Annotated in this window: 99 protein-coding genes and 4 pseudogenes (2 of these 103 running past the window's edge); 36 read left to right on the plus strand and 67 right to left on the minus strand. The window is 64.9% G+C overall.

Annotated elements, in window-relative coordinates:
- Positions 1-443 carry the beginning of a LysR family transcriptional regulator gene (locus BJG93_RS08855; RefSeq protein WP_027197929.1) on the minus strand. The gene continues 625 nt to the left of window position 1, outside the view, so only the first 443 of its 1,068 coding nucleotides appear in the window; it begins with the start codon at positions 441-443; its stop codon lies off the left edge, out of view.
- Positions 444-714: 271 nt separating this feature from the next.
- Between BJG93_RS08855 and BJG93_RS08860 the strand changes: the two genes are divergently transcribed.
- Complete coding sequence (locus BJG93_RS08860) at positions 715-927, plus strand: hypothetical protein (RefSeq protein WP_027197930.1); 213 nt, start codon at positions 715-717, stop codon at positions 925-927.
- A gap of 96 nt (positions 928-1,023) precedes the next feature.
- Here the strand turns inward: BJG93_RS08860 and BJG93_RS08865 are convergent, their stop codons facing one another.
- Complete coding sequence (locus BJG93_RS08865) at positions 1,024-1,641, minus strand: TetR/AcrR family transcriptional regulator (RefSeq protein ID WP_027197931.1); 618 nt, start codon at positions 1,639-1,641, stop codon at positions 1,024-1,026.
- A gap of 218 nt (positions 1,642-1,859) precedes the next feature.
- Between BJG93_RS08865 and BJG93_RS08870 the strand changes: the two genes are divergently transcribed.
- From BJG93_RS08870 to BJG93_RS08880, 3 genes are read left to right on the plus strand one after another with little or no spacing between them, the layout of a single operon-like run.
- Entirely contained in the window at positions 1,860-3,008 is a 1,149-nt protein-coding gene (locus BJG93_RS08870; protein WP_027197932.1) for an efflux RND transporter periplasmic adaptor subunit, read from the plus strand.
- The gene (locus BJG93_RS08875) at positions 3,005-6,133 is read left to right on the plus strand and encodes an efflux RND transporter permease subunit (protein WP_027197933.1); all 3,129 of its coding nucleotides are present in this window, start codon (positions 3,005-3,007) and stop codon (positions 6,131-6,133) included. The genes BJG93_RS08870 and BJG93_RS08875 overlap by 4 nt, the downstream gene beginning before the upstream one ends.
- Positions 6,134-6,147: 14 nt before the next feature.
- A complete protein-coding gene (locus BJG93_RS08880) occupies positions 6,148-7,719 on the plus strand; it encodes an efflux transporter outer membrane subunit (protein WP_027197934.1) in 1,572 nt (523 codons plus the stop codon).
- Positions 7,720-8,046: 327 nt separating this feature from the next.
- On the opposite strand, the gene BJG93_RS08885 is transcribed toward BJG93_RS08880, so the two are convergent.
- Positions 8,047-10,548 (minus strand): penicillin-binding protein 1A, encoded by a 2,502-nt coding sequence (locus BJG93_RS08885; RefSeq protein ID WP_027197935.1) that lies wholly within the window; start codon positions 10,546-10,548, stop codon positions 8,047-8,049.
- On the opposite strand from BJG93_RS08885, the gene BJG93_RS08890 reads away from it, so the two are divergent.
- From BJG93_RS08890 to BJG93_RS08910, 5 genes are all read left to right on the plus strand, one after another.
- Positions 10,538-10,969, plus strand: coding sequence for a hypothetical protein (locus BJG93_RS08890; protein WP_154671831.1), 432 nt, complete (start codon positions 10,538-10,540; stop codon positions 10,967-10,969). The genes BJG93_RS08885 and BJG93_RS08890 overlap by 11 nt on opposite strands.
- Positions 10,970-11,126: 157 nt before the next feature.
- Positions 11,127-11,816: a hypothetical protein gene (locus BJG93_RS08895; RefSeq protein ID WP_027197936.1), complete on the plus strand. Its 690-nt coding sequence runs from the start codon at positions 11,127-11,129 to the stop codon at positions 11,814-11,816.
- Positions 11,817-12,275: 459 nt separating this feature from the next.
- Positions 12,276-12,956 (plus strand): PspA/IM30 family protein, encoded by a 681-nt coding sequence (locus BJG93_RS08900; protein WP_027197937.1) that lies wholly within the window; start codon positions 12,276-12,278, stop codon positions 12,954-12,956.
- A gap of 165 nt (positions 12,957-13,121) precedes the next feature.
- Positions 13,122-14,306, plus strand: coding sequence for a tetratricopeptide repeat protein (locus BJG93_RS08905; protein WP_027197938.1), 1,185 nt, complete (start codon positions 13,122-13,124; stop codon positions 14,304-14,306).
- Between the two features lie 200 nt (positions 14,307-14,506).
- On the plus strand, positions 14,507-15,997 hold the full coding sequence (locus BJG93_RS08910; RefSeq protein ID WP_027197939.1) for a flavin-containing monooxygenase: 1,491 nt from the start codon (positions 14,507-14,509) through the stop codon (positions 15,995-15,997).
- A 48-nt stretch (positions 15,998-16,045) separates the two neighbouring features.
- Here BJG93_RS08910 and BJG93_RS36050 read toward each other — a convergent pair whose 3' ends face one another.
- The 5 genes from BJG93_RS36050 to BJG93_RS08930 form a co-directional block, all read right to left on the minus strand.
- Positions 16,046-16,168, minus strand: coding sequence for a hypothetical protein (locus tag BJG93_RS36050; protein WP_269217451.1), 123 nt, complete (start codon positions 16,166-16,168; stop codon positions 16,046-16,048).
- Between the two features lie 78 nt (positions 16,169-16,246).
- Positions 16,247-17,065 (minus strand): ABC transporter permease subunit, encoded by an 819-nt coding sequence (locus tag BJG93_RS08915; RefSeq protein WP_027197940.1) that lies wholly within the window; start codon positions 17,063-17,065, stop codon positions 16,247-16,249.
- On the minus strand, positions 17,062-17,994 hold the full coding sequence (locus BJG93_RS08920; RefSeq protein WP_027197941.1) for an ABC transporter permease subunit: 933 nt from the start codon (positions 17,992-17,994) through the stop codon (positions 17,062-17,064). Before BJG93_RS08920 ends, BJG93_RS08915 begins: the two co-directional genes overlap by 4 nt.
- Positions 17,991-19,157 carry an ABC transporter ATP-binding protein gene (locus BJG93_RS08925; protein WP_027197942.1) on the minus strand — a complete coding sequence of 389 codons (1,167 nt, stop codon included), beginning with the start codon at positions 19,155-19,157 and terminating at the stop codon, positions 17,991-17,993. Before BJG93_RS08925 ends, BJG93_RS08920 begins: the two co-directional genes overlap by 4 nt.
- 90 nt (positions 19,158-19,247) lie before the next feature.
- Positions 19,248-20,348 (minus strand): polyamine ABC transporter substrate-binding protein, encoded by a 1,101-nt coding sequence (locus BJG93_RS08930; protein WP_027197943.1) that lies wholly within the window; start codon positions 20,346-20,348, stop codon positions 19,248-19,250.
- 462 nt (positions 20,349-20,810) lie between these two features.
- On the opposite strand from BJG93_RS08930, the gene BJG93_RS08935 reads away from it, so the two are divergent.
- Entirely contained in the window at positions 20,811-22,112 is a 1,302-nt protein-coding gene (locus BJG93_RS08935) for an Nramp family divalent metal transporter (protein WP_027197944.1), read from the plus strand.
- A gap of 122 nt (positions 22,113-22,234) precedes the next feature.
- Entirely contained in the window at positions 22,235-22,438 is a 204-nt protein-coding gene (locus tag BJG93_RS08940) for a DUF1289 domain-containing protein (RefSeq protein WP_027197945.1), read from the plus strand.
- Between the two features lie 107 nt (positions 22,439-22,545).
- Here the strand turns inward: BJG93_RS08940 and BJG93_RS08945 are convergent, their stop codons facing one another.
- Positions 22,546-24,138, minus strand: coding sequence for an ABC-F family ATPase (locus BJG93_RS08945; protein WP_034479453.1), 1,593 nt, complete (start codon positions 24,136-24,138; stop codon positions 22,546-22,548).
- 375 nt (positions 24,139-24,513) lie between these two features.
- Here BJG93_RS08945 and BJG93_RS08950 point away from each other — a divergent pair, with 375 nt between their 5' ends.
- Positions 24,514-24,723: a dodecin gene (locus BJG93_RS08950; RefSeq protein ID WP_027197947.1), complete on the plus strand. Its 210-nt coding sequence runs from the start codon at positions 24,514-24,516 to the stop codon at positions 24,721-24,723.
- A gap of 78 nt (positions 24,724-24,801) precedes the next feature.
- Here BJG93_RS08950 and BJG93_RS08955 read toward each other — a convergent pair whose 3' ends face one another.
- The 4 genes from BJG93_RS08955 to BJG93_RS08970 all read right to left on the minus strand — a co-directional run bounded on the left by BJG93_RS08955 (position 24,802) and on the right by BJG93_RS08970 (position 29,732).
- Positions 24,802-25,896 carry a BMP family ABC transporter substrate-binding protein gene (locus BJG93_RS08955; RefSeq protein ID WP_027197948.1) on the minus strand — a complete coding sequence of 365 codons (1,095 nt, stop codon included), beginning with the start codon at positions 25,894-25,896 and terminating at the stop codon, positions 24,802-24,804.
- A 63-nt stretch (positions 25,897-25,959) separates the two neighbouring features.
- Entirely contained in the window at positions 25,960-26,889 is a 930-nt protein-coding gene (locus tag BJG93_RS08960; protein WP_027197949.1) for an ABC transporter permease, read from the minus strand.
- 39 nt (positions 26,890-26,928) lie between these two features.
- On the minus strand, positions 26,929-28,035 hold the full coding sequence (locus tag BJG93_RS08965; protein WP_027197950.1) for an ABC transporter permease: 1,107 nt from the start codon (positions 28,033-28,035) through the stop codon (positions 26,929-26,931).
- 95 nt (positions 28,036-28,130) lie between these two features.
- Positions 28,131-29,732, minus strand: coding sequence for an ABC transporter ATP-binding protein (locus BJG93_RS08970; RefSeq protein WP_027197951.1), 1,602 nt, complete (start codon positions 29,730-29,732; stop codon positions 28,131-28,133).
- A gap of 270 nt (positions 29,733-30,002) precedes the next feature.
- On the opposite strand from BJG93_RS08970, the gene BJG93_RS08975 reads away from it, so the two are divergent.
- Positions 30,003-30,935 carry a LysR substrate-binding domain-containing protein gene (locus BJG93_RS08975; RefSeq protein ID WP_027197952.1) on the plus strand — a complete coding sequence of 311 codons (933 nt, stop codon included), beginning with the start codon at positions 30,003-30,005 and terminating at the stop codon, positions 30,933-30,935.
- 92 nt (positions 30,936-31,027) lie between these two features.
- Here BJG93_RS08975 and BJG93_RS08980 read toward each other — a convergent pair whose 3' ends face one another.
- A complete protein-coding gene (locus BJG93_RS08980; RefSeq protein ID WP_027197953.1) occupies positions 31,028-32,416 on the minus strand; it encodes an 8-oxoguanine deaminase in 1,389 nt (462 codons plus the stop codon).
- Complete coding sequence (locus BJG93_RS08985) at positions 32,403-32,612, minus strand: hypothetical protein (RefSeq protein ID WP_154671832.1); 210 nt, start codon at positions 32,610-32,612, stop codon at positions 32,403-32,405. Before BJG93_RS08985 ends, BJG93_RS08980 begins: the two co-directional genes overlap by 14 nt.
- 185 nt (positions 32,613-32,797) lie before the next feature.
- Here BJG93_RS08985 and uraH point away from each other — a divergent pair, with 185 nt between their 5' ends.
- The 4 genes and pseudogenes from uraH to BJG93_RS36205 all read left to right on the plus strand — a co-directional run bounded on the left by uraH (position 32,798) and on the right by BJG93_RS36205 (position 36,073).
- Entirely contained in the window at positions 32,798-33,151 is a 354-nt protein-coding gene (gene uraH / locus BJG93_RS08990; RefSeq protein WP_027197954.1) for a hydroxyisourate hydrolase, read from the plus strand.
- Positions 33,152-33,321: 170 nt separating this feature from the next.
- Positions 33,322-34,515, plus strand: coding sequence for a urate hydroxylase PuuD (locus BJG93_RS08995; RefSeq protein WP_027197955.1), 1,194 nt, complete (start codon positions 33,322-33,324; stop codon positions 34,513-34,515).
- Positions 34,516-34,691: 176 nt separating this feature from the next.
- Positions 34,692-34,956, plus strand: a pseudogene (locus tag BJG93_RS09000) (helix-turn-helix domain-containing protein).
- A pseudogene (locus BJG93_RS36205) lies at positions 34,953-36,073 on the plus strand (HipA domain-containing protein). Before BJG93_RS09000 ends, BJG93_RS36205 begins: the two co-directional pseudogenes overlap by 4 nt.
- A 40-nt stretch (positions 36,074-36,113) precedes the next feature.
- On the opposite strand, the gene BJG93_RS09020 reads toward BJG93_RS36205, so the two are convergent.
- The 12 genes from BJG93_RS09020 to BJG93_RS09075 form a co-directional block, all read right to left on the minus strand.
- Complete coding sequence (locus BJG93_RS09020) at positions 36,114-36,626, minus strand: ureidoglycolate lyase (RefSeq protein WP_027197959.1); 513 nt, start codon at positions 36,624-36,626, stop codon at positions 36,114-36,116.
- Positions 36,623-37,633, minus strand: a complete 1,011-nt coding sequence (alc, locus tag BJG93_RS09025) for an allantoicase (RefSeq protein ID WP_027197960.1) — start codon at positions 37,631-37,633, stop codon at positions 36,623-36,625. The genes BJG93_RS09020 and alc overlap by 4 nt, the downstream gene beginning before the upstream one ends.
- Before the next feature lie 67 nt (positions 37,634-37,700).
- A complete protein-coding gene (gene uraD, locus BJG93_RS09030) occupies positions 37,701-38,222 on the minus strand; it encodes a 2-oxo-4-hydroxy-4-carboxy-5-ureidoimidazoline decarboxylase (RefSeq protein ID WP_027197961.1) in 522 nt (173 codons plus the stop codon).
- Entirely contained in the window at positions 38,219-39,169 is a 951-nt protein-coding gene (puuE, locus tag BJG93_RS09035) for an allantoinase PuuE (RefSeq protein ID WP_027197962.1), read from the minus strand. The genes uraD and puuE overlap by 4 nt, the downstream gene beginning before the upstream one ends.
- Before the next feature lie 194 nt (positions 39,170-39,363).
- Positions 39,364-40,146: an aspartate/glutamate racemase family protein gene (locus tag BJG93_RS09040; RefSeq protein WP_027197963.1), complete on the minus strand. Its 783-nt coding sequence runs from the start codon at positions 40,144-40,146 to the stop codon at positions 39,364-39,366.
- Positions 40,147-40,194: 48 nt separating this feature from the next.
- Entirely contained in the window at positions 40,195-41,676 is a 1,482-nt protein-coding gene (locus BJG93_RS09045; RefSeq protein WP_027197964.1) for an NCS1 family nucleobase:cation symporter-1, read from the minus strand.
- Between the two features lie 375 nt (positions 41,677-42,051).
- Positions 42,052-42,765, minus strand: a complete 714-nt coding sequence (locus tag BJG93_RS09050) for a GntR family transcriptional regulator (protein ID WP_027197965.1) — start codon at positions 42,763-42,765, stop codon at positions 42,052-42,054.
- Between the two features lie 315 nt (positions 42,766-43,080).
- Positions 43,081-44,007, minus strand: a complete 927-nt coding sequence (gene ldcA, locus BJG93_RS09055) for a muramoyltetrapeptide carboxypeptidase (RefSeq protein WP_027197966.1) — start codon at positions 44,005-44,007, stop codon at positions 43,081-43,083.
- Positions 44,008-44,033: 26 nt separating this feature from the next.
- On the minus strand, positions 44,034-44,621 hold the full coding sequence (tadA, locus tag BJG93_RS09060) for a tRNA adenosine(34) deaminase TadA (RefSeq protein WP_071336587.1): 588 nt from the start codon (positions 44,619-44,621) through the stop codon (positions 44,034-44,036).
- Between the two features lie 128 nt (positions 44,622-44,749).
- Positions 44,750-45,151 carry a DnaJ family domain-containing protein gene (locus tag BJG93_RS09065; protein WP_027197968.1) on the minus strand — a complete coding sequence of 134 codons (402 nt, stop codon included), beginning with the start codon at positions 45,149-45,151 and terminating at the stop codon, positions 44,750-44,752.
- Positions 45,152-45,490: 339 nt separating this feature from the next.
- Positions 45,491-46,090, minus strand: coding sequence for a 2'-5' RNA ligase family protein (locus tag BJG93_RS09070; RefSeq protein WP_027197970.1), 600 nt, complete (start codon positions 46,088-46,090; stop codon positions 45,491-45,493).
- Positions 46,091-46,853: 763 nt separating this feature from the next.
- Positions 46,854-47,807 carry an aldo/keto reductase gene (locus BJG93_RS09075; protein ID WP_027197971.1) on the minus strand — a complete coding sequence of 318 codons (954 nt, stop codon included), beginning with the start codon at positions 47,805-47,807 and terminating at the stop codon, positions 46,854-46,856.
- 170 nt (positions 47,808-47,977) lie between these two features.
- On the opposite strand from BJG93_RS09075, the gene BJG93_RS09080 reads away from it, so the two are divergent.
- Positions 47,978-48,877, plus strand: a complete 900-nt coding sequence (locus BJG93_RS09080; RefSeq protein WP_027197972.1) for an AraC family transcriptional regulator — start codon at positions 47,978-47,980, stop codon at positions 48,875-48,877.
- A 235-nt stretch (positions 48,878-49,112) separates the two neighbouring features.
- Here the strand turns inward: BJG93_RS09080 and BJG93_RS09085 are convergent, their stop codons facing one another.
- Positions 49,113-50,063, minus strand: coding sequence for an AraC family transcriptional regulator (locus BJG93_RS09085; protein WP_027197973.1), 951 nt, complete (start codon positions 50,061-50,063; stop codon positions 49,113-49,115).
- A 106-nt stretch (positions 50,064-50,169) separates the two neighbouring features.
- Here BJG93_RS09085 and BJG93_RS09090 point away from each other — a divergent pair, with 106 nt between their 5' ends.
- Together BJG93_RS09090 and BJG93_RS09095 are read left to right on the plus strand one after the other, a co-directional pair.
- Positions 50,170-51,060: an SDR family oxidoreductase gene (locus BJG93_RS09090; RefSeq protein WP_027197974.1), complete on the plus strand. Its 891-nt coding sequence runs from the start codon at positions 50,170-50,172 to the stop codon at positions 51,058-51,060.
- 43 nt (positions 51,061-51,103) lie between these two features.
- A pseudogene (locus BJG93_RS09095) lies at positions 51,104-51,253 on the plus strand (NAD-dependent epimerase/dehydratase family protein); the annotation flags it as partial.
- Positions 51,254-51,303: 50 nt separating this feature from the next.
- Here BJG93_RS09095 and BJG93_RS09100 read toward each other — a convergent pair.
- The 5 genes and pseudogenes from BJG93_RS09100 to guaB all read right to left on the minus strand — a co-directional run.
- Positions 51,304-51,435 (minus strand): annotated as a pseudogene (locus tag BJG93_RS09100) (short-chain dehydrogenase/reductase); the annotation flags it as partial.
- A gap of 14 nt (positions 51,436-51,449) precedes the next feature.
- Positions 51,450-52,895, minus strand: coding sequence for a DEAD/DEAH box helicase (locus BJG93_RS09105; RefSeq protein WP_027197975.1), 1,446 nt, complete (start codon positions 52,893-52,895; stop codon positions 51,450-51,452).
- Positions 52,896-53,114: 219 nt separating this feature from the next.
- Complete coding sequence (gene guaA / locus BJG93_RS09110; protein WP_027197976.1) at positions 53,115-54,698, minus strand: glutamine-hydrolyzing GMP synthase; 1,584 nt, start codon at positions 54,696-54,698, stop codon at positions 53,115-53,117.
- Between the two features lie 210 nt (positions 54,699-54,908).
- Positions 54,909-55,652, minus strand: coding sequence for a hypothetical protein (locus BJG93_RS09115; protein WP_027197977.1), 744 nt, complete (start codon positions 55,650-55,652; stop codon positions 54,909-54,911).
- Positions 55,653-55,658: 6 nt separating this feature from the next.
- Positions 55,659-57,119 (minus strand): IMP dehydrogenase, encoded by a 1,461-nt coding sequence (gene guaB, locus BJG93_RS09120; protein WP_027197978.1) that lies wholly within the window; start codon positions 57,117-57,119, stop codon positions 55,659-55,661.
- A gap of 317 nt (positions 57,120-57,436) precedes the next feature.
- Here guaB and BJG93_RS09125 point away from each other — a divergent pair, with 317 nt between their 5' ends.
- Entirely contained in the window at positions 57,437-58,438 is a 1,002-nt protein-coding gene (locus BJG93_RS09125) for a DMT family transporter (protein WP_027197979.1), read from the plus strand.
- Positions 58,439-58,494: 56 nt separating this feature from the next.
- On the opposite strand, the gene BJG93_RS09130 is transcribed toward BJG93_RS09125, so the two are convergent.
- Positions 58,495-58,827, minus strand: coding sequence for an RnfH family protein (locus tag BJG93_RS09130; protein WP_027197980.1), 333 nt, complete (start codon positions 58,825-58,827; stop codon positions 58,495-58,497).
- The gene (locus tag BJG93_RS09135) at positions 58,824-59,261 is read right to left on the minus strand and encodes a type II toxin-antitoxin system RatA family toxin (protein ID WP_013089685.1); all 438 of its coding nucleotides are present in this window, start codon (positions 59,259-59,261) and stop codon (positions 58,824-58,826) included. The genes BJG93_RS09130 and BJG93_RS09135 overlap by 4 nt, the downstream gene beginning before the upstream one ends.
- Positions 59,262-59,372: 111 nt before the next feature.
- On the opposite strand from BJG93_RS09135, the gene smpB reads away from it, so the two are divergent.
- The gene (smpB, locus tag BJG93_RS09140) at positions 59,373-59,819 is read left to right on the plus strand and encodes an SsrA-binding protein SmpB (RefSeq protein ID WP_013089686.1); all 447 of its coding nucleotides are present in this window, start codon (positions 59,373-59,375) and stop codon (positions 59,817-59,819) included.
- 112 nt (positions 59,820-59,931) lie between these two features.
- Here smpB and BJG93_RS09145 read toward each other — a convergent pair whose 3' ends face one another.
- The 3 genes from BJG93_RS09145 to ppsA all read right to left on the minus strand — a co-directional run bounded on the left by BJG93_RS09145 (position 59,932) and on the right by ppsA (position 63,944).
- On the minus strand, positions 59,932-60,879 hold the full coding sequence (locus BJG93_RS09145; protein WP_027197981.1) for an SPFH domain-containing protein: 948 nt from the start codon (positions 60,877-60,879) through the stop codon (positions 59,932-59,934).
- An 89-nt stretch (positions 60,880-60,968) separates the two neighbouring features.
- Positions 60,969-61,424 carry an NfeD family protein gene (locus BJG93_RS09150; protein WP_027197982.1) on the minus strand — a complete coding sequence of 152 codons (456 nt, stop codon included), beginning with the start codon at positions 61,422-61,424 and terminating at the stop codon, positions 60,969-60,971.
- Between the two features lie 117 nt (positions 61,425-61,541).
- Positions 61,542-63,944, minus strand: coding sequence for a phosphoenolpyruvate synthase (gene ppsA, locus BJG93_RS09155; RefSeq protein ID WP_027197983.1), 2,403 nt, complete (start codon positions 63,942-63,944; stop codon positions 61,542-61,544).
- A gap of 533 nt (positions 63,945-64,477) precedes the next feature.
- On the opposite strand from ppsA, the gene ppsR reads away from it, so the two are divergent.
- The gene (ppsR, locus tag BJG93_RS09160; RefSeq protein WP_027197984.1) at positions 64,478-65,293 is read left to right on the plus strand and encodes a posphoenolpyruvate synthetase regulatory kinase/phosphorylase PpsR; all 816 of its coding nucleotides are present in this window, start codon (positions 64,478-64,480) and stop codon (positions 65,291-65,293) included.
- A gap of 58 nt (positions 65,294-65,351) precedes the next feature.
- Here ppsR and BJG93_RS09165 read toward each other — a convergent pair whose 3' ends face one another.
- The 16 genes from BJG93_RS09165 to rpsB all read right to left on the minus strand — a co-directional run bounded on the left by BJG93_RS09165 (position 65,352) and on the right by rpsB (position 81,583).
- Positions 65,352-66,140: a TrmH family RNA methyltransferase gene (locus tag BJG93_RS09165; protein WP_027197985.1), complete on the minus strand. Its 789-nt coding sequence runs from the start codon at positions 66,138-66,140 to the stop codon at positions 65,352-65,354.
- Between the two features lie 102 nt (positions 66,141-66,242).
- Complete coding sequence (gene rnhB / locus BJG93_RS09170; protein ID WP_027197986.1) at positions 66,243-66,992, minus strand: ribonuclease HII; 750 nt, start codon at positions 66,990-66,992, stop codon at positions 66,243-66,245.
- Positions 66,989-68,158 (minus strand): lipid-A-disaccharide synthase, encoded by a 1,170-nt coding sequence (gene lpxB / locus BJG93_RS09175; RefSeq protein WP_027197987.1) that lies wholly within the window; start codon positions 68,156-68,158, stop codon positions 66,989-66,991. The genes rnhB and lpxB overlap by 4 nt, the downstream gene beginning before the upstream one ends.
- A 3-nt stretch (positions 68,159-68,161) precedes the next feature.
- Complete coding sequence (lpxA, locus tag BJG93_RS09180) at positions 68,162-68,950, minus strand: acyl-ACP--UDP-N-acetylglucosamine O-acyltransferase (protein ID WP_027197988.1); 789 nt, start codon at positions 68,948-68,950, stop codon at positions 68,162-68,164.
- Between the two features lie 95 nt (positions 68,951-69,045).
- Positions 69,046-69,510 carry a 3-hydroxyacyl-ACP dehydratase FabZ gene (gene fabZ / locus BJG93_RS09185; RefSeq protein ID WP_027197989.1) on the minus strand — a complete coding sequence of 155 codons (465 nt, stop codon included), beginning with the start codon at positions 69,508-69,510 and terminating at the stop codon, positions 69,046-69,048.
- 185 nt (positions 69,511-69,695) lie between these two features.
- Positions 69,696-70,811: a UDP-3-O-(3-hydroxymyristoyl)glucosamine N-acyltransferase gene (lpxD, locus tag BJG93_RS09190; protein ID WP_027197990.1), complete on the minus strand. Its 1,116-nt coding sequence runs from the start codon at positions 70,809-70,811 to the stop codon at positions 69,696-69,698.
- A gap of 74 nt (positions 70,812-70,885) precedes the next feature.
- Positions 70,886-71,407, minus strand: a complete 522-nt coding sequence (locus BJG93_RS09195) for an OmpH family outer membrane protein (protein ID WP_026225318.1) — start codon at positions 71,405-71,407, stop codon at positions 70,886-70,888.
- A 73-nt stretch (positions 71,408-71,480) separates the two neighbouring features.
- Positions 71,481-73,793, minus strand: coding sequence for an outer membrane protein assembly factor BamA (gene bamA / locus BJG93_RS09200; RefSeq protein ID WP_027197991.1), 2,313 nt, complete (start codon positions 73,791-73,793; stop codon positions 71,481-71,483).
- 67 nt (positions 73,794-73,860) lie between these two features.
- Entirely contained in the window at positions 73,861-75,255 is a 1,395-nt protein-coding gene (gene rseP / locus BJG93_RS09205; protein ID WP_027197992.1) for an RIP metalloprotease RseP, read from the minus strand.
- Positions 75,256-75,262: 7 nt separating this feature from the next.
- Complete coding sequence (locus BJG93_RS09210; RefSeq protein ID WP_027197993.1) at positions 75,263-76,468, minus strand: 1-deoxy-D-xylulose-5-phosphate reductoisomerase; 1,206 nt, start codon at positions 76,466-76,468, stop codon at positions 75,263-75,265.
- Positions 76,469-76,478: 10 nt separating this feature from the next.
- Positions 76,479-77,300 (minus strand): phosphatidate cytidylyltransferase, encoded by an 822-nt coding sequence (locus tag BJG93_RS09215; protein WP_027197994.1) that lies wholly within the window; start codon positions 77,298-77,300, stop codon positions 76,479-76,481.
- Positions 77,294-78,076 carry a polyprenyl diphosphate synthase gene (uppS, locus tag BJG93_RS09220; protein ID WP_027197995.1) on the minus strand — a complete coding sequence of 261 codons (783 nt, stop codon included), beginning with the start codon at positions 78,074-78,076 and terminating at the stop codon, positions 77,294-77,296. Before uppS ends, BJG93_RS09215 begins: the two co-directional genes overlap by 7 nt.
- A 62-nt stretch (positions 78,077-78,138) precedes the next feature.
- The gene (gene frr, locus BJG93_RS09225; RefSeq protein ID WP_013089702.1) at positions 78,139-78,699 is read right to left on the minus strand and encodes a ribosome recycling factor; all 561 of its coding nucleotides are present in this window, start codon (positions 78,697-78,699) and stop codon (positions 78,139-78,141) included.
- Positions 78,700-78,796: 97 nt separating this feature from the next.
- Positions 78,797-79,510, minus strand: coding sequence for a UMP kinase (gene pyrH, locus BJG93_RS09230; RefSeq protein WP_027197996.1), 714 nt, complete (start codon positions 79,508-79,510; stop codon positions 78,797-78,799).
- Positions 79,511-79,731: 221 nt separating this feature from the next.
- Positions 79,732-80,613, minus strand: a complete 882-nt coding sequence (gene tsf / locus BJG93_RS09235) for a translation elongation factor Ts (RefSeq protein WP_027197997.1) — start codon at positions 80,611-80,613, stop codon at positions 79,732-79,734.
- Positions 80,614-80,830: 217 nt separating this feature from the next.
- Entirely contained in the window at positions 80,831-81,583 is a 753-nt protein-coding gene (rpsB, locus tag BJG93_RS09240; protein WP_018417646.1) for a 30S ribosomal protein S2, read from the minus strand.
- A 569-nt stretch (positions 81,584-82,152) separates the two neighbouring features.
- Here rpsB and map point away from each other — a divergent pair.
- Genes map through BJG93_RS09255 form a run of 3 tightly spaced genes read left to right on the plus strand, consistent with a single transcriptional unit; the run spans position 82,153 to position 87,718 of the window.
- A complete protein-coding gene (gene map, locus BJG93_RS09245; protein ID WP_027197998.1) occupies positions 82,153-82,962 on the plus strand; it encodes a type I methionyl aminopeptidase in 810 nt (269 codons plus the stop codon).
- Between the two features lie 28 nt (positions 82,963-82,990).
- Positions 82,991-85,570 carry a [protein-PII] uridylyltransferase gene (locus tag BJG93_RS09250; protein ID WP_027197999.1) on the plus strand — a complete coding sequence of 860 codons (2,580 nt, stop codon included), beginning with the start codon at positions 82,991-82,993 and terminating at the stop codon, positions 85,568-85,570.
- Positions 85,571-85,576: 6 nt separating this feature from the next.
- Positions 85,577-87,718: a pseudouridine synthase gene (locus BJG93_RS09255; RefSeq protein ID WP_082194643.1), complete on the plus strand. Its 2,142-nt coding sequence runs from the start codon at positions 85,577-85,579 to the stop codon at positions 87,716-87,718.
- A gap of 119 nt (positions 87,719-87,837) precedes the next feature.
- Here BJG93_RS09255 and def read toward each other — a convergent pair whose 3' ends face one another.
- From def to BJG93_RS09280, 5 genes are all read right to left on the minus strand, one after another.
- Positions 87,838-88,371 (minus strand): peptide deformylase, encoded by a 534-nt coding sequence (gene def / locus BJG93_RS09260; RefSeq protein WP_027198001.1) that lies wholly within the window; start codon positions 88,369-88,371, stop codon positions 87,838-87,840.
- Entirely contained in the window at positions 88,371-90,434 is a 2,064-nt protein-coding gene (ligA, locus tag BJG93_RS09265) for an NAD-dependent DNA ligase LigA (protein ID WP_027198002.1), read from the minus strand. Before ligA ends, def begins: the two co-directional genes overlap by 1 nt.
- Positions 90,435-90,600: 166 nt before the next feature.
- Positions 90,601-91,914, minus strand: coding sequence for a cell division protein ZipA C-terminal FtsZ-binding domain-containing protein (locus tag BJG93_RS09270; protein WP_027198003.1), 1,314 nt, complete (start codon positions 91,912-91,914; stop codon positions 90,601-90,603).
- A gap of 112 nt (positions 91,915-92,026) precedes the next feature.
- Positions 92,027-95,545, minus strand: a complete 3,519-nt coding sequence (gene smc, locus BJG93_RS09275; protein WP_027198004.1) for a chromosome segregation protein SMC — start codon at positions 95,543-95,545, stop codon at positions 92,027-92,029.
- 183 nt (positions 95,546-95,728) lie between these two features.
- Positions 95,729-96,766: a DMT family transporter gene (locus BJG93_RS09280; protein WP_027198005.1), complete on the minus strand. Its 1,038-nt coding sequence runs from the start codon at positions 96,764-96,766 to the stop codon at positions 95,729-95,731.
- Between the two features lie 316 nt (positions 96,767-97,082).
- Between BJG93_RS09280 and dapC the strand changes: the two genes are divergently transcribed.
- The 6 genes from dapC to cls all read left to right on the plus strand — a co-directional run bounded on the left by dapC (position 97,083) and on the right by cls (position 103,380).
- A complete protein-coding gene (gene dapC / locus BJG93_RS09285) occupies positions 97,083-98,303 on the plus strand; it encodes a succinyldiaminopimelate transaminase (RefSeq protein ID WP_027198006.1) in 1,221 nt (406 codons plus the stop codon).
- Between the two features lie 72 nt (positions 98,304-98,375).
- Positions 98,376-99,203 carry a 2,3,4,5-tetrahydropyridine-2,6-dicarboxylate N-succinyltransferase gene (dapD, locus tag BJG93_RS09290; RefSeq protein ID WP_027198007.1) on the plus strand — a complete coding sequence of 276 codons (828 nt, stop codon included), beginning with the start codon at positions 98,376-98,378 and terminating at the stop codon, positions 99,201-99,203.
- The gene (locus BJG93_RS09295; RefSeq protein WP_027198008.1) at positions 99,203-99,568 is read left to right on the plus strand and encodes an ArsC family reductase; all 366 of its coding nucleotides are present in this window, start codon (positions 99,203-99,205) and stop codon (positions 99,566-99,568) included. Before dapD ends, BJG93_RS09295 begins: the two co-directional genes overlap by 1 nt.
- 141 nt (positions 99,569-99,709) lie before the next feature.
- Positions 99,710-100,849, plus strand: a complete 1,140-nt coding sequence (gene dapE / locus BJG93_RS09300) for a succinyl-diaminopimelate desuccinylase (RefSeq protein ID WP_027198009.1) — start codon at positions 99,710-99,712, stop codon at positions 100,847-100,849.
- A gap of 13 nt (positions 100,850-100,862) precedes the next feature.
- A complete protein-coding gene (prmB, locus tag BJG93_RS09305) occupies positions 100,863-101,747 on the plus strand; it encodes a 50S ribosomal protein L3 N(5)-glutamine methyltransferase (RefSeq protein WP_027198010.1) in 885 nt (294 codons plus the stop codon).
- A gap of 145 nt (positions 101,748-101,892) precedes the next feature.
- Positions 101,893-103,380: a cardiolipin synthase gene (cls, locus tag BJG93_RS09310; RefSeq protein ID WP_027198011.1), complete on the plus strand. Its 1,488-nt coding sequence runs from the start codon at positions 101,893-101,895 to the stop codon at positions 103,378-103,380.
- Between the two features lie 10 nt (positions 103,381-103,390).
- Here cls and BJG93_RS09315 read toward each other — a convergent pair whose 3' ends face one another.
- Positions 103,391-103,870: a glutathione peroxidase gene (locus BJG93_RS09315; protein ID WP_027198012.1), complete on the minus strand. Its 480-nt coding sequence runs from the start codon at positions 103,868-103,870 to the stop codon at positions 103,391-103,393.
- Between the two features lie 166 nt (positions 103,871-104,036).
- Here BJG93_RS09315 and BJG93_RS09320 point away from each other — a divergent pair, with 166 nt between their 5' ends.
- Both BJG93_RS09320 and BJG93_RS09325 read left to right on the plus strand, forming a co-directional pair.
- Positions 104,037-105,992, plus strand: a complete 1,956-nt coding sequence (locus tag BJG93_RS09320; protein WP_027198013.1) for an ATP-binding cassette domain-containing protein — start codon at positions 104,037-104,039, stop codon at positions 105,990-105,992.
- An 88-nt stretch (positions 105,993-106,080) separates the two neighbouring features.
- Positions 106,081-107,148 (plus strand): CaiB/BaiF CoA transferase family protein, encoded by a 1,068-nt coding sequence (locus tag BJG93_RS09325; protein WP_027198014.1) that lies wholly within the window; start codon positions 106,081-106,083, stop codon positions 107,146-107,148.
- A 36-nt stretch (positions 107,149-107,184) separates the two neighbouring features.
- On the opposite strand, the gene BJG93_RS09330 is transcribed toward BJG93_RS09325, so the two are convergent.
- The 3 genes from BJG93_RS09330 to alr form a co-directional block, all read right to left on the minus strand.
- On the minus strand, positions 107,185-107,463 hold the full coding sequence (locus BJG93_RS09330; protein WP_027198015.1) for a DUF2866 domain-containing protein: 279 nt from the start codon (positions 107,461-107,463) through the stop codon (positions 107,185-107,187).
- A gap of 153 nt (positions 107,464-107,616) precedes the next feature.
- Positions 107,617-108,993, minus strand: coding sequence for a DNA repair protein RadA (gene radA, locus BJG93_RS09335; protein ID WP_027198016.1), 1,377 nt, complete (start codon positions 108,991-108,993; stop codon positions 107,617-107,619).
- A gap of 3 nt (positions 108,994-108,996) precedes the next feature.
- Complete coding sequence (gene alr / locus BJG93_RS09340) at positions 108,997-110,067, minus strand: alanine racemase (protein ID WP_027198017.1); 1,071 nt, start codon at positions 110,065-110,067, stop codon at positions 108,997-108,999.
- A gap of 218 nt (positions 110,068-110,285) precedes the next feature.
- Here alr and lplT point away from each other — a divergent pair, with 218 nt between their 5' ends.
- Complete coding sequence (gene lplT, locus BJG93_RS09345) at positions 110,286-111,593, plus strand: lysophospholipid transporter LplT (RefSeq protein WP_027198018.1); 1,308 nt, start codon at positions 110,286-110,288, stop codon at positions 111,591-111,593.
- A 61-nt stretch (positions 111,594-111,654) separates the two neighbouring features.
- The gene (thiD, locus tag BJG93_RS09350; RefSeq protein WP_027198019.1) at positions 111,655-112,461 is read left to right on the plus strand and encodes a bifunctional hydroxymethylpyrimidine kinase/phosphomethylpyrimidine kinase; all 807 of its coding nucleotides are present in this window, start codon (positions 111,655-111,657) and stop codon (positions 112,459-112,461) included.
- Positions 112,462-112,467: 6 nt separating this feature from the next.
- Here the strand turns inward: thiD and BJG93_RS09355 are convergent, their stop codons facing one another.
- The 4 genes in view from BJG93_RS09355 to tsaB are tightly spaced (at most 2 nt apart) and all read right to left on the minus strand, a layout consistent with a single transcriptional unit that may run on beyond the window.
- Positions 112,468-113,493, minus strand: coding sequence for a DUF1853 family protein (locus tag BJG93_RS09355; RefSeq protein WP_034479468.1), 1,026 nt, complete (start codon positions 113,491-113,493; stop codon positions 112,468-112,470).
- A gap of 2 nt (positions 113,494-113,495) precedes the next feature.
- Complete coding sequence (locus BJG93_RS09360) at positions 113,496-114,512, minus strand: uracil-DNA glycosylase (RefSeq protein WP_027198021.1); 1,017 nt, start codon at positions 114,510-114,512, stop codon at positions 113,496-113,498.
- Positions 114,499-114,993, minus strand: a complete 495-nt coding sequence (rimI, locus tag BJG93_RS09365; protein WP_027198022.1) for a ribosomal protein S18-alanine N-acetyltransferase — start codon at positions 114,991-114,993, stop codon at positions 114,499-114,501. The genes BJG93_RS09360 and rimI overlap by 14 nt, the downstream gene beginning before the upstream one ends.
- Positions 114,990-115,343, minus strand: the 3' end of a protein-coding gene (gene tsaB / locus BJG93_RS09370) for a tRNA (adenosine(37)-N6)-threonylcarbamoyltransferase complex dimerization subunit type 1 TsaB (protein WP_027198023.1). It continues 492 nt past the right edge of the window; the window shows 354 of its 846 coding nt (coding positions 493-846); its start codon lies beyond the right edge, outside the window — the gene reads right to left on this strand; it ends in the stop codon at positions 114,990-114,992. Before tsaB ends, rimI begins: the two co-directional genes overlap by 4 nt.

Consider the following 115,343-nt stretch of genomic DNA (forward strand, 5'->3'; position numbering starts at 1 on the left):
TGCCGCGCCACCAGGATGCCGACGTCGAAGCCCTCTTCGACGAGATCGACGTGGCGGTCGGCGAGCGTGACGTCGGGCATGACGTCCGGATAGCGCGCCGCGTATGACTGCACGACCGGCGCGAGGCTGTGCAGCCCGAACACGACCGGCGCGACGATACGCAGCGTGCCCACCGGCTCGTGATTGCGCGCCACCACCATCTGCTCGACGCCTTCGAGATCGGCGAGGATGTGGCGCACGCGCTCCAGATAGGTCGCCCCGGATTCGGTCAGCGATAGACGGCGCGTCGTGCGGTTCAGTAGTCGCGTGCCCAGCCGCGCTTCGAGATCCGCGACGTGCCGAGTGACGACCGCGGTGGACAGATCCAGCGCGCCTGCCGCGCCGACGAAACTGCCGAGGTCCGCCACCTTGACGAACACGCGCATCGACTGCAGTTGATTCATGGGACGACTCCTGCCTCGGTAAAGCCGGGCCGGCGCAACCCTTGCCGCCTGTGTCGACCCGCGCCGCATGGACGCGCGCGGGTTTGCCCAACGCAACCGATTCTAGCTATCGGACATGTCCCAACCCTGACCCGGACATGGCATTCCGGTCAGATTCGGCGCGGCGCAGCGATCGCGCCACTATTGCGACGTCTATTGTGGATTATGACTAGGTATAAACCCTAGCCCACTGGTAAGATGGCGGCCACAGGAAATCTCCGTTACACCCGCCATGCCACATCGTTTTGACTTGCTGGAAAAAATCGCCTTTTCGCTGGTTTGCTGGTCGGCCGCCGCAAGTTCGGCCTATATCGGCTACGAGCGCTGCCCCGATATCAAGGTAGCTCTGCACGCCGGGGAAAAGATCCTCAGCGCCAGCGGGCAATACGCGTTCGCGTGTGCGGCGCCCGTCGCCGACGCCTGTGCGCAGCTGCCGACCGACTGAGTTTTCCCGTTTTTGCCGTATCTGACGCGCGATCCGCCCGGCTCGCGCGCTCGCGCATTTGAGAATTTGCGCATCCAACGGGCTTGACGCCCAATCTCACGCATCGCGCCCGAACACCACGCGCGAGAAAAACCCCGCCAGCACCGTCTCGGCCATCTCCGCCGGCACATTCTGCGGATCGACCGTGTGGAAGAACTGCACGCCGTCGCACAGGCCCATCAGGCCGATCGCGAGTTGCTCGGGCGGCATCGACATCGGCGTGCCGACGCGCTCCGAGAACTCGCGCACATAGGCGCTCAATTGCTCGAGTTTCTCGTGCATGAATGCGTTGAAGCGCAGCCGGAAGCGCCCGTCGCGCACCGCGAGCAACTTCGCTTCGACCCACAGCAGAAAGCACTTGTTCTCGCGATGCAGCGAGCTGTAGTAGCGCAGCACGCGCGCCTCCATCTCCTCGCGCGATGCCGCGCTCTCGAAGATCGCCTGCAGGTCCGCCTGCATCGCTTCGTGATCGCGCCGCAATAGTTCCAGAAACAGCTCGCTCTTGCTGCGGAAATTCGAATAGAACGCGCCACGCGTATAGCCGGCCGCCGCCGCGATGTCTTCGACACTCGCCGCGACGAAGCCCTTCTTCATGAAAGTTGCCTGCGCGGCATCGAGCAGACGCTCCCGCGTCTGGTCCTTGCTCTGCTCTCTGGTCAGTCTTTGCCGTTTCATGCGCGCCAGTCTAGCACCGAAAAGAATTCAAATTCACGTCCACATTCAGATACATGAGTGTATTAGAATGCATCTCGTCATTCAAAGCCATACCTGTATGCCAATAGCATGACGCGGCGTGCGGGTCTTCGCTGGCGGGCCGCGCGGCTTGCCGAGTTCGTTCGCTGTCTCCAGTTGGGGTAATTGTGAAGCGTCCCGGTTCTCCCGCATCGTCAGCGATGCGCCAGCAGTCTCCCCCATTCCTTCATCGCGGCATCTCCCGGCAAACCTGCGCGCTCGCGCTGGCGGCGGTTGTCGCGCTCGCGGCCTGCTCGAAGAAGGAAGCCGCGGCGCCCCCGCCGCGCCCGGTGGTCGCCCTTGCGGTCCATGCGGACGGCCACGCGCTGCAGGCGGCGTCGCTCCCCGGCGAAGTGCAGGCGCGCTATTCCACGCCGCTGTCGTTTCGCGTCGCCGGCAAGATCATCGAGCGCCGGGTGCGGCTCGGCGACACGGTGAAGAGCGGTGAGGTCGTCGCCTTGCTCGACCCGGCCGATGCACAGAAGAACGCAGCGAGCACGCAGGCGCAACTCGACGCCGCGCAGCACAACCTCGTCTATGCGCAGCAGCAGCTCGAGCGCGACAAGGCGCAGGCCAAAGAAAACCTGATCGCGCCGGCACAGCTCGAACAGACCACCAACGCCTACGCATCCGCGCTCGCGCAGCGCGATCAGGCGCAGCAGCAGGCGGCACTCGCGAAGAACCAGCTGCAATACACGACGCTCGTCGCCGGTCATGCGGGCGTCATCACGGCTGAACAGGCGGACACGGGCCAGAACGTGTCGGCGGGTCAGGCCGTCTACAACCTCGCGTGGAGCGGCGATGTCGACGTGCTATGCGACGTGCCCGAAAGCGCGCTTGCGGCCTTCGCCGTCGGCCAGCACGCGAGCGTCACGCTCGCTGCGCTGCCTGGCCGCAAGCTGAGTGCGCGCGTGCGCGAGCTGTCGCCGGCAGCCGATCCGCAAAGCCGCACGTGGCGCGCGCGTCTGACGCTGCTCGATGCCGGCGCCGACGTGCGCCTGGGCATGACCGCCGACGTCACGCCGGCCGTGCCGCTCGCCGCGGGGGCCGCGCGGCACGGCGTGTTCACGCTGCCGGTCACCGCGCTGTTTCACGAGGGACGCGAGCCGGCCGTGTGGGTCGTGCGCGCCGCGGACAACACGCTCGAACTGCGTCGCGTGAGCGTCACGCGCTACGACGAGCGCACCTTCGTCGTCAGCGATGGCCTGAAAGATGGCGAAAGCGTCGTGCTGCAAGGCGTGCACACCGTGAGCGCGGGCGAAAAAGTCCGCGCGATCGCGCCGCTGCATCCCGAGGACTTCGCTTCATGAGCACGTCGCACGAAGAAGGACGCTTCAATCTGTCAGCGTGGGCGCTGCGTCATCAGGCGCTGGTCGTATTCCTGATCGCGCTCGCCACTGCGTTCGGCATCCTCGCGTACTCGCGTCTCGCGCAGTCGGAAGACCCGCCCTTCACGTTCCGCGTGATGGTGATCCGCACGTACTGGCCTGGCGCCACCGCGCGCCAGGTGCAGGAGCAGCTGACCGATCGCATCGGCCGCAAGTTGCAGGAGACGCCGTACATCGATTTCGTGCGCAGCTACTCGCGCCCCGGGGAATCGCTGATCTTCTTCACCATGAAGGATTCGGCGCCGGTGCGCCAGGTGCCCGAGACCTGGTACCAGGTGCGCAAGAAAGTCGGCGACATCGCAGCGACTTTGCCGCCGGGCATCCAGGGGCCGTTCTTCAACGACGAATTCGGCGACGTCTACACCAACATCTACACGCTCGAAGGCGACGGCTTTTCCGCCGCGCAACTGCACGATTACGCGGACCAGCTACGCTCGGTGCTGCTGCGCGTGCCGGGCGTCGGCAAGGTCGATTATTTCGGCGATCCCGATCAGCACATCTACATCGAGATCGCGAACACCCAGTTGACGCGTCTCGGCATCACGCCACAACAGCTCGGACAGGCGATCAACGCGCAGAACACGATCGCGCCCGCCGGTACGCTGAGCACCACCGACGACCGCGTGTTCGTGCGTCCGAGCGGCCAGTTCAACGATGTCAATGCACTCGCCGACATGCTGATCCGCATCAACAACCGCACCTTCCGTCTCGGCGACATCGCGACGATCAGGCGCGGTTACGACGACCCGGTCGTCACGCAGATGCGCTTCGGCGGCAAACCCGTGCTCGGCATCGGCGTGACGATGCAGCCGGGCGGCGACGTGATCCGCCTGGGAAAGGCGCTCGATCAGCAGATGACCCAATTGCGCGCCGCGCTGCCCGTCGGATTGAAGCTCGTCGAAGTATCGAGCATGCCGCATGCGGTCGCGCGCTCGGTCAACGACTTCCTCGAAGCAGTCGCCGAAGCGGTCGGGATCGTGCTGGTCGTAAGCCTGGTGTCGCTCGGCGTGCGCACCGGCATGGTTGTCGTGATCTCGATTCCGGTCGTGCTCGCGGTCACTGCGCTGTGCATGTACCTGTTCGATATCGGCCTGCACAAGGTATCGCTCGGCACACTCGTGCTCGCGCTCGGCCTGCTCGTCGACGATGCGATCATCGCGGTCGAAATGATGTCGGTGAAGCTCGAGCAAGGCTGGAACCGCGCGCGCGCCGCGGCCTTCGCGTACACCAGCACCGCGTTTCCGATGTTGACCGGCACGCTCGTGACCGTGTCGGGCTTCCTGCCTATCGCGCTCGCGAAATCGAGCACCGGCGAGTACACGCGCTCTATTTTCGAGGTGTCGGCGATCGCGCTAATCGCGTCGTGGCTCGCGGCGGTCGTGCTGATTCCGCTGCTCGGCTATCACATGCTGCCGGAGCGCAAGCGCCATGCGCACGAGCCCGACGACCACGAGCACGACATCTACGACACGCGCTTTTATGCGCGCTTGCGCGGCTGGATCGGCTGGTGCGTCGAGCGGCGTTTCGTCGTGCTCGCGATCACGGTGCTGCTGTTCGGGCTCGCGATGGCCGGCTTCTCGCTCGTGCCGCAGCAGTTCTTCCCGAGCTCGGACCGGCCGGAGTTGCTGGTCGATGTGCGGCTGCCCGAAGGCGCGTCGTTCGATGCCACGTTGCGCCAGGCCAAACGCGTCGAACAAGCGCTTCAGGGACGCCCCGAGATCGATCACACGGTCAGCTTCGTCGGCACCGGCGCGCCGCGTTTCTATCTGCCGCTCGATCAGCAATTGCAGCAGCCGAACTTCGCGCAGTTCGTGATCACCGCGAAGTCGGTCAAGGACCGCGAGAAGCTCGCGCAATGGCTCGAACCGGAATTGCTCAACAACTTTCCGGCGATCCGCACGCGCCTGTCGCGCCTCGAGAACGGGCCGCCGGTCGGCTATCCGGTGCAGTTTCGCGTGAGCGGCGACGACATCGCGACCGTGCGCTCGATCGCCGAACGCGTCGCCGCGACCATGCGCGCCAATCGCGGCACGCGCAACGTGCAGTTCGACTGGGACGAACCCGCCGAGCGCTCGGTGCGCTTCGAGATCGACCAGAAACGCGCGCGCGAGCTCGGCGTGACTTCCGAAGACGTTTCCAGCTTCCTCGCGATGACGCTGTCCGGCTACACGGTCACGCAGTATCGCGAGCGCGACAAGCTGATCAGCGTCGATCTGCGCGCGCCGCGCGCCGAACGCGTCGACCCGTCGAAGTTGACCGCGCTCGCGATGCCGACGCCGAACGGCCCGGTGCCGCTCGGCACGCTGGGGCATCTGCGCAACGACCTCGAATACGGCGTGATCTGGGAACGCGATCGTCAGCCGACCATCACCGTGCAGTCCGACGTGTCGGCCGGCGCGCAAGGCATCGACGTCACGCACGCGGTGGATCGCGCGCTCGCGCCGATCCGCGCGACGCTGCCGGTCGGCTACCGGATCGAGATCGGCGGCTCCGTCGAGGAAAGCGCGAAAGGTCAAACCTCGATCAACGCGCAGATTCCGATCATGGTGATCGCGGTGCTCACGCTGCTGATGATCCAGCTGCAAAGCTTCGCGCGCGTGCTGATGGTCGTGCTGACCGCGCCGCTCGGCCTGATCGGCGTCGTGCTCACCTTGCTTCTGTTCGGCCAGCCGTTCGGCTTCGTCGCGATGCTCGGCGTGATCGCGATGTTCGGCATCATCATGCGCAACTCGGTGATTCTCGTCGATCAGATCGAGCAGGACATCGCGGCGGGGCACAAGCGTTTCGATGCGATCGTCGGCGCGACCGTGCGGCGGTTCCGGCCGATCACGCTGACCGCCGCGGCCGCCGTGCTCGCGCTGATCCCGCTGTTGCGCTCGAACTTCTTCGGGCCGATGGCGACCGCCCTGATGGGCGGCATCACGAGCGCGACGATCCTCACGCTGTTCTATCTGCCCGCGCTGTACGCCGCATCGTTCCGGGTGCGCAGCGACGAGCGCGAGCCGCACGCGCCATCTGGTTCGGGCGCCACGCACACGGGTAACTGAGCATGAGCACGAGCATGGCTATTCCCGCCCTATCCCGCCACCGCCGCGCGCGCTTCGACGCGCTGGCCCGTACCGCGATTGGCACGAGCATCGCGAGCCTCATCGGCATGCTCGGCGCCTGCTCGTTCGGACCGAACGGCGACGCGCCCGCGATGCCGCAGCCCGCGCACTATGGCGCCGAAGCGCTGCCGACGCAAACCGTGCCCGCGCAGGGTGTCACGCAGCACTTCGTGACCGGCGCGCAACCGGTGCCCGAATGGTGGAAGCTGTACCGCTCGGATGCGCTGAACGCGCTCGTCGACGAAGGCTTGCGCAACAGTCCGACGCTCGCCGCGACCGACCGCAGTCTCGCCGCCGCGCGCGAGCAATTGCGCGCGCAGGTGGGTAGCTCGCTGCTGCCGACCATCGACGCCGGCGGCCAGGCGACCCGCAACCGCGCGCTCGCGATCCCCGAGATCGGAACGAACACGTTCCTGTACAACGTGTTCGTCGGCCAGGTGCAGGCGCACTACACGTTCGATCTGTTCGGCTCCGCGCGTCTCGCGAACGCGGCACTCGCCGCGCGCGTCAACGTGCAGGTCTATCAGCTCGAGGCGGCGCGGCGCGCGCTCGCCGCCAACATCGTGACCGCGACGATCACGAGCGCCGCGCTGCATGCTCAGATCGATACGAGCGAGCGGCTCGTGAGCCTCGCCAACGAACAGGCGCGCGATACCGGGCGGCGCTTCGCGCTCGGCGCGGTATCGCATGCCGATCTGCTGAACGCGCAGCAAAGCGCGGCGAGCGTGTCGGCGAGTCTCCCGGCGCTCAAGCAACAGTGGCTTACTACCCGTCACGCGCTCGCGGTGCTGCTCGGCCGCACACCCGATGCCGCGCCGGACGACCTCGATCTCGCGCAGCTGCATGTGCCCGAGCAGGTGCCGGTCGTCGTGCCGTCGGAGCTGCTGCGCACCCGGCCTGACATCGAGGCCGCCGATGCTGCGCTGAAGGCCGCGGCGACGGATGTCGGCGTCGCGACCGCGCAGATGTTTCCGAGCCTCTCGCTGTCGGCATCGATGGGACAAGGCGGCTTTAGCTGGCCGGTCGCGATGTCGGGTGCGGGGGCCATCTGGAGCATCGGCGCGTCGCTGTCGCAACCGCTGTTTCATGGCGGCGCGCTCGTCGCGCAGCGCCGCGCGGCGCAGCACACGTATGAGGCGAGCGTGTCGCAGTACAAGCAGACCGTGCTGGCCGCGTTCCAGAACGTCGCCGACACGCTCGCCTCGCTCGAGCACGACGCGCAGTCGCTCGATGCGGCGAACGTCGCCGCACGTTCGGCACAAGGCGTGTTCAACGACACGTCGGCGCGCTATCGGCTCGGCGCGCTGCCGGTCGCGGCGACGCGTTCGAGCGAGCAGCAATGGCGCAACGCGCAGCTCGATGAGATCCGCTATATGAGCGCGCGGCTGACGGATACGGCGGCGTTGTTTCAGGCGATGGGGAATCCGCCGGTTGATCAGGGCGGGACGTCGTCCGCTCCGGCGGCAACTGCTGCCGCTCCCGCTTCTGCGACTGTCGGTACACGTCACACCACCACATCCAACTGAACGCGGAATCCGTACCGAATGCGTGCACTTATCCCCAGTTCGTGTTGATGAGCCTGTTGAAAACTGTCTGGAAAACGGGCTAACGCATTGAACGTACTACGATTTGTTTGTACGGTGCGAAATGAACCAGAGACGGTTGGGTGACTGTGTTTTCGTGTGATAACGCGGTCGGGACGCCTCGGCGTTATGCGCGAGCCAGAACCCCTTCAGACGAGGTGCCTCGCGTCGAGGTGTTTCGCCGTTGACATGACGGTATGCGGCGAGAGCGGGCGGGCTTCCGAATCGCTATGAAAGGATGGCCCACCCCACGCACCCGCCCTCCCCACATCAAGGCTTGTTCGACTCGAACAGATCCATAATCTGCTTCTTCTCAGTCGTGGACACGCTCGGCGGCGGCACCACCGGCGGCGTCATGCCCGCCGGCCCGACGCCACCCACCGCATCGCCCGCCCCGGCCAGCGGATTGCCCGAATCGAGACCGATGCTCGCGACGAAGCCTTGCCCCGGCACCATGTCGGTAAAGAACAGTTCGCCATTCATCACGGTCACGCCATCGGGCTGCTGCGGCTCGGCCTGCGGCACGCCGCGCAGCGCGCGCTGCATGTACTCGACCCAGATCGGCAGCGCAAGCTGTGCGCCGAATTCGCGGCTGCCGAGACTCTTGGGCTGGTCGTAGCCCATCCACGCGACCGCCACCAGCGACTGCTGATAGCCGGCGAACCAGCCGTCCTTCGCGTCGTTGGTCGTACCGGTCTTGCCCTGCAGATCCGAGCGATGCAGCACGTTGGTGCCCGCCCCCGTACCCGCGGTCGCGACCGAATGCAACAGGCTGTTCATGATGTACGCGTTACGCGGCTCGAGCGTGCGCGGCGCGTCCTGCCCGGCGACGAGCGGCTGCGCACGCGAGATCGCCACGCCGTGCGCGTCGGTCACTTCGTTGATCAAATACGGATTGATCCGGTAGCCGCCGTTCGCGAACACCGAATACGCGCCCGCCGACTGCAACGGCGTGACGAGGCCTGCGCCGAGCGCCATCGGCAGATACGGCGGGGTCTTGTCGGGGTCGAAGCCGAAACGCTGCGTGACGAAGTTTTGCGCGTATTTGGTGCCGATGAACGACAGGATGCGGATCGACACGAGGTTCTTCGACTTCTGCAGCGCGACGCGCATCGACATCGGACCATCGGGCTGGTCGTCGTCCTTCGGCTCCCACGCGTCGCCGCCCGGCGTGCTCGGCGGGAAGTACAGCGGCGCATCGTTGATGATCGTCGCCGGTCCCAGCCCCTTGTCGAGCGCCGCCGAGTAGATGAACGGCTTGAAGCTCGAACCCGGCTGCCGCCAGGCTTGCGTCACATGGTTGAACTTGTTCTTGTTGAAATCGAAGCCGCCGATCAGCGCGCGGATCGCACCGTCCTGCGGCGTCAGCGACACGAGCGCGCCCTCGACCTGCGGCAGCTGCGTAATCTGCCAATTGCCCTTGTCGTCGGTGACGAGGCGCACGATCGAACCCGGCTTGATGCGCAGCGCCGCGTTCGCGCGTGGGCTCAGCGCGGCGGCGACGAAGCGCAGACCATCGCCCGACACCGTCACCTGCGTGCCGTCGACCAGTTGCGCGACCACCTGCTTCGCGCTCGCGTCCGTCACCACGCCGGCGACGATCTCGCCGTTGTCCGGGTGATCGGTGAGCGCGTCGTCGATCGTCTGATCGCGGTCGTCGCCCGCCTCGGGCAACTGCACGAAGCCTTCCGGTCCGCGATAGCCGTGACGCCGCTCGTAGTCCATCACGCCCTTGCGCACCGCCCGATACGCGGCGTCCTGATCGGCGGAATCGATCGTCGTCGTGACGTTCAGTCCGCGCGTATAGGTTTCGTCCTTGTACTGCGCGTACATCATCTGCCGCACCATTTCGGCGACGTACTCGGCGTGCACGCTGTACTCGTTGCCCGCATTCTTCGTGTGAATCTCTTCCTTCACGGCCTCGTCGTATTGCTGTTGCGTGATGTAGTTCAGCTCGAGCATGCGTCGCAGGATGTACTCCTGACGGATCTTGGCGCGCTTCGGATTGACGACCGGGTTATACGCGGACGGCGCCTTGGGCAGACCCGCGAGCATCGCGGCCTGGGCCAGCGTGATGTCCTTCAGATCCTTGCCGAAGTACACGCGCGCGGCCGCAGCGAAGCCGTACGCGCGCTCGCCCAGATAGATCTGGTTCATGTACAGCTCGAGGATCTGATCTTTGGTCAGCGCGCGCTCGATCTTGTACGCGAGCAGCATTTCGTAGACCTTGCGCGTGTAGGTCTTCTCGCTGGAGAGGAAGAAGTTGCGCGCGACCTGCATCGTGATCGTGCTCGCGCCCTGCGACGCGCCGCCGTGCAAAAGATCGGCGAAACCGGCGCGCAGAATGCCGACGAAGTCGACCCCGCCGTGTTCGTAGAAGCGGTAGTCCTCAATCGCCAGCACCGCTTTTTTCATCTGGTCGGGGATATCCTGGAAGCGCACGAGACTGCGGCGCTCCTCGCCGAATTCGCCGATCAGCACGTGATCCGCGGTATACACACGCAGCGGCACTTTCGGGCGATAGTCGGTGAGCGCGTCGAGCGACGGCAACTGCGGCCCCATCACGACGAGTGCATAGCCGACGATCAGCGCGCCGACCACGACGGCGGTTGCGATCAGGCCGAAAAACCACAGCACGAGCGACGCGCCGATCGAGCGGTGGCTACGCTCGGCATCGCGCGAAGCGGCGTTGCGTCCAGGCGTGCGTTGGTGGGAGTCCCGGTCTTCACCAGCCGGAGAGTTCGAGGAATGCGGTCGTTTGATGATTGGCATGACTGGAATAAAGGGCCCGCAACTGCGCGCCTGTCCGCACGCGCTCACGGCGCGCGCGTGGGTCGTGTTCGACAACCTGGCCGGGACGTACATCACCCCGCGGACCTTGCCCCCGGCCGGCCGCACGGCACGCCTCGGACCCTGTCCGGCGCAACGTTTAACAGCGCATTTTAAAGAAATCGGCAGCGGTCCAACGCAGTTTTTTTGTAAGAATTCCCTTCGTGGACCGCCTTTTCGCGGTGAGATTTGTCATTTCGCGCAGCGTGCGATGCGGCGTGCGCGCGAAGCGCCGCTTATGCTGGGTTATCAACACTTTCTGTTGAAAGGGCTGTGGACAAACCGCCCGCAAACGCTACAACTCATTGATGTGACGGGATTTTCGCATCGCGCTTGTTCCGTGGCGGCGCAACTCGTCATATGATGAACCCCGCGCGCGTCCTTTGCGCGCGACGGGGACCCAACGGCGGGTTCCAACGGCAGCGCCGACGACGGGTTCGGACACCGTCGCCGCAGGCGCGCGCAGACCCGCCCATGCCAACGTGCAGACCCGCCCATGCCAACAAGACTGCGAGTCGATCATGTCCAAGCCCAGCGAGCGCATCGTCGTATTCGTCACGACCGCGCAAAAACGTGCGATCACTGCGACTGCGGAGGATTTGGGCATCAGCGTGAGCGAACTGATGCGGCGTGCGGTGCTGAGCTTCGGCGCGACCAGCGAGCAGGTCAAGGCCGCGAGCATCGTCGACCGGTTGCGCGCGCCGCGTGCACCCGATGCGCTGAACGCGGCGCTGCAGCGCGTCGCGCGCGGTACACGCCACGCGCGTGCCGCGCTGCCGGTGTCGCTGCAAGCGCAGATGACGGACGGTGCGGCTGCGTCCGGCCACGCCGCCGCGGCGAACGCGGCTGCCGGCGCGGCAGATAGCGTGGGTTCGCCCACCATCCAGCAGGCCGCTCACCCCGCTCACGCAACCGATCCAGTCGTTTCGCCCGCGCCGCTGCTTCCGCCGGGCATCGCCGCCGCGCTCGCCGCCGAGCAGGACGAACAGGCCGAGGCCACCGCCGAAGCCGTCGCGCGCCTGACGGCAGCGCGAGCCGCCGACAACGCGGCAGACGCCGCAGCTGACGCGATCGTCGATGCAGCCTCGAAACGACTGTCCGGCGCGTCGGCGCGTCTGCGCAACTCACTCAAGCGCCCCCTGATCGATCAGGCTCCCGACGACGACGAACCGCACAGCGACCCGCACGCCGAAGGCGGCCGCTTCGCGTGAGGAAAAACGTCACGGAAAATTACCGCGCAGCGAGCCGCGATCACCGCATTTGCGCGAGCGGGCGCTGATGCGCAACGAGGTCCCCGTTTCATATCGTTACATCAGTGACACGCAGATGAATGGGCGCCGGAAAATGCCCGCTCACAGGCGCGTACAGCGGCTTTCACAACATCCCGCGAGCCTTCGGGTGGCCGCATCGTTTAAGCCATCTTTAAGACAGCCGATGGTGTAATATCCGCCGTCAAGTCCATGCCCGTCGCGGCTCCGCACATCCTGGCAAACATCAACCCGACATCGCGCCCAACAAAAACGGACCGCGCTATTGCAATTGGCAAGTGCGCCCCGAACTCCGGTCCCAACGTTGCGCAGTATCACGCGCGGCGGCGTAAAGTAGCAGTAGTTCAAGGCAGTCAGGCGCGCACGCATCGCCGGCGCCCCTTTCATTCTCTGGAGGTTTTCATGTCGCTTTTTGACAGCATTTCGCGCACGCTCAAAGGTCTTCTGAACGATGCGGCCGACTCGGTGCAGGATCCGTCGCGCGACTCGCGCCAGATCGTGCGCGAACTCGACGACAGCATCGGCAAGGCCGAGAATTCGCTGATCGAGATTCAGGCGCAGGTCGCCACTCAGCAAAGCAAGCGCGATGTTGCCGCGGACAAGGCGAAGAAGTACGAAGACGGTGCCCGCCGCGCGCTGCAGTCCGGCGACGAAGCGCTCGCGCGCGAAGCGCTCGGCGCACAGGCCACCGCCGAAGCCGAACGCGATGCGCTGACGAAGGAACTGACTTCGCTGGAGCCGTCGGTCGCGCAACTGAAGAGCCAGATCGAGGACATGCGCACGCGCCGCAACGACCTGAACGCGCGCTCGAACATCCTGCAGGCCAAGCAGCAGATCGCGCAGGCGAAAGATACCGCGGCCACGGCGCTCGGTGGCATCGGCGGCAAGAACCTGTCCGAGGATTTCCAGAAGCTCGAAGACAAGGTCGCGCTGTCGAATGCGCGTTCCGACGCACGCCTGAACTCCGCCGACGAGAAAAGCGGCAAGGCGCTCGACGACAAGCTCGCGGATCTGAACCGCGGCCCGTCCGTCGACGACCGGCTCGAAGCGTTGAAAAAGCAACTCAATGCGCCGGCGCAGTAAATGCCCGATGCGTGTACCGCCTCGCAGTGCGTACGCGCAGCAATGAGAGCAGCAAGAGCAGTACATGCCGGTGCGCTCGCCTTTTGAATGCGCCGGCATACCGGCCGCCACTGGCGGCCACCGCAATCGACTGATGGAGACGGGCGCGCCGCGCCCGGTCTGCAAATGAAAAAACTTTTCGCAACCGCCTTCGCTTCGCTGCTGCTCGTGTCGGCCGCGGCGTTCGCGGTGCCGACCGCTCAGCAAATCGAATCGGCGATGTCGCAGGGCAACTGGCAGCAGGCTGACGCCGGCCTCACCGAAGTGTTGCAAGCGCATCCGAACAACGCGCACGCGCACTATCTGTACGCCCAGGTGCTAGATCGCGAAGGCCGTTCGGCCGAGGCGCTCGCGCAGGTCCAACAGGCGAAGACGCTGGATCCGCAGATCCGCTTCACCGATCCGGGCCGTTTCGCGCAAACCGAAGCGCGCCTGCGCCGCGACGCCGAACGCTCGGGCGGCAATGTCACCCGTCACGCCGCGAATCCGTTCGCGCAGCAGAATGCGCCTGCTGTGCAGCAACAGTCGACGATGATGTCGCAAGCGCAACAACGGCATGGTCCGGGGGTGGGTATGTGGATCGGTATCATTGTTCTGATCGCGGTAATCGCGCTCGTGCTGCGTTGGAGCTTGCGCCGCGCGCGCAGCCAGGACGACACGCGCGCCGACGACGATCGCCGCGCGCAATTGAAGCGCGCAACCGACATGCTCAACACGGTGCGTTCGATCAAGCTCGACGCGAAGCTATCCACCGCGCCGGGTCACGAGTTGCTTGAGAAAGACGTCGAAGCGACCGAAGCGCAATTGCGCGGCGTCGTCGAAACGCTGTCGAACGGCAAGAATCCGCTGCCGCCTTATGCACTCGACGAATTCGAGCAGCGCATCGCGAGCCTGCGTGCGCGCGCCGACGGCCGGCCCGATCCGACTGCCGCGTCCGTGGGCACCGGCCAGCAATCGCCGTACGCGCAGGAGGCCGAGCGCTTCGGCAGTCCGCAGCCGCCTTATCCGCAACAGGGTCCGTATCAGCAGCAGCCGCAGGTCATCGTGCAGCAAGGCGGTGGCATGGGTGGCGGCATGGGCGGTCTGCTGACCGGCGTGCTGCTTGGCGAAGCGCTCGGTCATGGGCGTGATCGCGTGGTCGAACGCGATGTGATCGTCGACCCCGACGAACTGCGCCGGCGCGGCAACGACGCAGGAAACGGCGGCGGCCTGGACTTCGGTCAGGGTTCGAACGACTGGAACGACGACGGCAGCGGCGGCGGCATCGACATGGGCAGCAACGACGATTCCGGTGGTTGGACCGATACCTGAGCTAGCCTGATCGATCCTCGTTGAATAAATGAAAAACAGGCTCTTTCGAGGAGCCTGTTTTTGTCTGCGGTTTTGCGTACCGCCTTCGTTGCAGTCACGCCCGCCCCGGCTCCGCCTGGCTGCCGTCGCGCCGCGCGAGCCCAACGCGGTCGCAGCCGCTGTCGTTTCACCCGCCGCTTTCGCCGCTGCCGGAGACCGTCGTGACGCCTGCCCCTTCCGCTTCATCCGCCGCGCCGCGCATTGCAATCGTCGGCAGTGGCTTTGCCGGCGTCGGCATGGCGATCCGTCTGCAGCAGATGGGCATCACGTCGTTTACGGTCTACGAAGCCGCGAGCGCCATCGGCGGCACGTGGCGCGACAATACCTACCCCGGCGCGGCCTGTGATGTCCCCTCCCATCTCTATTCGTTTTCGTTCGAGGCGAATCCGGCGTGGTCGCGCGCATTCAGCAGCCAGGCCGAAATTCTCACGTATCTGCAGCACTGCGCGCGCAAGTACGGCGTCGATCGCTACGTGCGCTGCAACGCGAAAGTAAGCGCCGCGCGCTTCGACCAGGCGCGGCAGATCTGGCTCGTCGAGCTCGACACCAACGGCGCGCGCGAAACCATCGAGGCCGACGTGCTGATCGCCGCGAACGGCCCGCTGTCGCGTCCGGCGCTGCCGCGCATCGCCGGCATCGAACGTTTCGAAGGCAAGCTGTTCCATTCGGCGCGCTGGGATCACGCGTATCCGCTCGACGGCAAACGTGTCGCGGTGATCGGCACCGGCGCGAGCGCGATCCAGTTCGTGCCGAAAATCCAGCCGCGCGTTGCGCACCTGGACCTGTTCCAGCGCACCGCGCCGTGGGTGATGCCGAAGCAGGACAAGCCGATCGGCCCGCGCGCGCAGTGGCTCTTCCGCACGCTGCCGTTCACGCAGCGCTTCGTTCGCAGCGCGATCTATTGGCAGCTCGAATCGCGCGGAATCGCGTTCATCGTCAATCCTAAGCTGATGAAGATGCCGATGAAGTTCGGCCTCAGCTATCTCGAGCGACGCGTCAAGGACCCGGCGCTGCGCGCGAAGCTCACGCCGAACCACCGGCTCGGCTGCAAGCGGGTGTTGCTGTCGAGCGACTATTATCCGGCCGTCTGTCAGCCGAACGTCGAGGTCGTGACGAGCGGCATTCGCGAGATCGTCGCGGAGGGTATCCTGAGCGAGGACGGCGTGCTTCACCGCGCGGACGCGATCATCTGCGGCACCGGCTTCCAGGTCAACGACGTGCCCGCGCCGTTCGAAGTAACCGGCCTCGACGGCACCGAGCTCAGCACGCTATGGCTGCGCGATGGCCCCGAGGCCTATCTCGGCACCAGCATCGCGAACTTTCCGAACTTCTTCATGATCGCCGGCCCGAACACCGGGCTCGGCCATAACTCGATGATCTACATGATCGAGTCGCAACTGCGGTACATCGGCGATTGCCTGCGCGTGCTGCGCAAGCGCAACGCACGCACGATGACCTTGCGCGCCGACGTGCAGCGCGAATTCAACGCGCGTTTGCAGCAGCAGATGCAGCGCGCGGTGTGGACGAGCGGCTGCCACAGCTGGTATCAGACGCAAAGCGGCAAAGTCACCGCGATCTGGCCCGGCTTCACCTTCAGCTTTCGCAAACGTACGCGGCGGGTGCGGCCAAAGGATTACCGCTTCGCGCGTTGAATCCGACCGGCTGCGATGCGCCGGCCCGCGCGTGGGCCGGCGCATTCGTTACCCTCCGCCACCGCTTAGCAACTGCAACAGCTCCCACAGAAACTTCACGATGATCACGATCAGTTCCCACAGCCGATAAAGCGGCTGCCAGTCCAGCACGCGCAGAACGGATTCGATCATCGCCATCGTCAGAAGAAGTGAAGGCCGCGATGTCCAGTTCGATCACGCGTCGCGCGTGACGCCCCCGCGTCGCGCAACCTAAACCGCCATCACGGCGCGCTTGCGTTCGGCGCGCTGCATGAAGAAGTTCGCCGCGACGACGCCGACCGTGACGACCGCGATAAACAGCGTCGCGAGCGCATTCATCTCCGGGTTCAGGCCAAGGCGCACGCGCGAGAACACGACGAGCGGCAAGGTCGTCGAACCGGGGCCCGACAGGAACGCGGACAGCACGAGGTCGTCGATCGACAGCGTGAACGACAGCAGCCAGCCGGACACCAGCGCCTGCGAAATCAGCGGCAGCGTGACGGAGAAGAACACCCGCAGCGGTGTCGCGCCGAGGTCGAGCGCGGCTTCCTCGAGCGACGGGTGCAGCTCCCGCACGCGCGACTGCACGATGATCGCGACGTATGAAATACACAGCATCACGTGACCGATCCAGATCGTGAAGATGCCGCGTTCAGCCGGCCAGCCAATCCAGCGCGCCATTTCGATGAACAGCAGCAGCAGCGAAATGCCTTGAATCACTTCAGGGATCACCAGCGGCGCGTTGATCATGCCCGTGTACAGCGTAAAGCCGCGAAAGCGACCCATGCGCGCGAGCACGAATCCGGCCCACGTGCCGATGATCACCGACGCGAACGCCGTCATCAGGCCGATACGCAGCGACAACCACGCCGACGCAATAAGTTCGTCGTCCTGCAACAGCGCCGCATACCAGCGCGTCGAAAAGCGCGTCCACACAGTGACCAGTTGCGATTCGTTGAACGAATAGACGACGAGGCTGACGATCGGGATATACAGAAACAGAAAGCCGATGCCCAGAGCGATCAGCTGCAGCATGCGATTCGGCTTCATTGGCGGCCCTCCTCCAATGCCTTCGCCTGCGCATGCTGAAACAACGCCATCGGCACCAGCAGCAGCAACACCATCGCGCAGGTGACGGCGGACGCCATCGGCCAGTCGGCGTTGTCGAAGAACTCATTCCACATCACGCGGCCGATCATCAGCGTGTTCGCGCCGCCGAGCAGCTCAGGAATCACGTACTCGCCGACCGCCGGAATGAATACCAGCAGACAGCCCGCGACGATGCCGTTCTTCGACAGCGGCAGCGTGATCTGCCAGAACGCCTTCCACGGCTTCGCGCCGAGGTCGTATGCGGCTTCGAGCAAGGTCAGGTCCATTTTCACGAGGTGCGCGTAAAGCGGCATCACGAGAAACGGCAGGTACGAATAGACCATGCCGATATAGACCGCCGTGTTGGTGTGATACAGCTCGATCGGCGAATGGATCAAGCCGACCGACATCAGAAAATTATTCAGCAGCCCGTTGTTCTTCAGAATGCCGATCCATGCATACACGCGGATCAGGAACGAGGTCCAGAATGGCAGCATCACGGCCATCATCAGCAGATTGCGGGTGGCCGGATTCGAGCGCGCGATGTAGTACGCCATCGGATAGCCGATCAGCAGGCACAGCACGGTGGAAATCGCTGCGACCACGACCGAGTTCACATAGGTCGCGAAGTACAGGCTGTCGGTCAACAGAAACGCGTAGTGCGACAGATCGAGCGTGACGTGCAACGCGCCTTCCGCGAACTTGACGAGTTGCGTGTACGGCGGAATGCCGAGCTGCGAATCGGCGAAGCTGATCTTCACGACCAGCAGGAACGGCGCGAGGAAAAACAGCAGCAGCCAGATGAAAGGCCCCGCCACCACCGCGGTACGGCCCGTGAGCTTCAGACGCCGCACCGGCCACGTGAAAAACGAGGCAAGCGCTTCTTTCATGACGTCAGCACCACGCCGGCCGATGCGCTCCACCGCACATAGACTTCGTCGCCCCAGGACGGCGGATCGATTTCGGTGAGCGCGAGGCTCGTCACGTTCGCGATCACCGTCTTGCCGCCGTCGAGCTTCACGTGATACAGCGAATAGCCGCCCATGTACGCGATATTCGTGACGACGCCCTTGCCCCAGTTGTACGCGCCCTCGGGCGGCTTGCGCGTGAGTGCGATGCGCTCGGGCCGCACCGAGATCGTCACCGGCATGCCGAGCGGACCGGTGATGCCGTGGTTGACGTGCAAATGGCACGTCAGATCCGGCGTTTCGATGAACACGTGATCCGGTTCGTCCTCGACCGTACGGCCTTCGAACAGATTGGTCGAGCCGATGAATTCCGCCGAGAAACGGCTGTTCGGATACTCATAGACTTCATGCGGCGTGCCCAGCTGCACGATCTCGCCTTCGCTCATCACGGCGAGGCGGTGGGCCATCGTCATCGCTTCTTCCTGATCGTGCGTGACCATCATGCAGGTGACGCCGACCTGGTCGAGAATGTTGACGAGCTCGATCTGCGTGCGCTGGCGAATCTGCTTGTCGAGCGCCGACATCGGCTCGTCGAGCAGCAGCAGCTTCGGCCGCTTGACGAGCGAGCGCGCGAGCGCAACACGCTGCTGCTGGCCGCCCGATAGCTGATGCGGCTTGCGCTTCGCGAAGCGGCCCATCTGCACGAGTTCGAGCGCGTTGTGCACGCGCTCTTTCAGCTCGGCCTTCGGCACGCCTTCCTGCTTGAGGCCGAACGCGACGTTCGCCTCGACCGTCATGTGCGGAAACAGCGCGTACGACTGGAACATCATATTGACCGGCCGGCGATATGGCGGCAGTTGCGCGAGGTCTTCGCCATCGATCACGATCTTGCCCGACGTCACGGTTTCGAGCCCGGCCATCATGCGCAGCAAGGTCGACTTGCCGCAGCCCGAGCTGCCGAGCAACGCGAACAGCTCGCCCTTCTTCACCGTCAGGTTGACCCCTTTGACCGCGACGGTCTCGCCGAACTTTTTCACGACGTCGACGATCTGGATGAACTGGTCCGCTGCGTCGCCCGCAATGGCGTTCGGGCCCGTCGACGGCACGGCCGTCCCGGCCAGCGCGCCCGGCTGGTCACTACTCATCATCATGCTGCTTCACTCTGGCGTTTGACGAACAAAGCCCCCGGCGAACACCGAGGGCTTCATCTGCTGCTTATCCGTTGCTTGCCGCGCTTAGCGGCCGGACTTGAACTCGGTCCACAACCGCGTTTGCAGCCGCTGGATTTCCTGCGGCAGCGGCTTCAACAGGAACAGCGTCTTGATGGTTTCCGGCGACGGGTACACGGCCGGATCGTTCGCGACGTCCTTGTCCACGTACTTGCGCGCTTCCATATTGACGCTCGGGTAGTACACGGCGTTGGTGATCGCGGCGTGCACCTGGGGCGTCTCGATGTAGTTGATCCACTCGAGCGCGGCTTGCTTGTGCTTCGCATCCTTCGGAATCGCCATCACGTCGAACCACACCGGCGCACCGCCCTTCGGCACGAAGTACTCGATCTTGTACGGCTTCTTCGCCTCGATCGCGCGATGCTTGGCGATCACGACGTCGCCCGACCAGCCGTACGCGAAGCAGATGTCGCCGCCGACGAGGTCGTTGATATAGCCCGAGGAGTTGAACTGCGTGATGTACGGGCGGATCTTTTTCAGCATCTCGAGCGCGGCACGGTAGTCGGCCGGGTTCGTGCTCATCGGGTCCTTACCCATGTAGTGCAGCGCGGCTGCGAACATCTGGTCCGGCGCGTCGAGCACCGATACGCCGCAGGCCTTCAGCTTCGAGACGTTTTCCGGCTTGAACAGGATGTCCCAGCTGTCCAGCGGCGCATCCTTGCCGAGGATCTGCCGGACCTTCGTCACGTTGTAGCCGAGGCCGGTCGTGCCGTACGCCCAGGGCACCACGTACTTGTTGCCCGGATCGGCGCCGGCGACCAGCGCCATCAGCGACGGGTCGAGGTACTTCAGGTTCGGCAGCTTCGATTTGTCGAGCGGCTCGAAGATGCCCGCGGCGATCTGCTTGCCCGCGTAGTTGCTGGTCGGCACCACGATGTCGTAGCCCGAATTGCCGGTGAGCAGCTTCGCCTGCAGCGTGTCGTCGCTGTCGTAGTTGTCGTACTTGACCTGGATGCCGGTCTGCTTCGTGAAGTTCGGAATCGTATCCTTCGCGATGTAGTCGGACCAGTTATACACGTTGAGCTGCGTATCCTTCGCAGCGGCCGTCAACCACGGCGCCGCGCACAAGACCAGCGCCGCCACATGCCCCACTATCCGCTTGTTCATCCCGTTCTCCGATCCTCTCGTCACTCAAGCCGCGCCACTGCGCGCACGGTCCCCTGAAAACCCCGAAAGCTACCACCAAATATTGCCCGCTCCAAAATAAACCCGGAGCTGTCGCGCAAACGGTACAGGCTCCGGCCGCGCCACTGCAAAATGGGCGCAATTTTAACGGGTTATCGGCGCGTGTCTATCGAAAAATACGCGTGCGGCGGCCGCGCGCGACCCGTGCTGCGCACGGGCTGCGGGGGTTTCGACGTGTCGCTGTTATCTGGTTGTCAGCTCGGCATTGGCTCGCACCTGGGCGGTGCGTCGCCAAGACCCGCGCGGGTGCTCGAATGCTCCTATCATGAATGATCTTTCGCTGCATGCCGCGCGATTGTCGTCGCACGGACGGCCGCCGCGCGCCGCGCTTGCATTGGGCATGTGACTTGCAGCAGGATGCAATTTTCCGAAGCTCAGGCACCGATGAACACCGATCCTTTCGCGATGCGTCCCAACCGCCGCCGGCGTCTGCCGGGCGCGCCGACGCGTCCGGCGCACTGGTTCTCGTTCCTCGGCGCCGGCGCGCTGATCGCGGTCGGCTATATCGATCCCGGCAACTGGGCGACCGCGCTCGGCGCCGGCGCGAGCTACGGCTACCGCCTGCTCGGCATCGTGCTGCTGTCGAGCCTGATGGGGATGCTGATGCAATGGCTGTCGTCGCGCCTGGGCGTCGTGACCGGCCGTGATCTCGCGCAGCTGTGCCGCGAGCGCAATGGCCGCCGCGCGACGCTGTTCCTGTGGCTGACCAGCGAAGTCGCGATCATCGCCTGCGACGTCGCCGAGGTAGTCGGCAGCGCGGTCGCGTTGCAGTTGCTGCTCGGCGTGTCGCTGACGGTCGGGGTGCTGATGTCGGCGGTCTGCACGTTCGCGCTGCTCGCGCTCCAGCAGAAAGGCGGCCGCAGGCTGGAGGCGGTGATCGCCGCGCTGATCGGCTTCGTCGGCTTGTGCTTCGTCGTGCAGCTCGCACTCGCGCGGCCCGACTGGCACGCGGCGCTGGCCGGCGCCGCGCCGAGCCTGGAGCTGATCCGAAGCGCGGGCATGCTGTGGCTGGCGGCCGGCATCGTCGGTGCAACGGTCATGCCGCACAACCTGTATCTGCATTCGGCACTCGTCAAGCATCACGCGCCGGACGGCAGCGACGCGCAGATCAAGGTCGCGCTGCACGTCGTCAATCTCGATACCTTCGGCTCGCTCGCGTTCGCGTTCGTGATCAACGCGGCGCTGCTGATCGTCGCGGCCGCCGTGTTCTATGCGAGCGGGCACCGCGACGTGACCGACCTGGCCGATGCGCACCGGCTGATCGCGCCGCTCGTCGGTAGCCGCTGGGCCGGCATCCTGTTCGCGACGGCGCTGCTCGCGTGCGGCCTTAGCGCGACCGTCACCGGGACGCTGGCCGGTCAGACGGTGATGGAGGGCTTCCTGCGGCTGCGCTTGCCGCGCTGGAAACGCGCACTGCTCACGCGGGCGCTCGCGATCGGGCCGGCGCTGCTGGCGGTGGGCATGTTCGGCCAGCATGGCTCAAATCAGTTACTGGTCGCAAGCCAGGTCGTGCTGAGCCTGCAATTGCCGCTCGCGGTGGTGCCGCTGATCCGCTGTGCGTCGGATGCGACGCTGATGCGCGGCTGGCGCGTGCGCGGCGTGCCGCTCGTGCTGTCATGGCTGTCGGCGGCGTTCATCACCGCGCTCAATGGTGCGCTGTTGTGGCAACTGGCGACTGCGGCGTGATGGCGGACGCAAGAGTCAGCGCGATCGACATGAGCTTCGCACGACACCGAGCGCCGGGGTCAGGCACGCGCGGCGCATCGGTTAACATAGCGGGACTTTGCCTTCCCGCCTCAAGGTTTCCGATGACTTCGAATCTCCACGATCTTCCCGACAGCCCGTGCATCGGCGTCTGCTCGACGCTTTTCGACGAGGTCTGCAAGGGCTGCGGCCGCACCGCGACCGAGGTGTCGAACTGGGTGTTCCTCAGCGACGAGGAAAAGCGCGCGATCTGGGTCCGGATCGCAGGAGAAGGCACGGCGATGCGGTTTCAGAACGACAAGCTGTGAGCCGGTTGTTTGCGCGCATGGCAGTTTGACGCCACCCAAAAAAATGCCCGCTTCGACGAAACGGGCATTTTGCTGCGATGCGATTCGATCAGCGTGGATCGAAACGCTTATTGAACGCCCTGACTCGTCAGGAAGTCCTCATAGTTGCCACCGAAGTCGTTCAGCGTGCCATTGGTCTTCACTTCGATGATCCGGTTCGCCAATCCGCTGACGAACTCGCGGTCGTGCGACACGAAAATCAGCGTGCCTTCGAACTTGTCGAGCGCGATCTGCAGCGACTCGATCGACTCCATATCCATGTGGTTGGTCGGCTCGTCCATCAGCAGCACGTTGTGGCGGCCCAGCATCAGCTTGCCCCAGATCATGCGGCCCTTCTCGCCGCCCGAGAGCACCTTGACCGACTTGCGGATGTCGTCCGCATTGAACAGCAGGCGGCCGAGCGTGCCGCGCACCATCTGCTCGTCGTCGCCTTCCTTGCGGTACTGGTCGATCCAGTCCATCAGAGTGACGTCGCTTGGAAACTCTTCGTACGTATCCTGCGGCATGTAGCCGACGTTCGCGTTTTCCGCCCACTTCACCGTGCCGTGATCGAGTTGCAGATTGCCGAGCAGCGAGCGCAGCAGCGTGGTCTTGCCCGCGCCGTTCTCGCCGATGATCGCGATACGCTCGCCCGGCTGCACGCTGATGCTGAAGTTAGTGAAGATCGAGCGCTCGTATTTCTTCGAAATGCTGTCGGCGACCACGGCGATGTTGTGCAGCTTCTTCTCGAACTCGAAGCGGATGAACGGGTTCTGTCGCGACGACGGCTTGAATTCCTCGATCTTAATCTTGTCGATCATCTTCAGACGGCTGGTGGCCTGGCGCGCCTTCGACTTGTTCGCCGAGAAGCGGCGCACGAAGTCCTGCAGATCGGCCACGCGCTCCTTCGCCTTCGCGTTGGCGGCCTGCTGACGCTCGCGCGCCTGGGTGCTGGCGAGCATGTAGTCGTCGTAGTTGCCCGGGTAGACCTTCAGCGTGCCGTAGTCCATGTCGGCCATGTGCGTGCAGACCTGGTTCAGGAAGTGCCGGTCGTGCGAGATGATGATCATCGTCGAGTTGTACTGGTTGAGAATATCTTCCAGCCAACGGATCGAGTTGATGTCCAGGTTGTTGGTCGGCTCATCCAGCAGCAGCACGTCAGGCTTCGAGAACAGCGCCTGCGCGAGCAGCACGCGCAGCTTCCAGCCAGGCGCCACATTGCTCATCGGGCCGTTGTGGTCTTCGATCGCAATGCCGATGCCGAGCAGCAGTTCGCCCGCGCGCGCCTCGGCCGTGTAGCCGTCGTACTCGGCGAACTTCGCTTCGAGTTCGGCCGCGTGCATGTAGTCGTCGTCGGTCGCGTCGGGGTTCGCGTAGATCGCGTCGCGCTCGGTCATTGCGTCCCACATTTCGGCGTGGCCCATCATCACGACGTCGAGCACGCGCACGTCTTCGTATGCGAACTGGTCCTGGCGCAGCTTGCCCAAGCGGACGTTCGGCTCGAGCATCACGTTGCCCGAGCTCGGCTCCAGGTCGGAACCCAGAATCTTCATGAAGGTGGATTTGCCGCAGCCGTTCGCACCGATCAGGCCATAGCGGTTCCCTCCCCCGAATTTGACCGAAATGTTCTCGAAGAGGGGCTTCGGCCCGAATTGCATGGTGATATTGGCAGTAGACAGCACAGCGCGTCCCTTTGAATGTGATATCGGCGAAAAACCCAATATTTTAGCAGGTTTAGAGATTTCAACCCGGCAGTTCCCTCCGGCGCGCCGCATCACCCGTTCGAGCCGCCGCGCGGCGTCTGCAGAATGCCGTCGTCTGGCAGATTGAATGGATTATGTTGCGCACACATGATAACGGCCGCCCCAAGCGGTGACGTCAAGCGGTGCTGGGCATGCGACGTGCGGCGACGAGGGTTCGGGCTGCCGCCCATCGGGTGTCGCGTGAATGCCGCACACGCGGCGCCCGGGCGGCGCGAACCGTTGCCTATACTTTCCTAATGCGCGTTTGCGCGCAGCGTTTCACCGACCAGCGGCGCACACCAAGGAGGAACATTTATGTCAGAACACGTTTACAAGAAGATCGAATTGACCGGCTCGTCGACGAAATCGATCGACGATGCAATCACCACCGCGATTGCCAAAGCGTCGAACACGCTACGTAATCTGCACTGGTTCGAGGTCACGGAAACGCGCGGCCAGATCGAGGACGGCAAGGTCGCGTACTGGCAGGTGACGCTGAAGGTCGGCCTGCGCATCGAGGACTGAGCGGCGGCGAAAACCGCAAACAAAAAAGCTGCGTCCAACCGAGGTGGGACGCAGCTTGTCAGTCACAGGCCGCCCGATTTACTTCGGCAGCGACCCGTCGACACCTTCGACGTACCAGTTCAGGCGCTGCAACTCCCCGTCGGTCAAGGTCTTGCCTTCGGGTACCTTCACCGTGCCCGACTGATCCTTGATCGGGCCCGTGAACACGTCACGCTTGCCGCTCGCGAGTTCGTCGCGTCTGGCGGCGACCTGCTTCTGCCCATCGGCCGGAATCACCGACGTGTTCAGGTCTTCGAGATTGACGGCCTTCTGCGGAATGCCCCACCACACCGGATCGTTCTTCCACTTGCCGTCGAGCACCTGCTGGATCACCGCGCTGTAGTACACGCCCCAGTGCGCGACCACCGAGCCGAGATGCGCATCAGGACCGAACTTCTTCATGTCCGAATCCCAGCCGAACGCGTGCACGTGCTTCTCCGACGCGGTCGCGAGCGTCGCGCTCGAATCGGTGTTCTGCAGCAGCACGTCGGCGCCCTGGCCGATCAGCGTTTCGGCGGCCTGCTTTTCCTTGCCCGGGTCGAACCAGCTGTTGATCCAGATCACCTTCGTATGCACCTTCGGATTCACCGAGCGCGCACCGAGCGTAAACGCGTTGATGTTGCGCACCACTTCCGGAATCGGCACCGATGCGACGAAGCCGAGCGTGTTGCTCTTCGTCACATAGCCCGCGGCGACGCCGGCCAGATATGCGCCCTGGTACATGCGCACATCGTAGGTGCCGAAGTTCGGCGCCTTCTTGTAGCCGGTGGCGTGTAGGAACACGGTGTCCGGGAAGTCCTTGGCGACCTTCAGCTGGAAGTCCTGGAAGCCGAAGCTCGTGCCGAAGATGATCTTGTTGCCCTTGTTCGCGAGATCGCGGAACACGCGCTCGGAGTCGGCCGATTCCGGCACGTTCTCGACGCGCGTGATCTTGATCCTGTTACCGAACTTCGCTTCGGCTTCCTTCGATCCCTGGTCGTGCGCGAAAGTCCAGCCGGCATCGCCCGGATTGCCGAGATAGACGAACGCGACGCCCGGCACGTCGGCGGCCTGCGCGGTTTGCGCGAGCGGCGCTGCAAGCGCGAGCGACGCCGCGCCCCACGCGAAAGCGGTCAGCAGATTTCTTCTCTTCATGTTTTTCCCCTGTCGTGATGAGCGATTAGTATTGAGCGGATCGATAAAAAACCTGCGCCGCGTTCAGGCCGCCGAGAAAAACGGCTTGCCGAGCGACGCGGGCGCATTCAGGCGAATCGTATTCGGATTGCGCGAGATCAGCGCGAGCACGACGATCGTCGCGACGTAGGGCAGCATCGCGAGGAACTGCGTCGGCACCGGCACGCCGATCGCCTGCGCGTAGAACTGCAGCCCCGTTACCGCGCCGAACAGCAGCGAGCCGATCAGCAGCCGCCCGGGGCGCCACGTCGCGAACACGACGAGCGCCAGCGCGATCCAGCCGCGGCCCGACGTCAGGTTCTCTTGCCACAGGTGCAGATTGACGATCGAATAGTAGCCGCCCGCGAGCCCCGCCATGCCGCCGCCGAACGCGACCGCGCCATAGCGCACGCCGACCACCGGGAAGCCGACCGAGTGCGCGACCTGCGGCGACTCGCCGACCGAGCGCAGCACGAGCCCCGCGCGCGTGCGATACAGGAACCAGCCGATCGCGGCGAACATCAGAAACGCAAGGTAATCGAGCGGCGTGAGCGTAAAGAGCGCGGGGCCGAGCACCGGGATCTTCGCGAGCCCGGGGATCGTCCACGTATCGATCGTCGCGCGCACCGCGGCCGACGTGTACGGCTTGCCGACGTACGCGGACAGCCCGATGCCGAAGATCGTCAGCGACAGGCCGGTCGCGACCTGATTCGCGAGCATCGTCAGCGTGAGGAACGCGAACAGCAGCGACATCGCGAGACCGGCGCCGATCGCGGCTAGCACGCCGAGCCACGGGCTGCCGGTGATCGACGTGACCGCGTAGCCGCTGACCGCCCCCATCAGCATCATCCCTTCCACGCCGAGGTTGAGCACGCCCGATTTTTCGGCGACGAGTTCGCCGGCGCCCGCGAACATCAGCGGGATCGACGCGGTGATCGCGCTCGACGTGAGCGCACTGGCTTGCTGGATATCCATATCGAGTCTGAGAGTGGATTGGCGAGCTTATTGGCAAACTTAACGAGCCACCGCGGCGGCCGGGCGGCGCCGCACGCGGTAGTTCACGAACAGGTCGGCGCCGAGCAGACAGAACAGCAGCAGTCCATGGAATACGCCCGAGAGCGCCTGCGGCAATTGCATCGAAGTCTGCACCGCTTCGCCGCCGAGATACAGCAGCGCCATCAGCAGGCTCGCGAGCACGATGCCGAGCGGATGCAGCCGTCCGACGAACACGACGATGATCGCGGTGAAGCCGTAGCCCGGCGACCACGTCGCCTGCAACTGGCCGATCGGCCCGGCGATCTCGCCCATGCCGGCCAGGCCCGCGAGGCCGCCGCTAATGAGCAGCGAGGTCCAGATGGTCTTCTTGTCCGAGAAACCGGCATAGCGCGCGGCGAGCGGCGCGAGTCCGCCGACGTTCATCCGGTAGCCCGCGAAGCTCTTGCGCATGAACAGCCAGACGAGCGGAATCGCGATCAGCGTGACGAACACGGACGCGTTCAGGCGCGTGCCGCGCAAAAATTTCCAGTGCCAGTCGCCGTATAGCACCGGATACAGTGCGTCCCCGCTGAACATTTCCGACAGCGGAAAGTTCATGCCCTGCGGATCGCGCCATGGGCCGCTCACGAGGTAGATCAGCAGTTGCGTCGCGACGTAGGTGAGCATCAGGCTCACGAGAATCTCGTTGGTATTGAAGCGGCTCTTCAGGAACGCCGGAATCGCGGCCCACGCCATGCCGCCGAGAATGCCGGCCGCCATCATCGTCGGCAGGATCCACCAGCCGCTCGCCTGATCGAAATAAATGGCGACGCCGCTCGCCGCGATGCCGCCGAGCAGCATCTGCCCTTCGGCGCCGATGTTCCACACGTTCGCGCGATAGCCGATCGCCAGACCGAGGCCGATCAGGCATAGCGGCGACGCCTTCAGCAGCAGCTCCGACCAGCCGTTGATGCTCGACAGCGGCTCGATGAAGAACGCGTGCATCGCCTGCAAGGGGTCGCGGCCGACGAGGCCGAAGATCAGAAAGCCGATCGCGAGCGTCAGCAGCGCGGCGATCAGCGGCACGGCGAACTGCATCGCGCGCGAGGGCGCCGTGCGGGCTTCGAGTCGATAGGGAAGCGTCATGGGTAGCGTGTGTGGGTTCGGGTTCTGTTCTTCGGGGTCCGCATTCGCGTGCGTGATGACCGTATTAGCGTGTGGCCGGCCGGCGACGCTTCGCCTCACGCATGCGCCGGCTGATCCGCTGCGGGCGCCGCGCCTTGCTCGCGGTCGCCGAACAGCCCCGCCATCCAGCGGCCGATTTCCTCGGCGTTGGTCGCGCCGGTCGCGCGCACCGGCGAGAGCCGCCCGCCCGCCAGCACCGCGATGCGATCGCAGATATCGAATAGCTCTTCGAGCTCCTCCGAGATCACCAGGATCGCGACACCGCGCGCGGACAGATCGAGCAGTTGCTGACGGATGAACGCGGCCGCGCCGACATCGACGCCCCACGTCGGCTGCGCGACGACCAGCACCTTTGGCGCCTGCAGGATTTCGCGGCCCATGATGTATTTCTGCAGGTTGCCCCCCGACAGACTTTGCGCGAGCGCGTCGGGACCGCCGCAGCGCACGTCGAACGCGTCGATGCAACGCTTCGCGAACGCGCGCATCGCGGCCGTCATGATCCAGCCGGACTTGACCATGCTCTGCCGATGCGCGGTCAGCAGCGCGTTGTCGGCGAGGCTCATCGCCGGCACCGCGCCGCGGCCGAGCCGCTCCTCGGGCACGAAGCCGAAGCCGAGCGCGCGACGCCCGCCCGCGCCGAGGCGCGCGGCCGGTTTGCCGCAGATCGTGATCGCGTCGGCCGCAAGGCTGCGTTGTTCAGCGCGCTTCTCCCCCGACAGCGCCGCGAGCAGTTCCGCCTGACCGTTGCCCGACACGCCCGCAATGCCGAAGACCTCGCCCGCATGCACGCTGAACGACACGTCGCGCAACGACGTGCCGAACGGATCGTCGCTCGCGACCGACAACTGCTTCACGTCGAGCAACACCGCGCCCGGCTTGTGCTCGCGCCGCGTGTAGTCGGGCAGCGAATGACCGACCATCAACTGCGCGAGCGACGCATGTGTCTCGTTCTTCGGCGTCACCTGGCCGGTCACGCGACCGCCGCGCATCACGGTCGCGGTGTCGCACAACTGCTGGATTTCGTCGAGCTTGTGGCTGATGTAGAGGATGCTGCAGCCTTCGGCCGCCAGCCGGCGCAACGTCGCGAAGAGCTTGCGGACCGCCTGCGGCGTCAGCACCGAGGTCGGTTCGTCCATGATCAGCAGACGCGGATTCTGCAGCAGGCAGCGCACGATTTCGACGCGCTGCCGCTCGCCGACGGTGAGGCTGTGCACATGCCGCTGCGGGTCGACGTCGAGCCCGTAGTCGGCCGACACCTCGCGAATGCGTTTGGCCAAGGTCTTTAGATCGAACGGCTCGTCGAGTGCGAGCGCGATGTTTTCGCCGACCGTCAGCGTCTCGAACAGCGAGAAGTGCTGGAACACCATGCCGACGCCGAGCTTGCGCGCGGCGGCCGGGCTCGCGATGTCGACCGTGCGGCCTTCCCAACGGATCTCGCCGGCGTCCGGTCGCACCGCGCCGTAGATGATCTTCATCAGCGTGCTTTTGCCCGCGCCGTTCTCGCCGAGCACCGCATGGATTTCGCCGGGCGCGACGACGAGCGTGACGTCGTCGTTGGCGCGCACGGCCGGGTACTGCTTCGTGATGCCCGTCAGCGCCAGCCGGGGCACCGCCTGGGCGGTGAGTTGCGCGCCGTCGCTATGTGGAGTGTCGCTCATGAGATTCCGTAGTGCGTTCTTGACGCTGCCTGGCACCTGCTTGCCGCCGGGTTGCCGACCATCGGTCCGCTCTGCCGCCGGACGATCCGTCACCACAACCGAATGACAATACCTAATTCGTCCCACTCAGTCGAGTTGCCAAAATTCCCGCAAACCCGCGCCGCTGCAAGCTCTGCGGGTATGCCACGCTTGACGTCGTTTTACGTCCATATTAAAAGGCATATACCCCTACGCACGTTCGATCAGCCAGCACATATATCCGGAGAGTCCATGAGCCAGCAACGCGAGGCGATCGACACGTACCTGCTGCGCGTGTTGCACACGTTACTGATGGAGCGCAGCGTCACGCGCGCCGCCGTCAAACTGAACCAGTCCCAACCCGCGATCAGCGCGGCGCTGCGCCGTCTGCGCGATATCACCGGCGACCCGCTGCTGGTGCGCGGCAAGTCCGGCATGGTGCCGACCGAGTACGGCCTGCGCCTGCTCGAACCGGTGCAGAACGCGCTGCGCGAAATCGAGCGCATCAAGTTCCAGCAGCACAACTTCGATCCGGCCACGTCGATCCGCTGCTATCGGATCGGCTGTCCCGACTACCTGAACGTACTGTTCGTGCCGACAGTCGTCGAACGTTTCCGCCAGGCCGCGCCGAACGCGACGCTCGAGTTCCATTCGCTCGGTCCTGCGTTCGACTACGAACTGGCGCTCGAGGACGGCAAGCTCGACATCGTGGTCGGCAACTGGCCGGAGCCGCCCGAGCAGTTGCATCTGTCGAATCTGTTCGTCGATCAGATCGTCTGCCTGATGAGCAATACGCATCCGTTCGCCAAACGCGGCGGGCTCACGCTCGACCAGTACCTGAACGCGCCGCATCTGGCGCCGACGCCGTATTCGGTCGGCCAGCGCGGTGCGATCGACGTGCATCTCGCGCGCGAGCGGCTCAAGCGCCACGTGGTTGTCACGCTGCCCTACTTCAATCTCGCGCCGTACGTGCTGATCAAGTCCGACCTGATCTTCACGACGACGCGCCTCTTTGCCGACTACTACGCGAAGTTTCTGCCGCTCACCGTGATGCCCGCGCCGCTCGACTTCCCGCCGATGCAGTACTACCAGCTTTGGCACGAGCGCGTGCATTACTCCGACGAAGTGCGTTGGCTTCGCGCACTGGTTGGCGAGGCGACCCGGTCCTTGATCGACAAGCCCTGACAGCACTCGGCGCCGCCCACACCGGCGGCGCCGCTGACGCATCGACGGCTCGCGGCATCCGCGCAGCGCACCGCCAGGGTCGCCCGTTGCGCTCAAGCGGCCGCCTGATAAAGCTGCCGCGCGAGCCGGTTATGCCGCTCGATCACCGGCCCGAGTTCGAGCGTTGCCAACCGTCCCTCCTTCACCACCACCTTGCCGTCGATCACGCTATAGCTGACCTGCGACGGCGCGCAGAAGACCAGCGCCGCGACCGGATCGTGCAGTGCGCCGGCAAAGTGCGGCTGACGCAGATCGAACGCGACGAAATCCGCGGCCATGCCGGGCGCGAGCGCGCCGATGTCGTCGCGATTGAGCACCCGCGCACCGCCCAGCGTCGCGATTTCGAGCGCCTCGCGCGCGCTCATCGCGTCGGGCCCGAAACCGACCCGCTGCAGCAGCAGCGCCTGGCGCACTTCGGCGATCATCTGCGCACCGTCATTCGAGGCCGAGCCGTCGACACCGAGCCCCACCGGCACGCCCGCGAGCCGCATGCGCTTGACCGGCGCGATGCCCGACGCGAGCCGCATGTTCGAGCACGGACAGTGCGCGACGCCGGTGCCGGTGCGCGCGAACAGCGCAATGCCCGCATCGTCGAGTTGCACGCAGTGCGCATGCCATACGTCGTGGCCGAGCCAGCCGAGATCTTGCGCATACTCGGCCGGCGTCATGCCGAACTTCTCGCGGCTGTACTCGACGTCGTTGACGTTCTCCGCCAGATGCGTGTGCAGCGACACGCCGTACTGACGTGCGAGCAGCGCCGATTCGCGCATCAGGTCGCGGCTCACCGAGAAGGGCGAGCACGGCGCCACGACGACGCGCAGCATCGCGTAGCGGCCGGCGTCGTGATACGTCTCGATCAGACGCTGCGTGTCCTTCAGGATGTCCGCTTCGCGCTCGACCACCGAATCGGGCGGCAGGCCGCCATCCTTGCGGCCGACGCTCATGCTGCCGCGCGCCGCATGAAAGCGCATGCCGATGCGGCGCGCCGCGGCGATGCTGTCGTCGAGACGGCTGCCGTTCGGATAGATATACAAATGGTCGCTCGACGTCGTGCAGCCCGAGAGCAGCAGCTCGGCCATCGCGGTCAGCGTCGACACTTCGATCATGTCGGGCGTGAGATTCGCCCACACTTTGTACAGACTCGTGAGCCAGCCGAACAGCTCGGCGTTCTGCGCGGCGGGCATCGCGCGCGTGAGGCTCTGATACATATGGTGATGCGTGTTGACGAGACCCGGAATCACCACGTGGCCGAGCAGGTCGAGCACTTCGTCGGCCGTTTGCGGCAGTTGCGCCGCCGGTCCGACCGCGACGATCCGGTTGTCCTCGATATAGAGGCCTGCGTCGTGCAGTTCACGCCGCTCGCCGTCCATCGTGACCAGCACGTCCGCGTGCTTCACGAGCATGGTTTTGCCGGGTTGTTTCAGTGCTTCATTCATCGTCATTCGTCTGTCCGCCTGATTGCTCGCACGCAAAGCCGTTCGAACGCGTCGCATCACGCCTAGCTTCGGTAGCCAAAATCCGGCTGACAACCCGCGCGGTTGCGATACCCAACTTCACACCGCGAATATAGTAGTGGCGCTTTTTGGCGCCGGTACCATCGGCCGATAAGCCCGCGGCTTTCGACTGGCTGTCCATCATGCGCGAACTATTATCTTTCTTATCGCTCGCGCGCTGAACGAGGCATCCTTTCTACAATGGCTGTCACGGCGCTCGCTTCGATTCGCCGACGGGTATGTAGCCACTGACGTGGAGCCTCGATCCGCCGCAAACGTAGTGGATCGGGCCGCCGCCGACACCTCGCACTCACACAAGGACAATGGCGAATGGGCAAGCTCACTACCCACGTGCTCGACACCGCGAACGGCCGTCCCGGCGCAGGCATCAAGGTCGAACTCTTCGCGCTCGCGGGCGACACGCGCCGCGCGCTCAAAACCACTCGCACCAATCACGACGGCCGCTGCGACGAGCCGCTGCTCGAAGGCGACGCGCTCGTCGCGGGCGAGTACGAACTCGTGTTCGGCGCGGGCGACTACTTCGCGTCGCTCGGCACGAAGCTGCCGGAACCGCGCTTCGTCGATCGCGTCGTGCTGCGCTTCGGCGTCGCCGACGCCAACGCGCATTATCACGTGCCGCTGCTGGTGTCGCCGTTTTCGTACAGCACGTATCGGGGCAGCTAGTCCGCGCGGATGCCGGCGGCATTCGAACCGGCACGAAAACGCACAGACAGGCACAAGCGTCCCGCGACACCCATAACGACCCGCGCTGCGCCTTTACCCCGCAGTCGGCGCGATGACCGACGACGTCGACCGTCATCGCGCGCACAACGAATCAGAAGTGGAGGAGTTTGATGGAAGGCTTTATCACCGACTGGTTGAACCTCGCGATTCGCTGGTTCCACGTCGTCGCCGCGATTGCATGGATCGGCGAATCGTTCTATTTCGTCGCGCTCGACAACAGCCTGAAACCGCCGGCCGATCCGAACCAACGTCGCCGCGGCGTGTTCGGCGAACTGTGGCACGTACACGGCGGCGGCTTCTACAACATGCAGAAGTACACGGTCGCACCGCCCGAAATGCCCGACGACCTGCACTGGTCGAAGTGGCCGTCGTACACGACGTGGCTGTCGGGCTTTGGTCTCTTCACCGTGCTGTATCTGTTCTCGCCGAGCACCTACCTGATCGATAAGAACGTGCTCGACATGGGGCCGGTGGTCGCGGTCGCATCGGCGATCGGTTTTCTCGCGGCCGGCTGGATCGTCTACGACTCGCTGTGCCGCATGCTCGGCACGCGCGACAAACTGCTCGGCATCTGCGTCGGCGTTTATGTGCTGATCGCCGCGTATCTCGCCTGTCACATCTTCGCGGGCCGAGCGGCATATCTGATCATGGGCGCGATGCTCGCAACGATCATGTCGGCCAATGTTTTCTTCGTGATCATTCCGGGTCAGCGCAAGATGGTCGACGCGATGCTGAAGGGCGACACGCCGAACCCGATCTACGGCAAGCGCGGCAAGCAGCGCTCGGTGCACAACACGTATTTCACGCTACCGGTCGTGTTCGCGATGCTGTCGAACCACTACGCGATGACCTACACGCATCCGTACAACTGGGCGGTGCTCGTCGTCATCATGCTGGCCGGCGCGCTGATCCGTCAGTTCTTCGTGATGCGCCATCGCGGCCAGGTGCTGTGGTATCTGCCGCTCGTCGGCGTTGCGCTGATGTGCGCGGCGCTCGCGTGGACCATGCCGCGTCCGGTGGTGCCGCAGGCGCAGGCCGCCAACGCGCCGACGCTGAAGGTCGCCGACATTGCGCCGGTGCTGCAGCAGCGCTGCGTGGCCTGCCATTCCGCGCATCCGACGCTGATGGGTAGCGCCCCCGCCGGCGTGTTGATGGATACGCCCGACGAAATCTCGCAGAACGCACAGCGCATTTACCAGCAGGCGGTCACGTTGAAGGCGATGCCGCTCGGCAACGTCACGCACATGACTGACGAGGAGCGGATGAAGATCGCCGCGTGGTTCGAGGGCGGCGCGGCGAAGTAGGGACGTGTGTCGGGATCACGGAGCCAGGGACACCACGCTCTGTCGCCCTGGGGCTACAAAAACCGGTTGCGATGCAGGAAATGTAGCCCTCAAGGCACAAAATAGCGATTACCTCTCGTGTCTCTTGGGCAACAATAAACGTCAAATTCGCCCGATCTGACGCCCAGAGGCTACAAATGACCAACCTCGCCGATGTCTCGGAGATGCTCAAGCCGTCCGACGAGACAGCAAACTCTCGCAGGAAGATTTCGCGCGCCGTGCGGGCGTGGCCCGCACGACCGTCGCGCGGATGGAAACGCTCGCTAAAAACGATATGAGCGTGTCCGTGCTCGTGCGCCTGCTGGAGGCCGCCGGTTATGACCTCAAGTTCGTCGCGCATGGCATGGCCGCACGCTGGAAGACATCCTCGCTGAACAACGCAGCCCGGACGCGCAACCGTGAAGCTCGACGTTCAGGTGTTAGGCAAGAGCGTTGCCGCGCTGTTTCGCGAGCGTGACGACTATGTCCTCAAATACAACGGCGATGCGAGCGCGGCCGACTTCGTCAGTCTGACGATTGCTGAATCTGATCCGCGAACAATTCGGACCCTTGCTCGACGGAACCGATCTGTCACTGCTCGCCGTCGTGGGCTCGATGGGGATTGGCCGGGTCACTGTCACGCCCCAAGGTGTGCCGCCGGGCACTGAACTCCAGGCGCTCGACGTGCAGGACATCCTGCATGGCGACAACTCCGCCGAACATTTCGCCCAACTCGTACGTGAATACGCGCGAGCCGCTATTTCGGGCGTCGTGCCGAAGTTCATCGCGCCGCAGGCGCAGCCGTCTCCCACATCGACACCGTTGCTGCTCGGCAAACCGACGATTCGAACGAGCCGTCACATCGTCAAAGGTTCGGACGACAACACGCCCTTTCTCGGTTTCAACGAGTTCTATCCGATGCGGGTGCTGGAGCGGCTAGGGGTGGCGCCCGTGGCGCGCACGCAGATGGAGCGTATCTACTCGATCGCGACACCATGCGGGTGCAACTCCAGCAACTCGGCTGGCATCTGCTGACGAACTACGTCGTGCGCAATGCGGACTGCCACACCAAGAACGTCGCACTGTTCTATACCTCGGTGGACGATGTCGCGTTCACGCCCGTCTACGATGTCGTGACGACGCAGGCTTATCCGCGCTTCGCGGCCGATCCACCCGGGCTGCCCGTCGATGGCCGTAAAACCTGGGCAGCCGGCAAAACGCTGGAGCGATTTTTCAACACGCGCATGGCATCGCCCCGCGGCAATACGCGCGAATGGTTGAAGCGCTTTGCGATTCGGCTGTCGACGTCGGCCATCAGTTGATCGAAGCGGCGCGCAACGAACCGCAGTGGCGCACGGTCGCCAAGCAGATGCTGCATGCGTGGGACGACGGTATGACATCGCTGCGCTCGCCAAAGAAAAGCCTGCAATTCAGCGGGCTCAAGCCGGCGATCCACGCAGCGGGATTTTCGGCGCCTGAGCCTGCCGAGCGGTCAAGGCAGGTCATCGGGCATTCGCCGCTGCTTGGCAGGCGAAAATAATCGCGAGCGAGCATTGACGCACCAGCCACACCGCCAGCCATCAAACCGCCACCGCGCTCAACGCATCTTCCGTGAGCCACAGCGGCTCCGCCAGCTCCTGCTCGTGCAGATTGAGCCCCTCCCCACCACGATCGACGACGATAAAGTCGCTCACCTCACCCAACGCGATCAGCGGATGGTGCCACACGCCCTTCGCATAATTGACGCCTTGCCAGCCACTCGTGACGAACGCGCGGATCTTCGTCTCGTCGAGCTTGCCCGCGGGCGCGACGACGACCAGATACGGCTTGTCGTTGAGCGGCACGAACGCCTGGCTGCCAAGCGGATGACGCTCGAGCATCTTCACTTCGAACGGCAGCGTGCGCGGCTGACCACGAAACAGATTGATGAGCGTGCGGCCGTGCTCGTCGGTCACGTCGATTTTCGCGAGGTCGTGATAGCGAATCGTCGTGCCGAGGTTGATCGGAATCTGCTTTGCGCCTTCGAGTTCGATCACGTCGCCGAACGCGGCGAATGCCTCTTTCGTCAGCGGTTCGATGGCCAGCGTTTTCATTCGAGCGTACCCCACAGACGCAGACGCGACACGCCGCCGTCCGGATAGATGTTGAAGCGCACATGCGTGACGGGCCCGAGCGCCGCGATCTCGCTCTCGAAGAAATGTTGCTTGTCCATCTGCAGTTTCTGTTCGCCGAGCAGCACCGGCCAGAACATCGCCTGGGTGACGAGCGAGCTGTCGGTACCGCCCTTCACATACGCCGCCTGGATCGAGCAGCGATCCGGATAGTTGCCCTTGAAGTGCGCGGTGTCGACTTCGATCTTTCGGATCACGCCCGGCTGCGCGAGCGCGACGATCGCCCAGTCGTTGCCCGGCTCGCGACGCCGCCGGGTTTCCCAGCCGTCGCCCATGTTGACGCCACGGCCCGGCATCAGCAGCGTCGAGGCTGCGCCGAAGTGCTGGTTGTTCGCGCCGACCAGATACGCGCCGTTTTCCATCGCCGCGAGATCGAACTGCTCGGTGCGGCTCGCGCCCGCCCAGTCCACCTGCGGCTGACCGTACACACGCAGGCGCGCGATACCGCCGTCCGGATAGAGGTTCACGCGCAGATGCGTGTACGCGTTGGCGTCGCCGACTTCGAGGTAGTGGTGGCTATTGCCCTGCAAGCTCGTCGACCGCACGATCTCGGTCCATTGCGTCGACCGGTTCGGCTCGCCATCGACGACCCGCGCCGCCTCCACCGACGCCGCCGGCGGGAAGTTGCCGGTGAAGTGGCTCGTGTCGAGATCGACTCCCTTGATCACGCCGGGCCGCGCGAGCTTGACGATGCACCAGTCGTAGCCGGTCGTGCGCTTGCGACGCGTTTCCCAGCCGTCCATCCACTTGCCGTTGTCGTCGTACTTGCCTGGAATGAAGACGGCCGGTTCCGGATTCAGCATGCGGTCCTTCGGCGCGAAGAATTCGTCGCTGGCCTCGAGCGCCTGCGCGCCCAGGCGCGGGTCCGCCAGGTTCACGTAACGGCGCGTGAATTCGGGTGCGTTGGGGTCGAGAATCGGAAGTGCCATCTTTGTCGTCCTTGATATCGGTTAGTGCGGAAAAAACCTTACGGCTCGCGGCGTGACGCGATGCGCTTCACGCGCCGATCAGCTCGTCGAGCCGCAAACGTGCAATGCGGTAGATCTGATCGAGGCTCGCGCGCATTTCGTCGGCGCGGCTGTTGTTCACGCGGGATTCGAAGTTCGCGATGATGCCGTGGCGGTCGTAGCCGCGCACCGCGAGAATGAACGGAAAACCGAATTTCTCGCGGTACGCCTGATTGAGCGCACGCAGCTTGTCGAACTCTTCCTGCGTGCATTGCGCGAGGCCCGCGCCGCTTTGCTCGCGCGTCGATTCGGCGGTCAGCTCGCCGCGCACCGCGGCCTTGCCGGCCAGCTCCGGGTGCGCGTTGATCAGCGCGAGCTGCTTGTCGTCGCCCGACGTCTCGACGATCCGCGACATCGTGCGATGCAGTTCGTCGATGCTCGCGAACGGCCGCTGCTGTGCCGCGATCTCCGCGACCCACGGCGAGTGCTCGAAGATGCCCGACAGCGCCGCGACGAACGCGTCGGTCGAAATGCGGTTGAGTTGGTCCAGGGTGTATTGCATCGCCTTCATGCCGCTGCCTCGCGGTCGTCTCGCGGGTAAGGATGTGTTTCGTGCCAGTGCCGCGCGATATCGACGCGCCGCGACACCCATACCCGATCGTGCTGTTCGATGTGATCGAGAAAGCGCTGTAGCGCCCGAAAACGCCCCGGCCGCCCGAGCAGCCGGCAGTGCATGCCGATCGACAGCATCTTCGGCACCTCGTCGCCCTCTTCGTACAGCACGTCGAATGCGTCGCGCAGGTAGGTGAAGAAGTGCTCCGCGGTGTTGAAGCCTTGCGGGGTCGCGAAGCGCATGTCGTTGGTGTCGAGCGTGTACGGCACGATCAGTTGCGGCACGGTCTTGCCGCCCGCTACCTCGACGTCCATCCAGAACGGCAGGTCGTCGCCGTAGTAATCGGAGTCGTACAGGAAGCCGCCGTGTTCGGCGACCAGCCGATGGGTGTTCGGACTGTCGCGGCCGGTGTACCAGCCGAGCGGCCGCACGCCGGTCACGCGCTCGATCGCCTCCATGCCGAGCCGCATGTGCTGCGCTTCCTGCTCCGGCGACATGTCCTGATAGTGAATCCAGCGATAGCCGTGGCACGCGATCTCATGTCCCAGTTCGACGAACGCCTGCGCAACTTCCGGATGCCGTTCGATCGCCATGCCGACGCCGAAGACCGTCAGCGGCAGATCGCGCCTTTCGAACTCGCGCAGGATGCGCCACACGCCCGCGCGCGAGCCGTATTCGTAGATCGACTCCATGCTCATGTGGCGCGCCGGATACGCCGCCGCGCCCACGATCTCCGAGAGAAACTGCTCGGAAGCGGGATCGCCGTGCAGCACGCAGTTTTCGCCGCCCTCTTCGTAATTCAGCACGAATTGCACTGCGATGCGCGCTCGCCCCGGCCAGTTCGCGTGCACCGGGTGGCGGCCGTAGCCGATCAGATCGCGTGGGTAGTTCGGGTCGAGTGGCATGGTTTGACGGATGCGTTGTGACGGGACCAGAAATTCGCGTGAACGCGGTTTGAAACCCCCTGAGCAAACCGTGGGGGTTCACACGTTTAGCCACGCGAGAGGCGGCTTCAGCGGCTGCGGAACCGTAGCGCCGAGTTGACCCAGTGTAGCGAAAACACCCGGGTGCGCCCATACAGCCGGGCAGATAGTGCGTGTTAGAGCGGGTGTATGTGCGAGTCCGCCGGGTCGGCGTTTACCCGCAGCGGACCCGGGCTGAACGACGCGAGCGCGCCGTCGTAGCGCTTCGCGAGCGGGCGCGCGTAGTCGCCGCGCTTGGCCGTCGCGAGACGCAGCGCCACCAGCGCCTCGGTCCATTTGACAGCCGCCGTCACGCCCTCGATCACCGGCGCGCCGAGCGCGTCCTCGATCTCCGCGCACAGCTCGGCCATGCCCGCGCAACCGAGCACGATCGCGTCCGAGCCGTCCTCGGCGAGCGCGCGCCGGCATTCGTCGAGGATGATGCGGCGCGCCGCCGAGCCCGGCTTGTCCAGATCGAGCACGGCGACGTCGGTCGCCCGCACGTTGCGGCAAAAGCGCTTCATGCCGTAGCGCTCGGCCAGATGCCAGGCCATGCCGCAGGTGCGCGCGAGCGTCGTCACGACCGAAAAGCCCGGCGCAAGCACGCTCGCCGCGTGCATCGCCGCCTCGGCGATGCCGATCACCGGACCACGCGCAAGCTCGCGCGCCGCATACAAACCGGGGTCGCCGAAACACGCGATCACGTAGCCGTCGCAGCCTTCGCGCTCGCCGGCCGCCACTTCGGCAAGCAGACCGGGCGTGGCGAGCGCCTCGTCGTAATAGCCTTCGATCGACGGCGGGCCCATCGTCGGATTGACGGCGATCACGTCGGTGCCGGGCGCGGCGACCTCGCGCGCGCAGCGCCCCATCGCCTCGGTCATGCGGCGTGTCGTGTTCGGATTGATCAGTTTGATACGCATGGCGACTCCTGTTCGACTCGTTATTGCAGCGGCGAAAGCGCGTGAAACTCAGCGTGCGAGCATCCGGTAAAACAGCGCGCCAAGTCCCGCGCCGATGAACCATGAGAAATTCGCGCAGCCGTCGAGCCCCGGCACCATCACGCAGATCACCGCGATCAGCGCGGCCGGCAACAGCGCGGCCACCGCGCGATAGTTGACGCCATTGCGATACCAGTAGGAACCGCTCGGCGCGACCGTGTACAGATCGTCGAGCACGATCTTCTGACGCTTGACGAGGTAGAAATCGACGACCAGCACGCCGTACAAAGGTCCGATGAAGCTGCCGAGCACATCGAGCGTGTAGTGGATCACGGCCGGATTGTTGAACAGGTTCCACGGCGTGATGAACACCGACGCGACCGCCGCAAGCATCCCGCCCGCGCGCCAGCTGATCAGGCGCGGCGCGACGTTCGAGAAGTCGAACGCCGGCGACACGAAGTTCGCGACGATGTTGATGCCGATCGTGGCGATCGTGAAGGTCAGCGCGCCGAGAATCACCGCCATCGGATAGTCGATGCGTCCCACCGTCTCGACCGGGTCCGTGATCAGCTCGCCGAACACCGGCAGCGTGGCCGCGGTCGTGATCACCGTGACGAGCGAGAACGCGAGGAAGTTGACCGGCAGGCCCCAGAAGTTGCCGCGCTTGACGCTGCGAAAGCTCCTGCCGTAGCGCGAGAAGTCACCGAAATTGAGCATCGGTCCGGAGAAGTACGACACCACCAGCGAGATCGCCGTGATCATCACCGGCACCACCTCCATGCCGTGATATTTGACGCCACCGAGGTTGATGCCGATGTTGCGCCAACCCGCGCGGTACACCATATAGCCGGCGAGAATGAACATCACGACGTACACGGCCGGCCCGGCGAAGTCGATGAACTTCTTGATGGTCTCCATGCCGTGCCAGAACACCAGCGCCTGCAGTACCCACAGCAGCATGAAGCCGGCCCAGCCGAGCGTCGACAGACCGAACAGACCATGACGATGCACGTCCGCATACGGCAGCAGTTGCGGCACGAACTTCAGCACGACGATCACCAGCGCGCTCGACGCGAGATAGGTCTGGATGCCGTACCACGCGACTGCGATCAGGCCACGAATCACCGCCGGAACATTCGCGCCGAGCACCCCGAAGGTCGCGCGGCACGCGACCGGGTACGGCACGCCGTTCAGCTGGCTCGGCTTCGCGATCAGGTTGCATAGCACGTTCACGAGCGTGATGCCGATCAGCAACGACACCAGCACCTGCCAGCTCGTCAGGCCGAGCGCGAACAGACTCCCCGCGAATACGTAGCCGCCGACGCTGTGCACGTCCGACATCCAGAATGCGAAGATGTTGTACGCGCTCCAGCTTTGCGCGCGTAGCGGCGCGAGGTCCTCGTTATAGAGCCGCTCGCTGTAGCCGGCCGGCATGGACGGATCGGTGTCGGCCGTGCCGTCCGGATAGTTGGAGATGGGGTGACTGCCTGGCGCTGCGCTGAACTGAGCCATGATTCCTCCTTGGGATAGGGCCGTCGATAGGGCATCGACGGACACTGCATCGGTCATGCCAGTTGCTCGCTTCTCGCCCTGCGCGGGTCGTAGAAGTCGGCGCCGTGGTCCCGGACCGTGCCGCGCGTGTCTCCGTACTGACGTACTTGTGGTTGTCGCATCGCCAGCCGCCGCGGATTTCCGGCGATGCGTCGCTACCAGGGTCCGTCGTCTCACGACGGACGTGCGTGTTCAGGCCGGCGGCGCTCGCACGAGGCCGCCTGACCGTGCCTCTATCGGTTCAGTTCACTTCAGTTCAATTCAGTGCGGCGCGCACCACGAACGGGCGCTCGCCTGCTGCTTGCCTCAGCCTGGGGTGGAGTCGGCTTCGGCTGCCTACGTGGATGCGTGTGTCGACGTGAGCGCGCCGAATACTTCACGCAGATCCGCTGCCCCGCGCGCGGGGCGTTCCAGCATCTTCAACTCGACGCTTTGCAGATGCCGCGCCATCAGCGCGGCCGCCTGCTTCGCATCGCCGGCGTCGAGCGCAGCGAGAATCGCTTCGTGGTCCTCGAACGAGCACGGGCTGCGTCCAAGCGACTCGTACAGCGCGGAAATCAGCGTGGAACGCGCGACCAGTCCGTTCAGACAATCACACAACACCGAATTGCCGGTGAGGTTCGCGAGCTCCGTATGAAACTCGCCCGACAAGCGGATCCATGCCGGAAAATCCCGTGTTTCGAAGGCCTTGCGTTCCCGGCCGATCCTGCCGCCGATGTGCTTCAGGCGCCGCATGCCGTGTCCGCTACAGATCTTTTCGACGACGGCCAGCTCGATGATGCGGCGCATTTCGAACACCTCGTGCACCTCCTGCAACGACGGACTCGCGACGAACGCGCCGCGATTCGGTTCGAGATCGACGAGGCGCTCACCCGCCAGCTGTGAGAGCGCTTGCCGGATCGGGCCGCGCTTCGCACCGAATACTTCGCATAGCTGAGCTTCGGTGAGCTTCGCGCCGGGTGCCAGCCGATGCTCAAGGATCGCCGCGCGGATGCGCTCGGCGATTGCTTCGGGCTTCGAACTATTCGCGACGGATTCGGTGTCGGACATGATGGCGTCTCGGTATGTTGGTCATCTTAGGATGGACACAAAGATTGTCAACAATTTTCGTGTCGATTTTCGACACTATTTGTGCTGCGATGCGTCAGAAGAAGCCCGTAGGCCGCGCTGTACGGCCACCTGAAGCAAATCTAATCCGGCTCGGAGGAAGCGCATTTGATTGCTGGCGACCTATTTTTTGTCAACAAAAACAGAAAACATTGGCAGTGTGTGGGGAAGGTGGCGAGTGCGAAGGGTCGGCGGTTAGTTGCGTTGCTGCCACAAAAAAACGGGCGAGGCGCCCGCCTCTGCCCGCCCGCTCAGGCTTCACCCGAGGTTGGGATAGCCCGACGCGGTCAGCCTGAAACCATGTGCGTCCGCGACCAGATGTGCGTCCGCGCCGACCGGCAGCGTCAGCATGTTGCGGACGTGCCCGAACTGCAGCCCCGTCACGACCGGAATGCCGATCAGCGAACGCACCTGCTCGACCATTGCATGCAGGTCATAGCCGTTGTCGTAGTCGTAACGCTTGCCGCCCGAGAAGTCACCGAGCACGAGCGCGTTCTGCTGCGCGAGGATGCCGCCCAGATGCAGTTGATAGATCATCCGCTCGATGCGAAACGGCTGCTCGTTGACGTCCTCGACGAACAGGATGCCGCCCTGTACCGGCGGCATATACGGCGTGCCGACCAGCGACGCCACCACCGCGAGATTGCCGCCCCACAGCGTGCCCGTTACGTCGACGTTCTGCGCTTGCGGCGTGGTGCTCGCGATGGTGATGGTCGGCTGCGTCAGCGCCGACCAGAAGTGCTGCATCGTGAACTCGCTGAGCTCCTCGGCGCCGAAATCGCTCATCAGCATCGGCCCGCCGAAGGTCTTCACGCCGGCGCGCGCGAGCAACGCCAATTGGATCGCGGTGAAGTCGCTGTGACCGACCAGCGCGATCGGCTGATCGGCAAGCCGCCGCTGCAGCCCTTCGTAGTCGAGACCATGCAGGATCCGCACGGCACCGTAGCCGCCGCGCACGGCCAGCACGACATCGGGCAACTCGCGAGCTGGATCGGCGAGCCGGTTCAGATCGGCCGCGCGCTCGCCGTCGGTGCCGGCGAAGCGCTGGTAGCGACGCTTCGCGGCCTCCTCGCCGTCGACACGATGCCCCTGCGCACGCAGCCGATGCAACGCGCGATGCAGCACCTCCGGATCGTGCGGGTAGCCGGATGGCGCAATCAGTTCGATGGTGCGATGAGCGGTCATGGGCGGACCTGTTGGACGTTGTTGCTTTAGAGCGGCGTGGTTGGGGGCGGTTCGCTGCCAGGGGGCGTGGCGATGTTATCGCCAGTGCCGATGGCCGTTTTTGCCGCCTCGGCGCGCGTTTCGCGGCTCGCGCGACGCCGCTCGGCGAAAAACGAGCTGAGCGCCGCACCGCATTCGGCTTCGAGGACGCCGCCGCTGACCGTCGTGTGATGGTTCAGTTGAGGATTCGCGAACGCATCGACGACGCTGCCACACGCGCCGGTTTTCGGGTCGCGCGCGCCGAATACAACGCGTGCAATGCGCGCGTGCATGATCGCGCCGGCGCACATCAGGCAGGGTTCGAGCGTCACATAGAGTTCGCAGCCCGGCAGACGGTAGTTGGCGAGCGATTGCGCGGCGGCGCGCAGCGCCACCATTTCGGCGTGCGCGGACGGATCGTGCGCGCCGATCGGATGATTGAAGCCCGTGGCGATGACTTCGTCGCCGCGCACGAGCACCGCCCCAACGGGCACTTCGCCGGCTGCGCGCGCTTCTTCGGCGGCGGCCTGAGCGAGCGCCATGAAGTGCAGGTCGCGTGCCGAAATAACGGAAGACTCGGGAGCGTGGGAGGCCATGGCGGGAGCGGCCGCAGGTTGGTCCGTCGCGAGCGCGCGGCCCGCGCCGATGCCAGCGCTAACGGCATTCTCGCCGTCGTTGGCTTGTGCCCAAAAGCCGATTGAAGTGGCACACACGGGCGGCTCGTTCACTGCGAACCCGCGCCGGCCACATTGACATCGCCGACGCGCTCCGACAGACGTTCCGCGATGCGCCGGCAATATTCGCGCGGCAGGACCATCGGGCCGCCGCGCAGCGATTCGAGCGCCATATGCAGCGCCAGCATGCGCGCCTGGAGACGGCAACGGGTCGCCTGATCGCTCACGGCATTCAGCTCCGTTTGCAGGTCGCGCAATGCGCGAAGCTGCTCGACGGCGGGCGGCACGAAGCCCGCGTTTTTCAGAATCCGGTTAGCGACGCGCACCTCTTGCGGCACCAGTGCATCGTCGTCGAGCGACAGCGGCGCGCCCGCACCCGGCAAGTCGTCGAACTCTCCGCGCGCGGCGGCGGCGGCAATACGCTGTTCGACAAGCGCATCAAGCAATTTCATCTGCAATCCACTACGTTGCGGCCCGAGCATTCTATCAGGGAGCGCACGGGCGTTCAGCGCGCTTGACGGCACAGAACCGCCGATTTGCCGACTATTGGCAGTTGACGGTGCTTCGGCGTGGACCTAGAGGCATTTATCAACTCGTCCAATGCGCGCGGCGCTTAGCTAGCGCGGCACGCGGCGTTTTCCTCTCGTCGAAGTCGATGCCGCGATGCCATTCAAACCGGTCGGCCGTTCCCGCGCTTGACGGCGGCTGCGGGACGAGCTTGCGGTTCCGGCCGGCGCCTTGCGAAACCGCCACGAATTCGACACCGGCGCGCCCGACCCACCCCATGCCCTTCAGCTCTGCCCCACCAACGACCACCGCGCGAGGACGATATGTCTGGTTCGTCCGAGCAGGCTGTGGATCAGCGCAAACTCGCGCACATTCCAGCACGCCGGCTCGGCCGCACGACGTTCGCTCCACGGCATCCCGTACGCCAGCGTGACGTGCGGCGTAAAACGTTCGCCAGGCGCAATGCCGTCGTCCCGTAACCGCGCTTCGAGCGCATCATGAAGCGACTGCAGTCCGCGCACGCCATCCTCGCCGACCAGCACCGCCGGCCCGAGCCGCGGCCTTTTCGCAAAGCTGGCGACCGCGTCGAATTCGACCGTAAACGGCGCCATGCTGACCGCCGCCGCAGCCCGCTTCGCGGCCTCGACCACATTCGCCGGCAAGCCTCCCGCAAAATTGCCCAGATGCCTCAGCGTCACGTGCAAGCGGTTGGCCGCGAGCGGTTTGCTGCGCACGCCGCTGCGCACGCCTGCCTCCGCACAAAGCTGCTGCGCGAACTTCGCGATAGCAGCCGCGGTGCTGGCGTCGGGATACACCGCGAAAAAGAGCCCGTCAGTGGGCGGAGGCGGCGCCTCGAGCCCGGGCAACCACAGTTGTTCTGGCATCGCGCCTCGTTCCTTCGCTGATTGTTTGTGCCGTTGCGCACACCGCCGCACCGGCGGTCCATTGCAGTGATGATGCTGTATATCCATACAGTATGGCACACCGCCGGTGCTCACGTGACTGATGCCCGCGCATTTCGGCGCGGTTCTTCGCGCTGGGACTGATCGGCTCGCTTATGCTGACGCACCGCGCGGCGCCGCTGAACGAATTCGCCGCCCAGTAGCCCGCTCGGTTTTCACCTCATCCGCACCGCGATTCGAATCGATACGGACATCGAATCGATCGGCCAATACGGAAGACGCATGCCGCGCCTTCATTCGGCGACTCATTCTTTCGGAGATCCGGCATGTCGTTGCGAGGACGCAGTTGCCAGTGCATCGCGGCGCGACAGCCAGCACGCCGGTTTATGAGAGAGCATTCTTATGGACACCACTGAACATCTCGACGCTTACCTCGGAGCCATGAGCAGGCTCGACGTCGAATGAGCCCAGGCCCGCGGCTGCGCGCGTTTGCGCATCGCGGAGCCGGCCGCAGAACGGCTCCGCCCGTTCGCTGCGGTCGCGCGCCGGGGCCGCCGCAGTTTCGGTAATGTTCGGCTTTTTCGCGATCCGGATCGTTGCATAGCGTGTTCAAGAACGCTTCGTAGCCTGGCGGGCCACCCCACGTCCTCCGGCGGGCACGCCCGAGTACCGCCGATGGTCTGCGCTGCACTCCGCCGTTCGCCCTCAACGGCTTCCGTTTTTTCAACGGTGACGACATTCAGACTCACAACTCTTGTTCCCACCAGCCGCGGGTGTTCACGTTAGCCGCGTCGGCGAGAGCCTCCAGCTCTGCAATGTCGTCGCTGGCGAGCGTCATGCTGGTGGCCCGGCCCAGACCATCGATGTGGTTGGGCCTGGTGACGCCAATGATCGGCGTCACTCCCTTGGCGATAGCCCAAGCCGTCGCGACATCGGCAGCTGCTGCACCCTGCTTCTGGCCGATCAAGGCGAGTTTGTCCGTCAGCGCCTTCAACCGAGGCAGCATGCCATTGTAAGTCTCCGCCCGGTTGCTGCCTTCGGGCAGCGGATTCTCCGGACCGTACTTGCCGGTCAAGGCGCCCTGCTCGAGCACCATATACGCGAAGAACGGGATACCGTGGCTGCGGCAGTAGTGGAGAATGCCGGCATCCTCAGAGCTGCGGTAGAGCAGGCTGTAGTGGTTCTGGATGGCTTCGAGCCGGAACCCGGCTTCGCCGAGAATCTGGTCGGCGAATTCGATTTCGCTCAGGTTGTGATTCGAGACACCGACATGTCTGACCTTCCCGCTCTTCAGCAACGGGATCAGGTGCGGCGTCCATCGCGCCACATCGGCGGAATTGTGAATCCAGTAGAGGTCGATGTAATCGGTACCGAGGCGCGTCACGCTCTGCTCCAGCATGTCCGCCACCGGATCGTCGCTGGTTCCCGCAGCCTGCGGGGTGAACTTCGTGGAGAGCTGGTAGTCGCTGCGGGCGTAGCGCTTCAGTACTTCCCCGAGTACGGTTTCGGAACGGCCCATGCCGTACACCGGGGCGGTGTCCCACAGGATGAACCCGGCCGCATGTGCCTTCTCGGCGATCTCTTCCAGGCCAGCCTGAGTCAACTGGCTGCCGAAGTAGCCGTTGCCAGTCTCGCCGCTGTCGCCCCAGGCCCAGGTGCCCAGTGCGACCGTGGGGGTCTTCAGATTATCGATTGTCATGTTTGCTCCATAGTTGTTCTGCGGCCTGGTTTGCTGTGACCCAAGCGCCGCCCACACTGTGATGCGCGGCGACGTCGAACCGTGAGCCTGATGCGCCGGAATTACTGCCCAATCCTCCGGCAGCACGGTTCACATTGCCGCCCTCCCGCGCGCGTGCGATAGTCAGATTCATGAAAACATTGACCGAAATCGCTTCCGTGATTGCCCGGCACGTCTCGAAGGATGGCTTCCAGGCCACACCGATCGAACGCGTGACGCTGGTTCGATCCTCCACGGTGACGATGCCGATGCCGAACGTTTTCCGGCCGCAACTGTGCCTCGTCGCGCAGGGGCACAAGGAGGTCACACTGGGCGACCGCGCGTTCAGATACGCACCGGGGCGCTATGGAGTCGTGACCTACGACCTGCCGGTGATAGGCCATGTGGTCGAGGCGACGCCTAATAAACCCTATCTCTGCCTGTACCTCGATTTCGATCCGGTCATGCTGGGAGAGTTGGCGTTGCGCGTGCCGCCACCGCCGGGAGCGCCATCCCCGCCTGTGGCCAAGACAGTGTCCGATGCCGGCGCCGCTCTACTCGACGCGGCGCTACGCCTGCTGCGCCTGCTCGACGATCCGGCAGCGCTGCCCGTGCTCGCGCCGCTTGCGGAGCAGGAAATTCTCTATCGCCTGCTCGCCGGCCCGGACGGCGCCAGGATGCGCCACATCACCTTCAGCCAGGGTCGGGTGGCCCGAGTCGGCCGCGCCATCGCCTGGATCGGGAAGAATTTTCGGGAACGGTTCAGCATCGAGCGGCTTGCCGCGGAAGTAGGCATGAGTCCGTCGAGCCTGCACGAGCATTTTCGCGCTGTGACGGCGATGACGCCGCTGCAATTCCAGAAGCAGCTCAGACTGCAGGACGCGCGCAGCCTGATGCTGGTCCAGGACATCGACGTCACGACCGCCGCCCTCCGCGTGGGTTACGAGAGCCCGTCGCAGTTCAGTCGCGAATATCGCCGCCACTTCGGAGAACCGCCGGCGCGCGACATAGCCCGCTTGCGCGCTTCGCCGGGCTTGGCAGTGGTCGCTTGAGTTCAGTCTGGCGACACAGAGCCTCAGCTACCTCTTCTTCCTGCCGGGCAGCCGCTAGGGGCGTCATCGGAAACGGGGCCGATCGCGTTGCTCGATGTGGTTCCAAGGCCCTTTGGATGTGGCTGGTCTTCGCCGGGACGCCGGCTCCCTGCGGGGTGCGCGGCTCGTCCCGCGGCCGGACAGCGCGGGACGCGGCAAATCTATCGGTCGCTTCACCGGAACGGAGCGAAGGGGATCACGGCCCAGCACCGGAGGCGGTGCGAAGCGCCGAAATCCGTTTCTCGCGTTGCCTGCGGCCATATTCGCGCGGCGAACAGTTCATCACCCGCTTGAAAGCCGTACTGAAGGACTTTTCGGACTCGTAGCCGAGGGCCGATCCGATCTCGGCAAGTGACTGTCTCGAGGAGGTCAGGCGGTCCGCCGCCTGTAACATGCGCCAGCGCGTCAGATACTCGATCGGCGAAACGCCGACCGTCTGTTTGAATGTCACCGCAAAGGCAGTGCGAGACATCGCCGCCAGGCTGGCGAGCGTCTGGAGAGTCCACCGCTCTCCCGGTGCTCCGTGCATGGCTGCAATTGCCGCGCCTAGCCGCTTGTCCGCGAGCGCGAAGAGCCAACCGGCGTCCTCGCTCGTCCGGTCAGAAAGATAAAGCCGCAGTGCCTGCACCAGCACGATCGTCGCCAATTGCTGCGCGACGATGAAATCGCCCGGCTGGCCCTCCAAAAGTTCTTGCCGCATACGCTCGACGCACCAGCGCAAGGTCGCGCTGTTCGGCTGCTCGCGAATGTGGAGAAGCGGCGGGAGCACATTGAGCAGCATCCCGGCCTGTCCTTCCGAGAGCGTGAAATAACCGCCGATGCTCAAATAATCGCCACCACCGTTATAGGTCAGGATCCGGCCATTAGGCTGTGGCGGCAAAACCCGGCTCACATGGACCGGCTCCAGCGACAGGTCACTGGCAATGCGAAATGGTCGGCCGCGCGGCAGTAGGAAACATTCGCCGGCATTGACTTGTATCGGCGCTTCGCCCTCGACCGACAGCCAGCAGGATCCGGTCACGACAGCATGGAACTTGATGCCTTCATGCGGCCCGAAGCTGATCGCCCAATCGCCGCCCGCATCGAAGCCCCCCGACACGTAGCTGCGCAGCTTCAAAAGAGCGAGCACGTCGGAGAGCGGATCCATCTGCGCCAATCCTGAACGATTGAAAACCATATCCGAACTCTATGGCATGGATCGTTCCGGATCAACCGTCTAGAGTTGGAGGCAATGTCGAACAAGGAGAAACGTCATGCGCATATTCATAACCGGTGCGACGGGGTGGGTCGGCTCCGCCGTGGTGGAGGATCTCATCGCAGAGGGTCACCAGGTTGCGGGACTTGCCCGGTCCGCTGCCAGTGCGGAAAAGCTTGCCGCCAAGGGGGCGCAGGTGGTGCGCGGCTCGATCGAGGATGTCGAGGTGCTGCGGAGCGCCGCGGCGCATGCCGATGCGGTGATCCACGCCGCCTTCAATCATGACTGGTCGCACTTCGCCGAGAACTGCGCGGCCGACAAGCGCGCCATCGAGGTGTTGGGCGCGGAACTCGAAGGATCCGAGCGACCCCTTATCGTTACATCCGGCGTCGCTCTGCTCGCGCCCGGACGTCTCGCCACCGAAGCCGATGCGGCGCCGCCCGTGACGGAGAGCTTCCCGCGTGCCTCTGAAGCGGTCGTCGAAGCGCTGCGCAATCGCGGAGTTCGCGCGACCACCGTGCGCCTTGCTCCCACGGTGCACGGCGTCGGCGATCATGGGTTCGTGCCGCGTCTCGCCGGCATCGCCCGGGACAAGGGCGTGTCGGCCCATATCGGCGATGGCCGGAACCGCTGGCCGGCGGTGCATCGGCTCGACGCCGCGAGGGTCTTCCGCCTCGCACTGGATCACGCCGCCGAAGGACCGTTTCATGCCGTCGCCGAACAGGGTGTGGCGCTGAAGGACATCGCCGAAGCGATCTCACGTCGCTTCGATCTGCCGCTGGTTTCGATATCCACCGAGCAAGCGGGTGGGCATTTCGGGTGGTTCGCGCCGTTCGCAGGCCTCGATGCGCCGACCTGCAGCGAGCGCACGCGCGCGATCCTGGATTGGACGCCGAAGCAGTCCGGGCTGCTCGAGGATCTCGCGCGCCCGGACTATTTCGGCTCCTGAGCTGTCGGGCGAACTCACCAATCGAGACCGGAATGAAGACGGCATGCGAGTTTTCGTCACAGGCGCCACAGGGTTCATTGGATCGGCCGTCGTCCGCGAACTCATCGAATCCGGGCACGAGGTCACCGGGCTTTTCCGCTCGGCGGACGCGGCCGCTAGCCTTGAAGCAGCATCGCCTGGAAAACAGCGAGGACACCGAACGGGTTCTATTCGAGGAGTTCTGTTCGAGATGATGCCGATCGGTCAGCCGACATCGGCCGCCCATGCTTCGGCGTCGGCGCCGGCCGGGATACGCATTGGGGATGACGGATCGGTCGCCGCGCGCCACCCAGCTTCGGCGACGTTCTGCGCACGGGTGATCGGGGAAGACGTATCTCCGAACGGACGGATCAGGGTCGACGTTTGTCGCGGCCACCAGCGGGTTTGCCAGCCGGCTTGCGCGAACCCGCAACTGGCTTGCTGGCGGGTTTGCTGTGCGGCTTGTGCACGCTGAACGGATTACCGCTTGACAAGCTTGTGCCTTTACCCACGGCCCCAGCGCGCTGCGCCGCAGGCTTGCGTTTGTTTTCACCGCTTTGCGGGCGCGGTTTTTTGCTGGGCCCCTGCATGGCGCCCGGCGCAAGTTGCGGCACTTTGGGCTTCTTAGGCTTCTTGGGTTTCTTGATGAGCTGGCCCGTCGCGCTAGTTTGCGGCACGCGGTGTTCGGCTTCGAAACCCGGCTCTTCTTCACGGGGCAGCGTTTGCCGGATCAGCGCTTCAATCGCGGCCAGTTGCGGCGCTTCATCGGCACACACGAGGGACACCGCCACGCCGCTGGCGCCCGCGCGACCGGTCCGGCCAATACGGTGCACATAGTCTTGCGGCACGATCGGCAGATCAACGTTGATCACCAGCGGCAGGTCGTCGATATCCAGCCCGCGCGCAGCTACATCGGTGGCTACCAGCATACGTACTTCGCCCGTCTTGAAGCGCTCCAGCGCACGCAGGCGCGCGGGTTGCGGTTTGTCGCCGTGGATGGTGTCGACCGCATAGCCCGCTTCATCCAGCATGGCCGCCAGGTAATCCACGCCGTTGCGGGTTTTGACGAACACCAGCGCGTGCTCCCAGTTATTCTCAGCCACAAGGTGCATGAAGAGCTCGGGCTTGTTCCTTTTATCTACCGGCACCACCCACTGCTTGATCTTGCTGGCCGTGGCATTCGGCGGGCTGACGCTAATATTGACTGGGCCGCGCAGAATGCTCGCCGCCATGGCGCGGATATCGTCGGTAAAGGTGGCAGAGAACAACAGGGTCTGCCGCTGAGCGGGCAAGGCGGCAAAGACAGCGTTGAGTTCGCGTTCAAAGCCCAGATCCAGCATGCGATCGGCTTCATCCAGTACCAGCGTTTGTACTTGATCAAACTGCACTGCGTTCTGGCGATTCAGATCTAGCAAACGGCCCGGCGTGGCAACGAGCACATCGACGCCTTTGCGCAACTTCATCATCTGCGGGTTGATAGCCACACCGCCGTAGGCGGCCAGAAATCGTAAGTCGAGGCCTCTGCCGTAATCGATAAAGCTTTGCAGCACTTGCTCAGCCAGCTCACGCGTGGGCACCAACACCAGAATACGCGCGCGGTTGCTGGACACCGCCGGGCCGTGTTGCACTAGCCGTTGCAACAACGGCAGCGCAAAACCCGCCGTTTTGCCGGTGCCGGTCTGTGCCCCAGCCATGACGTCCTTGCCACTGAGCACTGCAGGAATCGCTTTGGCCTGCACCGGTGTAGGTATCTGGTAATTGAGGTCCTGCAGATTACGCAGCAACGGATCGATCAGGCCAAGCGAGGCAAAAGACATGGATGTATTCCGGGCTAAAACCGCAATTCTTTCTTTAAACGTTATGGCTTCAACCCCCGACATCCCACCGGGCTGCGGAGCACCACTACAATCCGGGTCTGCGCAGCCATCCGAAAGGAATCAAGCCTCTACCACACCGATTAGAGGTGCCGTGAACGCCGCCGACGGTATTAAGCAGCTCGACATAGGCTGCCCGCGTATACCGTCAGCGATACTCCCTCATTCCCACTCGATCGTCGCAGGCGGTTTCCCCGAGATGTCATAGACGACCCGGTTGATCCCGCGCACTTCGTTGATGATCCGGTTCGACACATGCCCGAGGAGTTCATGCGGCAGATGCGCCCAATGCGCGGTCATGAAGTCGAGCGTCTGCACCGCGCGCAGCGCGACGACGTACTCGTAGGTGCGCCCGTCGCCCATCACGCCGACGCTCTTCACCGGCAGGAACACCGCGAACGCCTGGCTCGTCAGGTCGTACCACGACTTGCCGGTTTCGTTGTCGATCGTGTCGCGCAGCGTCTCGATAAAAATCGCGTCCGCGCGGCGCAGCAGGTCGGCGAAATCGCGCTTCACTTCGCCGAGGATCCGCACGCCCAGACCCGGACCCGGGAACGGATGGCGATACACCATCGAGTGCGGCAGACCGAGCTTCACGCCAAGCTCGCGCACTTCGTCCTTGAACAGCTCGCGCAGCGGCTCGAGCAGCTTCAGGTTCAGCGTCTCCGGCAGACCACCCACGTTGTGATGGCTCTTGATGGTTTGCGCGGCCTTCTTGCCCTTGCCCGCCGATTCGATCACGTCCGGATAGATCGTGCCTTGCGCAAGCCACTTCGCGTCGGTCAGCTTGCCGGCTTCCGCCTGAAACACCTCGACGAACTCCGCGCCGATGATCTTGCGCTTCGCTTCCGGATCGGTCACGCCAGCGAGCTTGCCGAGGAAGGCGTCACTCGCGTCGACGTGAATCACCTTCACGCCCAGGTGATCGGCGAACAGCGTCATCACCTGCTCGGCTTCGTTCAGGCGCAGCAAGCCGTGATCGACGAACACGCAGGTCAGCTGATCGCCGATCGCGCGATGCAGCAGCGCCGCCGCCACCGATGAATCCACGCCGCCCGACAGGCCCAGAATGACGTGCTCGTTACCGACCTGCTCGCGAATCTTCGCGACCGCTTCGTCGATGTAGTGGCCCATTTCCCAATCGGCCTTCGCGCCGCAGATCTGCAGCACGAAGCGCTCGAGCATCGCGCGGCCCTGCACCGTGTGCGTGACTTCCGGATGCCATTGCAGGCCGTAGAAGCGGCGCTGTTCGTCGGCCATGGCGGCGATCGGGCACGATTCGGTCGATGCCATCAGCGCGAAACCCGGCGGCATTTCCAGCACCTTGTCTCCGTGGCTCATCCACACCTTCAGCATGCCGTGGCCTTCGGACGTGGTGAAGTCGCTGATGCCTTCGAGCAGGCTCGTATGGTTGCGCGCGCGCACTTCGGCGTAGCCGAATTCGCGCAGATGACCGATGTCGACCTTGCCGCCGAGCTGCTGCGCCATCGCCTGCATGCCGTAGCAGATGCCGAGCACCGGCACGCCGAGTTCGAACACGGCTTGCGGCACGCGCGGCGTGTCTTCCTCGGTGACCGAACTCGGGCCGCCCGACAGAATCACGCCCTTTGGCGCAAAGTCGCGGATGAACGACGCGTCGACGTCATACGGATGAATTTCCGAATACACGTTGGCTTCGCGAACGCGACGGGCAATCAGTTGGGTGACTTGCGAACCGAAGTCGAGAATCAGGATCTTGTCATGCATGGCTGCGGACGGAATCAGAAGAGAGCGGATACGGAATGCCGCGCACGAGGCGCAGCGTCGAATTCAAAGCGGTCCACGCGGCGATAGCCGCGGCGCGGACACCAAACCTCAGGATGAAGCACAGGGGCGCGGCCAACTGCGGAGCTTGCCGCCGGCGATGCGCGCGAACCAAACCCGGCAGCTTTGACAAACGGCCTGGCGCGCGCCGCGTCAGCCATGAAACGGCGGGCGGGGTGCGCCGGGCACGTCGTTACTGGGGTCGCGCGTGGCGCGTTCGGACTCGCTCAGGCCCGGCTCGCTCGCGGCCGGATGAAGCGGCGCGGTGCCGGCAACGGAAGACGCGGCAGCCGGATCGACCGGCCGCGTGGCCGGCATGACGGGCTCTGGCACCGGCTCGGCGTGATACACCGGAAAGCCCGCTGTGACACGTGGCTCGCGCGCGTTGTCGCGTTCGAGCTCACGCTGCCGTGCGGCATCCTTTTCGGCTTCTTTCGCGGCCCGCTTTTCGGCCCGACTGTCGGCCTTGCTCGACGAGGACGTGACCACGATCCCCTTCTCGCGCCGCCGCACCGCACCCGACAGTCGTACGCCGCCGAGACCGATCACCACCAGCACGACACCGGCCAGCACCGCCACCATCTGCCCGAAGCCGGTCAGCGACGGCGCATGCAGCCCCAGCAGCCAGACCAGCATCAGCACGCCGACCAGCCAGTGCACATGACCGACGACCTTCGCGACCGTCGAAGTCATCGCTCCGTCGAACGACGCATGCGCCGCGAGCCAGGCGAGCCCGATCAGCGCGACGCCGAACGCCTGGCCGACCAGCATCGGCTCCGTCGGCACCAGTTGCAACGCGTCGTAAAGCGAAGTCCATGGCGTCAGCACGAACAGCAGGCCGAACGCCAGCAGCAACAACGCATCGAGGATCAGTGCAACGCGCAGCAGTGGCTTCATGGGCGTTTAGTCCACGTGGTAGTTAGGCGCTTCCTTGGTGATTTGCACGTCATGCACGTGCGACTCGCGCAGGCCCGCGCCGGTGATCTGCACAAACTCGGCCTTCTCGTTCATTTCGGCGATGGTGCGGCAGCCGCAGTAGCCCATGCTCGCGCGAACGCCGCCGATCAGCTGGAACAGGATCGCGTTGACCGAACCCTTGTACGCGACGCGACCTTCGATGCCTTCCGGCACGAGCTTGTCGATGTTCGCTGAATTGTCCTGGAAGTAGCGATCCGCCGCGCCGTCCTTCATCGCGCCGACCGAGCCCATGCCACGGTACGACTTGTACTGGCGGCCCTGGTAGAGGAACACTTCGCCCGGCGACTCTTCGGTACCGGCGAACATGCTGCCCATCATCACGGCGCTCGCACCCGCCGCGAGCGCCTTGCTGACGTCGCCCGAGAAGCGCACACCGCCGTCGGCGACGACCGGCACGCCAGTGCCCTGCAGCGCTTCGGACACGTTGGAAATCGCGGTGACCTGCGGCACGCCCACGCCCGCGACGACCCGGGTCGTGCAGATCGAGCCAGGGCCGATACCCACCTTGACGCCGTCCGCACCGTATTCGACGAGCGCCTTGGCAGCTGCGGCGGTCGCGATGTTGCCGCCGATCACCTCGACGTGCGGGAAGTTCTGCTTGACCCACTTGACGCGCTCGAGCACGCCCTTGCTGTGGCCATGCGCGGTATCGACCACGATCACGTCGACGCCGGCCTGCACGAGCAGCTCGACGCGCTCTTCGTTGTCCGCGCCGACGCCGACCGCCGCGCCCGCGCGCAGCTTGCCGTGCTCGTCCTTGCACGCGTCCGGGTGCTCGGTCTGCTTGGTGATGTCCTTGACGGTCATCAGGCCGCGCAGTTCGAATGCGTCGTTGACGACCAGCACGCGCTCGAGGCGGTGGCTGTGCATCAGCGCCTTCGCTTCGGCGAGCGGCGTGCCCTCCTTGACGGTGACGAGGCGCTCGCGCGGCGTCATGATGTTGCGCACCGGTTCGTCCAGACGCTCTTCGAAGCGCAGGTCGCGATTCGTCACGATGCCGACGAGTTGCGAGCCCTCGACGACCGGGAAGCCGGAAATGCCATGCTGGCGCGACAGCGCGATCACATCGCGCACTTTCATGTGCGGCGGCACCGTGATCGGATCGCGCACGACGCCTGACTCGAAACGCTTGACCTTTGCGACTTCACGCGCCTGCTCGGCCGGCGTGAGGTTCTTGTGGATGATGCCGACGCCGCCCATTTGCGCCATGGCGATTGCCAGACGCGCTTCGGTGACCGTGTCCATCGCGGCGGACACGAGCGGCATATTCAGGGAGATGTTGCGGGTCAGCCGGGTCTTGAGGCTGGTGTCGCGCGGCAGAACATCGGAGAAGGCCGGGACGAGGAGCACGTCATCGAACGTGAGTGCTGTTTGGATCAGACGCATGGCAAATCCTATAGGCGCAAAAGCGAATTATACGCGATACCACCCCGGTTTTCACTGCACGAACAGCAGCTTAGCGAATTTCGGACGATTTTTTACCGATCCTGGATGCGCCGATTTCGCTTGCCCGTTCGCGTTGCGTTCGATCAAGTTTCGTTTATGCGTTCGCAGGCAAAGTTGGGCAGAGCCGGCGGGGTAATCCCCTGCACCCGCGCAAATCGCGCAGCGCTCGCGCGGCCCGAATGCAGGCTCGAACAAGACGTCCTGCCCGCAACGCCGCTATTGTGCGAATCATTCCAGTTTTCCAGCAGGGGCAGTCGATGCAGCGAGGTGTCGTATATGGGGTCATGGCCGGAGCCTTGTGGGGCATGGTATTTCTGGTGCCGCGGGTGCTGCCCGAGTTCTCCCCGCTGTTGCTCGTCGCCGGCCGCTATTCGATGTACGGCGTCGTCTCGCTCGCCGCGGCGCTACCGATCGCGGGCTCGCTCGCCAAACGGTTGTCCCGCGAGGATCTGATCGCACTCGTGAAGCTCGCGCTCGGCGGCAATATCGTCTATTACCTGTTGCTGACGGCCGCCGTGCATCTGATCGGGATCGCGCCGGCCTCGCTGATCGTCGGCGTGCTGCCGGTCACGGTGACGCTGGTCGGCCGGCGCGATCACGGCGCGGTGCCGCTCGCGCGCCTCGCGTGGCCGCTCGCGACGGTGATGGCGGGCATCGTCTGCATCAATATCGACGTGTTGACGGTGGCCGGCGCGACGCCGGTCGGCATCGCGACGCGCCTGCTCGGCGTGGCTTGCGCGGTGGGCGCGCTGATCTGCTGGACCTGGTTCGCGGTCGAGAACGCCCGCTACCTGCAGCGTCAGACGCATTTCAACGGCAACGAGTGGTCGGTGCTGTGGGGCGTCGTGACGGGCGCGCTAGGCGGCGCGCTGTGGCTCGTGGTCGCGATGCTGCCGTCGGGCGGCCAGCCAGGCGAGCTAGCCGACGCGCGTTGGCACACGTTCTGGCTGCTCAACCTGGTGCTCGCGATCGGCGCGTCGTGGCTCGGTAACGGCCTGTGGAATGCCGCGGCAAAACGGCTGCCGCTGACGCTGTCCGGTCAGATGATCGTGTTCGAGACGCTATTCGCGCTGCTTTACGCATTCATTTACGACGAGCGCCTGCCGCGCCCGCTCGAACTCGCCGCGATCCTGCTTCTGGTCGCGGGGGTCTGGTGGTCGGTGCGCCGGCATTCGGACGACGATTCGTCCGGTGCGGCGCGCGTCGAGGGCATGGAGGATAAGGCGCAGACGTCGGCGCCTCGATGTGACCTGATGTGACGCGATCGGAAACCGGCGGCGTGCGCAGGGCGAACCGCCACCGCAATCCCCGCCGCCTACCGCGAGTCCTTGTTGAGCCAGCGCCGCCCCTCGATCGACCCCGCCTTGCGGGTCTTTTCGACGCGGCGTTGGCGCGACACTTTCGGATCCACCAGCAGCGGCCGGTAAATCTCGACGCGATCATGGTCGGCCAGCACCGTATCGAGCGGCTTGAGCTTGCCGAACACCCCCACTTTCTGCGTGTTCAGATCGATCGACGGAAAACGTCGCAGAATCCCGCTCGCGTCGATTGCCTGTTGCAGCGTCGCGCCCGCGGGCAACTCGACCGCAATCACCGCCTGCTCACCAGCGAGCGCATAGCAGACCTCAACCGTTAACCGCGCGCTCATGCCTGGCCATAGCGCTGATTGGCGCGCTTCACGAAAGATTCGACGAAGGTATTGGCGATGTGATTGAACACCGGCCCGATGATCTTCTCGAGCAGGATGCTGGTGAACTCATAGTGCAGCGCGAATTCGATCTTGCACGCATCGGCGCGCAACGGCGTGAACCGCCAGAAACCGGTGAACTTGCGAAACGGACCGTCGGCGAATTCCATGTCGATGCGCGTTGGGCGCTCCATCGAGTTGCGCGTGGCGAAATGCTGCTTGATGCCCTTGAAGTTGATATCGATCCTCGCCTCCATGCTGGTGTCGTCCCGGTGACGAATTTCGATGCCCCCGCACCACGGCAGGAAGTTGGGGTAATCGTCGACGTCGGTGACGAGGTCGAACATCTGCTCCGCCGAATGGCGAATCAACACGGTTTTCTGGACATCTGCCATAAATTGAACAGCGCGTGGCAACGGTGGACGAGCGCCGCGGGCTTTCCTTGCCCCGCTTTGCTAAAATCGTGATTTTAAACGAGTTGAGCACTTTCCATTCATGAGCATCACATGAGCATCATCGACAACAGAAAAGCCTTCTACGACTACTCGGTCGAGGAACGCTATGAGGCAGGCCTCGTGCTCGAAGGATGGGAGGTCAAGGCTTTGCGCGCGGGGCGCGGCCAGATCAAGGAAGGCTACGTGGTGATCCGCAACGGCGAGCTGTTCCTGATCGGCACCCACATCAGTCCGCTGCCCGAAGCGTCGACGCACATCCATCCCGACCCGGTGCGCACGCGCAAGTTGCTGCTGCATAGCGAGGAAATCAGCAAGCTGATCGGCAAGGTCGAGCAGCGCGGCTACACGCTCGTGCCGCTGAATTTTCACTACAAGAACGGTCGCGTCAAATGCGAGATCGGCCTCGCGAAGGGCAAGAAGATGCACGACAAGCGCGAGACCGAGAAGAAGCGCGACTGGGAGCGCGAAAAGGCGCGTTTGATGCGCTCGCCGACCTAAGCGCGATTCGTTTGCGGCTCACGCAAAAATGGCCCGCACATCGAGGTGCGGGCCATTTGCTTTTGCGTCACGCGTTCATTGCGCATTCATGGCGCGCTCATGGCTCGATTCGTCAGCGCAAGTCGCTTCGCGGCGGCTCCGCTGCCGCCTTGCCCTTGTTCACGATCGTCAGCGCCGACGCGATCATCGAACTCATGTTCGACATGTCGCCCGGCACGATCAGTGTCGTGCCCTGCTTTGCGAGGTTCGAGAACGCGTTCACGTACTGTTCGGCCACCTTCAGATTGACCGCGTCCATGCCGCCGTTCAGCTGGATCGCCGCCGCGATCTTCTGGATCGCCTGCGCGTTCGCCTCGGCCACGGCCAGAATCGCCGCGGCCTGCCCTTGCGCCTGGTTGATCGCCGCCTGACGCTCGCCCTCGGACTTCTGGATCGCCGCCTCGCGGCCGCCCGACGCGATATTGATCTGCTCCTGCTTGCGCCCTTCCGATGCCGCGATCAGCGCGCGCTTCTCGCGCTCGGCGGTGATCTGTGCCTGCATCGCGTGAAGGATCTCCTTTGGCGGCGTCAGATCCTTGATCTCATAGCGCAGCACTTTGACGCCCCAGTTCGCGGCCGCTTCGTCGAGCGCCGACACGATACTGTGATTGATGAAATCGCGCTCCTCGAAGGTCCGGTCGAGCTCCAGCTTACCGATGACCGAGCGCAGCGTGGTCTGCGACAGCTGCGTGATCGCGAACACGAAGTTGCTCGATCCGTACGACGCCTTCATCGGATCGGTGACCTGAAAATACAGCACGCCATCGACCTGAAGCTGTGTGTTATCGCGCGTGATACAGACCTGGCTCGGCACTTCGAGCGGAATTTCCTTCAGCACGTGCTTGTATGCGATCCGGTCGACGAACGGAAAAGCGAAGCTCAGACCCGGTGTCAGCGTCGCGTGATAACGGCCGAGGCGCTCGAGCACCCACGCATGCTGCTGCGGCACGATCTTGACGGTCTGCGCCGCAAGCACGATCACGACGATCAGCAGCACTGCCCCGACGATAGTTGAATCCATATTGCTACCCTCCGATTCTGATTCGAATATTTGTGCGTATCGATGAGCGCGTGCGACGAACAGCGCGCCCAACGCTCGTATTTCGAGCGTCAGGTCGCGTTCGCGCGGGCTTTCGGCTGCCGGCTCGCGACAACGACCAGGCAACTGCCGCGTAATTCCCTGATCTCGTAGACCTGCGCGTCTTCGGGTTCGCCCGCGGCCAGCTCGACATCCCATGCCGCGCCACGATAGTTCGCACGTGCCTTGCGCTCCTGCCAGGCCGGCACGTTCACCGTCTGCCCGATATCCAGATTGACGTCCGGATTACGCGAAGCCTGCTCGCGCTTGCGGCGGCCAAAGCGCGAGCGCCTGAGCAGCACGACCGCCGCGAGCGCGACCAGCGCCGCCACCACGAACTGCAGATCAGCCCCAGCGCCGGCAATGCGCGCAAACGCGGCCGCGACGCAGCCCAACGCGATCATCAACAGATAGAAGGTGCCGCTCATCAGCTCCAGAGCGACAAGCACACCCGCCGCGATCCACCAGAACAATCCACCAGGCGCCACCTCGACCTCCATAAAGCAAAACACCCCGGATCTACCGGGGTGTTTATAGCACGAAGCGCACGTGCATTTAACGCGTGCTGAATGCCGCTTGCACAGCGGCATGCGGCATCTCGCGAGTTACTGCTTTGACTTTGCCAACTGTTGCCACGTATCGATGATCGTGTCGGGGTTCAGCGAAATCGACTTGATGCCTTCGTCCGTCAGCCATTGCGCGAAGTCCGGGTGATCCGACGGCCCCTGGCCGCAGATACCGACGTACTTGTCCAGGCGCAGGCAGGTTTCGATTGCCCGCTTGAGCATGAACTTGACCGCTGGATCGCGCTCGTCGAAATCGACGGCGAGCAGCTCCATGCCCGAGTCGCGGTCAAGGCCAAGCGTGAGCTGCGTCAGGTCGTTCGAGCCGATCGAGAAGCCGTCGAAGTACTGCAGGAACTCTTCCGCGAGGATCGCGTTCGACGGCACTTCGCACATCATGATCAGACGCAGGCCCTTCTCGCCGCGCTTCAGGCCGAACTTGCCGAGCAGCTCGACCACGCGCTCCGCCTGCTTCAGCGTACGCACGAACGGCACCATGATTTCGACATTGTCGAGGCCCATCTCTTCACGTACCTTCTTCAGCGCGACGCATTCCATCTGGAACGCCTCGGCGAAGGCTTCCGCGATATAACGCGACGCGCCGCGAAAGCCCAGCATCGGGTTTTCCTCGTCCGGCTCGTAGCGCGAACCGCCGATCAGCTTCTTGTACTCGTTCGACTTGAAGTCCGACATACGCACGATGACGGGCTTCGGATAGAACGCAGCGGCGATCGTCGCGATGCCTTCGGTCAGCTTGTCGACGTAGAACGCGCGCGGCGACGCGTGACCGCGCGCGACGCTTTCGACCGCCTTCTTCAGGTCCTGATCGACGTTCGGGTACTCGAGGATCGCCTTCGGGTGCACACCGATGTTGTTGTTGATGATGAACTCGAGACGCGCGAGACCGACACCCGCATTCGGCAGCTGCGAGAAGTCGAACGCGAGTTGCGGATTGCCGACGTTCATCATGATCTTCACCGGAATCGGCGGCAGTTCGCCGCGCTGCACTTCGGTGACTTCGGTTTCGAGCAGGCCGTCGTAGATCTTCCCTTCGTCGCCTTCCGCGCACGACACCGTGACGAGCGCGCCGTCCTTCAGCACGTCGGTCGCGTCGCCGCAGCCGACCACGGCCGGCACGCCCAACTCACGCGCGATAATCGCCGCGTGGCAGGTGCGGCCGCCACGGTTCGTGACGATCGCCGACGCACGCTTCATGACCGGCTCCCAGTTCGGGTCGGTCATGTCCGCGACGAGCACGTCGCCCGGCTGCACACGATCCATCTCCGACGGATCGTGGATCACGCGCACCGGGCCCGCGCCGATCTTCTGACCGATCGCGCGACCGGTGGCGATCACGTTCGACTGGCCCTTGAGCTTGAAGCGCTGCTCGGCCTTGCCGCCGCCCTGGCTCTTGACGGTCTCCGGACGCGCCTGCAGGATGAAGATCTTGCCGTCGCGGCCGTCCTTGCCCCACTCGATGTCCATCGGACGCTGGTAGTGCTTCTCGATGATGACCGCGTACTTCGCGAGCTCGATCACGTCTTCGTCGGTGATCGAGAAGCGGTTGCGCTGCTCGTGCGCGACGTCGACGGTCTTCACGCGGCCCGGCTCGCCCGGCTTCGTGAACTCCATCTTGATCAGCTTCGAGCCGATCGAGCGGCGGATGATCGGGTACTTGCCCTGCGCGAGCGTGGTCTTGAAGACGTAGAACTCGTCCGGATTCACCGCGCCCTGCACGACGGTCTCGCCGAGGCCATAGCTCGACGTGATGAAGACGGCGTCCTTGAAGCCCGATTCGGTATCGAGCGTAAACATCACGCCCGCGGCGCCGACGTCCGAGCGCACCATGCGCTGCACGCCCGCCGACAATGCGACTTCAGCATGCGTGAAGCCCTTGTGGACGCGATAGGAGATCGCCCGGTCGTTGTACAGCGACGCGAACACGTGTTTCATGCGATCGAGCACGTCGTCGATGCCGACAACGTTCAGGTAGCTTTCCTGCTGACCGGCAAACGATGCGTCCGGCAGGTCTTCCGCGGTCGCGGACGAACGCACGGCAAACGACAGTTCCGCGGGGGAGCTGTTTTGCAGCGTGTCGAACCCCGCGCGAATGTCAGCCTCGAGCTGCGGCTGCAGCGGTGCGTCGACGATCCATTGACGGATCTCCTTGCCCGCTTCGGCGAGCGCCTTGACGTCGTCGACATCGAGCGTCTCGAGGCGTTTGGCGATGCGTTCGGTCAGGTTGTTGTGCTGCAGGAAGTCACGGAACGCGAGCGCGGTGGTCGCGAAGCCAGTCGGCACGCGCACGCCGGCTTCGGCGAGCTGGCTGATCATCTCGCCCAGCGACGCGTTCTTGCCGCCGACGATCTCCACGTCGGTCATCCGCAACTGCTCGAACGGAACTACATACGCCTTGTCCTTTGCGACGGTAACTGCGTTAGTCATACAAGCCCCTAAGTGTGAAAGAAATTCACGGCTGTGCAAGTGGGCTTGAACACGGGCAGCCCATTGGAAGCTCGACCCCGTGTCTTGCACAACCTGTTAGATAAGCAATCGCCGAGACGGCGGAGATACGATGCATGAGCGCGCCGGCCGCCTGGTAGGACGCTGACCGCGCGAAAGAACGCGATTGAGCGGACTTATCGCTCGATCTCTTGCGTTCAACGCATATGCGTTCCGGTAACGTGACGTTGAACGACCGTTCGCGGCAAGTTAGCGGCCAATCGCCTGCAATTGCTTATCCAACAGGTTGCCGCTATTCTACCGTGCCGACTCCTCAAATGTGGCAGTCGGTCGAGAAATGCGCGTCGAATCGCGCGCCGACCGAGCCGGTGGGCTTTGGCAACGCCGGCCGCCCGGGCGAGAACGTGGCCCGACGCTGCCGTCTCCGGCCAACCGCCGCCGCGCGGTTCGATTCGAGCGCGTTTTTGCGCTCGCGCTTTCCGGCTCATTTGTCTTTCACGTTTACAGCCCCACTGATGCCGCCCACCGTATTCATCGTCTCAGACGGTACCGGGATTACTGCCGAAACCTTCGCGCATTCGATCCTCTCCCAGTTCGACCAGAAATTCCGCCTGGTCCGCGTGCCTTTCGTCGACTCGACCGAGAAGGCCTATGCAACGCTCGAAAAGATCAATGAAGCGGTCGTGCAGGACGGCCGTCGTCCGATCGTATTCACCACGCTCGTCGATAGCGCGTCGAATCAGATCGTAAAGGATTCGAACGCGCTCGTGCTCGACATGTTCCAGACCTTCGTCGAGCCGCTCGAGCAGGAACTGGAACTGAAGTCGAGCCACGCGATGGGCCGGGGACACCAGAACGCGGACACCGAGGAGTACAAGAACCGGATCGAGGCGATCAATTTCTCGCTCGCGCACGACGACGGTCAATCGAACCGCAATCTCGCCGACGCCGACGTGATCCTCGTCGGCGTGTCGCGCAGCGGCAAGACGCCGACAAGCCTTTATCTGGCGATGCAGTACGGTGTGAAAGCAGCGAACTATCCGCTGATTCCCGAAGATTTCGAACGCGGCAAGCTGCCGACGCCACTGCTCGAGCATCGGCAGAAGATGTTCGGGTTGTCGATCGATCCGCAGCGGCTGTCGGAAATCCGCAACGAGCGGCGGCCGGGCAGCAAGTATGCCGCGCTGGAAAACTGCCGCTACGAGATCAACGAAGCCGAAGCGATGATGCGGCGCGAGGGGATCAAGTGGCTGTCGTCGACGCACAAGTCGATCGAGGAGATTGCGACGACGATCCTGCAGGAAATCAAGCTGGATCGGTCGTCGTATTGAGGGACAGCCGAGCAGGCGTCGCGTTGCCTGATCAGGGCACAGCCGAGGCGACCCGCGTTTAGTTTTTACGCCCGCGTTGCTGCCGGCACTGCTCGAACACGCAGACCGCCGCCGCGGCCGCCACGTTCAGCGACTCCATGCCGCCCGGCTGCGGGATCGTCACGCGCAACGACACGGCCTCGCGCCATGCCTGCGACACGCCCGCCCCTTCATTGCCGAACACCCACGCGAGCGGCCTGTTCAGGTCGCAGTCATAGATCGCTTCGGCGCCGTGCGAATCGGTAATCACCACCGGCACCGCGAGGCGCTCGATCAGCGCATCCGCTTCGACGTCCTCATGAATTTGCAACAGGAAGTGCGCGCCCATCCCGGAGCGCAGCACCTTCGACGACCACGCGTACGCGGTGCCCCGCGCGCAGAACACGTGCTCGATACCCCCCGCGGCCGCGCTGCGCAGAATCGAACCCACGTTGCCCGCGTCCTGTACGCCGTCGAGCACGAGACAGTTTTGCTCGACGCGCCCGGGCAGCGGCGCATCGAGCTTCTCGACGAGCAGCACCATCCCGACCCCATGCACGACATTCGACAACTGCCCGAACAACGCATCCGGCAGCGTCACGAGCCGATGCTCGTCGATGCGCGACACGATCGCTTGCGCTTCGTCGTGGTTCAGCGCGCCGTCGGTAACGACGCATAGCTCCGGCTGACCGGCGACGTCGAGATACGTGCTCGCGAGATGAAAGCCTTCGAGCAGCGCATGGCCGCTGCGGCGCTGTTGATGCGTCGAGCCGGCCAGTGCCTTCAGGCGCTTGTAGAGCGGATTGTCCCGCGAGGTAATGGCTTTCACAGGCAGCGAAGGCGGTGGAAGGGGAAGGAATCAGCGGCGAATCAACGGCAAATCAACGGCACGCAAACACGGACCGCACTAGAGCCGCGCCGATGTGGTCGCTCACGCGAGGCCGGCTTCGCCAAACGCATCGCCGTCGAGCAGCAGCGCGTCGGCCGCGATGACGGCATCCGCCCCCGGTAACGGCACGCCTGTGCCGAACCGCAGATGCGCTTCGCGCACCGGCGCGAACGAGCGCCGATGATGCTCGCACGGCCCATGCTCGCGCAGCGCCGCGAGATGCTGCGGCGTGCCGTAACCGGCATGCGCGTCGAAACCGTACATCGGATACGTCTGGTGCAGTTCGAGCAGCATGCGGTCGCGCGTGACCTTCGCGAGAATCGACGCCGCCGAAATGCACTTCACCAGCGCGTCGCCGCTGATCACCGCCTCGCTACGGATACTGAGCGTCGGGCAACGATTGCCGTCGATCTTCACGAGCGTCGGCACGACCGACAGGCCCTCGACCGCACGCTTCATCGCCAGCATGGTGGCGTGCAGGATGTTCAGCGAATCGATTTCCTCGACCGTTGCCGACGCGATGCAGTACGCGAGCGCACGCTCGACGATCTTGTCGTACAGCGCTTCACGCTTGAGTGCGCTCAGCACCTTGGAATCGTCGAGGCCGCGGATCATCGGTTTGGCCGGATTGAAAATCACCGCCGCCGCGACGACCGGACCGGCCAGCGGCCCGCGCCCTGCTTCGTCGACGCCGCAGACGATGTCGTCCGCGCTCTCGAAGCTCAGGCCGGCCTGCGCCACCACCCGAACGGCGGCCGCGCTCTTGCGGCCAGGCGCGCGCACGACGGTCATGGCCGCCCCGCCCGCTGCTCGACGACGCTTGCCACGACTTCGGCGGCGCGCTGCGCGGTGTTCTGCTTCAGCACGTGATGCATCTCCGTGAAAATTTCCCTCAGCGTGCGCCGGTTCGTTTCGTCGCGCAACTGTTTCAGCGTCGCCTCCGCGAGCGCCTGCGGCGTCGCGAAGTGCTGAAGGATTTCCGGCACCACGAAGCGCCCGGCGAGGATGTTCGGCAGGCCAACGTACGGCAGATAGCCCTGGCGGCGCATGATCTGGCCGGTCAGCCAGGGCACCTTGTACGAAATCACCATCGGCTTTTTCAGCAGCGCGGCTTCGAGCGTGACGGTGCCGCTCTTCACCAGGATCGCGTCGGCGGCGGTCATCGCGAGTTGCGACTGGCCGTCGGTGATCGTCAGCGCGAGACCCGGATGCGCATCGACGAGCGGCTGCAGCAACGCGCGCAAAGCGGGCGTTGCTGCCGGCATCACGAAGTGCACGCTGGGCTCCTGGTGCTGCATCATCTCCATCGCGGCGAAGAACGTCGGGCCGATCAGATCAATTTCGGAGCGCCGGCTGCCCGGCAACACCGCGATCACCGGCCCGCTTTGCGCGAGACCGAGCGCTCGGCGCGCGCCGAGCGTGTCGGGTTCGAGCGGAATCTGATCGGCCAGCGGATGCCCGACGTACGACGCCGCGACACCCGCCTTTTCGAGCAACGCGGTTTCGAACGGGAATACGCATAGCATGTGGTCGACCGCCTTGGCGATCTTCTTGATGCGCCCGCCGCGCCATGCCCAGATGGACGGGCAGACGAAGTGTACGGTCGGAATGCCGGCGTCGCGCAACGCATGCTCGAGTCCGAAATTGAAGTCGGGCGCGTCGACGCCGACGAACACGGACGGCGGCTCGGCGAGCAGTTGACGCTTCAGCTCGTTACGGATACCAAGGATTTCAGGGATGTGGCGCAGTGCCTCGACATAGCCGCGCACCGCCAGCTTATCCATCGGCCAATGGGCGTCGAAGCCCGCGGCGACCATGCGCGGACCACCGATGCCGTAGTACTGCGTGGCGGCCGGCAACCGGCTGGAGAGGCCGTCGAGCAGCGAAGCGGCGAGCAGGTCGCCGGACGGCTCGCCGGCCACCATCGCGACGCGCAGCGGACTGGGTTGCAACGTCATCGGTTAGCGGATGATGCCGCGCTGCGACGCTTCGACGAACGCGAGCAGCGTCTGCACCGGCGCGTCGCCGTCACCGCCGGCCGAACCCAGTTCCTTCAATTGCACTTTCGCTTCTTCGAGCGACAGGCCGTTCTTGTACAGCACGCGATACGCGGTGCGCAGCACCGAGATCGCGTCCGCCGAGAAGCCGCGGCGGCGCAGCCCTTCGACGTTGATGCCATGCGGCTCCGCCTTGTTGCCCGCGGCGATCACGTAGGGCGGCACGTCCTGCACGAGCGCCGACGCGCCGCCGAGCATCGAATGCGCGCCGATGCGCACGAACTGGTGCACGCCCGACATGCCGCCGATGATCGCGTGGTCGCCGATCGTCACGTGGCCGGCCATCTGCGCGTTGCTCGACAGGATCACGTTGCTGCCGACGTGGCAGTCGTGACCGATGTGCACGTAGGCCATGATCCAGTTGTCGTCACCGAGCGTGGTGACGCCCGCGTCCTGCACCGTGCCGGTGTGGATCGTCGTGAACTCGCGAATCATGTTGCGGTTGCCGATCACGAGCCGGGTCGGCTCGTCCTTGTACTTCATGTCCTGCGGACGGCCGCCGACCGATGCGTAATGGCCGATGCGGTTGTCTTCGCCGATCGTGGTATAGCCTTCGATTACGCTGTGCGAGCCGATCGTGGTGCGCGCACCGATCGTCACGTGTGCGCCGATCACGGCATAGGGCCCGACTTCGACGGATTCGTCGAGCTGCGCGCCCGCTTCGATGATCGCAGTGGGATGGATCCTGCTCATGCGTCCTCGCTTCTGATTCTGTTGCGTTGTCTGGATGGACTTGCCGCCGGGCCGACCGCGCGCGTACCGTGCCGCGACCTGCCCTGACGCCGGCTTTACGCGTCTGTGTCCGTGTGGCGCACTGCGCACATCAGATCGGCTTCCGCCGCGACGACACCATCCACTTCGGCGCGCGCCTTGAACTTCCAGATGCCGCGCATATGACGCTCGAACGTGCAGTTCAGCATCAGCTGATCGCCCGGCTCCACCACGCGCTTGAAGCGCGCGTTGTCGATGCCGACGAACAGATACAGCGTGTTCGACGGATCGCTCGGCTCTTCCGAGAACGTCAGCAGCGCCGCGGTCTGCGCGAGTGCTTCGAGGATCAGCACGCCTGGCATCACCGGCCGCGTCGGGAAATGTCCCTGAAAATACGGCTCATTGATCGACACGTTCTTCAACGCTTTGATGCTCTTGTGCGGTTCGAGTTCGAGCACCCGGTCGACCAGCAGGATCGGATAACGATGCGGCAGCAGCGTGAGAATCTTATGAATGTCGAGATTGATTTTTTCGGTGCTCATGGTGTTTCTGCTCACGCATTGACTGCGCGATGATGACTGCGGATGCTGGTGCAGGTAGGTTGAAAACGCGCGCAACCGGCGCCTCTGATGACCGTTGGCCGTGCCACCCGGTCACAGCCACCGGCTTTGCTTCATGATGCTCGGCCACTATTTTACGCGGTGCCGGTGGGCCGCCGGGATAACTGTCAGATCTTGTTGCCTGCGGGTTGACCCGCGGCGTCATCGACGGCATGGCTGCCGGCCTTGTCGGCCGTGGCGTTCTCCAGCGCCTTGATGCGATCGCGAAGCTTGTCGATATTGCGCAGCAGCGCGGCGCTTTTATTCCAGTCCGCGTGGTTCACGGCCGGGAACGCACTCGTGTACATGCCGGGCTTGAGTAGCGACTTCGACACGCCCGACTTCGCGGTGACGATCACGTAATCGCCAAGCGTGACGTGTCCGGCAATGCCGACCGCACCGCCGATCATGCAATGACGGCCGATCGTCGTGCTGCCCGCGATACCCGCGCAGCCCGCGATCACCGTGTACGCGCCGACCTTGCAGTTATGGCCGATCTGCACGAGGTTGTCGATCTTCACGCACTCCTCGATGATCGTGTCGGCCATCGCGCCGCGGTCGATCGTGGTGTTCGCGCCGATCTCGACATCGTTTGCGATCGACACGCCGCCGACCTGCGGAATCTTGACCCAGCTGCCGGTGCGCGCGTCGCCTTCGCCGACGAAGTCGGGCGCGAAGCCGAAGCCGTCCGAGCCGATCACCGCGCCCGCGTGCACGATCACCCGCTCGCCGAGCTTGCAGCCGTGGTACACGGTCACGTTCGGATACAGATGCGAATTCGCGCCGACGCGCGTGCCGCGGCCGATGACGACGTTGGCGTCGAGCCGCGCGTGCTCGCCGATCACAGCACCCGCTTCGACGCTGACACGCGGACCGATTACCGCGCTTGCGGCGACCTGCGCGGAAGGATCGATGGTTGCGCTGGGATGCACGCCGGGCAACGCCTTCGGCGCGGCGAGCTCGATGAAGGTTTGCGCGATGCGCGCAAAGTAAGCATAGGGATTCGGCGTGACGATGAAGTTTCGACCTTCGCGCGAGGCGAGCTTCGCGAGGTCGCCGGCATTGATCAGCACCGCGCCGGCGCGGGTGGTTTCGACCTGCGACAGGTACTTCGGATTGGCGAGGAACGCCAACTGGTCCGGGCCCGCCTGGTCGAGCGGCGCGAGACTGCTCACGCGCTGCGACCGGTTACCGACTACCTCACCGCCGAACCGCTGTACGATGTCCTCGAGCGAAAATGCCATGCCTATCCTGTCTCCAACCTGTTCAATCAATGCGAGGGCGCGCCGACGCGCGCCGGGCGACCCGTGCGGCGCCCTTAATTGCCCGATGCCGCCAGCGCCTTCAGCACCTGGTCGGTGATATCGATGCGCGGGCTCACGTACACCGCTTCCTGCACGATCAGATCGTAGTGCTGCGTTTCGGCGATCTGCTTGATGACCTTGTTCGCGCGGTCGAGCACCGCCGCGAGTTCCTCGTTGCGGCGCTGGTTCAGGTCTTCGCGGAACTCACGCTGCTTGCGCTGGAAGTCCGAGTCGAGCTGCGACAGGTCGCGCTGCTTCTGCGCGCGATCAGTCGCCGACATTGTCGCGCCATTCTTGTCGAGTGCATCGGACATCGACTTGAGCTTTTGCGCCATGTCGGCAAGATCCTTGTCGCGCTTCGCGAATTCGGCCTCGAGCTTCAGCTGCGCGGCTTTCGCCGCCGCCGATTCGCGCAGGATGCGGTCGGAATTCACCGCGGCGATCCTCGCTTCCTGCGCGTGCGCCATGCCGACCCCGAGGGTCATTGCCAGCGCCAATGCGCACGCTACACGTTTCGAAAACATACCGGTTAGCAAAGTCATCCTCTCGATACTGTAGTTTGGCGGGGCCGGCTGCCGCAGCCGGCCGCCGGATGCATCCGCCGCCCGATCAGAACGCCGTCCCGATCTGGAACTGGAACTTCTGATACTGGTCGCCAGTGTGCTTGGTGAGCGGGAAGCCAAGGCTCAACTTGAGCGGGCCGATCGGCGAGATCCACGCGAGACCCACACCGTAGCCGTAGCGCAGGCCGTTTGCGCCAGTCGACGTCGCTGCCGAACTCGCGTCTGCCCAGACATTACCAGCATCCAGGAACGTGAAGACACGCAGCGTACGGTCGTAACCGGTGCCAGGCAGCGGGAACGTCAACTCGATATTGCCCACCAACAATTTGGAGCCGCCGATCGGGTCGCCGGTTGTTTTGTCGCGCGGACCCAGTGAGCTCGGCTCGTAACCACGCACCGAACCGATACCGCCCGCGTAGTAATTCTTGAAGATAGGGTAAGGCTTGCCGCCAAGGCCGTTACCGTAGCCGCCCTGGAAGTTGAAGCCCAGCACGAAGCCGCGGGCAAACGAGTAATAGTACTGCGCGTTGATGTCGGCCTTGTAGTACTGGGTGCCGCCGATCGGCGTCCCGTATTCTGCATTCGCCTGCGTGAAGTAGCCGCGGCTCGGCACGAGCGCGCTATCGCGCGCGTCGCGCGACCAGCCAACCGTAAGCGGCACGTTGTTCGAAACCCGGCCGAAGTCAGTCACGTATTGCTTATATGAAGCCGGCGTGTTTGCATCGACGTCAAGTTGGTTCTGTTCGAAGCCCGCGCCGAAGTACACCGTGTCGACTTCGGAGAACGGAATGCCGAACTTCAGATCACCGCCCATCGTGACGATTTTGAAGCTCGAATCGGTCGAGTAGTACAGCGGCTGGTACGTGCGGTAGTAGACGTCGGTGATGCGCTTGATGCCGTCCACCGTGAAGTACGGGTCGACCTGCGTGACCGTCAGCGTACGGTACGTCTTCGCGGTATTGATGTTCACCGAGAGGCTCGTGCCGGAGCCGAACACGTTGTCCTGCGAGATACCCGCGGACAGCACCACCTTGTCGGTCGATGAGAAGCCCGCGCCCAGCGTGATCGCGCCGGTCGGCTTTTCGGCGACCTTCACGTCGATGTCGACCTGGTCGGGCGTGCCTTCGACCGGCACCGTGGTCACATCGACGTCGGTGAAGTAGCCCAGACGATTGATACGGTCCTTCGACAGCGCGAGGCGGTTCGAATCGAACCACGAGCTTTCGAGCTGGCGCATTTCGCGGCGCACCACTTCGTCGCGCGTGCGCGTGTTGCCGACCACGTTGATGCGGCGAACGTACACCCGGCGGCTCGGATCGACCTGCAGCGTCAGGTCGACCGTGTGGTTCTTCTGGTCGATCTGCGGTTGCGCGTTGACGGTCGCGAACGCATAACCGTACTCGCCGAGCTTGTCGACGATCGCCTTCGTGGTGGCCTGCAGCTTTTCGGCCGAAAAGCGGTCGCCCGGCTTGATCTTGATCAGCTTTTTCAGCTCCGCTTCGCGGTCCAGCAGATTGCCGGCGAGACGGATGTTCGAGATCGTGTACGGCTGGCCTTCATGCAGCGTGACCGTCAGATACATGTCCTTCTTGTCCGGCGAAATCGACACCTGGGTCGATTCGATGCTGAACTCGAGGTAGCCGCGGTTCAGGTAGTACGAGCGGACGTTCTCGAGGTCGCCGGTGAGCTTGTCTTTCGCGTACAGGTCGTTCTTCGTGTACCACGAAAACCAGTTGGGCGTGGACAGCTGCATTTCGTCGCGCAACGTTCCGGTGCTGAACGTCTTGTTGCCGATGAAGTTGATCTGGCGGATCTTCGCGCTCGGACCTTCGGCCACCGAGAACAGGATGCCGACGCGATTGCGGTCGATCGGCGTGACCGTCGTGGTGACTTCCGCCGCGTAGTAGCCGCGCGTCAAATACTGACGCTTCAATTCCTGCTCGGCCTTGTCGACGAGCGCCTTGTCGTAGTAACGGCCTTGCGACAGCCCGACCGCGCGCAGCGCCTTGATCAGGTTGTCCTTGTCGAACTCGTGGATGCCGGCGAAGTCGATCGTGCCGATGGCCGGACGCTCCTGCACCTGCACGACGACCACGTTGCCTTCGGTCGCGATCTTGACGTCATTGAAGAAGCCCGTCGCGTACAGCGCTCGAATCGCTTCGGACGCCTTGTCGTCGGAAAAGGTATCGCCTTGCTTGATGGGCAGGTACGCGAACACGGTACCCGGTTCGACGCGTTGCAATCCCTCAATGCGAATGTCTTGCACCACGAAGGGCGTCGTTGCGTGAGCAACCAGCCCATGCGCGGCGAACGCCGCGGCTATAACCGTCTTTGGACCAAAGCGATGAGGTTTGAACAACGTGCTTCCCCAGTGTGTATAGCTGCATCAGGCCGGGCGGCCGCCCTCTTGAACGCCGCCGGACACTTTAAAAATGGATTAAACGAGCCAGATCGTTGAACAGCGCAATCGCCGACAACGCGACGATGCAGGCAAGACCCGCTCTCTGAAAAACGAGTTGCCAGCGATCGGAGACAACTTTACCGGTCACAGCTTCAACCAAATAATATAACAGATGACCCCCGTCCAATACGGGAATTGGTAGCAGGTTCAGCACGCCGAGGCTAATGCTGACAAGGGCCAGGAACGACAGAAACGCGGAAGGACCCAGACGTGCGCTCTTTCCTGCGTAGTCGGCGATCGTCACCGGACCGGACAGGTTTTTCAGCGATGCCTCGCCGACGACCATCCGGCCGAACATCCGGACCGAGTACACGGCGAGGTCCCACGTACGGCGCGCGCCGAGGCGCAGGCTCTCGAGAGGCCCATAGCGCACGTCGATCGAGGGCACCTGGGTCGCGAGCTCTGCGCCGATGCGGCCGATCTGCTGCCCGCTCGCCGCATCGCGCTGCAATTGCGGCACGATCGTGATGTCTTCGAGCGCGCCCGCCGCATGACCGCCGCGGCCGCCGCGCTCCACCCGCAGCGTGACCGGCACGCCGGCGTGCGATTTTACGTAAGCGATGAAAGCCGCGGCATTATCGGCCGGCGTACCGTTGATCGCGCGCAGCCGGTCGCCCTCGACGAGGCCCGCCTTCTGCGCGGCGCTGCCTGCCTGCACGCCCGCCACCGTCAGCTTGCCGCCGCCCGGCTCGAAGCCGAGGCGCGACATCAGATCGTCGTCGACGTCTTTTTCGCCGACGGCGCGCAGGTCCATCGGAAAATCGGAGGTGCCGTGCGCGTCCTTTGCATTGAGGACGATACGTTGCTGATCAAACGCGGCGGCAAGCAGCTTCCAGCGCAGGTCCGACCACGACCGCACCGGCTCGGTTTCGTCGCTATGGCCGGTGCGCACCCCGACGATCGTCTCGCCGCCCTCGAAGCCGGCCAGCGCGGCCGGCGTGTTCGGCGCGGGTGCCGCGATCACGGCCGCCGGTTCGGTCACACCGGTCGCGAAGACGAGCGCGAACAGCACGATCGCAAGCAGGAAATTCGCGACCGGGCCGGCCGCGACGATCGCGAAGCGCCGCCACACCGACTGGCGGTTGAACGCGCGCGGTAGATCCGCGTCGGGAATCGAACCGGGGCCGCTCTCGCGCTCGTCGAGCATCTTCACGTAGCCGCCGAGCGGCAACGCGGCAATCGTCCACTCGGTGCCCGTCTTCGGACTGACCCATTGAGCGAGCGGCTTGCCGAAGCCGATCGAAAAACGCAGTACCTTCACGCCGCACAGACGCGCGACGCTGTAGTGCCCGTACTCGTGGACCACCACGAGTACGCCAATCGCAACCGCGAAAGCGAGCAGTTCGATCAGCAGATTCATATGCGCCTCACTGGACGGCGCGTTCCGTGCGACGGGCGCCGTCGGGCAGACGCGCGATGAGTTCGGTCGCGGCGCGACGCGCGGCGGCGTCCGCTTCGATGACGTCGTCGAGCGCGTGCGCGCTGCGGTTCGGCAACGCGCCCAACACCGAGTCGACCACCTGGGCGATCGCCATGAAGCCGATGCGGCGCGCGAGGAACGCCTCCACCGCGATTTCGTTCGCGGCGTTCAGCGCCGCGCTCGCGACGCCGCCTTCTGCAAGCGCCTTCATGGCGAGCGCGAGGCACGGGAAACGCGCGTAGTCGGGTTTCTCGAACGACAGCGACGCAATCTCCGCGAGATCGAGTTGCGCGACGCCCGAATCGACGCGATCCGGAAACGCGAGCGCGTGCGCGATGGGTGTGCGCATGTCGGGGTTGCCGAGCTGCGCGAGCACCGAGCCGTCCGCGTACGACACCAGCGAATGGATCACGCTCTGCGGATGGATCAGCACGTCGATGCGCTCGCCAGGCAGATTGAACAGCCAATGTGCCTCGATCACTTCGAGGCCCTTGTTCATCATCGTGGCCGAGTCGACCGAGATCTTGCGGCCCATCACCCAGTTCGGATGCTTGCAGGCTTCGTCAGGCGTCACGTCGACGAGCGTGGCCGGCTCGCGCGTGCGGAACGGACCACCCGACGCGGTCAGGATGATCTTCGAGACGCCGCCATGCAGCGATGCTTCGCGCGGCAGGCATTGGAAAATCGCGTTGTGTTCGCTGTCGACCGGCAGCAGCACCGCGCCGTTGTCGCGCACCGCGTCCATGAAAATCGCGCCGGACATCACCAGCGCTTCCTTGTTCGCGAGCAGGATGCGTTTGCCTGAGCGAGCCGCGGCGAGGCTCGGCGCGAGACCGGCCGCGCCGACGATCGCCGCGACCACCGTGTCGCAGCCCTCGCTCCCGGCGACGTCGACGAGCGCCTGCGGCCCGTACGTGACCTCGGTCCTGCTGCCCGCTTCGCGCAGCTTCGCGGCGACCTTCGCGGCCGTGTCGGGGTCGCCGACCACCGCCACTTCGGGCGCGAAGCGCAAGCATTGCTCGACCAGTTTGTCGCCGTTGCGATGCGCGCTCAGCGCGTAAATCGAAAAACGCTCGGGATGGCGCGCGGCCACATCGAGCGTGCTGTCTCCAATCGAGCCCGTGGAACCGAGCAATGTCAGACGTTTTTGCATATCTCTTTCTCTAGCCCAGCAGCAGCATGGCGAGCGGCAGTACCGGCAACAACGCGTCGATGCGATCGAGCACGCCGCCGTGCCCCGGCAACAGGCCGCTCGAGTCTTTGACGCCGGCCTGGCGTTTCATCATCGATTCGAATAGATCGCCGACCACACTGAAAACCACCAGCAGGGTCAGCGCAAGCACCGTGCGCAGCGCGCCCAGTTGCGCCAGCAGCGCAGAATACAGGGTCGGCTCGAACGCGTGCAAAAAGATCGCCGCTGCCGCGACAATCATGACCAGCAGCCAGCCGCCGATCGCGCCCTCCCAGGTTTTACCCGGACTGATGGCGGGTGCCAGCTTGTGCTTGCCAAACGCCTTCCCGGAGAAGTATGCGCCGATATCGGCGAGCCATACCAACAGCAGCAGCGACAGCACGAACGGCACGCCCTGCATGCGCGCGGCGACGAGAGCATGCCAGCACGCGATGAAGCCGACGATGCCGGCAAGAAACAGAAAGGCGCGCCACACGCCGTGCGCGAGCACGGGCTTGCGAAGCAGCACGAACGGCCCCGCGATCACCCAAAAAATGGCGGCCGCCTGGAAGAACGGCCGTGCGTGCCCGGTGCCGATACCCACGCGGGTGCTGGTGACGAGCCCGAGTGCCGCGACGAGCGCGTACAGCACCGGCCCCGCACCGCCGAGCTTGAGCAGGCGTGCCCATTCCCACGCGGCGAACACGACGACGAAAGCGATCAGCGCGCCGAACACGCCGACCGGCGCGAACAGCGTGACAGGCAGGAACACTGCCAGTAGCACGATCGCCGTGATGACACGGGTCTTTAGCATGGAAGCGAATCGGCGTTCTGCGATTGCGGCTCGAGCTGAGCACTGGTGCGACCGAAGCGGCGTTCCCGCTCGGCATAGGAAGCGATGGCGTGACCGAGCGCGTCGGCGTCGAAGTCCGGCCAGAACGTGTCGGTGAAATAGAACTCGGTGTAGGCGAGCTGCCACAGTAGGAAGTTGCTCACACGGCGCTCGCCGCCGGTGCGGATAAACAGATCCGGCTCGGGCGCGTAAGCCATCGACAGATGCTCGGCGAACGCGTCCTCGTTGACCTCGACCGGCTTGCCCGCCGCGGCCGCTTGCTCGACGAGCTTGCGGGTGGCCTGCATGATGTCCCAGCGGCCGCCGTAGTTCGCCGCGATGGTCAGCGTGAGACGGGTATTGCGCGCGGTCTTGGTTTCCGCGCGTCTGATCAGATCGCGGATCTTCTCGTCGAAACGCTCGAGATCGCCGACCACGCGCAAACGGATACCGTTCGCGTGCAGCTTGCCGATCTCGCGCTCGAGCGCGGTGACGAAGAGGCGCATCAGGAACGACACCTCCTCGTTCGGACGGCGCCAGTTCTCCGAGCTGAATGCGAACAGCGTCAGATATTCGACGCCCCGCCGCGCGCACGCCTCGACGGCTGCCCGCACCGCGTCGACGCCGCGCGTATGGCCCGCGACGCGCGGCAGACGCCGCTGGGTGGCCCAACGGCCGTTGCCATCCATGATGATCGCGATATGTCGCGGCACCGCGGCGACTTCAGGCACGCGCACGGTTGAGCTGGTATAGGTCATGGCCGTCGGGACAGTAATGCCAATAAAGAAGTGGAAATCTGAAAGTGCTGAGCCGAACGGCGTCAGACCGTCATGATCTCGGCTTCTTTCGTCGTGACGAGCTTGTCGATTTCCGCGACAAACTTGTCCGTCAACTTCTGGACGTCGTCGCCGGCACGACGCTCGTCGTCTTCCGAGATTTCCTTGTCCTTGACGAGCTTCTTCAGTTGCTCGTTGGCGTCACGGCGCAGGTTGCGCACAGCCACCTTGGCCGTTTCAGCTTCGCTGCGCACGACCTTGGTCAGCTCGCGGCGACGCTCTTCGGTCAGCGCGGGCATCGGTACGCGGATCACGTCGCCGTGCGTGGCCGGGTTCAGACCGAGATCCGACTCGCGGATCGCCTTTTCGACGACCTGGACCATCTTCTTTTCCCACGGCTGCACGCCGATCGTGCGCGCGTCGATCAGCGTCAGGTTCGCGACCTGCGAAATCGGCACCGGCGAGCCGTAATAGTCGCACTGGATATGATCGAGCAGGCCCGTATGCGCACGGCCCGTGCGGATCTTCGACAGGTCGTTCTTGAACGCGTCGATGGAGCGCTGCATCTTCTGTTCAGCGCCCTTCCTGATATCAGCCACAGACATTTTTAAACCTCCGAACCTTCAAAACGGTGCGAGCCGTGCGGCACGCGCGATGCGGCGACCCGGGCTCGCGTCAAAGCCCACGTAATGTAAACGAAGTTTACACGTGGACGAGGGTGCCCTCGTCGTCACCTTGCACGATGCGCTTGAGCGCTCCGGGTTTCACGATCGAAAACACGCGGATCGGCAGCTTCTGGTCGCGGCACAGCGCGAACGCCGTCGCGTCCATCACCTGCAGATTGCGCCCGATCGCTTCGTCGAAACTGATTGTGGTGTAACGGGTCGCGCTCGGGTCCTTCCTCGGGTCAGCCGAATAGACGCCGTCCACCTTGGTCGCCTTCAGCACCACTTCCGCGCCGATTTCCGAGCCGCGCAATGCAGCGGCCGTGTCGGTCGTGAAAAACGGGTTGCCGGTGCCGGCCGCGAAAATCACGACCTTGCCTTCCTCGAGCTGGCGGATCGCGCGGGGCCGGATGTACGGCTCGACGACCTGGTCCATGCGCAGCGCCGATTGCACGCGCGCTTCGATGCCGGCATGGCGCATCGCATCCTGCAGCGCCAGCGCGTTCATCATCGTGGCGAGCATACCCATGTAGTCGGCCGTCGCGCGGTCCATACCCGCCGCACCGCCCGCCACGCCGCGAAAAATATTGCCGCCGCCGATCACCACGGCCAGCTGCGTTCCGAGACGGACCACTTCGGCCACGTCCGCCACCATTCGTTCGATGGTCGCGCGATTGATGCCGAAGGCATCGTCGCCCATCAGAGCTTCACCGGAGAGTTTGAGCAGGACGCGTTTATAGGCAGTGGGCATAGGAGTATCCAGATCGCGCAGAACAGGGCAACAACAAGGGACTAATGTAGGGGTGAAATGCTGATTCGGGCAAGCGCCGCCAAATTGACGAACCATAGGGTTCGCCAGCGGCGGCCGCGCGGCGAGGGTCAACCCGTGCACGGCCTTGCGGCGCTGCCGAGCGCGGCGAGGTCTTGCCCCGCCGCGGGTCCAACGGTACGGCTGTAAAGCTTAGGCGACGCTTATTGTTGCTTCGCAGCAGCGACTTGGGCGGCCACTTCCGCAGCGAAGTCGTCCTGCTTCTTCTCGATGCCTTCGCCGACCACGAACAATGCGAACTTCTGCACGCTCGAGTTGGCCGCCTTCAGCATTTGCTCGATCGTCTGCTTGTCGTTCTTCACGAACGTCTGGTTCAGCAGCGACACTTCTTTCAGGTACTTCTGCACGCTGCCGTCGACCATCTTGGCGACGATTTCAGCCGGCTTGCCCGATTCGGCGGCCTTCTGCTCAGCGATGCTGCGTTCCTTGGCGATCAGGTCCGCCGGCACGTCGTCCGACGACAGCGAAACAGGCTTCATTGCGGCGATGTGCATCGCCACGTCCTTGCCGACCTGCTCGTCCGCGCCGGTGTACTCGACCAGCACGCCGATGCGCGTGCCGTGCAGGTACGCCGCCAGCTTGTTCGCGGTGTCGAAGCGCACGAAACGGCGGATCGACAGGTTTTCGCCGATCTTGCCGACCAGCGCGAGACGCACCGCGTCGACGGTCTGGCCGTCGAGCGGCAGTGCCGACAACCCGGCGACGTCAGCCGGGTTTTGCGTCGCGACGAGTTCGGCGACCTTCTTCGAGAATGCGAGGAAGTCGTCGTTCTTCGAGACGAAGTCGGTTTCGCAGTTCAGCTCGACGAGCGAGCCGGCGTTGCCGTTGATGAACGATGCGACGACGCCTTCAGCCGTCACGCGCGATGCCGCCTTGCTCGCCTTGTTGCCGAGCTTCACGCGCAGCAGTTCTTCGGCGCGCGCCAGATCGCCGTCGGCTTCCGTCAGCGCCTTCTTGCATTCCATCATCGGCGCGTCGGTCTTTGCGCGCAGTTCTGCAACCATGCTTGCGGTAATTGCCGCCATCATTTGCTCCTTGGGTTCTGTCTGTCACACGCCGCCCGCACTTCGATGCTGGCGGCAAGAATTCGTTTCAGCGTTTTCGCGCATTTTTGCGCGCGACGCGTCTCGCGTCGCCTCAAGCACTCTGCCAGATGCCCGTTACAACACCTCGTACGGACGTCGCGGCTTAAAAAAAGGGGGCCTGTAGAAAGCCCCCTTTTATGCCGGACACTGGGCAGCCTTACGCTTCCGAGTTGACCTCGACGAACTCGTCGCCGTCGCCGCCACGCGCAGCCTGGACCACTTCGTTGACCGCATTGGCACGGCCTTCGAGGATCGCGTCGGCCACGCCGGCCGCATACAGGGCGACGGCCTTGCTGGCGTCGTCGTTACCCGGGATCACGTAGTCCACACCTTCCGGCGAGTGGTTCGTATCGACCACGGCGATGACCGGAATGCCGAGCTTGTTCGCTTCGGTCACGGCAATCTTGTGGTAGCCGACGTCAACCACGAAAATTGCGTCCGGAATGCCGCCCATGTCCTTCACGCCGCCGATCGACTTCTGCAGCTTGGCCATTTCGCGTTCGAACAGCAGCGCTTCCTTCTTGCTCATGCGCTCGGTTTCACCGGCTTCCAGCGCTGCCTCCATGTCCTTCAGGCGCTTGATCGACACTTTCAGCGTCTTGAAGTTGGTCAGCATGCCGCCGAGCCAGCGCGCGTTGACGAACGGCATGCCAGCGCGCTGCGCTTCCTGGGCGATCGTGTCGCGCGATTGACGCTTGGTACCGACGAACAGGATCGTGCCGCGGTTCGATGCCAGCTGACGCGCGTATTTCAGCGCGTCGTTGTACATCGGCAGCGTCTTTTCGAGGTTGATGATGTGAATCTTGTTGCGATGACCGAAGATGAAGGGGGCCATCTTCGGGTTCCAGAAGCGGGTCTGGTGACCGAAGTGGACACCTGCTTCCAGCATTTGACGCATCGTAACTGCCATGAAATTCTCCACGAGGGTTGGGTCTTAAGCCGGCTGCCGCATCGACCGCGCCCGCCTCTATTTTGGCTGGAACGCGGCGACACCCTGGGTGCGCCGGCTTGCGATTTGGTTGCCTGACACTACTTTCTCTATTCTCGTGACGCTAGCAACCGGAGCGTCTCGACAAGCCGTTCCGCCCACCTTGCCATGCGCAAATTTGCGAATGCGCGAATAACAGCGGACTAGGACTGACTTAGCCAAAGAGTATAGCACGCGACTATCGGCCGACTCAACCGGCCCGACCACCTGCCGATGGCCGTGCGCACCGTACCGCGCATCCCGGACCGAAGCCGGGTTTGGCATCCTGGGTTGGCACGCTTTGGGCCGTCAATCAACCGATTATGGTCGCTTTGAGCCCATTGCCGCCCGATCCAGCGCAACGACCCAGCCTCCGCTGCTGTAAAATGGCTCGATTCCGCCACGCGCGAGGGATCGTTAAAGATCGACCGGCATTCTCTGCCCGGCAGACGCCCCCGCCAGGCCACCGCAACACCTAGCGAGCCTCAACCAGGGAGGCTTCCGAGGAAATCATGGCTATCACCATCAAGAATGAAGACGACATCGCGAAGATGCGCGTCGCCTGCCGGCTCGCGAGCGAAGTGCTCGACTACATCACGCCGTTCATCAAGGCCGGCGTCACCACTGGCGAGCTCGACCGTCTGTGCCACGAATACATGCTCAAAGACCAGGGCACGGTTCCCGCGCCGCTGAATTACCAGCCGCCCGGCTATCCACCCTATCCGAAGGCCACCTGCATTTCGGTCAACGACGTGATCTGCCACGGCATTCCGGGCGACAAGGCGCTCAAGAACGGCGACGCGCTGAACATCGACATCACCGTCATCAAAGACGGCTACTTCGGCGACACGAGCCGCATGTTCATCGTCGGCGAGGGGTCGATCATGGCGAAGCGCCTCGTGCAGGCCACTTTCGAATGCATGTGGCTCGGCATCGACCAGGTTCGCCCCGGCGCGCATCTCGGCGACATCGGCTATGCGATCCAGAAGCATGCCGAAGGCCTCGGCTACAGCGTGGTGCGTGAATATTGCGGCCACGGCATCGGCACCGTGTTCCACGAAGACCCGCAAATCCTGCACTACGGCCGCCCCGGCACAGGGCTCGAACTGCAGGCCGGCATGATCTTCACGATCGAGCCGATGATCAACGCCGGCCGCCGCGACATCCGCACGATGCCCGACCAGTGGACCGTCAAGACCAAGGACCGCAGCCTGTCCGCGCAGTGGGAGCACACCGTGCTCGTCACGGAGACCGGCTACGACGTGCTGACCGTGTCGGCCGGTACGCCCGCGCGCCCGCCCGTGGTCGCGGCCACCGCCTGACCGACTTCGACCTCCTCTTCCCCTGCCAATGAGTAGCGTTCCAGCCGTCGCCCCCTCCCATGCCTCGTCGCTCAAGGCGGACTACAAAGTGGCCAAAGCCCAGTTGCTGGAACGCTTCCGAACGGCCACCAACGTCGACGCGTTGATGGCCGTGCTCGCGCGCGCCACGGACCATTCGTTGCGCGCAGCCTGGGAGACCTGCGAGCTGCCCGACGAGCTCGCGCTCGTCGCGGTCGGCGGCTATGGGCGCGGCGAGCTCGCGCCGCATTCCGACATCGACATCCTCGTGCTGCTGCCCGACGCGCGGCTCGAGCATCTGGACGCGCGCATCGAGCGCTTTATCAGCCTCGCGTGGGATCTCGGGCTGGAGCTTGGCAGTAGCGTGCGCAGTGTGTCGCAATGCATCGAAGAAGCGGCCAACGACGTCACGGTGCGTACGTCGCTGCTGGAAGCGCGCCGCATCACGGGCAGCACCGCGCTGTTCGACGATTTCGCTCGACGTTACCGCGCGGCGCTCGACCCGAAGGCGTTCTTCCAGGCGAAGGTGCTCGAAATGCGCCAGCGTCACGCGAAGTTTCAGGACACGCCCTACGCACTCGAGCCGAACATCAAGGAAAGTCCGGGCGGCCTGCGCGACCTGCAGCTGATCCTGTGGATCACCCAGGCGGCCGGCTTCGGCAGCAGTTGGCGCGAGCTCGAAGCGCGCGGGCTGATCACCGAGCGCGAGGCGCGCGAACTGCGCCACAACGAGGGCTTCCTGAAGTCGCTGCGCGCGCGGCTGCACGTGATCGCCGGGCGCCGCCAGGACATTCTGGTGTTCGACCTGCAGACGCCGGTCGCGCAAAGCTTCGGCTACGAGCCGACCGCGACCAAGCGCGCGAGCGAGCAGTTGATGCGCCGCTACTACTGGGCCGCGAAAGCGGTCACGCAGCTCGCGACGATCCTGATCCAGAACATCGAGGCGCAGCTGTTTCCGAGCACGAGCGGCATCACGCGCGTGCTGTCGGATCGCTTCGTCGAAAAGCAGGGCATGCTGGAAATCGCGTCCGACGACCTGTTCCAGCGCGAGCCGAACGCGATCCTCGAAGCCTTCCTGCTCTACGAGCGCACACCCGGCGTGAAGGGTCTGTCGGCGCGCACGCTGCGCGCGATCTACAACGCCCGCGATGTGATGGACCAGCACTGGCGGCGCGATCCGGAAAACCGCCGGCTCTTCATGGAAATCCTGAAGCAGCCGGCCGGCATCACGCATGCGTTCCGGCTGATGAACCAGACGAGTGTGCTCGGACGTTATCTGCTGAATTTCCGGCGCATCGTCGGGCAGATGCAGCACGACCTGTATCACGTGTACACGGTCGATCAGCACATCCTCATGGTGCTGCGCAATCTGCGCCGCTTCGCGGTCGCCGAACATGCGCACGAATACCCGTTCTGCAGCCAGCTGATCGTGAACTTCGACCGGCCGTGGGTGCTGTACGTGGCCGCGCTGTTTCATGACATCGCGAAGGGCCGCGGCGGCGATCATTCCACGCTGGGCATGGCCGACGCGCGGCGTTTCTGCCGGCAGCACGGCATCGAAGGCGAGGATGGCGAGCTGGTCGTGTGGCTCGTACAGCAGCATCTGACGATGAGCCAGGTCGCGCAGAAGCAGGACACGAGCGACCCCGAAGTGATCAAGCGGTTTGCCGAGCTGGTCGGCACCGAGCGCCGTCTGACCGCGCTCTATCTGCTGACGGTCGCCGACATCCGCGGCACCAGCCCGAAGGTCTGGAACACGTGGAAAGGCAAGCTGCTCGAAGACCTCTACCGCACCACGCTCGCCGTGCTAGGCGGTGCTCAGCCGGACGCGCATTCGGAGCTGAAGTCGCGCCAGGAAGAGGCGCTTGCGCTGCTGCGCCTCGAAACCGTGCCCGAAGGCGCGCAACGGGCGCTGTGGGACAAGCTCGACGTCGGCTACTTCCTGCGCCACGACGCGGCGGACATCGCGTGGCAGACGCGCGTGCTGTACCGCCACGTCGAAACACCGACGCCGTTCGTGCGCGCGCGCCCCTCGCCGATCGGCGAGGCGCTGCAGGTGCTCGTCTATGTGAAGGACCAGCCCGACCTGTTCGCTGGCATCTGCGCGTACTTCGACCGCAACGGCCTGTCGGTGCTCGATGCGCGCGTCAGCACGACCCGCCACGGCTACGCGCTCGACAACTTCCTCGTCGCGCACACCGAAGAAGACGTGCACTATCGCGATATCGCCAATCTGGTCGAGCAGGAACTGACCGCGCGCCTCGCTGGCCACGGCACCTTGCTGCCCGGACCGTCGAAGGGCCGGCTGTCGCGGCTATCGCGTACCTTCCCCATTACGCCGCGCGTCGACCTGCGGGCCGATGAGCGCGGGCAATACTACATCCTGTCCGTGTCGGCGAACGACCGGCCAGGCCTTCTTTATTCGATCGCGCGCGTGCTCGCCGAGCATCGGGTTGGCGTCGCCTCGGCGCGGATCAATACGCTCGGCGAACGCGTCGAAGACGTGTTCCTTCTCGAAGGACACGGCCTGTCGGACAACCGCCTGCAAATTCAGGTCGAAACCGAACTACTGCGCGCGATCGCAGTGTGAGAATTCATGCGAACCAAATTAACAGCGAAGCATCCGCGGCCGGCATCATCCGAACGCGCCCCTGTCCGCTCGGGCAGCGCGTCGGCGCGTAAGCCGACCCGTCCAGCGCGGCCGAACCCATTTGGGGCCGAGGCGGGCTCGACCCGCGAAGGCGCGGCATCGACGAGGAGCGGCGCGAAGCGGCCGGCTGGCGCTAAGCCGGCGGGCGCAGGTGCGCGCACGCCGCGTGCCGAAGGGTCGGTCGCGCGCGGTCGGGGCGCGGCTCCCACGAGCGCGCCGCGCCGGTTCGAAGGTGTGGCCGAGCGTGGCGAGCGCGCACCGCGTCGTTTCGAAGGCAGCGCAGAGCGCGGCGAACGTGCGCCTCGGCGGGGATTCGGCGAGCGTGGCGAACGCGCGCCGCGTCGTTTCGAAGGCAGCGCGGAGCGCGGCGAGCGTGCGCCTCGGCGCGAATTCAGCGAGCGTGGCGAACGTGCGCCGCGTCGTTTCGAAGGCAGCGCGGAGCGCGGCGAGCGTGCGCCTCGGCGCGAATTCGGCGAGCGCGGCGAACGCGCACCGCGTCGTTTCGAAGGCAGCGCGGAGCGCGGCGAGCGTGCGCCTCGGCGCGAATTCAGCGAGCGTGGCGAACGTGCGCCGAGTCGTTTTGAAGGCAGCGCAGAGCGCGGCGAGCGTGCGCCTCGACGCGAATTCGGCGAGCGTGGCGAGCGCGCACCGCGTCGTTTCGAAGGCAGCGCGGAGCGCGGCGAGCGTGCGCCTCGGCGCGAATTCAGCGAGCGTGGCGAGCGCGCACCGCGTCGTTTCGAAGGCAGCGCGGAGCGCGGCGAGCGCGCGCCTCGCAGTTTTGACCAACGCGCACCGCGCCGCGACGCCGGCGAACGCGGTCCGTTCAGCGGTCCGCGCGCAGGCGCAGGCAGGCCGTCGGAAGGCGGCGCCCGTGGCGATCGTCCGGTGCGCCGCGAGCGCGATAGCGCCGAGCGTCCGCGCTTCGGTAGCGATCGCGGTGAGCCGCAGCAGCGTCGCGGCGGCGATCGAGGCGCGCGCAGCGACAGCGCCCCGCGCCGTTTCGAAGGTGAGCGCAGCGTCGCGAAGCCGGGAAAAGGCGGCTACGGCGAGCGTACCGAGCGTCCGGCGCACGCGACGCGTGAGGACCGCGGCGAGCACGGTGCACGCGGCGATCGTCCGCCCTCGCGTCGCGAGTCCGGCGAACGCACCGAGCGTCGCGAGCGCCCTGCGCGCAGCTTCGACGACACGTTGCCAGCCGCGAGCCGCCGCTTCGGTGACGACCGACCAGCCCGCGCCGCGAAGCCGCGAGCGTCAGCAGCCAAAGCGGCGCAGCCCATCGACACCACCGTCGAGGCCGCCCGCCCATCCCGCCGCGATCGCGAAGACGCGCCGGGCATGCTGCGTCTGTCAAAGCTGATGTCGAAACTCGGCATTTGCTCGCGCCGCGAGGCCGACGAATGGATCGAGAAAGGCTGGGTCATGGTCGACGGCGAGCGCGTCGATACGCTCGGCGCGAAGGTATTCCCCGATCAACGCATCGACATCGACCCGGCCGCCGCAGCCGCTCAGTCGAGCCAGGTGACCGTGATCGTTCACAAGCCGGTCGGGCTCGTCTCGGGCCAGGCGGAGGACGACTATCAGCCGGCTATCACGCTCGTCACGCCGGAGAATCGCTGGGAAGGCGACCGTTCGGGCATCAGCTTCTCGATGTCGCATCTGCGCCAGCTCGCACCGGCCGGGCGTCTCGACATCGATTCGACCGGCCTGCTCGTGCTGACGCAGGACGGCCGCATCGCGAAGCAACTGATCGGCGGTCATTCGGAAGTGGACAAGGAGTATCTGGTGCGCGTCGCGTACGGCGAGTGCACCGTCGACGTCGAAAGCCACTTCCCGGCCGAAAAACTCGCGCTGCTGTGCCACGGCCTGTCGCTCGACGACGTCGCGCTGAAGCCCGCGCAGGTCAGCTGGCAGAACGGCGAGCAACTGCGTTTCGTGCTTCGCGAAGGCAAGAAGCGTCAGATTCGCCGCATGTGCGAACTGGTCGGTCTGGAAGTGCTGGGCCTGAAGCGGGTTCGCATCGGCGAGGTGATGCTCGGCGCGCTGCCGCCGGGACAGTGGCGCTATCTGTCGCAAGACGAGTCGTTCTGAGGCCCGTCCGCCGCGCCTCCGTGTTCAGAGCAGGCGCATCAGGACAACAAAAACCCGCGCACACAGGCGCGGGTTTTTTATTGGCGGCGGCCGCGCTGCCCGATCAGCGTTGAGCCCCGTCAGTCGTCGCTATTCGGATCCAGATCCGGGAACAGAGTCTCGGTAAAGCCGAACTTCGAGAAATCGGTAATCCGCATCGGATACAGCTTGCCGATCAGATGATCGCATTCGTGCTGCACGACCCGCGCGTGAAAGCCCTCGGCGACCCGATCGATCGGCTTGCCGAATTGATCGAAGCCGTGATAGCGGATCATCGAAAACCGGCTGACCACGCCGCGCAGTCCCGGCACCGACAGGCAGCCCTCCCAGCTCTCTTCCATGTCCTGCGAGACCGGCGTGACGGTCGGGTTGATCAGCACCGTTTCCGGCACCGGCGGCGCGTCCGGATAGCGCGCGTTCGAACCGAAGCCGAAGATCACCACCTGCAGATCGACGCCGATCTGCGGCGCGGCAAGACCCGCGCCGTTCGCGTCGTGCATGGTCTCGAACATGTCTTCCACGAGCCGGTGCAGTTCGGGCGTGTCGAAGCGGTCGACCGGCTCGGCGATTCGCAGCAGGCGCGGATCGCCCATCTTCAGAATGTCGTGAATCATCAGTGCCCCTCCAGGAGCTTGCGCATACCATCTTCGTCGAGTACGGGGATGCCGAGTTCCTCGGCTTTCGCGAGTTTGCTGCCCGCGTCCGCGCCCGCCACCACGTAACTGGTTTTCTTCGATACCGACCCGGCCACCTTCGCGCCGGCCGCCTCCAGCATTTCCTTTGCATCCTCGCGCGACAGGTTCGGCAGCGTGCCGGTCAGCACGACCGTCTGGCCGGCCAGCACGCCCTGCGCCGCCTTCGGCGCGGGCGGCCCCTCGGGCCACGTGACCTTGCCCGGCGCGCGCAGTTGCTCGATCACCGTGCGGTTGTGGTCCTCGGCGAAAAACTGATGGATCGATTCGGCGACGACCGGACCCACGTCGTTGACTTCGAGCAGCTGTTCCGGCGACGCATCCATGATCGGATCGAGCGAGCCGAAGTGCTTGGCGAGATCCTTCGCGGTCGACTCGCCGACGTGGCGAATCCCCAACGCGTAGATGAAGCGCGCGAGCGACGTGTGCTTGGCTTTTTCGAGCGAGTCGAGCAGGTTCTGCGCGGACTTGTCGGCAAAGCGGTCGAGTTCCGCGAGCGTCGCGAAGCCAAGATTGAACAGGTCGGCCGGCGTGCGAACCAGATTCTGTTCGACCAGTTGATCGATGATCTTATCGCCGAGGCCGTCGATATCGAGCGCGCGACGCTGCGCGAAGTGCCACAACGCCTGCTTGCGCTGCGCCGGACAGAAGAGTCCGCCCGTGCAGCGCGCGATCGCCTCGTCGGGCAAGCGCTCGATCGACGAGCCGCATACCGGGCACTGCGTCGGCATCACGAACTCGCGCACGTCGGCCGGACGACGGTCGACTAGTGCGCTGACCACTTCCGGAATCACGTCGCCCGCGCGCCGCACGATCACCGTATCGCCAATCCGGATGTCCTTGCGGCGCACTTCGTCCTCGTTGTGCAAGGTCGCGTTCGTGACCGTCGCGCCGCCGACGAACACCGGTTCGAGCCGCGCGACCGGCGTGATCGCGCCGGTGCGGCCGACCTGCACGTCGATCGCGACGAGCCTGGTCAGCGCTTCCTGGGCGGGGAATTTGTGCGCGAGCGCGAAGCGCGGCGCACGCGACACGAAGCCGAGCGCATCCTGCTCGTCGCGCCGGTTGACCTTATAGACCACCCCGTCGATGTCGTACGGCAGCTTGTCGCGCTTCTCGCCGACCGCGTGGAAAAAGCCGAGCAGGCCTTCGGCGCCTCGCACGACCGCGCGCTCGCCATTGACCGGCAAGCCCATCTCCTTGTACCAGTCGAGCAGTTCGCTATGCGTGGCCGGCATCTCGATGCCTTCCAGCACGCCGATGCCATACGCAAAAAACGACAGCGGCCGCTGCGCGGTGATCTTCGAATCGAGCTGGCGCAAGCTGCCCGCCGCCGCGTTGCGCGGGTTCGCGAATTCGCGTTGCCCGGCGGCGCGCTGGCGTTCGTTCAGGCGCTCGAAATCGCGCTTGAACATCAGCACTTCGCCGCGCACGTCGAGCACGCGTGGCACGCGCTTGCCCTTGAGCCTCAGCGGAATCGAGCGGATCGTGCGGACGTTTTCGGTGACGTTCTCGCCAGTCGTGCCGTCGCCGCGCGTGGACGCCTGCACGAACACGCCGTCGACGTAGCGCAGTGAGATCGCGAGGCCGTCGAATTTCAGCTCAGCCGCATAATCGACCGGTACCGGCGACTCGCTCGCATTGTTGCCGAGCGCGTCGCCGATGCGCTTGTCGAACGCGACGATGTCTTCGTCGGCGAAACCGTTGTTGAGCGACAGCATCGGGAGATCATGCACGACCGGCTCGAAACCGCTCGCGGCTTCGCCGCCGACGCGCTGCGTCGGCGAGTCAGGCACGATCAGATCCGGATGCTCGGCCTCGATGCGCTCCAACTCCTTGAACAGCTTGTCGTACTCGGCGTCCGGCAGGTCCGGTTGATCGAGCACGTAGTACGCGTAGTTCGCGCGTTCGAGTTCCGCGCGCAACCACGCGGCCCGCTCAGCGGGAGCGTTGGTTGCGGAAAGAGGGACGGAGGATCGGGCCATGCTGTCGGAAGCTTCTCGAGATCAAAGACGGACATCGAATTATCGCAGGAAGCGTGCCCCTTTACATCGCTGAATGGGCGCGCGCCGCGCTGCAACGTAGGCCGCAAACGACGACGGCCGCACATCGTGCGGCCGTCGTCAAAACGCGTAGAACGCTGCAAAAGGCTTACTGGCTGAACAGGCGCCGCGTGGCCGGAGAACCTGCCGGAATACCGGCCTGTTCGAGCTTCGCGTACAGCGTCATCAACTGTTTTTCGATCGCGAGCAGCGCGCTTTCCGGCAGCGGCCGGCGACCGTCGTCGACCACGCGTCCGCCGATGCGCTCGGCCAGCGACTTCGCGTAATCGCACATCAGACGGAACGGCAGAATGTCTTCGTCGGCAACCGGCACGTCGAGCACCAGCGTGATCATCTCGCCGCCTTTGTAGGTGAGGTCGTCGCGCAAGAAGTTGGTGTCGCCGAACTGCAGCATGAACACCGGGCTTTGCCGCGCGTCGAGCTTGACGAAGCGCGTGCCGTCGCGCGACAGCAGCAGACCGTCCTGCGACGCGACCGCCTGCACGTAGTTGGCCGACCACGGCGCGCCGTCCGACAACACGTTGATCGACAACTGCGCGTCGCACTGGGCCGCAAAGCCGTCGAGCTCGCGCGCCATCGCGACGGTTTCGAGCATGTCGGGGAATTCCGGCGCCGCATCGAGCGTGTCGGCCAACTGCTGCACACCGGTCACGAATTCGGAAAACTCGAGTTCGTTGAGCGCACCGCTGCGGTTGGCGAGTTGAACGGCGGCGCGCAGTTCTTCGTAGCGCGTGCCGTTCTGCAGCAGCTCCCACGCGCCGCCGCCGTCGGGCTTGCCCTCGATATGCACCGGCTTGCTGCCCGCGCGGCGCAAGCGCTGCGCGAGCGGCAGCACCTTGTCGCCGGCTACCGGGCCGTTCAGCCGGATCGGCACGATACAGTCGATGCGTCGATCGACGATCGCGGGCGGTGCCGACGAAATGGTCGTGGCGGCCGGCAGGATCGGTTCGACGCGCTGCTGGGCGCCGGGCGCGGGCTGGGTCGGGAGCGCTTCTGCCGCGGGCCGCTCTGCGTTCGCGCCGGGCGCCGCCGCATGCTCACCGTCGCCGCCGGCAATGGCGTCCGCCGGCGGATAGCCGTTCGGTGACGTCATCTCAGCCTGGATATCGGCCGGTGTATCAAGCGGCGCGGCGCCCGCGCCGAACGTCGGTTCGACGCGCGCGGCGGTCGGGTGCGCTGCCTCGGCGCTCACGCTCGGCTCGCGCCGCGTGCTCGGCCGGGCCGGCTCGATGAACGGGCTCTGCTCCTCATGCTCGTCCCGCGCAAAGCTCTCGGTGGTGTCGGCCGGCATCGGCCGCGGCATCTTGCGGCGCACCTTCGCGCCCTGCCACGCGTTGTATACGACGACGCCCCCCACCACCACGGCACCCGCGCCGATCAAACCGAGTGTCAACTCGTCCATGCATGCTCCATCAGCAATTCTTTATCCGCGCGGGCCTCTCGTCCGCTCCACGTACCGCGCGGCGCTCGATCAGGCCGCTGCGCTGGATGCGGATGCCCGCGAAGGCGTTAACTCAAACGATATTCTGGGCGAAACCCGCCGCCGTTTCCATGTCGACCGCAACGATCCGCGAGACGCCCTGCTCCTGCATCGTCACGCCGATCAGCTGCTGCGCCATCTCCATCGCAATCTTGTTGTGCGAGATGAACAGGAACTGGGTTTTGTCCGACATCGCCCGTACCAGATTCGCGAAACGCTCGGTGTTGGCATCGTCGAGCGGCGCGTCCACTTCGTCGAGCAGACAGAACGGCGCGGGATTCAGCTGGAACATCGCGAACACGAGCGCGGTCGCGGTCAGCGCTTTCTCGCCGCCCGACAGCAGGTGAATCGTCGAATTCTTCTTGCCCGGCGGCTGCGCCATCACCTGCACGCCGGCGTCGAGGATTTCGTCGCCGGTCATGATCAGCTTCGCCTGGCCGCCACCGAATAGACGCGGGAACAGCTCGCCGAAATGCCGGTTCACTTCGTCGAACGTGCTTTGCAGCAGCGTGCGCGTTTCGGCGTCGATCTTGCGGATCGCGTCTTCGAGCGTTTCGATTGCGCTCGTCAGATCGGCCGACTGCGAATCGAGGAAGCTCTTGCGCTCGGTCGCGGCCTTCAGCTCGTCGAGCGCGGCCATGTTGACCGGCCCCAGCGCGACGATCGCGTTGTTGATGCGCGTGACTTCGCCCTGCAGGTACGACGGCTTCATGTCCGGCGTCAGCTTGGCTTGCAGCTCGGCTTCATCGACACCGGCCGCGCTCAACTGCTCGACGAACTGCTCGCCGTTGATGCGCGCAGCCTGCTCCTTCAACTGCAACTCGCTGATACGGTCGCGCAGCGGCTGCAACGCGCGCTCGGCGCTCAAACGCGTCTCGTCGGCCGAGCGCAGTTTCGCGGTCAAGTCGTCGAGCTCGACGCGCGCGGCGCGCAGCGCCTCTTCTTTCGCGGTGCGGATGTCGAGCGCGTCCTGCAGACCGGTGTGCGCGGTCTGCTCGTTGATCGTTTCCAGCTCGGCGCGCGCGTCTTCAAGCGCGCCCGCGACGCGCTCGCTCTGCTCGTGCGCGACCTGGATGCTGCGCTTCAATTCGTCGATGCGGTTCGCCATGTTGCGCGCGGCGAAGCGCGCGTCGGTGGCGGCGCGGTCGAGATCGCGCGCTTCGCCGCGGGCGGTCGTCAGGTCTTCGTCGAGCGATTCGAAGGCGAGCTGGTGATCTTCGAAGCGCGCCTGCAGTTCGGCAAGTTCGCCATCGTGACGCTCGAAGTTCGCTTCCGATTCGGCGCGCAGCGCCCGCTGCTCGTCGATCTGCGCGACGATCTCGTCGAGTTCCTCGCGAATCTGCGTGCTGCGCTGCGTATAGCGTTCGTGCGCCTGAGTGAGCTTGAGCACGTCCATCTGCAACGCGTGCACCCGCTGCGTCGCGCGTTCGGTCTGCTGGCGCATCTCGGCGAGCGCCTGCGCGGCCTGCGTGTGGGCGGCTTCGGCGCGGATCGCGGCGGCCTTCGCCTCGTCGGCGAGTAGGGCCTGCGCGCGCACCTGGCGGCCGAGGTTTTCGATTTCCTGCTGGCGCGCGAGCATGCCGGCCTGCTCGGAATCGGCCGCGTACAGCTGCACGCCGACGCGCGTGACCACGTGCCCCGCCTTCACGATGAACGCGCCGCCCTCGGGCAGCTGCGCGCGCATAGAAAGCGCCTGCTGCAGATCGTCGGCGACGAATGCGAGGCCGAGCCAGTCGGTCAGTACCGCGCGGATGCCCGCGTCTTCGATGCGCACGAGCGACAGCAGCGAGCGCAGCGCGCCCGCCGCCGGGGCCGGCTGACCGGCCGCGGGCGGCGCGTAGAACGCGAGCTTGGCCGGTGGCGCATCGGTGGCGAACGCCTTGACCCAGTCGAGATTCGACACTTCGAGCGCGGCGAGGCGCTCGCGCAGCACCGCTTCGAGCGCGGTTTCCCAACCGGCCTCGACATGCAGTTTCTTCCACAGACGCGGCAGGCTCCCCAGCTCGTGCTTGTCGAGCCACGGCTGGATCTTGCCTTCGGTCTGCACGTTTTCCTGCAACTGCTTGAGCGCGGCGAGGCGCGCGTCGAGCTGATGGATCTGCGCGCTTTCTGCCTGCACGCGCTCCTGCGCGGCGCGGCGTTCGCCGTCGAGCCGCGGCAGCGCCTCCTGCGCATCGGCAAGGCGCGCCTGTGCGTCGTGAAGGATTTCCTCGTGCTCGACGAGCTGCATGCGCAACTCCTCGAGCTGCGCTTCGTCGGGCGCGTCGAGGCCGCCCTGTTCCGATTTCAGCCGCTCATGGCGCTGCTGCAACTGCTGCAACTGCTGATCGGCATTGCGCTGATGCGCGGCTTCGAGCTTCAGCGCCTGCTCCGTTTGCGCGATGCCGCCGCGCTCGGTATTGAGCTCCGCCTGGGCGTCGCGCCAGCGCGCTTCGAGCGCGGGCAGCGCATCGTGCTTCGCGGCGGCGGCGTCTTCAGCGAGCACGGCTTTTTCTTCGGCGACGGCCAGTTGCTCTTCGGCGTCGGCGATGTCGTCCTGCGCCTTGTCGGCCTGCGACTGCCACTGCTCGCGCTGCGCCGTCAGCGCGGCGATCTGCGCCTGCACGCGGTTGCGCGATTCGACGATGAAGCGGATCTCGGCTTCCAGCCGGCTCACTTCGGCGTTCGCTTCGTACAGCGCGCCCTGCGCGCCCTGCATCGCATCACTCGCCGAATAATGCGCGACGCGCAGCGTTTCGAGTTCCGCCTCGACTTCACGCTGCTTCGCGGTTTGCGCTTCGAGATCGATCTGCGCCTGTTCGATTGCGCGCTGCTGGCGCTGCTGCTCACCGGCCGCCTCGTTCTTGCGCAACAGCCATAACAGCCGCTGCTTTTCCTCGCCGTCGCTTTGCAGCTCGCGATAGCGCGTTGCGACGACCGCCTGCCCCTCCAGCTTCTCGAGATTCGCGCCGAGCTCGCGGATGATGTCCTCGACGCGCGTCAGGTTCTCGCGCGTGTCGTGCAAACGGTTCTCGGTTTCGCGGCGGCGTTCCTTGTATTTCGACACGCCGGCGGCTTCTTCGAGAAACACGCGCAGCTCTTCGGGCTTCGCCTCGATCAACCGCGCGATCATGCCCTGCCCGATGATGGCGTACGCACGCGGCCCGAGGCCGGTGCCGAGGAAGATGTCCTGGATGTCGCGGCGCCGCGCCGGAAGATTGTTGATGTAGTAGCTCGAGGTGCCGTCGCGCGTTAGCACGCGCTTGACGGCGATCTCCGCATATTGGCCCCACTGGCCGGCGGCGCGGCCGTCGGCGTTGTCGAACACGAGTTCGACGCTCGCGCGGCTGCCCGGCTTGCGGGCGGTCGAGCCGTTGAAGATCACGTCCTGCATCGACTCGCCGCGCAATTCAGAGGCGCGAGATTCGCCGAGCACCCAGCGCACGGCGTCGATGATGTTGGATTTGCCGCAGCCGTTCGGTCCGACCACGCCAACCAACTGGCCGGGGACCTGGAAGTGCGTGGGATCGACGAAGGATTTGAAACCAGCGAGTTTGATCGAGGTGAGACGCACGGCGATTTCGCTGTTTGAAAAGAGAGAATGATAGGTGGCTCGCGAGGTTGCGCCAGTCGTTCACCGCCGCGGCGGGACGGCCCACGCAACCTCGCGAGCCTTCGCAATTTGGTCGCCGGCCGCACGCGCTCATGCACGTCTGAGGCACACGCAGGTGCGCATGCGCCGGCTAATGAGGGGGAATCATACCATCGCGCGTGGACGATTCTTGCCGCCCTTTTGGTGGTCGTCACTGTCGCCGTCACGGCCGTGCCCGCTGCCCTGTCCGCCTTCGCCGCCGTCGCGCCCGCCGGGCGGGTCCGGCTCCCCGATGGCCGGATCGGGCGGCACCGCCTTCGTGCGATGCACCCAGCTCGACAATGCCGACGCGAGCACGATGCACGCGCCTCCCGCCCATTCGCGCGGCCCCGGTATTTCGCCGGCGAACAGCCACGCCGACAACGCCGTCACGACCAGCTCGAACAGCATGATGATCGACGCGCGATTGGCCGGCACGCGCGACAGTCCGTACTGCACGAGCATGTTGTTGGACGCGAGCAGCAGACCGAGACCGAGCACGAGCAGCGCCGCCGTGCCCAGATGCGCGCCGACGGGCGGCGCGGGCATCGGCTCGAACAGCGACACGAGCGCGCCCAACAGCGCCGCGCCGCCGAAGATCGTCGCGGTGCGCATTTCGGGCTTCATGTCCGGCAGCACGCGGCTTGTCTTCAGGATCAGTACATTGCTCATCGCGAAGCCCATGCCGCCGGCGAGGCCGGCCCATTCGGCGGGATTGCCGGGCACCGGGATGCCGAGCCGCGGCGACCACAGCATCGTCATCGCCCCCGCGAGCGACAGCGCGGCCAGCGCCGCGCCCGACCACGTGAGTCGCTCGTGCAGGATGAAATGCGCGAACAGCGCGGTCCAGGCGGGCGTCAGATAGAACAGCAACAGCACGCGCATCACCTGACCATGGATCGCGCCCCACACGAAGCCGAGATTCGTGACGCCCGCGGCGAGCGCGAGCGCCGGCAGCAGCCAGTGCCAACGCACGGTCTTCACCGCGCGGCGCCGCACGAGCAGCACGAACAGGCAGCCGGTGCCGCTCGTGAGCGCGCTCGCGGCGGTACCGGTCACGCCGAGCGCAGCGAGCATCCGCAGCGGATACCAGACCATCCCCCAGACCGACGCGCCCAGCATGATGGCGAGCGTCGGCCAGCCGTTGCGCAGCCAGCTGGTCATGGGGCGCGGCTCCGGCGGGCGTCGTGGGCGAGTCGTATGAGGGTCGAGCTGGCGGTCTCCCGAACTGCTGCGTACATTGCTGCTCCTGCGTATCCTGTTACGGGAATCGTGGGGGATTCGCGCCGTTCCCGTTGCGGCGCCTCGATGCGCCGGCTGGCGGATTGCTGCCGCGAGCCGCGCCGCAAGCTTCGGCCGGGTCTGCGGGTGCGCCACGCTATAATCGTCGGCTCGCCGCCGCCCGCCGCCGCGCGTGCCCGGTTCTCGCCCGGCTGTCCCGCCACTCGTCCGCGTTCATCCCGATCAGGCCATTTCGTCCGTGAATCCGCTACTCGACTCCCTTCAGCCCTATCCGTTCGAAAAGCTGCGCCTGCTTTTCAAGGACGTCACGCCGCCGGCCGGCCTCGCGCACATCAGCTTCGGCATCGGCGAGCCGAAACATCCGACCCCGCCGCTGATCCGCGACGCTGTCATCGATTCGCTCGGCGGCCTCGCCGCGTACCCGGCCACGCTCGGCTCGGCGCCGCTGCGCGAGTCGATCGCGAAATGGATCACGCAGCGCTACGACCTGCCGTCGCTCGATCCGCTCACCGAAGTGCTGCCGGTGTCGGGCTCGCGCGAGGCGCTGTTCGCGCTCGCGCAGACGGTGCTCGATGCGCGCCGCGCTGCCGACAGCGAGCCTGCGATCGTACTCTGTCCGAACCCGTTCTACCAAATCTACGAAGGCGCGGCGCTGCTCGGCGGCGCCCAGCCCTACTTCGTCAACAGCGACCCGGCGCGCAACTTCGCGTGCGACTACTCGGCGGTGCCCGCCGACGTCTGGGCCCGCACGCAACTGCTGTACGTCTGCTCGCCCGGCAACCCGACCGGCGCGGTGCTCACGCTCGACGACTGGCGCGAACTGTTCGCGCTGTCGGACCGCTACGGCTTCGTGATCGCGTCGGACGAGTGCTACTCGGAAATCTATTTCGACGAATCGAAGCCGCCGCTCGGCGGCCTCGAAGCGGCGCACAAGCTCGGACGCGGCTTCGAGCGCCTCGTGATGCTGTCGAGTCTGTCGAAGCGCTCGAACGTGCCGGGCATGCGCTCGGGCTTCGTCGCCGGCGACGCCGCGATTCTCAAGGCGTTCCTGCTGTACCGCACGTACCACGGCGCGGCGCTCTCGACGGTGTTCCAAAGCGCGAGCGTGGTCGCATGGAGCGACGAGACGCACGTGCGCGAGAACCGCGCGAAGTACCTACGGAAGTTCACGACCGTCACGCCGATGCTCGCCGACGTGCTCGACGTGCGCCTGCCCGACGCCGCCTTCTACCTGTGGGCCAACGTCGAGCGCACCGGCCTCACGGACACCGAGTTCGCCCAGCGCCTTTACGCCGACTATAATGTGACGGTTCTGCCGGGCTCGTTCCTCGCGCGCACCGCGCACGGCGTGAACCCCGGCCGCAATTTCGTGCGCCTCGCGCTCGTCGCCGACGTCGACGAATGCACGGCGGGCGCGCAGCGGATCGTCGAATTCTGCCGCTCGCTCAGTGTCCACTGAGTGCAGCCTGAGCCTCGCTGAGCCGCATGGCACCCCCTTCTTCAGACTTCAACTCTTCAGAAAATCACGCATATGTCGCAACAACTTCAGAGCATCATCGATACCGCCTGGGACAACCGCGCCGAGCTGTCGCCGAAAGCCGCGCCGGCCGACGTGCGTGAAGCCGTCGCCCACGCGATCGAGCAACTCGATAAGGGCGCGCTGCGCGTCGCCGAAAAGAAGGACGGCGACTGGGTCGTCAACCAATGGCTGAAGAAGGCCGTGCTGCTATCGTTTCGCCTCGAGGACAACGCGCCGTTGCCGGCCGGCGGCTATAGCCAGTTCTACGACAAGGTGCCGTCGAAGTTCGCCAACTACACCGCTGAAGACTTCGCCGCCGGCGGCTTCCGCGTGGTGCCGCCCGCGATCGCGCGGCGCGGCTCGTTCATCGCGAAGAACGTCGTGCTGATGCCGTCGTACACCAACATCGGCGCGTACGTCGACGAAGGCACGATGGTCGACACGTGGGCGACCGTCGGCTCGTGCGCACAGATCGGCAAGAACGTGCACCTGTCGGGCGGCGTCGGCATCGGCGGCGTGCTGGAGCCGCTGCAGGCGAACCCGGTCATCATCGAAGACAACTGCTTCATCGGCGCGCGCTCGGAAGTCGTCGAAGGCGTGATCGTCGAGGAAAACTCGGTGATCTCGATGGGTGTGTACCTCGGCCAGAGCACCAAGATCTACGACCGCGAAACCGGCCAGGTCACGTACGGCCGCATTCCGGCGGGCTCGGTCGTGGTGGCGGGCAACCTGCCGTCGAAGGACGGCACGCACAGCCTCTACTGCGCGGTCATCGTCAAGAAGGTCGACGCGAAGACGCGCGCGAAGGTCGGCCTGAACGAACTGCTGCGAGGCGACTGATGGCGCGCGGCACCACAACCGTCGTCTACGGCATTCCGAACTGCGATACCGTGAAGAAGGCGCGCGTATGGCTCGAAGAGCACGGCGTCGAGTTCGAGTTTCACGACTTCAAGAAGGCCGGCGTGACCGAGCCTCTCGTGCAGGACTGGCTCAAGGACGTCCAGCTCGACGCGCTGCTGAACCGCCGCGGCACGACCTGGCGCGGGCTGTCCGACGACATGAAGGCGGCCGCGCAAACGCAGTCGGGCGCCATCGCGCTGATGATCCACAAGCCGTCGGTCATCAAGCGGCCGGTGCTGGTCGTAAACGGGCGCGTGAAGTCGCTCGGTTTTTCCGCGGACGAGTACGCGGCGCTGTTTGCTTGAACACAACGCCGAAGCGCCAGGCTCGAGCACAAGGTAGCAAAACGCGCGGCCTCGCGCCGCGTCCTTCAAAGGCTGTTGCCGGCTGCGGTGCGTCACCGCGAGCCGGCATTTTTTCATTTCAAAGTGGCTTGCACTGAATCCATGTCCGGCACCCTCGCCCTTACCGAACAACTGATCGCGCGCGCGTCCGTGACGCCCGACGACCAGCATTGCCAGCGTCTGTTGATCGAGCGCCTGGCCGCGCTCGGCTTCGAGCACGAGACGATCGAATCCAACGGCGTGACGAACCTGTGGGCCGTCAAGCGCGGCGTCGACGGCACGCGGGGCAAGCTGCTCGCGTTCGCCGGCCACACCGACGTGGTCCCGACCGGCCCGCTCGAACAGTGGCAATCGGCGCCATTCGAACCGACCCAGCGCGACGGCAAGCTGTACGGCCGCGGCGCGGCGGACATGAAGGCATCAATTGCCGGCTTCGTCGTCGCGAGCGAGGAGTTCGTGGCGGCGAACCCCGAACACCGCGGCTCGATCGCGTTCCTGATCACGAGCGACGAGGAAGGCCCCGCGACCGACGGCACCGTCAAGGTCGTCGAAGCATTGCAGCAGCGCGGCGAGCGCGTGGACTACTGCATCGTAGGCGAGCCGACTTCCAGCGAGCGTTTCGGCGACATGGTCAAGAACGGCCGGCGCGGCTCGATGTCGGGCAAGCTGATCGTCAAAGGCGTGCAGGGCCACATCGCCTACCCGCATCTGGCGAAGAATCCGGTGCACCTGCTCGCGCCGGCGCTCGCCGAACTCGTCGCCGAGCGCTGGGACGATGGCAACGAATATTTCCCGCCGACCACCTGGCAGGTGTCGAACCTTCACAGCGGCGCCGGCGCGACCAACATGATTCCCGGCCACGCGGACGTGATGTTCAACTTCCGCTTCTCGACCGCGAGCACCGTCGAAGGACTGCAAAAGCGCGTGCATGCGATTCTCGACAAACACGGCCTCGAATACGAACTGCAATGGACCGTGAGCGGCCTGCCGTTTCTCACCCCGCGTGGCGAGCTGTCGAGCGCGCTCGCGCAGGCGATCAAGGACGAGACCGGCGTGGACACCCAGCTCTCGACCACCGGCGGCACGTCGGACGGCCGCTTCATCGCGCGCATCTGCAAACAGGTAATCGAGTTCGGCCCGCTGAACGCGAGCATCCACAAGATCGACGAACATATCGAAGTCGCCCATATCGAGCCGCTGAAGAACGTGTATCGCCGCGTGCTCGAACAACTCGTTGCGTAACCAGGAACTTTCGATGACGCTTCCTTTTTGCACCGTCCGCGACCTGCTGCGTTATGCAGTGTCGCGTTTTAGCGAGGCCAAGCTGTCGTTCGGCCACGGCTCGGCCAATGCCTACGACGAAGCCGCCTATCTGATCCTGCATACGCTGCACTTGCCGCTCGACCTGCTCGAACCGTTTCTCGACGCGCGCCTGACCACCGCCGAAATCGAGGCGGTGCTGAAGGTCATCGAGCGGCGCGCCGCCGACCGCGTGCCGGCCGCGTACATCACGCAGGAAGCGTGGATGCACGGCTATCGCTTCCACGTCGACGAGCGCGTGATCGTGCCGCGCTCGTTCATCGGCGAACTGTTGCAGGACGGCCTGCAGCCGTACGTCGAGGATCCCGAGCAGGTCGGCGCGGTGCTCGAGCTGTGCACCGGGTCCGGGTGTCTCGCGATTCTCGCCGCGCACGCGTTCCAGAACGCCGACGTCGACGCGGTCGATCTGTCCGCGCCCGCGCTCGAAGTCGCGACGCGCAACGTGATGGATTACCACCTCGACGAGCGCATCGCGCTGTTCGAAGGCGATCTGTACGCGCCGCTCGCCGAACGCCGCTACGACGTGATCATCAGCAACCCGCCGTACGTGAACGCCACGTCGATGCAGGAGCTGCCGGCCGAATACAGGCACGAGCCGGAGATGGCGCTCGCCGGTGGCGCGGACGGCATGGACATCGTGCGCCGGATCATCGCCGACGCGCGCAACTGGCTGACCGAAGCCGGCGTGCTCGTCATCGAGATCGGCAACGAACGCGAGCACGTCGAAGCGGCGTTCGGCGGTCTCGATCTCGTGTGGCTGTCGACTAGCGCCGGCGACGACAACGTGTTCCTGATCCAGGCCAGCGACTTGCCGGTCTAACTCCCGCATGCTGTCCGTCTGATCGTCGTGTCAAGCGCGGTTCTCAGGCAGGGTTGCGAGCAATCGCCGCGACAGCGCGTAGCGTTGCCCGCGACCGCCGCCTGGACCCGTTGCCCGACGCGCTCCGCCAACTGTTCGCGAGCTTATGTCATTCGACCTGCTTCACGTCGGCACGCTGGTTGCGCTTGCCCATATTCTCGGCATCGTCGCGGCCGCTCACGCGATTCTCCATACCCGCACCTCGCAAGGCGCGATCGCGTGGGCCGTGTCGCTGGTCGCGATGCCTTATCTGACGCTCGTGCCCTACCTGTTCCTCGGCCGCAGCAAGTTCGCCGGCTATGCGGACGCGCGCCGCGTCGAAAACGAGCTGCTGCGCACGCGCGCGCATCCGCAGGTGTGGGACACCCAGGCGTCGTCGGCCGGCGTGCCGACGCAGCAGCTCGGCTCGCGGCTCGTGCACTCTTTGACGCGCCTCGGCGGCATGCCGTTCCTGCCCGGCAATTCCGTGCGCACGCTGGTCAACGGCACGGCGACTTTCGAGGCGATCTTCGACGCGATCGAGAACGCGCGCCGCTACGTGATCGTGCAGTTCTTCATCGTGCGCGACGACGCGCTCGGCGGCATGCTGAAGGATGCACTGATCGCGAAAGCGAAACAGGGCGTGCGGGTCTACTTCCTGTATGACAGCATCGGCAGTTTCGATCTGCCGCACCGGTACGTCGCGGCGCTGCGCGCGGCCGGTATCGAAACTCATCCGTTCGCGACGAACCGCCGCTTCGTCAACCGTCTGCAACTGAACTTCCGCAATCACCGCAAGATCGTGTCGGTCGACGGCGAGCGCGCGTTTGTTGGCGGTCACAACGTCGGTGTCGAATATCTGGGCGCGAAGCCGCCGCTGTCGCCGTGGCGGGATACTCACATCGAGGTGCGCGGCCCGGCGGTCGCCAGCATCCAGTTCGTCTTTATCGAGGACTGGTACTGGGCCACGCAGCAGTTGCCCGAGTTCGACGCGCCGGCCGCCGATTCAGCCGAGCCGTGCGTCGAGCAGCCCGGCCGCGACGGCGCCAACGAACGTGCCGCGAACAACATGCACTGCCTCGTGCTGCCGAGCGGTCCGGCCGACAGACAGGAGACCTGCTCGCTGTTTTTCGTCGAGGCGATCAACGCCGCGCGTGAACGCATCTGGATCACGACGCCCTACCTCGTGCCCGACGAAGCCGTGTTCGCCGCGCTGCGGCTCGCGGCGCTGCGCGGCGTCGACGTACGCATCCTGATTCCGAGCCGGCGCGATCACCGGGTGGTGTTCGCCGCATCGAAGCTCTATGCGTACGACTCGCTACGCGCGGGCATTCGCATCTTCCGCTATCAGCCGGGTTTCCTGCATCAGAAGGTCGTGCTGATCGACAGCAGCGCGGCCGCGATCGGCAGCGCCAACCTCGACAACCGTTCGTTTCGCCTGAACTTCGAGATCATGGTGCTGACCGTCGACCGCGGCTTCGCGCTCGAAGTCGAAACGATGCTGCTCGACGACTTCGCCGAGTCGCGCGAAATCGACCGCGACGAGTACCGCAACGCGCACGCGCTGCGACGCATGCTGATGCACGTTGCGCGGCTCTTTTCGCCGATCCTGTAGGCGCACCCGCTTACAGCAGCGCTTCGATATCCCCGGTGATCGCCTCGGGCTTGGTCAGCGGTGCATAGCGCTTGACGACGTTGCCGTCGCGGCCGATCAGAAACTTCGTGAAATTCCACTTGATTGCCTCGAGGCCAAGCAGCCCCGGCGCCTCGATCGTCAGGTAGCGGAACAGCGGGTGCGCATTCGGACCGTTCACGTCGATCTTGTCGAACATCGGAAACGTCACGCCGTAGTTCTTCTCGCAGAAGCCGCCGATCTGCGCCGCGTCGCCCGGCTCCTGCTTGCCGAACTGGTTGCACGGAAAACCGAGCACCGCGAGCCCGCGCGCCGCGTACGTGTCGTACAGCTTCTGTAAGCCCGCGTACTGTGGCGTGAACCCGCATTCGCTCGCGGTATTGACGATCAGCAGAACCTTGCCTTGGTACGTCGCGAGACTCGCTTCCTCGCCGCCGAGCGTGCGCGCCGAAAACGAATAGATCGATGTCATGTGCTCTCCCCTGAAAGCCGTCAGTCTATGCCAAAAGCGCTGCCGATACAGTCGGCCGGATGGCCGATGGCCGCTGCGCGCGAAGCGACGGACAAGCAATCGGCGCCGCGCGCCCGGCAACGCGCCGGGCAGTCTAAAATAGCGGTTTTCTTCAGCCGGCCACGTCGTGATCCGCTTCAATCAGTTCAGCCTCGCGCGCGGCACCAAGCCGCTCTTCGACAACACCACGTTCACCTTGAACCCCGGTGAAAAAGCCGGCCTCGTCGGCGCGAACGGCGCGGGCAAATCGACGCTGTTCGCCGTGCTGCTCGGCGAACTGCATGCCGACGGCGGCGATTTCTCGATACCGCCGACCTGGCGCATCGCGCACGTCGCGCAGGAAACACCCGCCGTCGACAAAACCGCCCTCGCCTACACGCTCGACGGAGACGCCGCGCTGCGCGACATCGAGGCGCGCATCGCTTCGGCCTCCGCGGCGCACGACGGCGCGGCCGAAGCCGAAGCGCACGCCGCGTTCGCGGACGCCGACGGCTACACGGCGCCGGCGCGCGCCGAAGCGTTGCTGCTCGGCCTCGGCTTCACGCTCGACCAGACCCGCGAGCCGGTCAGCAGCTTCTCCGGCGGCTGGCGCATGCGCCTGAATCTGGCGCAGGCGCTGATGTGCCGCTCCGACCTGCTGCTGCTCGACGAACCGACCAACCACCTCGACCTCGACGCGATCGTCTGGCTCGAAGACTGGCTGAATCGCTATGCCGGTACGCTGGTGGTGATCTCGCACGACCGCGAGTTCCTCGATTCGGTGTGCAACGTCACGCTGCATCTCGAGAACCAGCAGATCAAACGCTACGGCGGCAACTACTCGCAATTCGAAGTGCTGCGCGCGCAGCAGATCGCGCTGCAACAGAGCGCGTACGACAAGCAGCAGCGCACGGTCGCGCATCTGCAGAGCTACATCAACCGCTTCAAGGCGCAGGCCACCAAGGCGCGTCAGGCGCAAAGCCGGGTCAAGGCGCTCGAGAAGATGGAGCTGATCGCCCCCGCGCACGTCTCGTCGCCGTTCACGTTCGAGTTCCGTACGCCCGACTCCGCGCCAAATCCGATGATGGTGATGGAAGACGTGCGCTGCGGCTACCACGCCGAAGACGGCGGCGAGATTCCGATCGTCGAGCGCGTGATGCTGTCGATCCAGAACGGTCAGCGCATCGGCCTGCTCGGCGCGAACGGCCAAGGCAAGTCGACGCTGATCAAGACGCTCGCGGGCACGCTCGAACCGTTGAGCGGCTACGTGCGCGAAGGGAAGGGCCTGCGCATCGGCTACTTCGCGCAGCATCAGCTCGAAACGCTGCGCCCGGACGACACACCGTTGCAGCACCTCGCGCGCCTCGCGCCCGATACGCGCGAGCAGGAACTGCGCGACTTCCTCGGCAGCTTCAACTTTTCCGGCGACATGGCGACCGCGAAGATCGCGCCGTTCTCGGGCGGTGAGAAAGCACGTCTCGCGCTCGCGCTGATCATCTGGCAGAAGCCGAACCTGCTGCTGCTCGACGAGCCGACCAACCACCTCGACCTGGAAACGCGCCACGCGCTGACGATGGCGCTCGCGCAATTCGACGGCACGCTGATTCTGGTGTCGCACGACCGCCATCTGCTGCGCGCGACGACCGATCAATTCATGCTGGTCGCCAGGCATCGCCTGCAGGAATTCGACGGCGATCTCGACGACTATCGCGACTGGCTGCTGCAGCATGCCGCCGAGCAGCGGGCGGCGCTGAAAGCGAATGCTTCCGGTACCGCGGATTCAGCGTCCAACGGCGCGTCCAACGGCGACAGCAACGTCAATCGCAAGGAACAACGCCGCCTCGAAGCGGAAACGCGGCAGAAGCTCGCGCATCTGAAGAAACCGCTGCAAAGCCGCATCGCGAAGATCGAAAAGGAAATGGACGCGCTCAACGCGGAGAAAGCGACGCTCGATGCATTCGTCGCCGATGCCGCGAGTTACGAGCCGGAGCAGAAGAGCAAACTGACGGAGGCGATCCGCCGTCAGGCAGACGTGAACGCGCGCCTCGACACGCTCGAAGCCGAATGGCTCGAGACGCACGAGGAACTCGAACAGATCGGCTAGCGGCACGCAACAGCCGGGCCGCGCCGGCATCCACGGGAGCTTGGCTTTGTCATTTGCGAACTCATCGGCCGCGGAGATGCCGCCGCCGTTGCAAGGACTGCGGGTGCTCGACCTCACGCGCCTGCTGCCGGGTCCGGTGGCCGCACTGCGCCTCGCCGAGTTCGGCGCCGATGTGCTGAAGATCGAAGCGCCCGGCGCGGGCGACCCCACGCGCACGATGATGCAATCGTCGAGCGATCGCGTCGCGGGCCGGCCCGGCGCGTTCTACCGGATGGTCAATCGTGGCAAGCGCGAGACGCGCCTCGACCTCAAATCCGAAGCGGGACGCCACGTACTGCGCGCGCTCGCGGCCGAAGCCGACGTGCTGATCGAGAGCTTCCGGCCCGGCGTGATGGAGCGGCTCGGCCTCGGTTACGCGACGCTGTGCGCAGCCAATCCGCGGCTCATCTATTGCGCGATCAGCGGATACGGCGCGAGTGGTCCGTTCGCGGATCATGCCGGCCACGATCTGAACTACATCGGCTATGCGGGCGTGCTCGATCAACTGGCGAACCGCGACGGAGCGCCGATCCTGCCGAACTTCCAGATCGCCGATCTGCTCGGCGGCGCATTGAGCGCGGTCACGCAGATTCTCGCCGCGCTCTGGCATGTCGCGCGTGGCGGGGCGGGCCGCTTCGTCGATGTGTCGATGACGCACACGAGCTATGCGCATAACTTCGTCGCGCAGGTGTCGCTGGTCAACGAAGGGGCGGCGCCCGCCGCGGGCAGCGGTCTGTTGAACGGCGGCGTGCCCTGCTACAACCTGTACCGCACGAGCGATGCGCGCTGGCTCGCGGTCGGTGCGCTCGAACTGAAGTTCTGGGAAACGCTGTGCATGGCGCTCGATCGGCCCGAATGGGCGACGCGTCACTGGAGCCTCGGTCAGGCGATCGGCGGCCCCGATGCCGTGGCGCTCATTCAGGAGCTCGCCAATGTGATCGCGACGCGCACGCTCGGCGAATGGGTGGAATTGCTGGAATCGCTCGATTGCTGCGTGTCGCCGGTGCTGACGGCCGCTGAAGCGGCGCAGCATCCGCTGTTCAATCCGCACGCGTATTCGGCGGCGGCCTCGAGTGCCGCCGCGGCAGACGACGAGGGCCACGGCGCAGCGGTCTAACGCGCGCGGCGCAGTCGCGGCGCGGCACCGCCCGCGTCAACGCGGCGCCACCGTCTGCCTGCGCAGCGTTTGACGCGGCGACTTCTCGTCGTCGTACAGCAGGTGTTTGCGGCCTTCCACGTGGCGGCTGATCGTGGCGCGCACTTCCGCGGCCGTCACGTCTGCTGCCACCACTCGCCGCGAAATCTGCCCCGCGGTGTCGATCCACTCGACGATCCGGCAAGCGCCGCCCCAAGGCTGACGGATCGGTGCGGAGACCCGGCAGCCGCGCACCTGCAGGTGACGCTCGACTACGACTTCATGTGACTGTTTCAAAGCGCGATCCTTTTTCGGGCATCGGAACGGATGCACGTCCGTACAGGTTAGGAAAAAGGTATGGCGGCCAGGTTACAGCCAATGTGGAGATCGTTACCGGCCATTACGAGACTGCAAGCGTACACAGCACTGGCAAGCCGTCCGTGGCCCGATCTACTCGAGCGTGCGGACGCGGTCGATGGCCTGTTCGATCCGTTCGACCGCAACGACCTGTAAGCCTTCGATCGGCTGTTTCGGCGCATTGGCCTTCGGGATCACCGCGACCGAGAAGCCCAGCTTGGCCGCTTCCTTCAGGCGCTCCTGTCCGCGCGGCGACGGCCGGATCTCGCCGGCGAGGCCCACTTCGCCGAATACGACGAGCCCCTTCGGCAGCGGCTTGTTGCGCATCGACGAATGGATCGCGAGCAGCACCGCGAGGTCGGCGGCGGGCTCGGAGATCTTCACGCCGCCCACCGCGTTCAGAAATACGTCCTGATCGAAACAGGCGATGCCCGCATGCCGATGCAGCACCGCAAGCAGCATCGCAAGCCGGTTCTGTTCGAGGCCGACCGCGAGGCGTCGCGGATTCGGCGCGTTGGCTGCATCGACGAGCGCCTGCACTTCCACGAGTAGCGGCCGGGTGCCCTCCTGCGTGACCAGCACGCACGAACCCGGCACCGACTGCTCGTGCTGCGACAGAAACAGCGCCGACGGATTGGCGACGCCGCGCAGGCCGCGCTCGGTCATCGCGAATACGCCGAGCTCGTTGACCGCGCCGAAGCGGTTCTTGATCGCGCGCACGAGACGGTACGACGAGTGCGTGTCGCCCTCGAAGTACAACACCGTATCGACGATATGTTCGAGCACGCGCGGACCCGCGAGCGCGCCCTCTTTCGTGACGTGACCGACCATGATGATCGTCGTCCCGGACTGCTTGGCGATGCGCGTGAGTTGCGCCGCACACTCGCGCACTTGTGCGACCGAGCCCGGCGCAGATGTCAGGGCATCCGAATAGACGGTCTGGATCGAATCGATCACGGCGACCTCGGGCCGCTGTTCGGCGATCGTCGCCTGAATCTTTTCGAGCTGGATTTCCGCGAGCAATTGCAGTTCGCTCGCCTTCGAGCCGGGCTCGAGCAGCGCCAGCCGTTGTGCGCGCAACGCGATCTGCGCGCCCGATTCTTCGCCGCTGATATAGAGCGCGCGCTTGTCCGCCGCGATTTCCGCGAGCGACTGCAGCAACAGCGTCGATTTACCGATGCCCGGATCGCCGCCGATCAGCACCACACCGCCCGGCACGAGGCCGCCGCCGAGCACGCGGTCGAATTCGCTGACGCCGGTGGAAAAACGCGGCACGTCCGACGCGTCGATGTCGGCGAGGCGCCGTACCGGCGTGCTCTTCGCGAGCGACTGGAAACGGTGCGTGGACGGCGCCTCGGCGACAGATTCGACGAGCGTGTTCCACGCCTGACAGGACGGGCATTGCCCGGACCACTTCGGCGACTGACCGCCGCATTCGCTGCAAACGTACAACGTCTTCGCTTTCGCCACGCGTTACTCCGCGCGAACCGGTACACGCGGCGCGACTGCGCACATCAGCTCATAGCCGATCGTGCCGCAAGCCTGCGCGACGTCGTCGATGGGCAGCGCGGCGCCCCACAGTTCGACGCGCGAGCCGATGTTGGCGGTCGGCACCGGGGTCAGGTCGACGGTCAGCATGTCCATCGACACCCGTCCGACGATCCGCGTGCGCACACCATCGACGATCACCGGCGTGCTCTCCGGCGCGACGCGCGGATAGCCGTCCGCGTAACCGCACGCGACCACGCCGATGCGCATCGGCCCGCGCGCGGTGAATGTCGAACCGTAGCCGACCGAGCTGCCTTCGCTGAGCGTCTGCACGGCGATCAGTTCCGACGTGAGTGTCATGGCGGGCTGCAGGCCCGTGCCGTCGATGGCCGCCGTCACGCCGGACGGCGACGCGCCATACAGAATGATGCCCGGGCGCACCCAGTCGAAATGCGCTTCCGGATGCCACAGCGTCGCTGCCGAATTCGCAAGACTGCGCGCACCGGCGATGCCTTGCGCGCCGCGCTCGAATGCTTCTAGCTGATGCGCGACGCCGCGTTCGCCGTCGGCATCGGAAAAATGCGTCATCAACGTGATCTGGCCGACGCCCTGGCAGGCGCGCGCGCGCTCCCATGCCGGACGGAATTTTTCGACCGTATAACCGAGCCGGTTCATGCCAGTGTTCATCTTCAGCTGGATGTTGACCGGTTTCGACAGACGCGCCATTTCGAGCATGCGCAACTGCTCGTCCGAATGCAGCGCCGTGGTCAGACTGTAGCGGTCGATCACGTCGATATCGGTCGGCCGAAAAAAGCCTTCCAGCAGAAGAATCGGGCCCGCCCAGCCCAATTCACGCAACTTCACCGCTTCTTCGAGGTCCAGCAACCCGAAGCCGTCGGTCGCGCGCAAGCCTGGGAACACGCGCGCGAGGCCATGCCCGTATGCATTGGCCTTGACGACGGCCCAGACTTTCGATTTCGGCGCAAAGCGGCGCGCGACAGCGAGGTTATTGGCGAGAGCAGCGGTATGAATCGTGGCGGAAAGGGGGCGCGGCATGGGATTTTTTCGTAAAGACACTTGCGAATCAGCGGCTTACAGGGCGTTTTCAGCGCTGAGCGGCCCGCTGGGCGGCGCGATCAAGGATTCTGCTAGTCCGAATTCAGCTATTTTCATGATATAAAGCCGTGCGCACAACCCATTTCGATCGGCATAAGCCCGGACGCATGACAAACGGCCGGGGCGGACAGACCGCAGCGAGGACAGCATCGCATCAGATGAAAAAAGGTTTTTACACCATCATGGCCGCGCAGTTTTTTTCGTCGCTGGCCGACAATGCGCTTCTGATCGCCGCTATCGCACTGCTGAAAGATCTCCACGCTCCGAACTGGATGACGCCGCTGCTCAAGCTGTTTTTTGTGCTGTCGTACGTCGTTCTTGCCGCATTCGTGGGCGCCTTCGCCGACTCCCGTCCGAAGGGACGCGTGATGTTCATCACCAATACGATCAAGGTAGTCGGCTGCGTGACGATGCTGGTCGGCGCGCATCCGCTGATTGCGTACGGCATCGTCGGCTTCGGCGCGGCGGCCTACTCGCCCGCCAAATACGGCATTCTCACCGAACTGTTGCCGCCTGACCGGCTGGTCGCCGCGAACGGCTGGATCGAAGGCACCACGGTCGGCTCGATCATTCTCGGCACGGTGCTTGGCGGTGCGCTGATCAGCCCGCATATTGCCGCGCCGATTCTCAGATGGCATCTGCCCACCGTGAACACGCCCGCGGAAGCCGCGATGCTTGTAATCATGGCCATGTACGTGGTCGCCGCGCTGTTCAATCTGCGCATTCCCGACACCGGCGCGCGCTACCCGCGACAGGAACACGGGCCGATCCGTCTGATCACCGATTTCGCCGACTGCTTTCTCGTGCTGTGGCGCGACAAGCTCGGACAGATTTCGCTCGCCGTGACGACGCTGTTCTGGGGCGCGGGCGCGACGCTGCAATTCATCGTGCTGAAGTGGGCCGAGGTGTCGCTGAACATGTCGCTGTCCGAGGCGGCGATCTTGCAGGCGGTGGTCGCGGTCGGCGTCGCGGGCGGCGCGATTCTCGCGGCCTCGCGGGTGCCGTTGAAGAAGTCGCTGTCGGTATTGCCGGTCGGCATCATGATGGGTATCTCCGTGATGCTGATGGCGTTCTACACGCGCGATCTGTTTCCCCCGCACTGGGGCGTTTATTTTGGCCGCATGCACGTGCCGGGCTATCTGATTTTCGCGTATATCTTCCTGATGTTCGTGGGCGGCCTGTCGGGTTTTTTCGTCGTGCCGATGAATGCGCTGCTGCAGCACCGCGGGCACGTGCTGCTGTCGGCGGGCCATTCGATCGCCGTGCAGAACTTCAACGAGAACCTGTCCGTGCTCGTGATGCTGTGCCTGTACGCGGTGCTGGTGTGGCTCGACGTGCCGGTCTCCGCGGTGATCGTGCTGTTCGGCACCTTCGTCTGTCTGATGATGTGGCTCGTGATGCGGCGCCATCTGGCGAACCAGCGCGCCTTCGACTCGGTCGCGCTGATCGGCGAAGCCAAGCACTGATCGGTTGCGCCGGGCCGAGCGCGACAGCCGCGAGCGCGTCCTCCTTCTTCCTCGCTCGACCATGACTCAATCGATTCCCAACGTGCTGACGATCGCCGGTTCCGATTCCGGCGGCGGCGCTGGCATCCAGGCCGATCTGAAGGCCTTCTCCGCACTCGGCGCCTATGGCGCGAGCGTAATCACCGCGCTGACCGCGCAGAACACGCGCGGCGTGACCGCGATTCACGCGCCGGATCCCGGCTTCGTCACCGCGCAACTCGACGCGGTGTTCGACGATATCCGCATCGACGCGGTGAAGATCGGCATGCTCGCGAATGCCTCGATCGCGCGCGCGGTCGCCGACGCACTGCGCCGTCACCAGCCCAAACACATCGTGCTCGACACGGTGATGATCTCGAAAAGCAATCACGCGCTGTTACTGCCCGATGCGGTCGCGGTAGTGCGCGACGAACTGCTTCCCCTCGCCGATTTGCTGACGCCGAATCTGCCGGAAGCAGCCGCGTTGCTCGGCATGCAGCCCGCCGCCGACGAAGCCGCCATGGTCGAGCAAGGCGAAGCGCTGCGCGCACTCGGCGCTCGCGCGGTGCTGATGAAGGGCGGTCATCTGAGCGCGGTTGATAGCCCCGACTGGCTCGTGCAGGAAAGCGGCACGCTGCGTCTCGGTGGTCCGCGCGTGCCGGTAAAGAACACACATGGAACGGGCTGCACGCTGTCGTCGGCGATTGCGGCGCTGATGACGCAGCGCGACGATCTCGCGAGCGCCGTGGCCGATGCGAAGGTGTATCTGACGGGTGCATTGCAGGCGAGCGAGCGGCTCGACGTCGGCCACGGCGTGGGGCCGGTGCATCACTTTCATCGGTGGTGGTGAGCGGCCTTATTGCTTCGCGTAACGCTGCGCGTGCTCGGGCCAATCGTCGGGCACGATAAAGCCGCGTGAGCGTTCACGCAGATGGCCCGCGTTGTCGTCGATGAACGCGGCGACCATCGTCGGGCCGGATTGAAGTGAGGTCTGCGCGGCCAACGTGTCCGCATCGACGCAGCACGCGTCGTCCGTGCCGTCTTGCGTTCGATATCGCGGCGCGAGCCACTCGAGTCGCGGCAACACCCGCCACCTGTACCCATGGGCGCGCGCGAAAGCCGGCCAATCTCGACGCGTCACCCACCAGCCACGCGCATGGGCAGGATCGAGTTCGGACGGATCGGTGGGCGTCTCGCCATGCCGGTAAAACAGCCAGCCTTTGACGAACATCTGCGGCGTCCACGCGCCCGCATAGCCCGTCGATGCGAATTCCTCGCGCGCACTGAGCGGCAACTGATGATGGAGCAGATGCGCGAGTTTCAGATCGAAGCGGTCTTTCAGATTGGGGCCGACGTAATCGGCGAGACGCGCCGCCTCTGCCCGATTCGCATCGCCCGCATGCAGATAGCACTTCACCGCGAGTTCCCAATGCAGTCGCGCGCCCCGCCGTGTCTGCACGAGGAAATCGCATTCACCGAGCGTAAGGCCCCCGTGCCGCAACGGCACACCGGCTGCGACCAGTTGCGCCGCCGGTCCATGCCGCAGGAAAAAGCCCAGCAGGCGTTCGGCGTAGCGGCCAAGACGCGTGATACGCGCTGCCGCGAGATCCTGACGCAGAAGTGCCGGAGCGGCGTCGAGCGCGCGCAGCCAGTCGAGCGTGGCCTGCAATTCCTGCGGTGTGTCGAAAGGATCGGCGAGCGCGCCCGCCGGCGGCAGGGGGCGCAACAGAGCGGGACTCAGCAGCAACCACGCGAGGTCGCGGACAGCCGGATCGCGCAACGCATCGACCGAAGCATCGCGAGGCAGACCCAGCAACGTATCGAGGAACGCCGCCCGGCTGACAGACGCGGCGGGCACTCGCGCGGCCGGCCCCGCGGGCATCGTCACCTGGATTCGTTCGACGGCGCGCCGCCGCTCGCGAGCCACGTCGCGCGCGCGAGACACAGGTCCGTCCAGGCTTTGGCCTTGTCGGGCAGGCTGCGCAACAGATAGGCCGGGTGATAGGTGACGATCACCGGCACACCCTCGTACGTGTGCACGCGGCCACGCAGCGACGAAATGCTCGCTTCGGTCTTGAGCAGGCTCTGCGCGGCGAAACGGCCGAGTGCGACGATCAGCTTGGGCTTCACGAGCGACACCTGGCGCTGCAGATACGGCTCGCAACGCGCGACTTCATCCGGCTGCGGATTGCGGTTGCCAGGCGGGCGGCACTTGATCACGTTCGCGATATACACGTTGGTGCCGCGGGCGAGCGCGAGCGAACGCAGCATGTTATCGAGCAGCTTGCCGGCCTGGCCGACGAACGGTTCGCCCTGACGGTCCTCGTTCTCGCCCGGCGCTTCGCCGATCAACATCCAGTCGGCCTCTCGATCGCCGACGCCGAACACTGTGTTGGTGCGCTTCTCGCAAAGGCGGCACGCTTCGCATCCGGCGACACGTTCGGCTAGCGCGTCCCAGTCGAGTGTGTGGACGGCCAGCGGCGCGGGCGCATCGCGGCGCGCGTCGGCGGATGCGGGGACCGCCGCGGTTTGATCGTCGAACCATGCGAAGTCGTCGTCGGGTGGGGCGTCGAGAGTCGGCGGTGTCGAAGAGTCGGGCTGCGGGCGCGGCTGGGTTGTTTGTCGCCGCTGCGCAGTTGCGTCCAAGCGCGGCGCAGATTCGCGCGGCGCTTGCTGCGGCGCGATGTCGGTGGATGCGCGCAGCGGTTCGTGCGCGGTCTGCGGCGAAGGCTCCCCGCGACGCTCGCCGCTCGTGTCTTCGCGCATGGATGGCGACGGCTCGTCCGCTTGCGCCGCAACGGCATCACCCTGCCCGCCCTCCGTCTGTTGCACCGCGAGCCCGCGACGCACCCACAACGGCGCGAGTCCGAATTCTTCCAGCACCGATTCATGCAGCGCCATCTGTGCCCTCCGTGGCAAACGACAGACGCATGACGATCGCGTCCTCCCGGCCGCGATGCCGCGCCGGATAATAATTTTTGCGCCGGCCGATCGACGCGAAGCCGAAGCGCTCGTACAACCGGATCGCCCGATGATTCGACGGCCGCACTTCGAGCAGCAGTCCGTCGAGCTTCTCCGCGCGCGTGATGCGCACCGCCTCGCGCAGCAGCGCGAGGCCTGCGCCGGCGCCTTGGGCTTGCGGCGTGACGCACAGATTGAGCAGATGCATTTCATCGACGACCGGCATCAGCACGCAATAGCCGATCAGCGTGCCCGTCACGTGCCGCAGACAGATGCCGAAATAGCCATTGCGCAGCGAGTCGCCGAAATTGCCGCGGCTCCACGGAAACTCATAGGCGAGCTTCTCGATCGCGGCGACTTCGTCCAGGTCGCTCTCGGTCATCGGCGACATATAGCGCTCCGCGAGCAGCACGCCGCTCATGGGCGCGCCTCGTCGCTGGACGGCTGGCCGGACGCGCCGTCCGGCGAGCGCTCGGCGGACTGCTCCGACTGCACGGCGGCATGGACCGCTTTGGCTGATTTCGCCGCTTTGTCGGCCATGCGCTCGGCGGTCGTCTGCGCGACCTTGTCGCGCACGTAGTCGGGCGCGGCCCGATCGGCTGGCACCGTGCGACCCGCATGAAACGCGCGCAGCGCCGCATAGGCGAGCGGCAGCGCATGCGGCAACGCTTCGCCATCGACGCTCCGCGCGGCCGTGGCCGCCGGCAAGCGCTCGCCGAACGCGGCAGCCGCGTTGCCGGCGAGTGTGAACGGCCCGTCGGGCAGCACGAG

Source organism: Paraburkholderia sprentiae WSM5005 (genome assembly GCF_001865575.2).
GTDB classification, from domain to species: Bacteria; Pseudomonadota; Gammaproteobacteria; order Burkholderiales; family Burkholderiaceae; genus Paraburkholderia; species Paraburkholderia sprentiae.

Bases quoted from the DNA above. Each gene is read 5' to 3' on its own strand.
- BJG93_RS08900 (WP_027197937.1), top strand. From the start codon at position 12,276: ATGTCGCTTTTTGACAGCATTTCGCGCACGCTCAAAGGTCTTCTGAAC.
- BJG93_RS09050 (WP_027197965.1), bottom strand. From the start codon at position 42,765: ATGTCCGACACCGAATCCGTCGCGAATAGTTCGAAGCCCGAAGCAATC.
- BJG93_RS09090 (WP_027197974.1), top strand. From the start codon at position 50,170: ATGCGCATATTCATAACCGGTGCGACGGGGTGGGTCGGCTCCGCCGTG.
- BJG93_RS08885 (WP_027197935.1), bottom strand. From the start codon at position 10,548: ATGCCAATCATCAAACGACCGCATTCCTCGAACTCTCCGGCTGGTGAA.
- BJG93_RS08965 (WP_027197950.1), bottom strand. From the start codon at position 28,035: ATGACGCTTCCCTATCGACTCGAAGCCCGCACGGCGCCCTCGCGCGCG.
- thiD (WP_027198019.1), top strand. From the start codon at position 111,655: ATGACTCAATCGATTCCCAACGTGCTGACGATCGCCGGTTCCGATTCC.
- BJG93_RS08975 (WP_027197952.1), top strand. From the start codon at position 30,003: ATGAGCCAGCAACGCGAGGCGATCGACACGTACCTGCTGCGCGTGTTG.
- def (WP_027198001.1), bottom strand. From the start codon at position 88,371: ATGATTCACGACATTCTGAAGATGGGCGATCCGCGCCTGCTGCGAATC.
- BJG93_RS08985 (WP_154671832.1), bottom strand. From the start codon at position 32,612: ATGATGGACAGCCAGTCGAAAGCCGCGGGCTTATCGGCCGATGGTACC.
- ldcA (WP_027197966.1), bottom strand. From the start codon at position 44,007: ATGACCGCTCATCGCACCATCGAACTGATTGCGCCATCCGGCTACCCG.
- BJG93_RS08865 (WP_027197931.1), bottom strand. From the start codon at position 1,641: ATGAAACGGCAAAGACTGACCAGAGAGCAGAGCAAGGACCAGACGCGG.
- BJG93_RS08960 (WP_027197949.1), bottom strand. From the start codon at position 26,889: ATGGATATCCAGCAAGCCAGTGCGCTCACGTCGAGCGCGATCACCGCG.
- BJG93_RS09210 (WP_027197993.1), bottom strand. From the start codon at position 76,468: ATGCAAAAACGTCTGACATTGCTCGGTTCCACGGGCTCGATTGGAGAC.
- lplT (WP_027198018.1), top strand. From the start codon at position 110,286: ATGAAAAAAGGTTTTTACACCATCATGGCCGCGCAGTTTTTTTCGTCG.
- BJG93_RS08905 (WP_027197938.1), top strand. From the start codon at position 13,122: ATGAAAAAACTTTTCGCAACCGCCTTCGCTTCGCTGCTGCTCGTGTCG.
- BJG93_RS09215 (WP_027197994.1), bottom strand. From the start codon at position 77,300: ATGCTAAAGACCCGTGTCATCACGGCGATCGTGCTACTGGCAGTGTTC.
- rnhB (WP_027197986.1), bottom strand. From the start codon at position 66,992: ATGACCGTCGTGCGCGCGCCTGGCCGCAAGAGCGCGGCCGCCGTTCGG.
- BJG93_RS09070 (WP_027197970.1), bottom strand. From the start codon at position 46,090: ATGCCAGAACAACTGTGGTTGCCCGGGCTCGAGGCGCCGCCTCCGCCC.
- BJG93_RS08860 (WP_027197930.1), top strand. From the start codon at position 715: ATGCCACATCGTTTTGACTTGCTGGAAAAAATCGCCTTTTCGCTGGTT.
- BJG93_RS09135 (WP_013089685.1), bottom strand. From the start codon at position 59,261: ATGGCAGATGTCCAGAAAACCGTGTTGATTCGCCATTCGGCGGAGCAG.
- BJG93_RS09075 (WP_027197971.1), bottom strand. From the start codon at position 47,807: ATGACAATCGATAATCTGAAGACCCCCACGGTCGCACTGGGCACCTGG.
- lpxB (WP_027197987.1), bottom strand. From the start codon at position 68,158: ATGACGTTGCAACCCAGTCCGCTGCGCGTCGCGATGGTGGCCGGCGAG.
- BJG93_RS09085 (WP_027197973.1), bottom strand. From the start codon at position 50,063: ATGGATCCGCTCTCCGACGTGCTCGCTCTTTTGAAGCTGCGCAGCTAC.
- BJG93_RS08940 (WP_027197945.1), top strand. From the start codon at position 22,235: ATGACTTCGAATCTCCACGATCTTCCCGACAGCCCGTGCATCGGCGTC.
- tsf (WP_027197997.1), bottom strand. From the start codon at position 80,613: ATGGCGGCAATTACCGCAAGCATGGTTGCAGAACTGCGCGCAAAGACC.
- BJG93_RS08995 (WP_027197955.1), top strand. From the start codon at position 33,322: ATGGAAGGCTTTATCACCGACTGGTTGAACCTCGCGATTCGCTGGTTC.
- BJG93_RS09250 (WP_027197999.1), top strand. From the start codon at position 82,991: ATGAGTAGCGTTCCAGCCGTCGCCCCCTCCCATGCCTCGTCGCTCAAG.
- dapD (WP_027198007.1), top strand. From the start codon at position 98,376: ATGTCGCAACAACTTCAGAGCATCATCGATACCGCCTGGGACAACCGC.
- BJG93_RS09145 (WP_027197981.1), bottom strand. From the start codon at position 60,879: ATGGATTCAACTATCGTCGGGGCAGTGCTGCTGATCGTCGTGATCGTG.
- guaB (WP_027197978.1), bottom strand. From the start codon at position 57,119: ATGCGTCTGATCCAAACAGCACTCACGTTCGATGACGTGCTCCTCGTC.
- rseP (WP_027197992.1), bottom strand. From the start codon at position 75,255: ATGAATCTGCTGATCGAACTGCTCGCTTTCGCGGTTGCGATTGGCGTA.
- smpB (WP_013089686.1), top strand. From the start codon at position 59,373: ATGAGCATCATCGACAACAGAAAAGCCTTCTACGACTACTCGGTCGAG.
- BJG93_RS09125 (WP_027197979.1), top strand. From the start codon at position 57,437: ATGCAGCGAGGTGTCGTATATGGGGTCATGGCCGGAGCCTTGTGGGGC.
- uraD (WP_027197961.1), bottom strand. From the start codon at position 38,222: ATGAAGGCGATGCAATACACCCTGGACCAACTCAACCGCATTTCGACC.
- BJG93_RS09115 (WP_027197977.1), bottom strand. From the start codon at position 55,652: ATGAAGCCACTGCTGCGCGTTGCACTGATCCTCGATGCGTTGTTGCTG.
- BJG93_RS08950 (WP_027197947.1), top strand. From the start codon at position 24,514: ATGTCAGAACACGTTTACAAGAAGATCGAATTGACCGGCTCGTCGACG.
- lpxA (WP_027197988.1), bottom strand. From the start codon at position 68,950: ATGAGCAGGATCCATCCCACTGCGATCATCGAAGCGGGCGCGCAGCTC.
- BJG93_RS09130 (WP_027197980.1), bottom strand. From the start codon at position 58,827: ATGAGCGCGCGGTTAACGGTTGAGGTCTGCTATGCGCTCGCTGGTGAG.
- BJG93_RS08870 (WP_027197932.1), top strand. From the start codon at position 1,860: ATGCGCCAGCAGTCTCCCCCATTCCTTCATCGCGGCATCTCCCGGCAA.
- BJG93_RS09315 (WP_027198012.1), bottom strand. From the start codon at position 103,870: ATGACATCGATCTATTCGTTTTCGGCGCGCACGCTCGGCGGCGAGGAA.
- BJG93_RS08970 (WP_027197951.1), bottom strand. From the start codon at position 29,732: ATGAGCGACACTCCACATAGCGACGGCGCGCAACTCACCGCCCAGGCG.
- prmB (WP_027198010.1), top strand. From the start codon at position 100,863: ATGACGCTTCCTTTTTGCACCGTCCGCGACCTGCTGCGTTATGCAGTG.
- BJG93_RS09270 (WP_027198003.1), bottom strand. From the start codon at position 91,914: ATGGACGAGTTGACACTCGGTTTGATCGGCGCGGGTGCCGTGGTGGTG.
- BJG93_RS09080 (WP_027197972.1), top strand. From the start codon at position 47,978: ATGAAAACATTGACCGAAATCGCTTCCGTGATTGCCCGGCACGTCTCG.
- map (WP_027197998.1), top strand. From the start codon at position 82,153: ATGGCTATCACCATCAAGAATGAAGACGACATCGCGAAGATGCGCGTC.
- BJG93_RS08980 (WP_027197953.1), bottom strand. From the start codon at position 32,416: ATGACGATGAATGAAGCACTGAAACAACCCGGCAAAACCATGCTCGTG.
- ppsR (WP_027197984.1), top strand. From the start codon at position 64,478: ATGCCGCCCACCGTATTCATCGTCTCAGACGGTACCGGGATTACTGCC.
- BJG93_RS09045 (WP_027197964.1), bottom strand. From the start codon at position 41,676: ATGGCTCAGTTCAGCGCAGCGCCAGGCAGTCACCCCATCTCCAACTAT.
- BJG93_RS08915 (WP_027197940.1), bottom strand. From the start codon at position 17,065: ATGAAGCCGAATCGCATGCTGCAGCTGATCGCTCTGGGCATCGGCTTT.
- ppsA (WP_027197983.1), bottom strand. From the start codon at position 63,944: ATGACTAACGCAGTTACCGTCGCAAAGGACAAGGCGTATGTAGTTCCG.
- uraH (WP_027197954.1), top strand. From the start codon at position 32,798: ATGGGCAAGCTCACTACCCACGTGCTCGACACCGCGAACGGCCGTCCC.
- puuE (WP_027197962.1), bottom strand. From the start codon at position 39,169: ATGCCACTCGACCCGAACTACCCACGCGATCTGATCGGCTACGGCCGC.
- BJG93_RS36050 (WP_269217451.1), bottom strand. From the start codon at position 16,168: ATGATCGAATCCGTTCTGCGCGTGCTGGACTGGCAGCCGCTTTATCGG.
- rimI (WP_027198022.1), bottom strand. From the start codon at position 114,993: ATGAGCGGCGTGCTGCTCGCGGAGCGCTATATGTCGCCGATGACCGAG.
- pyrH (WP_027197996.1), bottom strand. From the start codon at position 79,510: ATGCCCACTGCCTATAAACGCGTCCTGCTCAAACTCTCCGGTGAAGCT.
- BJG93_RS09280 (WP_027198005.1), bottom strand. From the start codon at position 96,766: ATGACCAGCTGGCTGCGCAACGGCTGGCCGACGCTCGCCATCATGCTG.
- rpsB (WP_018417646.1), bottom strand. From the start codon at position 81,583: ATGGCAGTTACGATGCGTCAAATGCTGGAAGCAGGTGTCCACTTCGGT.
- BJG93_RS09040 (WP_027197963.1), bottom strand. From the start codon at position 40,146: ATGCGTATCAAACTGATCAATCCGAACACGACACGCCGCATGACCGAG.
- BJG93_RS08880 (WP_027197934.1), top strand. From the start codon at position 6,148: ATGGCTATTCCCGCCCTATCCCGCCACCGCCGCGCGCGCTTCGACGCG.
- BJG93_RS08955 (WP_027197948.1), bottom strand. From the start codon at position 25,896: ATGAAGAGAAGAAATCTGCTGACCGCTTTCGCGTGGGGCGCGGCGTCG.
- BJG93_RS08935 (WP_027197944.1), top strand. From the start codon at position 20,811: ATGAACACCGATCCTTTCGCGATGCGTCCCAACCGCCGCCGGCGTCTG.
- uppS (WP_027197995.1), bottom strand. From the start codon at position 78,076: ATGACCTATACCAGCTCAACCGTGCGCGTGCCTGAAGTCGCCGCGGTG.
- BJG93_RS08890 (WP_154671831.1), top strand. From the start codon at position 10,538: ATGATTGGCATGACTGGAATAAAGGGCCCGCAACTGCGCGCCTGTCCG.
- BJG93_RS09355 (WP_034479468.1), bottom strand. From the start codon at position 113,493: ATGCCCGCGGGGCCGGCCGCGCGAGTGCCCGCCGCGTCTGTCAGCCGG.
- BJG93_RS09255 (WP_082194643.1), top strand. From the start codon at position 85,577: ATGCGAACCAAATTAACAGCGAAGCATCCGCGGCCGGCATCATCCGAA.
- BJG93_RS09065 (WP_027197968.1), bottom strand. From the start codon at position 45,151: ATGAAATTGCTTGATGCGCTTGTCGAACAGCGTATTGCCGCCGCCGCC.
- alc (WP_027197960.1), bottom strand. From the start codon at position 37,633: ATGGCACTTCCGATTCTCGACCCCAACGCACCCGAATTCACGCGCCGT.
- BJG93_RS08920 (WP_027197941.1), bottom strand. From the start codon at position 17,994: ATGAAAGAAGCGCTTGCCTCGTTTTTCACGTGGCCGGTGCGGCGTCTG.
- BJG93_RS08930 (WP_027197943.1), bottom strand. From the start codon at position 20,348: ATGAACAAGCGGATAGTGGGGCATGTGGCGGCGCTGGTCTTGTGCGCG.
- guaA (WP_027197976.1), bottom strand. From the start codon at position 54,698: ATGCATGACAAGATCCTGATTCTCGACTTCGGTTCGCAAGTCACCCAA.
- tadA (WP_071336587.1), bottom strand. From the start codon at position 44,621: ATGGCCTCCCACGCTCCCGAGTCTTCCGTTATTTCGGCACGCGACCTG.
- BJG93_RS09105 (WP_027197975.1), bottom strand. From the start codon at position 52,895: ATGTCTTTTGCCTCGCTTGGCCTGATCGATCCGTTGCTGCGTAATCTG.
- fabZ (WP_027197989.1), bottom strand. From the start codon at position 69,510: ATGAGCACCGAAAAAATCAATCTCGACATTCATAAGATTCTCACGCTG.
- frr (WP_013089702.1), bottom strand. From the start codon at position 78,699: ATGTCTGTGGCTGATATCAGGAAGGGCGCTGAACAGAAGATGCAGCGC.
- dapE (WP_027198009.1), top strand. From the start codon at position 99,710: ATGTCCGGCACCCTCGCCCTTACCGAACAACTGATCGCGCGCGCGTCC.
- BJG93_RS09020 (WP_027197959.1), bottom strand. From the start codon at position 36,626: ATGAAAACGCTGGCCATCGAACCGCTGACGAAAGAGGCATTCGCCGCG.
- BJG93_RS08895 (WP_027197936.1), top strand. From the start codon at position 11,127: ATGTCCAAGCCCAGCGAGCGCATCGTCGTATTCGTCACGACCGCGCAA.
- cls (WP_027198011.1), top strand. From the start codon at position 101,893: ATGTCATTCGACCTGCTTCACGTCGGCACGCTGGTTGCGCTTGCCCAT.
- BJG93_RS08875 (WP_027197933.1), top strand. From the start codon at position 3,005: ATGAGCACGTCGCACGAAGAAGGACGCTTCAATCTGTCAGCGTGGGCG.
- BJG93_RS09295 (WP_027198008.1), top strand. From the start codon at position 99,203: ATGGCGCGCGGCACCACAACCGTCGTCTACGGCATTCCGAACTGCGAT.
- BJG93_RS08925 (WP_027197942.1), bottom strand. From the start codon at position 19,157: ATGAGTAGTGACCAGCCGGGCGCGCTGGCCGGGACGGCCGTGCCGTCG.
- ligA (WP_027198002.1), bottom strand. From the start codon at position 90,434: ATGGCCCGATCCTCCGTCCCTCTTTCCGCAACCAACGCTCCCGCTGAG.
- lpxD (WP_027197990.1), bottom strand. From the start codon at position 70,811: ATGGCATTTTCGCTCGAGGACATCGTACAGCGGTTCGGCGGTGAGGTA.
- alr (WP_027198017.1), bottom strand. From the start codon at position 110,067: ATGCCGCGCCCCCTTTCCGCCACGATTCATACCGCTGCTCTCGCCAAT.
- BJG93_RS09360 (WP_027198021.1), bottom strand. From the start codon at position 114,512: ATGGCGCTGCATGAATCGGTGCTGGAAGAATTCGGACTCGCGCCGTTG.